Origin of the sequence: Pseudomonas sp. SWRI154, from assembly GCF_014268645.1 — a bacterium.
In the GTDB taxonomy this organism is placed as follows: domain Bacteria; phylum Pseudomonadota; class Gammaproteobacteria; order Pseudomonadales; family Pseudomonadaceae; genus Aquipseudomonas; species Aquipseudomonas marvdashtae.
Map to the genome: position 1 here is coordinate 113880 of NZ_JABWQW010000008.1, position 105392 is coordinate 219271.

The window sequence follows — 105392 nt, forward strand, 5'->3', positions numbered from 1 at the left end:
ACCCCTGGGCGCCGCTGGACGTGAAAGCGCCGCCGAATCTGCTGACCCGCTACAAGCTCATGGCCCTGCGCAACGATCCGCAATTGTGTGACCAGGCGCTCGCGACGTCGGGGCTTCGCACGGCTCGCCAGGCGGACAGCGGCGCGAATACTTCGTGTCCGTTGACCAACGTGTTGAGGGTGCAGGGCGGTGAGGTGGCGCTGAGCAGCAGTTTTCTCGCCAGTTGCCCGCTGGCGGTGGCCTTCGCGCTGTTCGAGCGACATGCGCTGCAGCCGGTGGCGGCGACGGTGTACGGGCAGAAAGTTACGCGGGTCGATCACTTGGGCAGCTTTGCCTGCCGCAACATGTACGGCCGTGAAACGGGCGCGCGTAGTCAACACGCCACTGCCAGCGCGCTGGATATTGCCGGGTTTCGCCTGGCCGACGGGCGGACGGTCAGCGTGCTACGGGATTGGCCGAAGGAGGGCACTGATGCGCAATTCCTGCGTCAGGTGCGCGACGGCGCCTGCGACATGTTCAGTGTGGTCTTGAGTCCTGACTACAACGCCGCACACCGCAACCATTTCCACTTGGATGTGGGGCCGTGGTGGATCTGTCGATAAGAATCAGGCAGCGATCCGCAGGTTCTGCAGCACGATCGGGCGCGCCCAGCGGGTATCGAAGTCGAGTTGTTTCTGTTGCGCCACCAATTCTTCGTCCGGGAACGGAGGGAACGGCTTGTCCAGCAGGTCGAGTTCGAACTCGGCGATTGGCAGGTGCAATGGACGCGGCTGCGGCGCCGGGCCGGGCTCCGGCAGCGGTTGGCCGGCGGTAAGGACGAGTGGGCGAACCCAGCTGCTTTCGAAGTTCTGCTGTTCTTGCTGGGCGACGATTTCTTCCGCTGGGAAGGGCGGGAAGGGCTTGTCGAGCAGGTCGAGTTCGAACTCGGCGATCGGCAGGAACAGCGGTTCAGGCGGCTTGACCTGGGTTTCGGTCACGTCGCAGGTGCGCTGGCTGATGATGTGCGCCAGCAGCTCGGCGCCGAGGGTCGGTTCAACCGCTTCATCGAGGGGCACTGGCTGGTAGCTGCCAGGTGCCGGTGCGTCATCACCCAGTTGATCGGCCAGGGCCCGGGCGAAAAAATCCTGCCACAGGTGACTGACGCCGCTCAGCGTTTGGGTGTTACGCAGGCTGTAATCGCCGTAAGGGGAGATAACGCCTATCGATGTGGATTGAATGTCTGACATTTTTCTCGGTCGACGCTCAGCTCTGGCAAAATGCCGTTCACCGTTGTTATCGGCCGTTTTTGCCGATCCTTAATTTTTTGAGCGTGTTTTCATGATCGAGCAATCCGCAGCCTGTCGCATCCACGTCGAGGCCCTGGCCACTGCCTTCCAACCGCGGGCCGAGCAGTGGGCCGAGCGGCTTGGCCTGCCTTTGCAAATGGACGCTGGCGAGTTTGCCTTGCAGGTCGGCGAGCAGGGGCTGCAATTGCAGCAACTGGGGCCGGATGCGCCAGGGCCGGTGCGTGTGGACTTCGTCGAGGGTGGCGCCGCCCATCGTCGTTTGTACGGCGGCGGCAGTGGCCAGATGATCGCCAAGGCGGTCGGTGTCGCCCAGGGTGTGCGCCCACGGGTGCTCGACGCCACGGCCGGATTGGGCAAGGACGCGTTCGTGCTGGCGAGCCTGGGTTGCGAAGTGAACCTGATCGAGCGCCAGCCGCTGATTGGGGCTTTGCTGGAGGATGGCTTGGCGCGGGGCGCGGAAGATTTCGATGTGGCGCCCATCGTGGCGCGGATGCGCTTGCTCAAGGGCAACTCCATCGAGGTGATGCGCAACTGGCAAGGCGAGCCGCCCCAGGTGATCTACCTGGACCCGATGTTTCCCCATCGAGAGAAAACCGCCCTGGTGAAGAAGGAGATGCGTCTGTTCCGGCCTCTGGTGGGCGATGACAACGACGCCCCTGCGCTGTTGGCCGCTGCATTGGCACTGGCGACCCACAGGGTGGTGGTCAAACGGCCACGCAAGGCGCCTTGTATCGAAGGACCGAAGCCGAGCCATGGGCTCGAAGGCAAGTCCAGTCGCTACGACATCTACCCGAAGAAGGCGCTCAAGGCTTGAGGCTCCCCGGTGGCTAAGGCCGATATGCCCGCATGAACAAACCCACCACTTCCTGCACATGGGCCTCGGCCGCTTTAGCGTCCTGCGGCCCATCGCAGCCGTACAGCAACCGGAAATTCGCGGCACCCTTGATCAGGCAGAAAAAGTGCTCGGCGGCATTTCTGGGTTTGTCGATGCTCAATGCGCCGTTCTGGTTGACCTTGATCAGCAGCCGTTCCATCCCTGACAGCATTCGTTGCGGCCCGGCCTCGTAGAAGATGCTTGAGAGTTTCGGATCCTGGCTGCCCAGCGCCAGCATCAACCGATGCAGGTTCACCGACTCGTCGCTGTTGATCAATTGATTGAAGCCACGTGCGATGTTCAGCAGCACGTGTTCAATCGGCACGCCGTCAGCCCATTCGAAGAACAGCGGCGGCACCTGCTCTTCGCATTTGGCGATCACTGCGGCGGAAAACAGGGTTTCCTTGTCGTTGAAGTGGCTGTACACCGTCAACTTCGACACGCCGGCCTCGGTCGCCACGGCGTCCATGCTGGTGCTGGCGTAACCCAGGCTCAGGAACAGGCGTTTCGCCGCGTCGAGAATGGCCTGGCGCTTGGCCAGATCCTTGGGGCGACCGGGGCCGTTGGGGGGAGACGGATTGTTCGACATTATTCGCTTTTAATACTGGACTGGTGAGTTTGCTATTAATAACATACCCGCCAGTATAATTATTCCAAGCACCATTAGCGAAAGGTCATCCACCATGTTCCGCTATGTCCTGCCCCTCGCCGCGCCAATCAGCCTGGCTTTTTTATTGTCCGCGTGTGGCCAGGATGAGCCGGTGTCCGTCGCCATCCGCCCGGCCATGGTGGTTAAGCCAGAGCCTTCGAGCCAGGCGACGGACAGTTATCCCGGCGAAGTGCGTGCGCGGTTCGAGCCGGACCTGGCCTTTCGTATTGGTGGCAAGGTGAGCCGACGGCTGGTCGAGGAGGGACAGCGGGTCAAGGCCAACCAAGCCCTGGCGGAACTCGATCCCGAGGACGTGCGCCTGCAACTGGAAGCGAGCCGCGCCCAGGTCGCCGCCGCCGAGGCCAACCTGAGCCTGGTGAAAGCCGAGCGTGACCGCTACAAGACCTTGATGGAACGGCAGATGGTCAGCCGTTCCCAATACGATAACGCCGAGAACCTCTATCGCTCCGGTGCCGCGCGGCTCAAGCAGATCAAGGCGGAGTTCGACGTCGCCAGCAATCAGGCCAGTTATTCGGTGCTGCGTGCGCCCCAGGACGGCGTAGTGGCCCGTCGTTCCGTGGAAGTTGGGCAAGTGGTGTCCGCCGGACAAACGGTGTTCACGCTCGCTACCGACGGCGAGCGTGAGGTGCTGATCAGCCTGCCGGAGCAAGGTTTCGGCCGCTTCAAGATCGGCCAGCCGGTTTCGGTGGAGCTGTGGAGCCAGCCCGATCAACGCTTCAGCGGACGCATCCGCGAACTCTCCCCGGCGGCCGATCCGAAATCCCGCACCTTCGCTGCACGGGTCGCCTTTACCGCGGGCAACGTCCCGGCGGAACTGGGACAGAGCGCGCGGGTGTTTATCCAGACTGCGGAAAAGGCCCCACTGTCAGTACCGCTTTCCGCTCTCACTGCCGAGAATGGCGCCACCTACGTCTGGGTGGTCAACCCTGACAACACGCTCAAGAAAGTCCCGGTCCGCATCGGTGCCTTCGGCGAAGAGACCGTGCCGGTGCTCGAAGGCCTGAGTGCGAGTGACTGGGTGGTGGCCGCAGGCGTGCACGTGCTCCTCGACGGCCAGCAGGTCCGGCCGGTGGATCGCTCCAACCGCGTGGTCAACCTGGCGGCCAAGGAGTAATCCCCGATGGGCTTCAATCTTTCCGAATGGGCGTTGCGTAACCGCCAGATCGTACTGTTCCTGATGCTGTTGCTGGCAATCGTCGGCGCGCTTTCCTACACCAAGCTTGGCCAGAGCGAAGACCCGCCATTTACCTTCAAGGCCATGGTCATTCGCACGGTATGGCCGGGGGCGACGGCCGAGGAAGTGTCACGCCAAGTCACCGAGCGCATCGAAAAGAAGCTGATGGAAACCGGCGATTACGAAAAGATCGTCTCGTTCTCCCGCCCGGGCGAATCCCAAGTGACTTTCGCGGCGCGCGACTCCCTGCATTCGGCGCAGATTCCCGAGCTGTGGTACCAGTTGCGCAAGAAGATCGGCGATATCCGCCACACCCTGCCGCCGGATGTCCAGGGGCCGTTCTTCAACGATGAATTCGGGACCACCTTCGGCAATATCTATGCGCTGACCGGAGACGGCTTCGACTATGCCGTGCTCAAGGACTACGCCGATCGCATCCAGCTGCAGCTGCAGCGGGTCAAGGATGTGGGCAAAGTCGAGCTGATCGGCTTGCAGGACGAGAAGATCTGGATCGAATTGTCAAACGTGAAGCTGGCAACCCTCGGTCTGCCCTTGGCGGCGGTCCAGCAGGCCCTTGAAGAGCAAAATACGGTCTCCACCGCAGGCTTCTTCGAAACGGGCAGCGAGCGATTGCAGCTTCGGGTTTCGGGGAATTTCCAGGCGGTGGAAGAAATCCGCAATTTCCCGATCCGGATCGGCGATCGTACGTTCCGTATCAGCGACCTCGCGGACGTGCGCCGCGGTTTCAACGACCCGCCGGCGCCACGCATGCGCTTCATGGGCGAAGACGCCATTGGCCTGGCCGTGGCGATGAAGCAAGGAGGGGATATCCTGATTCTGGGCAAGGCCCTTGAGGTCGACTTCGCCCGTCTCCAGAACACCCTGCCGGCGGGCATGCAGTTGCGCAAGGTGTCGGACCAGCCTGCGGCGGTGAAGACTGGGGTCGGTGAGTTCGTCCAGGTGCTGGTGGAAGCACTGACGATTGTGTTGTTAGTGAGCTTCTTCTCCCTGGGGCTGCGCACCGGGATGGTAGTGGCCCTGGCGATTCCGCTGGTGCTGGCGATGACGTTCGCGGCGATGTATTACCTGGGGATCGGCCTGCACAAGATTTCCCTCGGCGCGCTGGTATTGGCCCTGGGGCTGCTGGTGGATGACGCGATCATTGCGGTGGAGATGATGGCGATCAAGATGGAGCAAGGTTTCGACCGGATCAAGGCGGCCAGCTATGCCTGGACCAGCACGGCGTTTCCAATGCTCACCGGTACGTTGATCACAGCGGCCGGCTTCCTGCCGATCGCCACCGCGCAATCGGGCACCGGTGAATACACCCGTTCGATTTTCCAGGTCGTGACCCTGGCGTTGGTCGCCTCCTGGGTGGCTGCGGTGGTGTTCGTGCCGTACCTGGGGGAAAAATTCCTGCCGGACCTGGCGAAAATTCACGCGGCCAAACATGGCACGACTGACGGCCAGCCCGACCCTTACGGCACGCCGTTTTATCAGCGTGTCCGGCGGATGGTGGAGTGGTGCGTGCGTCGCCGCAAAACCGTCATCTTGCTGACCGTGCTGTTGTTCATCGGCTCGGTGGCGTTGTTCCGGTTCGTGCCGCAGCAGTTCTTTCCGGCATCGGGGCGGCTGGAGCTGATGGTCGACTTGAAGCTGCAGGAAGGCGCTTCCCTGAGCAACACCGCCGAGCAGGTCAAGCGCCTGGAGGCGCTGCTTAAGGACCATGCCGGCATCGACAATTACGTGGCTTATGTCGGCACCGGTTCACCGCGTTTCTACCTGCCGCTGGATCAACAACTGCCGGCCTCCAGCTTCGCCCAGTTCGTGGTGCTGGCCAAGACCATTGAAGACCGCGAACCGTTGCGCAGTTGGTTGATCTCGACCCTGAACGAGCAATTCCCGACCCTGCGCTCGCGGGTCACGCGCCTGGAAAATGGCCCACCGGTCGGTTATCCCGTGCAATTTCGCGTCACGGGCGAACACATCGAAGAGGTTCGGGTCCTGGCGCGGAAAGTGGCGACGAAAGTTCGCGAAAACCCCTACGTGGTCAACGTGCATCTGGACTGGGAAGAGCCGAGCAAGGTGGTGTACCTGAACGTCGACCAAGACCGCGCCCGGGCCCTGGGTGTCAGCACGGCGCACTTGGCGAGTTTCCTGCGCAGCTCCCTCACCGGTTCCAGCGTCAGCCAGTACCGGGAAGACAACGAACTGATCGAGATCCTGCTGCGCGGTACGGTACACGAGCGCACGGAGCTGTCGTTGCTGCCGAGCCTGGCGGTGCCGACCGACAACGGCAAAAGCGTTGCCCTGTCGCAGATCGCGACGTTGGAATACGGCTTTGAAGAGGGCGTGATCTGGCACCGCAACCGCTTGCCGAGTGTGACCGTCCGGGCTGATATCTACGGCAAGGAACAACCGGCGACCCTGGTGCAGCAGATTTTCCCAACCCTGGAGCCGATTCGCGCGCAACTGCCGGACGGTTATTTGCTTGAGGTGGGCGGCACTGTAGAGGACTCGACCCGTGGCCAGAAGTCGGTTAACGCCGGTGTGCCACTGTTCATTGTGGTGGTGTTGACCTTGCTGATGCTGCAACTGCGCAGCTTTTCACGCACGGCCATGGTGTTTCTCACCGCTCCGTTGGGGCTGATTGGCGTCACGCTGTTCCTGCTGGTGTTCCGCCAGCCGTTCGGTTTCGTCGCCATGCTGGGGACCATCGCGCTGTCCGGCATGATCATGCGCAACTCGGTGATCCTGGTGGACCAGATCGAACAGGACATCAAGGCGGGACTCGCGCCGTGGCAGGCGATCATCGAAGCCACGGTGCGGCGCTTCCGCCCGATCGTGCTCACCGCATTGGCGGCGGTGCTGGCGATGATCCCACTGTCGCGTAGCCTGTTCTTCGGGCCGATGGCGGTCGCAATCATGGGTGGCTTGATCGTGGCGACAGCGTTGACGCTGCTGTTTTTGCCGGCGTTGTATGCGGCGTGGTTCAGGGTCAAGAAGACCTGATCAACCGGGGCACACCGATTCTGTGGTGAGGTAGCAAGCTCCCTCGCCACAGGTGTTTTGTGCTGAATCCTAGAGGGTGCCGAAAACCTTCTTCGCCAAACTGGTCGCCGCAGCCGCCGGGTTCTGGCGGATGGTGGCTTCCTGCTTGCCGATCATTTCGAACAAACCGTCCAGCGCCTGCTCAGTCACGTAGTTTTCCACGTTGGCGCTTTTGACATCCAGCACCCCGAGCGTTGCAGCCTGACCGGCGAAGGCGTTGTATTTTTGAGCCAGGCCGACCTTGTCGGTGGCTTGCTTGACGATGGGCAGGAACTTGGCGCGGATCTGCTCGCGGCTGCTTTTGTTCAGGTATTGGGTGGCCGATTCGTTCCCACCGCTCAAGATACCCTTGGCATCGGTCACGCTCATGTTCTTTACCGCGTCGACCAGGATCGGCTGGGCCTGGACCACTGCGGCTTCGGCAGCCTGGTTCATGCTGGTTTCCAGTTGATCGACCTGCTCACCCATGCCGAAGGCCTTCATCTTGCTGGCAACTTTGCCCAGCTTGCCGGGCAATTCGATCTTCACGTCCGGGTTGTTGCTGAACCCGCCGGGTGTACCCAATTGCTTGACGGCGATCTGGGCGCCTTGGGTCAATGCGTCCTTGAGACCGCCCGTGGCGTCTTTCTGGGAAAGATCACTCAAGGACAGGGCCACGGCGTTGGCGCAGATCAAAAGGCCGGCACACAGGCCGGTAAAACGAAGGGTAGAGCGGAGCATGGCAGCTTCCTTGAAGAAGTTTGAAAGGAATCAGCGCGCGGCGTTGACGCGAATCTTCAACGGCTGCGGATCCGTGCCATCGAGCTGTACGGCGTGCTGTTCAGTAGTGATGAACATCAGTTGGCCGTCCACTTCGATGCGGGCGTTCACGGCATAACGATGGCCGGGCTTGACCTGCGCCGGATCATAACTGAGCTTGAACGGTAATGGGACCTGCCCTTTGACCAGGCCCTGCTGCTCATTGAGCATCACGGCTGGCGCGTCGGCCCGCGAAACGTCTTGCAAGCTCACGGTCAAAATGGCGGTGGGAGGCAAGGCGATGCGTTGCAGATAGTACACTTCGCCGTCGAGGCTCGTGGCGGATGGGGCAGAAGGCGAAAGCGATTCGCAAGCCGCCAGTAAGGCAATGGATACAAGCAGAGCGAACTTTTTCATTGGAAGGCACCTGCTCGTTGATGCTAGCAATAAACTGGCATCAACGAGCATCAAGCGGATTTATACCCAAGCATCCACACATCACTTCATGTCGCGACTTTAGAGTTCAGCGCGGGCGCCTGGACAGTCAACGGATGATGCTGGCGCCAGGTTTAGACGAATGTCAACCTGTCGATCATCGCCTTAGGCGCCGGCCACGTTGGAACCCTGGCCGCCGTTGCTGTTGGAACCCTGTCCACCGGTGACATTGGAACCCTGGCCGCCGTTGCTGTTGGAACCCTGGCCACCGCTGACATTGGAGCCCTGGCCGCCGTTGCTGTTGGAACCCTGGCCACCGCTGACATTGGAGCCTTGGCCGCCGTTGTTGGCGATGTGCAGCAGCACTTCGATTGGGCGCAGATAGTTGGCGCCAGGCTCGACGTGATGGCTTTCCGTGGTGGTGAACATCAGTTCGCCATTGGCTTCAATGCGTGCTTGTATGGCGTAACTATGTCCCTCAATGATTGCCGATGCTGGCACCAGAAGTTCGAAGCCCAGCCCTGCGCTTTCTGCATGCTCAATGACGCAACTGGCGATTGGCTTGGAGGGTAAATCGGCCACGCTGATATCCTCTAAGGAAGCGTACAGTGTCGAATTCGAGGGTAAGGCGATTTTTTCGAAATAGTAAGCGATGCAGGGAACAGTGTAAGTGGTCATGTTTATAAATCCATTATTAAATTAGCGCCGTCATTGGCGTGCCGTTGAAGGTACGGGTTTGCTGGGGGAATATCTGTAGGACGTTTCTGATTTAATGATATGGCGTATGGTTTTTAGATTTATCCAAAGGGTGTGCACTGTTCCGCAAGCGTAACTCTTTAGTTTGTCTGGCATCGTCGCTGTCATTCTGGCAACAGCTGGACAAGTCCGGGGGAAACGCTAAGAGTGTGGTTGTACTTGTTGTCGGTACTGGTCAATGAATAATATTTGCCTGGGAGGATTTTGTCCGGATCATATTTCAGGTAGAACGACGTGGCACGGTGTTCGTCCTGGGTGACACGCACCAACTCGGCCTCCGGTTGGCCGGCTTCATGCAAGCAAACCGTGACGGCTTCTTCCGCCGGTATATCACGAGGTTGCTGAACACTTACATATAGGTGCCCAAGAGGGCTCAAATGTAAGGTTTCACGATGAGGTGTATTGTTGACGATCACGGAGTAGTGTTGTCGCAGAAGCAATGGTCTGTTGTCGTGGAACAGCTGTATATGAACCCGATATTGAATACCGATATTCGCGTACGGGTGGGCGAACCAGAAAGTCCACTCACCTTCGACTATCGAGGCATAGCGCCAGCTTCCAATCTCAATCGGTTGTAATGGGTTATTGATCATTTGAATGTCGATAACCGTTTCCTGAGCGCCGCCGACAGGTGCGTGGAAGTCAGGGGGCAAACTGAAGGTGAGGCCGACCCGTGTATTCGATTCGTTCTTCAATAGGCTCATTTCGATATCCTTATCGTCGTGTTTGAGTAAGCTTATTAAGGCATGGGTCAACTAATTGGAAAAGTTTGCTGGTCAAAAATTAGTTGTCGATAAGTTACACGTTTCAGGGTCGACTTTTTTAACAGCTGCGTCGGGAGATCCGGGAAATACCGCCCACCGGAACCGTTCCCTGGTCCACGGTGAGTGGATGGCCCAAGGTCAAATGTCGGGACTGACGGCGATCTCCATAGCATCTTCACTTCGGTACAGCGCCACCTGGCGGATCGACAGGCGAATCTCTGCTGGCAGCACCCGCTTGGCCGCGCCTTCGGCCAGTTCGCCGAGCAGTTCGTGGTAGCCGAGTTTACCGGCCTCGTCGCGGCGCAACACGTCGAGGTCGAGCATCGTCTGGATGAAATGGCGGAACAGGCTCTTGTCGAAGAATTCCGGCGCATTCAGGCCATGCAGGATCGATAGGCGTTGGGCCATGACCGTGCAGAGATCTTCCAGCTCTTCGGCGCTGATGCTGTTCTGGCCACTGTTGAGCAGCAGCGAGACGGTCATGTAGAAGCGCTGCAGGGTCTGGGCGATGCTTTTTGACAGCAGGGTCAGCAGCACGAAATGCCGCGAGCTCGGCGCCGGCCGCAGGTACAGGTCTTTTTCGAAACGCAGCAGGCCTTGTTCGACGAAGGCTTCGAGCCATTGATCGACCACGGCGTCCAGCTCTTCCAGCGACCAGCGGATGAACAACTCCGATTGCAAGTAGGGGTACAAGGCTCGGGTGTAGCGCAGGAGCAGCTCGCGACTCATGCGCGAGCTGCTCTGGAAGAAACTCGCCAACAATGCCGGCAAGGCAAAGATGTGCAAGACATTGTTGCGGTAGTAGGTCATCAGGACCGCATTCTGCTCATCCAGATACAGAATCTTGCCCAAGGCATCGCTCTGTTCCGACAGCAGGTCCATGCCCTTGACATGGTCGATCAGTGCTCGGCCGTCACCTTCGGGCAGGGTGGTATGAGGCGAATATGGCACTTTGCGCAGCAACGCCAGATACAAGTCGAGCACGCGGGCCAAGGCCTGATCGTCCAGGGCCAGGCGGCTGGTGGACAGCAACGCCAGGGCGACCAGGTTGACCGGGTTGATAGCGGCAGCCTCGTTCAAGTGCCGGGCCACGCGTTCGCCGAGGCGGTGGGTGGTCGCGTTGAGCCAGGCCGGCTTGAACTGCGGGCCCAGCTCCTGCTCGCGCCAATCCGGCTGCTCGCTGTCGAGGAACTCCGCCAGTTTGATCGGCTCGCCGAAATTCACCGCGACTTGGCCAAAGCGTTGCTTGAGGGCGCCGATGACTTTGAAGATGTCAAAGATCGACTCCTTCTTCTTGCTGGCGCCGCGCAATTCACCCAGGTAGGTTCGGCCTTCCAGCACGCGCTCATAACCGATGTACACCGGCACGAACACGATCGGCATGCGTGACGATCGCAAGAAGCTGCGCAGGGTGATGGCGAGCATGCCGGTCTTGGGTTGCAGCATGCGTCCGGTTCGCGAGCGGCCGCCCTCGACGAAATACTCCACCGGGAAACCCTTGGTGAACAACGTGTGCAGGTATTCATTGAACACGGCGGTGTAGAGCGGGTTGCCCTTGAAGGTTCGGCGCATGAAGAACGCCCCGCCACGGCGCAACAGGCCGCCGATCACTGGCATGTTGAGGTTTATGCCGGCGGCGATGTGCGGTGGGGTCAGGCCGTTGCGAAACAGCAGGTACGACAGCAGCAAATAATCGATATGGCTGCGGTGGCACGGCACGTAGATGACTTCGTGGCCCTGGGCGACGTTCTGCACGCCTTCGATGTGGTTGACCTTGATGCCGTCATAGATCTTGTTCCAGAACCAGCTCAGCACCACTTCAAGGAACCGGATCGCGGTGTAGGTGTAGTCCGAGGCGATCTCGTTGCCGTAGCGCAGGGCCTGGGCCTTGGCTTTTTCTGCGGGAATCTTTTCTCGTTCGGCCTCGTCGAGAATAGCCTGCTTGACCAGCGGCTGGTTCAGCAGTCCCTTGACCAGATTGCGCCGGTGGGAGATATCCGGGCCGATGACCGCTGCTTTCAAATTACGAAAGTGCACCCGCAGGATTCGCTGGGCCATGCGCACGGTGCGCTCGTGGCCCTTGTCGTGTTCGATCAGCTCGCGCAAATGGATCGGGGCAGAAAACTGCACGCGGGTCTTGCGCCCAAGGATCATGATGCTCAACAGGCGGCGCAGGCGTCCAGTGACGGCCCAACTGTCGGCGAACAAGAGCTTCCACGGGCTGGATTCGCTGTCGGGCGACTGCCCCCAGAACACGCTGACCGGGATGATCTGCGCGTCTTCGGCGGCGTTGTGGGTCAGCACATCGACCAGCCGCGTCAGGGTGGGTGGCGCGCCGCGTTTGTCCTGGCGCCCGAGCCAGTCCGGCGCCGGTGTGAGGTAAAAGAACGCTGCTGGTTCCAACAGGTCGCCTACCGATACGGGCAGGACGGGGCGCGGCAGGCCGGCCTTGGTGCACTCGGTGTCGAGCACCGCCAGGTCGGTGAGCGACGGGTCTTGCAGAACGTAAAATACCGGACGACTGCGGTCGAGGTTGAGAGTGAAGGACGACTGGTTGATCGTCTCGGAGCGAACCCAGAGGTACAACAGTCGGCGCAAGGTGCCAAACACAAGACGGCGGAACGGGGAACGGGTCATACGGCTTCTGCATGAGTGGATAAGAACAAGCGGCGCTAGTGTGCCGGATTCACCGAAAATCGGCAAAAAAGCGCCGAAGTAAAGTCAGTTGAGAGTTTTTCCCTGTGTCATATACTCGGCCGTTACTGCCCTGGCCTCCTCCATGGACGGCCAGACAGTGATTGAAGTTCGTACGGCTTTGCCTTTTGCAACTGAGCAGGAAAAGCCGACCTAACAATAAGAAATGGGAGTGAGCATCATGGCAGCACGGGAAACCGGCAGTGTGAAGTGGTTCAACGACGCCAAAGGCTATGGCTTCATCCAGCGTGAAGGCGGGGCGGACGTGTTCGTGCATTACCGCGCGATCCGGGGCGACGGCCACCGTTCGCTGACTGAAGGCCAGCAGGTCGAATACGCAGTGGTGGAAGGGCAGAAGGGCTTGCAGGCTGAGGATGTGGTGGGGTTGTAACTCGCCTCGTTAGCCATGAAAAATCCCCTGCGCAGCGAAGATACTCGCTGCGCAGGGGATTTTTTGATGCGGCATCGACATGTGGGCATATGCCCACCGGGGCAATCAGGCCGTCTTCCAAGTGATCTCTTCTTCACCATCGGCACTGATCCGGATCCAGCGATCCGCCGATTCCTCGCCTTCCTCTTCCACCCACGATCCCGGCGCGCAGCGCACCTCCACGTTCAACGCGGCGAAGGCGGCGCGGGCGCAGGCGATGTCGTCTTCCCACGGGGTCTGGTCGCTTTCCAGGTACAGGCTGTTCCATTTGCCCACGGCCTTGGGCAGCCAGGTCACCGGGACGTTGCCGGCCTTGCATTTGTAGGTCTGGCCTTTCTGTACCCAATCGCTGCACGGGCCCAGGGCCTGGCCGAGCCAGCCGGCGATGGCCTTGTGGTCGACGTCGGCGTCTTTGAGGTAAATCTCGATATCGGGTTGGCGCATGGATGTCCTCGCTGCGGTCTTGAAAAATCCATTCGCGGATTTAACTGGCCCCGGACGGTTTGCCCGAGGTCCGGAATAAAAAGGTTATTGAAGAACGAAATAATCGTAGCGCATCGACACCGTGACCTCGAACGGGTCGGCCTGCTCGATCACGCTGGCGCGGCGTTCGGCACTGGCGCGCCAGCCGTGGGGCGTCATCGCCAGCAGGTTGGCGCGGTCCTGGCCACTGTCGAGCGTCAGCTTGAATTCGAGAGTTTCGCTGTGATTGAGCACCATGCCCGTCGGCACCAGGGCCAGGTGCTTGTCATCGGTGTATTCGCGCACTTCGTCATATAGCCGCTCACGCAGCTCCATCAGATGGCCGGCGGTGGGACCGACTTTCATCAGGCCGCCGCCGGGGCTGAGCAAGCGTTTGGCTTCTTGCCAGTCCAATGGACTGAAGACGCTGGCGAGGAATTGGCAGCAGCCATCCGCCAGCGGCACCCGGGCCATGCTGGCGATCAACCAAGTCAGTTGCGGGTTGCGCTTGCAGGCGCGCTTGACCGCCTCGCGGGAGATGTCCAGGGCGTAGCCGTCGGCGTTGGGCAATGCCTCGGCGATCTGCGCCGTGTAATAACCCTCGCCACAACCGATGTCCAGCCAGCGCCCGGGCGCGCGTTCGGCTGCCAGTTCGGCCAGGCGCCGGGCAACCGGGGCGTAGTGCCCAGCGTTGAGGAGGTCGCGGCGAGCTTCGACCATGGCCTGGTTGTCGCCGGGGTCGCGGCTGTTCTTGTGCTGCACCGGCAGCAGGTTCAGGTAACCCTGGCGCGCGCGGTCGAAACGATGCCCGGCCGGGCAGGCCACGCCATTGTCCACCGCGTTCAGCGGTTCGCTGCAGATCGGGCAGGCGAGCATCAGGCGAGCAACTTGATCAGCGTCTTGTAGTAGATCTCGGTCAACACGTCGAGATCGGCCGCCAACACGCGTTCGTTGACCTGGTGGATGGTCGCGTTGACCGGCCCCAGTTCTACCACTTGCGTGCCCATGGTGGCGATGAAACGACCGTCGGACGTGCCGCCGCTGGTAGACGCTTGAGTCTCGCGACCGGTGACGTCCTTGATGCTCGACGACACCGCGTCGAGCAGTGCACCCGGCTCGGTGAGGAACGGCAGGCCGGACAGCGCCCAGTCGATGTGCCAGTCCAGTTGATGCTTGTCGAGGATATCGGCGACGCGCTGTTGCAGGCCTTCGACGGTGGACTCGGTGGAGAAACGGAAGTTGAACACCGCCTCCAGGTCACCCGGGATCACGTTGGTCGCGCCGGTGCCGGAGTTGAGGTTGGAGATCTGGAAACTGGTCGGCGGGAAAAAGTCGTTGCCGTGGTCCCAATGCTCGGCGGCCAATTCGGCCAAGGCCGGCGCGGTGAGGTGGATCGGGTTCTTCGCCAGGTGTGGATAAGCCACGTGGCCTTGCTTGCCGCGCACGGTCAGCTTCGCGCCGAGGGAACCGCGACGGCCGTTCTTGACCACATCGCCCACCAAGGTGGTGCTCGACGGCTCGCCGACGATGCACCAGTCCAATCGTTCCTGGCGGGCCTTGAGGCGTTCGACCACGGCTTTGGTGCCATGGTGGGCCGGGCCTTCTTCATCGCTGGTGATCAGGAAAGTCACCGTACCCTTGTGGTCCGGGTAGTCGGCGACGAACCGTTCGGCCGCCACGACCATCGCCGCCAGGCTGCCTTTCATGTCCGCCGCGCCGCGGCCGCAGAGCATGCCTTGTTCGTCGATGATGGCATCGAATGGATCGAGCTGCCAAGCCTGTACCGGACCGGTCGGCACCACATCGGTGTGCCCGGCGAAGCACAACACCGGTCCGTCATGCTTGCCATGGCTGGCCCAGAAGTTATCCACATCCTCGATGCGCATCGGCTCGAGCTTGAAACCGGCGTCGCCCAGGCGCTGCATCATCAGTTTCTGGCAATCGGCATCCACCGGCGTCACGGACGGGCGGCGGATCAGGTCGCAGGCAAGTTGCAGGGTCGGCGAGAGGTCGGCGTGGGCCGTCATGAAAGCTCCGGAATATAGTGTGAACGCAAGGCTTGTATAAGCGCGGGATGGCTCGCGCGAAATGGCGGTTATCTTATAGCAAAACGATAACGGTGGGCTCAGGTGCCGGTCAGTTTGGCCACAAAAACCACCGAGGTTTTGCTTAAATTGCTCAGGCAAAGCCCTATAATGCGCGCCGGTTTTTGGGGTAATGGTCATGAGTACAGAAGATCCACGGTTTGCCGGTATCGCCCGTTTGTACGGCATTGAAGGCCTGGAGCGCCTGCGGGCGGCCCATGTGGCGATTGTCGGCGTCGGCGGTGTCGGTTCCTGGGCGGCGGAAGCCATTGCCCGCTGTGGCGTGGGCGAGATTTCGCTGTTCGACCTGGACGACGTCTGCGTCAGCAATGCCAACCGTCAGTTGCACGCTCTGGACAGCACCGTCGGCAAGCCCAAGGTCGAGGTGATGGCCGAGCGGCTTCGCGGGATCAACCCCGATTGCACGGTGCACGCGGTGGCAGACTTCGTTACGCGCGAGACCATGGCCGAGTACATCACGCCGAACATCGATTGCGTGATCGACTGCATCGACAGCGTCAACGCCAAGGCCGCGCTGATCGCCTGGTGCAAGCGTCGCAAGATCCAGATCATCACCACTGGCGGCGCGGGCGGGCAGATCGACCCGACGTTGATCCAGGTTTGCGACCTGAACCGCACGTTCAATGATCCGCTGGCCTCCAAGGTGCGCTCCACCTTGCGCCGCGATTACGGTTTTTCCCGAACCGTCACCCGCCACTACAGCGTACCGTGCGTGTTCTCCACGGAACAACTGCGCTACCCGAAGCCGGACGGCAGCATTTGCCTGCAGAAGAGTTTCGTCGGCGACGGCGTCAAGCTCGACTGCGCCGGCGGGTTTGGCGCGGTGATGATGGTGACGGCGACGTTCGGCATGGTCGCGGCGACCAAGGCTGTGGATAAGATCGTGGCGGGTGTGCGGCGGCCGGCTGACAGGCTTAAGCCCGGACAGTGACCCCTCACCACAGGTTATTGCGCCAGTTCGCGCATCCGCTTTAGCACCGCATTCAACCCATTGCTACGCGACGGCGACAGCTGTCGCGACAATCCCAGCTGATTGAACCAACCTGGCAAATCCACCTGCCGCAACTCTTCAACGGTCAGCCCGTTGACCCGCGCCAGCAGCAACGCCACCAACCCCCGGATCAGCCGCGCATCGCTGCTCGCGGAAAACTGCCAATGCCCGTCATTTAGCCGGCCCAGCAGCCATACCTGGCTTTCACAACCACTGACGAGGTTTGCATCGCATCTGTCCTCGTCGCTAAATGGCGCCAGGCGCTCGCCCCACTGCATCAACAGCCGCGCGCGTTGTTCCCAGCCTGACGCGTCCTGGAAAATCTGCAGCGCCGCGGCGGCGTCGGCAGGCAGTTTCATCGCAGCATCTCCAGGGCCTGATCCAGCGCGTCGAAGAACCGTTCAATGTCGGCGGAATCGTTGTACAGCGCCAGCGAAACCCGGATCGCCCCGGACAGCCCCAGGTGTTTGAACAAAGGCATGGCGCAGTGATGCCCGGCGCGCACGGCAATGCCTTGCTCGGTCAGCAGGTGCGCCAAATCAGCGTTGTGGATGCCGTCGACAACAAAGCTGACCAGGGCCAGCTGCGGCTCGCCCACAAGACGAACGCCGTTGCGAGCTCGCAGGCCGTGAAGCAAATAGTCATGCAGCGTTCGTTCATGATCGATGACCGCTTGCCCGTCGATATCGGACAGGTAATCGAGCGTCGCCCCCAAGCCGATCACGCTGGCTATGGGCGGTGTACCTGCTTCAAAACCCAGCGGTGCCGGGCGGAACGTGGCGTGGTGATAATCGGCTTGCTGGACCATCTCGCCTCCGAACTGCCAATGGCGCAATTGGCCCAGCGCTTCGGTGCGACCGAACAGCACGCCCAAGCCTTCGGGGCCATAAAGCTTGTGGCTGGAAAACACATAGAAGTCGCAGCCCAGCGCATCCACGTCATGACGGCCATGGACGATGCCCTGGGCACCGTCGACTACCGTCAGCGCTCCCTGGGCCTTGGCCATCGCCAGCAATGCCTGCAATGGTTGCCAGGTTCCCAGGACATTCGACAACTGACTCACCGCGAGCAGGCGGGTGCGCGGGCCGATCAGCTCGGCGGCAGCGCTCTTGTCAATTACCCCGTCGGCATCCAGCGGCAGCACCACCAGCGACAACGAGCGGCGCTCGGCCAGTTGTTGCCAGGGCAGCAGGTTGGCGTGATGTTCCAGGGCGCTGACGACAATTTCATCGCCTGGGTTGAACAGGTGTTCCAGCCCGTAGGCCAACAGGTTCAGCGCCGAAGTCGCGCCATGCGTAAAGATGACCTGGCCGCAGTCCACCGCATTGAGCCACTGGGAAACCTTGAGGCGACTGTCCTCGAACGCCTGGGTGGCGAGGGCGCCCGGCAAGTGTTGCGCGCGATGCACGTTGGCCGCGCCATTGGCATAGTAATGCGCCAGGGCGTCCAGCAAGGCTTGGGGTTTCTGTGTGGTGGCGGCGTTGTCCAGGTAGGTCTGGCCTTGCCGTTGCAGGGCGGCGATGGCCGGAAAGTCGGCACGCCAGGGTGAGGGCAGGAACATGGTGATCAGGACTCGTTTGGGCGGGCCGGGCGTCGATGATACGCGCCCGGCCGCTCCATTGGCACGCGGCTTAGTTGTGTGCGTGCAGTGCTTCGTTCAGCTCGATGGCGGATTTGTGGGTCTTGCATTCCACCGCGCCGGTCTCGGAGTTGCGGCGGAACAACAGGTCGGGCTGGCCGGCCAGGTCGCGTGCCTTGACCACTTTTACCAGTTGGTTGTTTTCATCCAGCAGGGCGACCTTGGTGCCGGCGGTCACGTACAGGCCCGACTCCACGGTGTTGCGGTCGCCCAGCGGGATGCCGATGCCGGCGTTGGCGCCGATCAGGCAACCTTCGCCGACCTTGATCACGATGTTGCCGCCACCCGACAGGGTGCCCATGGTCGAGCAACCGCCGCCCAGGTCAGAACCCTTGCCGACGAACACGCCCGCCGAGACGCGGCCTTCGATCATGCCCGGGCCTTCGGTGCCGGCGTTGAAGTTGACGAAACCTTCGTGCATCACCGTGGTGCCTTCACCCACATAGGCGCCCAGGCGCAGACGCGCGGCATCGGCGATACGCACGCCGGCCGGGACCACGTAGTCGGTCATTTTCGGGAACTTGTCCACCGAGAACACTTCCAGCAACTCGCCGCGCAGGCGGGCTTCGAGCTGGTGCTCAGCCAGTTCGGCCAGGTCGATAGCGCCCTGGCTGGTCCAGGCCACGTTCGGCAGCAGCGGGAAGATGCCGGCCAGGTTCAGGCCGTGGGGCTTGACCAGGCGATGGGACAGCAGGTGCAGCTTGAGGTAAGCCTCAGGGGTGGAACTCAGTTGGGCATCTTCGGCCAGCAAGGTGGCGACCAGCGGCTTGTGGCTTTCAGCCAGGCGGGTCAGCAGCTTGGCTTGCGCGGCATCGACGCTCCGGAGTGCATCAGCCAATTGCGAGGCCTGGGCCGTGGTAAACGTGATGGCCTGGTTGCCTGCACTGTAGCCAAGAATCGGCGCGATAGCCGCAACGATGTCTGCCGACGGGTTGAGCAGCGGCTGTGCGTAGAATACTTCCAGCCAGGCGCCTTCGCGGTTTTGGGTGCCGACACCAAAGGCCAGGCTAAACAGGGTAGTGGACATGAAATTACCTCTACAAAATGGACTGGGCAGGCTTACTTGATCTCTGCCGCATAAATATCTGGCTTGAAGCCAATCAGGGTTCGGTCACCGAGATCAAGCACCGGACGCTTGATCATCGAGGGTTGGGCGAGCATCAGTTCGATGGCTTTCGTCTGGTCGAGATCGGCTTTGCGTTCGTCGTCGAGTTTGCGAAAGGTCGTACCGGCACGGTTCAACACCACTTGCCAGCCATGCTCGTTGCACCATTGGGTCAGGTGCTCACGGTCGATGCCGGCAATCTTGTAATCATGAAAGTCATAACGCACCGCGTGTTCATCGAGCCAGGTGCGGGCCTTTTTCATCGTGTCGCAGGCTTTGATGCCGAAAAGCTGTAAGTGCTTGTTTTCATTGGGCATGAATGCTCCCCCAAAACGTTCCCGGTATCGTCCTGAAAATCAGCCGACGATTATGCCACGTCGTTCCAATCAGTGCCTCGACTGTCGCGGCGGATCGGACGAGGCGGAACCGATGGCGCGGTGACGGCCACACAGCTCAGGTAAATCCCGCACTTTTGCGCACGAGAGGCCCCGCCCATGGATTCCATCCCGCTGACACCGCGCCCTACATTGACGAATCAATCGCAAGAAACACTCCCGCCCCTTTCAACAAGATCTTCCACCGGGACCACTGCATCCGTCCCGATCGGCCCTGTCACGGCTGAACAGGACCTGGCAAATCGCACGGGTGAAATCAAGGCCCAGCTCACCAGGGTATTCGAACCGCATATGAATGGAGCCAATCGCGAGGCTTTCGAGGCATTGATAGACGATCGTTCGCGGACCTTGGCCAACGATGGCGAAACCGCGCAAAGCGTCGATGCCGTGCTGACCAAAGGCTCGCGGCTGGATCGCGCGGCCCATGACACTGTTGGATTCCTTCGTTCAGTTCCCTTCGGCGCGGCCTCCATCGCGCTGGACTTCGCCCCGGCGGTGACCGGCAATGGCTCGATTACAGCTCCGTTGGCGCTGTCGGCGATTGCCGGCTTGGTCAGCAGCGCCACCGACACGGTCGGTAATGGCGTGATGAAACGCGCCACCAGCGACACCCAGTGGCTGGTGGCCGAAAATGCCGACTTGGAGCCTGTCATGCAGGAAGCCGCCCAGGCGGTGAAGCCGAGCCTGACGACCCAGGCTGTCGAAGGCAGCCTGACTTTCCAGACCTTCACTGCGCGAAACGTGTTGCGCACGGTTATCCAACCCGTTGTGACGAAGACCGTCGATGCGCAAACGGGCAGCAAGGTGGATTCTGTAATAGCTGCCATCGGTTCTCCGCTGTCGGGCATGGCCGCCTATGACCTGCAACATTCCATCGATAAATCGAAACATCGGGTTGGCCCGGAATACCTGTTGGGGCGCCAAGACTGGCATCAGCGTTACAAGGACCTCAAGAATTATGGCGTGGGAAGTGCTGCGATGGGCATTGCGAAGCGGGTCGGCAGCCTGCCGCTGGACGCGATGCGCGATAGCAGCAAATCGCTGCAAGCCTTGGTGACGCCGACTGGCCTGGTCAGTGGGCTCGGCGCGTTGGCCGGCGGTATTACTGCGATCGGCATGGCCCAGACCGCTGCTGTCAACGCGGCCAGGAACGCCGGGTTCTCGCCTGCGGGTATTGCGGCGGCTGGCAAGGCGACTGTCACGGCGACGATGGCGCCGGTGCTCGCCGCTTGGGTTACAACAGGAGTGATGACCCAGCCGTTGGCGGACAAGGCTTCTGCCGCGTTGGACAGGCTATCCGCCGGTCCCGCTCATCCAGATGAGCTGCAGGGGATGTTGCCATTGGTCGAGGCATCGACGGCTGAACGGATCGAGGAAGATAGCGACAATGAGGGTGACAGCGTCGATTTTGTCTCGGCCCGCTCGACCCTCAGTGCCGCGGAGCGAGCTGTTTAGCTTCGGATGATCGCCGGTCGCTCCTGCCGCGTGGAGGTTAGGAGCGGCCAGCGGACGGCTGCGCATTGACGCCGCTGCGGTGCGACCAATGTGCAAGGGTAGCGGTCCACCTTGACAGTTAATATGGCACTTCGCCGGCCAGCTGTTGCCGGAGATGTGTATGGCTGTCATTGGAAGTCCGTTATGCAAAGCGCCTATACCGTCCTGATCCTGTTGATGCTGGTGGGCGTTTCACGCCTGATCGGACGGCTGGTCCCGCTCCCGTTGCCCCTGGTGCAGATCGGCGCCGGTGCCTTGTTGGCCTGGCCGTCCCTGGGGCTGCATGTGGCGCTCGATCCCGAGTTGTTCCTGTTTCTCTTTCTTCCGCCCCTGCTGTTCTCCGACGGATGGCGCATGCCCAAGCGCGAGCTCTGGCGCCTGCGCGGGCCGGTCCTGACGCTGGCGGTGGGGTTGGTGTTGTTCACGGTGGTGGGGGCGGGATATTTCATCCATTGGTTGCTGCCGAGTATCCCGTTACCGGTGGCCTTCGCCTTGGCGGCCGTGTTATCGCCGACCGACGCCGTGGCGGTCTCGGCGATCGCCCGGGACCGCCTGCCTGCACCGCTGATGCACATGCTCCAGGGCGAAGCCTTGATGAACGATGCGTCGGGCCTGGTGACATTCAAATTTGCGTTGGCGGCGGCTATCACCGGTGCTTTCTCCTTGGCGAATGCCAGCCTGGCGTTCGTCCTGGTCGCGCTCGGTGGCCTGCTGGTGGGTGTGGCCCTGAGTTGGCTGGTGGGGCGCTTGCGGGCGTGGATGGTAGCTCGCGGCTGGGACGATCCAGCCACCCATGTGGTGTTCATGTTGCTGCTGCCGTTTGCCGCGTATGTGCTGGCTGAACGCTTGGGCGCCTCGGGCATTCTCTCGGCGGTGGCGGCGGGCATGATGCAGAGCTGGCTCGACCTGCTGCCACGCCAGACCGGTACGCGGCTGCTCAATCGCAGCGTCTGGTCGCTGCTGGAATTCGCCTTCAATGGCTTGATCTTCTTGCTGCTGGGCTTGCAACTGCCGGACATCATCAAGGCGGTGACCAGCCACGAGACGACGCTGTGGCCAACGCTGTTCTACCGCTGCCTGGACGTGGTGGCGATTTTTTTGGTGTTGCTGGTATTGCGGTTTGTCTGGGTGCAAAGCATCTGGCGCTTGTCTGGACTGCTGCGCCGCTGGCGCGGCAAGGGCGAGTTGACCCTGGTGCCGACTGCGCGCTCTTGCTGGCTGCTGACGTTTGGCGGGGTCCGTGGGGCGGTAACACTGGCGGGCGTGTTGTCGGTGCCGTTGCTGCTGGGGGCGGGCGAGGCGTTTCCCGAGCGGGATTTGCTGATCTTCATCGCCGCCGGGGTGATTCTGTTATCGCTGGTTGCGGCCTGCATCGCCCTGCCATTGCTGCTGCGAGGTATCGAGAAAAGCCCCAACGACAAACGTCGCAACGAAGTGCGTGATGCATGGCGCAAAACCGCTGAAGCGGCGATCCATGCGTTGGAAGTGGAGGAGCCGAGCGAGTTGCCCAATACACCGGATGCGGCCCAGGCCGCGCTGGCGACCGAGGTCAAGGCACGGCTGATGTCCGAATATCGCCATCAACTTGAGGTGTTCAACGACTCCGCCGAAGCCCAGGCCCTGGCGTTCGAAATGGACCTGCTGGAACGCCGGCTGCGTTTGAAGGCTTATCGGGCGCAGCGACTGGAGTTGTATCGCCTCAGTCGTGAACACCAGATTGGCGATGACGTGTTGCGTGAGGTGTTGGGGGAGCTGGATTTGGCGGAGGCGAATTTGGGGTTGGGGAAATAGAAGTTGGGTCAGAGCGGTAGGTAGGCCTTTACACCGGCGATCACACCTTGCATATCTTCAGAGCCCAGGCGAGGAACGAAGTACTCTCGGCCCTTGGATCGGGTCTTTTTGTGCAGCTTGTCCAGGCGTTCAAAACTCACCGTATAGATCATGTCGCACTTCACCCACAGTTCTTTGTAGCCATCGGACTGGAGGGGATTGTTGCGGAGCAGGTGGTGCCAGTCCTGCTGAGTCTGTGGCGTTGTGGAGGAAATCGGCACCACGGTACAGAGCTTGCGACTGTGTGTGGCAGTAGGGGAGATCACCACCACCTTGCGGATCTTCAGCATTTCAGGCGCAACAAAGCCCCGCGTGAAGTCGCAAAGAAAAACATCGCCTTGCTTGGGATGGTAATAAAGAGGCATTCCTTATCCTCATGAAAAAGCAAAGCCGCCCGAAGGCGGCTTCAATCGACACGCAGTTGAGCTTGCTTCGCCCTTTCTGCGCCGCTGGGTCAACCCCGAGAGGGACCCAGACTCCTGCCAGCTCTCGCTGGTGACGGGTCGATTATGGCGACCGGCAATAGCGAATTCAAGTCAGCTTGAACCCTTGTCGCAGGGTTGAATGAGGTCTGTCGGTGTACAACGTTAGCGAAATCAAAGGCTTGGCGTTCGCGGTAGGTTTTATGTCTTTTCTTGTCTGAGCAGACAGATTGTCGTCTGTCAGACGCACCGAAGTTTCCGACAAGTTTTTAAGGTTGTCCGTCGGAAGCGGGGGCTCTAGCCTCTGGGTGTCGCTGCCAATTCAGCGACCGGACGTGAGAATCCGAACAACACCTCTAGGAGCACGGGCTTCTGCGCTATCCAAGCGCGGGGCTTTACATACTTCAGCTCTAGGGAGCAATTTTGATGGACAAGAAAGAGACTCAAAACGCACCAAAGCCAGCCTCCACTTTCCCCTACGGTGACTATGCCCCCGAAAAGCTGCAAGAGGCAGCCGATCGTGTGTTGGATCAATATCTCAAGCCTGATGACGACAGCAAGTCAGAACCCAAACCCTCGGTACAGTTATTCACTGTAGCTGACGGTATCGACACCGAAGTGTTGTTGGCCAACCTCAGCGAACCCCTGGCTTCTGCCAATGCGATGCTCAACGACCTTGCCTTCGATCAGGACGGCTCGCGACGGCATGTAGCGTTGGGGGGGGCCCAGATGATTGAGTTGGGGATGTTGTTGGCGAACAAGTGCCTGGACCGGGTAGAGCTTCGGACTTGATGCAATAAGTGCCGGCCTCATCGCGAGCAAGCTCGCGATAAATCGATTGGCTGATTCAATATTACCTGCGGCCACTGAACTCTGTGGCGAGGGAGCTTGCTCCCGCTGGGCCGGGCTGGCGCTCCAGCGCGAAGCGGCCCTGAAAACGGGCAACGCAGTATATCAGGCAGATTGAGTTGACTGCTTTGGGGCCGCTGCGCAGCCCAGCGGGAGCAAGCTCCCTCGGGTCCGCTTCAGCGCGATACGGTCATCAACCCCGACGCTGGATGAAGGCGCGGATCCGCTCCGCCGCTTCCACGCATTCAGCCAATGGTGCAACCAGGGCCATGCGCACGCGGCCAGCGCCTGGGTTGACGCCATCGACATCGCGGGACAGGTACGAACCCGGCACCACGGTCACGTGTTCCTGTTCGAACAGGTCCCGGCAGAAGGCTGCATCGTCGCCCGCCACGTTCGGCCACAGGTAGAAGCTGCCGTCGGGGCGTTGCACGTCCAGCACCGGGCTGAGGATTTCCAGCACGGCGTCGAACTTTTCCCGGTACAGCGCGCGGTTGGCCCGTACGTGCACTTCGTCGTTCCACGCGGCGATGCTCGCCAGTTGGGTTTGAACCGGCATGGCGCAGCCGTGGTAGGTGCGATACAGCAGGAAGCCCTTGAGGATGTCCGCGTCGCCGGCCACGAAGCCGGAGCGCAGGCCGGGCAGGTTGGAGCGTTTGGACAGGCTGTGGAACACCACGCAGCGCTTGAAGTCCTTGCGCCCGAGTTCAACGCAAGCCGTGAGCAGCCCCGGCGGCGGGGTCTGTTCGTCGAAGTAGAGTTCGCTGTAGCACTCGTCCGAGGCGATGACGAAGTTGTACTCGTCAGCCAGGGCGATGAGTTTCTTCAGTACATCCACCGGGATCAACGCGCCGGTCGGGTTGCCCGGGGAGCACAGGAACAGGATCTGGCAGCGTTTCCAGATGTCCGGCGAGACGGCATCGAAATCCGGATTGAAGCCGTTCTCGTCCAGGCACGGCAGGTAGTGTGGCTTGGCCCCGGCCAGGAACGCCGCGCCTTCGTAGATCTGGTAGAACGGGTTCGGGCTGACCACCAAGGCATCGTCGCCCCGGTTGACCACGGTCTGGGTAAAGGCGAACAGGGCTTCACGGGTACCGTTGACCGGCAGCACGTGGCGCGCCGGATCCAGCCAGCCGTTCGGCACGTTGAAGCGACGCTCGCACCAGCCGGTGATGGCTTCACGCAGCTCCGGGATACCGAGGGTGGTCGGGTACACGGCCATTTTTTCCAGATTGCTGGCCAGGGCCTCAGCCACGAAGCTCGGCGAACGATGCTTGGGCTCGCCGATGGACAACGCGATCGGGCGCTTGTCCGGGTTGGGCGTGACCCTGCCGAGCAGGGCGCGCAATTTTTCGAACGGGTAGGGCTGGAGCTGGTTCAGGGCGTTGTTCATCGTTGCGCAATCTCTCAAAACGGCTGAATCATGACGCGATCAGATGCTGATGCGCGTCAGGTTGATGTCGGGTTCCTGGTTGACGCTCAAGTGCCGGACGATCGCTTCCTGCAAGCGGCTGCACAACTGCGGGTCGGACAACGGCTGGTTGTGAGCGTCGGTGATAAAGAAAACGTCTTCCACTCGCTCGCCGAGGGTGGCGATCTTGGCGTTCTGCAGCGACAGGTCGAATTCCAGGAAAATATGCCCGACCCGCGCCAGCAGGCCCGGGCGGTCTGGCGCGCTGAGTTCCAGCACCGTGACCTGGCGCTGGGCGTCGTTGTGGATCGTCACTTGTGGCGCAAAGGCGAAATGCTTGAGCTGGCGCGGCACGCGGCGCTGGATGATGGTCGGGTAGTCCGCCGGGTTGCGCAGGGCTTCGGTAAGTCCGTCGCGAATCTGCTTGACCCGCGCCGGGTTGTCGCCAATCGAGTCGCCGTCGGTGTCGAGCACGATGTAGGTGTCGAGGGTGAACTGGCTGCTGGACGTAATGACCCGAGCGTCATGGATGTTGAGGTTGAGCTGGTCCATTGCGGCCACGGTCACGGCGAAGAAGTCGTGCTGGTCCGGGGCGTAGATGAAGATTTGTGTGCCACCCTCGAATTCGCGCTGGGTGGTTTCCTTGATCAATACCAGCGGCCCGCCATCGGCCGGCTGCTGGAGGATCGCGTCGGTGTGCCAGGCCACGTCGCCGGCGGTGTGGCGCAGGAAATAATCATCGCCCAGTTGCGACCAGAGCTGCTCGACATCGTCCGGATCGGTGCCGCCGCGCACCAGAATGTCCAGGGCCGCGCTTTGGGTGCGGCGGATCTGCTCTTCGCGGTCCACCGGGTTTTCCAGGCCGCGGCGCAAGGCACGCTTGGTCTCGGTGTAGAGCTGGCGCAGCAGGCTGGCGCGCCAGGAATTCCACAGGCTCGGGTTGGTGGCGTTGATGTCGGCCACGGTCAACACGTAGAGGTAATCCAGGCGGGTTTCATCGCCGACGATCTGGGCGAAGTCATGGATCACCTGCGGATCGGACAAGTCCTTGCGCTGGGCGGTGGTCGACATCACCAGGTGGTTCTGCACCAGCCAGACGATCAACCGGCTGTCCCATACCGGCAGCTGATGCCGCTGGCAGAAGGCTTCGGCATCCACCGCGCCGATTTCGGAATGGTCGCCTTGGCGGCCTTTACCGATGTCGTGATACAGCCCTGCCATGTAGATCAGCTCGGGCTTGGGCAGCTTGGCCATGAGCTTGCTGGCCAGCGGGAATTTCTCCGATACCTGGGTGTACTGCAGCTTACGCAGGTGCTTGATCAGGTTCAGGGTGTGGGCATCGACCGTATAGATGTGGAACAGGTCGTGCTGCATCTGCCCGACAATGAAGCCGAATTCTGGCAGATAACGCCCGAGGATCCCGTAGCGGTTCATCCGCCGCAGGTTGCGGTGCACGCCGATCTTGCACTTGAACAGCTCGATGAACAGGCTGGTGTTGCGAATATCGTGGCGGAAGTCGTCGTCGATCAGGTGACGGTTTTCCCGCAGCAGGCGGATGGTGTCGGCGCGCACACCCTTGATCTCCGGCTGCTGGGCCATGAGCACGAAGATTTCGAGCATGGCAAAGGGCGTGCGGCGGAACACATTGGCGTTGCGCGCTTCGATGTAGCCGTCGTGCAACTGGAAACGCGAGTTGATCGGCTGCGGTGGCTCTTCGTCTTCGGGCGCGAGGATGACTTCCTCGAAGTGTTGGATGATCAGCTCGCTGAGTTGGGCGATGCTCATCACCACGCGGTAGTACTGCTGCATGAAGTTTTCGATGGACTGCTTGGCATCCTGTCCTTCGAAGCCTAATAGGCCAGCGATGGAGCGCTGGTGATCGAACAGCAGGCGGTCCTCGGAGCGTCCTGCGAGCATGTGCAGGGCGTAGCGGACCTTCCACAGGAACTCCTGGGACGACGCGAGCAAGGCGTTTTCGCTCTCCACCAGGAAACCTTCGCCGGCCAGGGCCCGCAGGTTCAGCGTGCCGTACTGGCGACGGGCGACCCAAAGGATTGTCTGGATGTCCCGCAATCCACCCGGCGAGCCTTTGACGTTGGGTTCCAGGTTGTATTCGGTGTCGTTGTACTTGTGGTGGCGGGCCTTCTGCTCGGCGTGCTTGGCCAGGAAGAAGTCCTTGCTCGGCCACATGTGCGCCGTGCTGGTGACATCGAGCATGCGTTGGCGCAGCCGCTCAGGGCCGGCGACGGTGCGACTTTCCATCAGGTTGGTGATCACCGTGAGGTCGGCGCGAGCCTCGTCGGCGCATTCCTGCACCGAACGTACACTTTGGCCGACCTCCAGGCCGATGTCCCACAGCAGCGTCAGGAAACGCTCGATGGAGTCGCGGAAGATTTCATGGTCGGCGCTGTCCAGCAGGATCAGCAAGTCGATATCCGAGTAGGGGTGCAGTTCGCCACGCCCGTAGCCGCCCACCGCGACCAGGGCAATGTCGGCATCCTCGCTCCAGTTGAACTGTTCCCAGGCCTTTTGCAGGATGTTATCGACGAACCAGGCGCGATCCTCGATCAGCCGGCGAATATCCCTGCCGCTGCGAAAGCGCTGGTCGAGCACTTCGCGGGCCTGGCGGATCGCTTTCTTGAACGCCGATATGGGGCTTGCCTTCAGGGCCAGTTCAGCCTGGAACTGGCCGCGGTCGAAGAGTTCGGGATCCACCTGCGGCATCGAATGGCTTTCCTTTCTATCTATCTATCTATCTATCTATCTATCTATAGCTATAGGCTGGGCGCGGATCAGGCGGAAACGCGAGCAATGGTGTCATCGCTGCGCAGGGTAAAGATCTCGTAGCCGGTCTCGGTCACCAGCAACGTGTGCTCCCACTGGGCCGACAGCTTGCGGTCCTTGGTGATGGCAGTCCAGCCGTCGCCCAATACCTTGGTGTCGGCGCGACCCTGGTTGATCATCGGCTCGATGGTGAAGGTCATGCCCGCCTGCAGTTCCATGCCGGTGCCGGCGCGGCCGTAGTGCAGGATCTGCGGTTCTTCGTGGAACACCTTGCCAATGCCGTGGCCGCAGAATTCGCGCACCACCGAGAAACCGTTCTTTTGCGCGTGCTTCTGGATCACTTCGCCGATGTCACCCAGGCGGCAGCCCGGTTTCACCAGTTCAATGGCCATGTACATGCATTCCTGGGTGACCTTCGACAGACGCTGGGCCCACTCCGGAACGTTGCCGACATGGAACATGCGGCTGGTATCGCCGTGGTAGCCATCCTTGATGACGGTGACATCGATGTTCAGGGTGTCGCCATCCTTCAACGGCTTTTCGTTGGGGATGCCGTGGCAGACCACGTGGTTGATCGAGGTGCAGATCGACTTGGGGAAGCCTTTGTAGTTGAGCGGCGCCGGAATGGCTTTCTGCTCGTTGACGATATAGTCGTGGCAGATGCGGTCCAGCTCTTCGGTGGTGACGCCCGGCTTGACGTAATCGGCGATCATTTCCAGCACTTCGGCGGCGAGTTTGCCGGCGACACGCATTTTTGCGATGTCCTCGGGAGTCTTGAGGGTAACGGTCATACAGGCTCTCTCTGCGCCCGACGGCGCTGTTCAAAACGAAATGGGCGGCGGATGATGGTCGGTGCGGCCCTGAAAGAGGCGATTCTAACAGACGCTCGGCGCAAATCCGCGCCCGCGTGCATCGCTTCTCTCTATAAGGGGCTGTCACGACAGTCAATGAATGGGCTGCATGAGGGCGCTTCGCCGGGTTTTCAGAATCCGGGTTTCGTTTTCATCCTTGCTGTGGTATAAAATGCGCCGCTTTCCGGGGATGACCCCGTGAGCTTAAATCCACACACGTGTCGACACGATGGCCTGGGTGCCTTCGGCTTATTCAGCCGCTGGTTGGTCATTGGGATACGTGGAGGCCAAACCCGACTTATCAAGGAACTATCATGTCCCAAGTCAACATGCGCGATATGCTGAAGGCCGGTGTGCACTTCGGTCACCAGACCCGTTACTGGAACCCGAAAATGGGTAAGTACATTTTCGGCGCGCGCAACAAGATCCACATCATCAACCTTGAAAAAACCCTGCCGATGTTCAACGAAGCGCTGACCTTCGTAGAGCGCCTGGCCCAGGGCAAAAACAAGATTCTGTTCGTCGGCACCAAGCGTTCCGCTGGCAAGATCGTTGCTGAAGAAGCAGCACGTTGCGGTTCGCCGTACGTCGATCACCGCTGGTTGGGCGGCATGCTGACCAACTTCAAGACCATTCGCGCTTCCATCAAGCGTCTGCGTGACCTTGAAGTCCAGTCCGAAGACGGTACTTTCGCCAAGCTGACCAAGAAAGAAGCGCTGATGCGCACTCGCGATCTTGAGAAGCTGGACCGCTCCCTGGGCGGTATCAAGGACATGGGCGGTCTGCCTGACGCACTGTTCGTGATCGACGTTGACCACGAGCGCATCGCGATCACCGAAGCCAACAAGCTGGGTATCCCGGTCATCGGCGTTGTCGATACCAACAGCAGCCCGGAAGGCGTTGACTACATCATCCCAGGCAACGATGACGCCATTCGCGCCATCCAGCTGTACATGGGTGCGATGGCTGACGCTGTCATCCGTGGTCGCAACAACGTGAATGGCGGTACTGTTGAATTCGCAGCTGCAACTGAAGAAGCTCCGGCTGCAGCCGCTGAGTAATCGACGCCCCTGGCGTTGACTCAGTAAGCAAAAAGGGGGCTTGGCCCCCTTTTTGCCACCTCGAAAACCATTTGCCGCCCGCGCAGTGACTTGTTTGTAACCTGCCGTGGCCTATAAGCAGTGGTTTTCCAGGAAGAATTGATCGCCCGTTCGATCGGGTGGAATGGTTGAAAACCTATCCAAGAGGATTTTGAAATGGCAGAGATTACTGCAGCGTTGGTCAAAGAACTGCGCGAGCGTACCGGCGAAGGCATGATGGATTGCAAGAAAGCCTTGACCAAGGCTGGCGGCGACATCGAGAAAGCTATTGATGACATGCGTGCTTCGGGCGCCATCAAGGCTGCCAAGAAAGCCGGCAACATTGCCGCTGAAGGCGCTATCGGTATCAAGGATGACGGTAAAGCTGCCGTTATCATCGAAGTCAACTCGCAGACTGACTTCCTGGCCCTGCAAGACGACTTCAAGGCATTCGTTGCCGCCAGCGTCGAAAAAGCATTTGCCGACAAACTGACCGACGCAGCTCCGCTGATCGCCGCTCAGGAATCGGCTCGTGAAGCCCTGGTTGCCAAAGTAGGCGAGAACGTCAACATTCGTCGCTTGGTTCGCGTTGAAGGTGATGTTGTCGGTTCTTACCTGCACGGCAACAAGATCGGCGTAGTCGTGGCCCTCAAAGGCGGCAACGTCGAGCTGGCCAAGGACATTGCGATGCACGTCGCTGCCAGCAACCCTGAGTTCCTGCTGCCATCGGAAGTTTCCGCTGACGCCATCGAACGCGAGAAAGCCGTGTTCATGCAGCTCAACGAAGACAAGATCAAAGGCAAGCCAGCCGAAATCGTTGAGAAAATGGTTGCCGGTCGTATCACCAAGTTCCTGGCTGAAGCCAGCCTGGTTGAGCAGGCGTTCGTCAAGAACCCTGAAATCAAGGTCGGCGAACTGGCCAAGAAGGGTGGCGCTGAAATCGTTTCCTTCACCTACTTCAAAGTCGGCGAAGGCATCGAGAAGCCAGTAGACAACTTTGCTGAAGAAGTCGCTGCTCAGCTGGCTGCCAGCAAGCAATAAGACGGTTTCACGACTGTCGCCCAGAAGAGGCTGCCCGCTCACGCGCGCAGCCTCTTTTCGGATGGGGATACCGATTTATATTGGTTTCCCATCGGAACTGGCTTACAAAGCCGTGTTCCGATGGCGCGGTTTCAGCGCCAAGCTAGAGTGAAGGCAGGCTGCAAACAGCCTCAAAGAATTTTCGAAAATACGCCGCAGGAGAGATTCGCAATGGCTCAGCAGGGCAGTGGTTATCAGGCTCGCTATAAACGCATTCTACTCAAGCTTAGCGGCGAGGCCCTGATGGGCTCGGAAGAGTTCGGGATCGATCCGAAGGTGCTGGATCGCATGGCGCTGGAAGTTGGGCAGTTGGTCGGGATCGGCGTTCAGGTCGGCCTGGTCATCGGCGGCGGCAACCTGTTCCGTGGTGCGGCGTTGAGCGCGGCCGGCATGGACCGGGTCACGGGCGACCACATGGGCATGCTGGCCACTGTGATGAACGCCTTGGCTATGCGTGACGCGCTGGAGCGTGCCAATATCTCGGCCATCGTGATGTCGGCCATTTCCATGGTTGGCGTGACCGATCACTATGATCGCCGCAAAGCCATGCGCCACCTCAATTCCAAGGAAGTGGTAATTTTTGCCGCCGGTACCGGCAATCCGTTCTTCACCACGGATTCGGCCGCTTGCCTGCGAGCGATCGAGATCGACGCCGATGTCGTGCTCAAGGCAACCAAAGTGGACGGCGTGTACACCGCTGACCCATTCAAAGACCCGCATGCCGAGAAGTTCGATCATCTGACCTACGATGAAGTGCTGGATCGCAAGCTGGGTGTAATGGATCTGACCGCCATCTGCCTGTGCCGCGACCACAAGATGCCGCTGCGGGTTTTCAACATGAACAAGCCTGGCGCCCTGCTCAATATCGTACATGGCGGCGCCGAAGGAACACTGATCGAGGAAGGCAAGCAATGATCAATGAAATCAAGAAAGACGCTCAAGAGCGCATGCAGAAATCCCTGGAGTCGCTGACGCATAACTTCGGTCGCATCCGCACCGGCCAGGCGCACCCAAGCATTCTCGAAGGCGTGATGGTCCCGTACTACGGCTCCGACACTCCGATCAAGCAAGTGGCCAACATCACCGTCAAGGACGCTCGTACCCTGCAAGTCGTTGCGTTCGAGCGCAACATGCTGGGTGCGGTCGACAAGGCGATCGGCAGTGCCGGCCTGAACCTGAACCCGACCAACCTGGGTGAGTTGCTGCTGATCTCCATGCCGGCCCTGACCGAGGAAACCCGCCGTGGTTTCACCAAGCAGGCGCGTGATGTCGCGGAAGACGCTCGCGTTGCCGTGCGTAATATCCGCCGTGATGCCAACAGCCAGCTCAAGGATCTGGTCAAGGAAAAGGAAATCAGCGAAGACGAAGAGCGTCGCGCCACTGGCGAAATCGATGACCTGACCAAGAAGTTCGTGGCTAAGATCGACGAAGAACTGGCGCGCAAAGAAAAAGACCTGATGGCCGTATAAGGGTCTCGCTTTCATGGATAAGACCAAGCAGGCCGTGCCGTTCGCGGTACCGCGCCATGTGGCGATCATCATGGACGGCAATAACCGCTGGGCCAAGAAACGCTTTATGCCTGGCGTTGCCGGGCACAAGGCGGGGGTCGATGCGGTTCGTGCTGTTATCGAAGTGTGCGCCGAGGCTGGGGTCGAGGTGCTCACTCTGTTCGCCTTCTCCAGCGAGAACTGGCAGCGTCCCGCCGATGAAGTCAGTGCCTTGATGGACCTATTCCTCAAGGCCCTGCGGCGCGAAGCCAAGCGATTGGACGAGAACAGGATCTGCCTGCGGATCATTGGTGATCGCTCGCGTTTCCATCCTGAGCTGCAAGCCGCAATGCGTGAGGCTGAGGCCGCCACGGCTGGCGCTGATCGGTTTGTGCTGCAAATTGCTGCCAATTATGGTGGCCAGTGGGACATCGCCCAGGCGGCCCAGCGACTGGCGCGTGAAGTCCAGGCCGGTCATCTGCGGCCTGAAGACATCACTCCCGGGCTGTTGCAAGCCTGCCTGGCGACCGGTGACCTGCCGTTGCCGGATTTGTGTATCCGCACCGGTGGCGAACACCGCATCAGCAATTTCCTGCTCTGGCAGCTGGCTTACGCCGAGCTGTACTTCTCCGACCTGTTCTGGCCGGACTTCAAACACGAAGCCATGCGCATCGCACTGGCCGATTTCGCTTCCCGTCAGCGTCGTTTCGGTAAAACGAGCGAGCAGATCGAGGCTGGAGCCCGGGTTTAATGCTAAAACAACGAATCATCACTGCCTTGATCCTGTTGCCCATCGCCTTGGGTGGTTTTTTCCTGCTCGAAGGGGCGGGCTTTGCCCTGTTCATCGGGCTGGTCGTGACGCTGGGTGCGTGGGAATGGGCGCGGCTGGCAGGTTTTGCCGGGCAGTCGGCGCGCGTGACCTATGCGGTGGCGGTCGCCGCCATGTTGTTCGTCATGTACCTGGTGCCCGGCATCGCGCCGTGGGTGCTGGGGGCAGCGGTGCTGTGGTGGGCGACGGCGACCTTCCTGGTGTTGACGTATCCGCGTACCACTCATCACTGGTCCAATGCCGCTACCAAGATGATGATTGGTCTCTTGATCCTGCTGCCGGCCTGGCAGGGGCTGATCTGGATAAAGCAGGGGCCGCTGGGCAACTGGCAGATCATGGCGGTGATGGTGCTGGTCTGGGGGGCTGACGTCGGTGCTTATTTCTCCGGTCGTGCTTTTGGCAAGCGCAAGCTGGCGCCAAAGGTCAGTCCTGGCAAGAGCTGGGAAGGTGTCTATGGTGGGCTGGGCTTGAGCCTGGTGATCACGGCTGTGGTCGGCTTCGTGCGCGACTGGACGGTTGCGCAGCTGCTGATGGGCCTGGTCGGCGCCGCGCTCATTGTATTTGTGTCGGTGGTCGGCGACCTGACCGAAAGCATGTTCAAGCGCCAATCCGGGATCAAGGACAGCAGTAACCTGCTGCCGGGCCACGGTGGCGTGCTCGATCGTATCGACAGCCTGACCGCCGCGATCCCAATCTTTGCAGTGCTGTTGTGGGTGGCGGCATCGTGAGTCGGCCCCAGCAGATTACCGTCCTGGGTGCCACTGGTTCGATCGGTCTCAGTACGCTGGATGTCATTGGCCGGCATCCGGAGCGCTATCAGGTGTTTGCCCTCAGCGGTTTCACGCGCCTGAGTGAATTGCTGGCGCTGTGCATACGCCACGCGCCGCGGTTTGCCGTGGTGCCCGAGGCAGCTGTGGCGCAGGCGCTGCAGGACGATTTGCGCGCAGCCGGTTTGCAGACGCGTGTCCTGGTGGGGGAGGAGGGCTTGTGCCAGGTAGCCTCCGATCCCGAAGTCGATGCTGTGATGGCGGCAATTGTCGGTGCCGCGGGCTTGCGTCCTACGCTGGCTGCGGTCGAGGCGGGAAAGAAGATCCTGTTGGCCAACAAGGAAGCGCTGGTGATGTCCGGCGCCCTGTTCATGCAGGCGGTGCGCAAAAGTGGCTCGGTGCTGCTGCCCATCGACAGCGAACACAATGCGATTTTTCAATGCATGCCGCGGGATTTTTCTCGCGGCCTGGGCGTGGTGGGTGTACGGAGGATTCTTCTGACAGCCTCCGGCGGTCCATTCCGGCAGACGCCGCTGGAAGAATTGGTGCATGTTACGCCCGAGCAGGCCTGTGCCCACCCGAACTGGTCCATGGGGCGCAAGATTTCCGTGGATTCGGCCAGCATGATGAACAAGGGGCTGGAGCTGATCGAAGCCTGCTGGCTGTTCGATGCCCGGCCGTCCCAGGTCGAAGTAGTGATTCACCCGCAAAGCGTGATTCACTCGCTCGTGGATTACGTCGATGGGTCCGTGCTGGCCCAGTTGGGCAACCCGGACATGCGCACGCCAATCGCCAATGCCCTGGCCTGGCCGGAGCGGATTGATTCGGGCGTGGCGCCGTTGGACCTGTTCGCCATTGCGCGCCTGGATTTCCAGGCGCCCGATGAGCAGCGCTTCCCGTGTCTGCGCCTGGCGCGACAGGCAGCCGAGGCGGGCGACAGTGCACCGGCCATGCTTAACGCCGCCAACGAAGTAGCGGTCGCGGCGTTTCTCGACGGGCGTGTCCGTTACCTCGAGATCGCGAGTATCATCGAAGAGGTCCTGAATCTTCAGGCCGTGGTTTCACTCGATGACCTCGACGCGGTTTTCACCGTGGATGCAAGGGCTCGAGAGCTGGCGGGCCAGTGGTTGAGGCGCCACGGGCGTTGAGGCAGCGGTACGTTAGCCAGGGTTGTCCTGGACAGGATTGTGGAGAAAACAGATGAGCGCGCTCTATATGATTGTCGGCACCCTGGTTGCGCTGGGGGTGCTGGTCACTTTTCACGAATTCGGCCATTTCTGGGTTGCGCGTCGCTGTGGCGTCAAGGTCTTGCGTTTTTCCGTCGGCTTCGGCATGCCGTTGCTGCGCTGGCATGACAAGCAGGGGACCGAATTTGTCGTGGCGGCCATCCCGCTGGGCGGCTACGTCAAAATGCTCGATGAGCGTGAGGGCGAAGTGCCCGCCGATCAGCTCGACCAGTCCTTCAATCGCAAGACCGTTCGTCAGCGTATCGCCATCGTTGCGGCCGGGCCGATCGCCAACTTCCTGCTGGCCATGGTGTTTTTCTGGGCGCTGGCGATGTTGGGCAGCGAGCAGGTGCGGCCGGTTATCGGTGCGGTCGAGGCGGGCAGCGTGGCGGCTCGCGCCGGATTGAGCGCTGGCCAGGAAATCGTTGCCATAGACGGTGAGCCGACCTCGGGCTGGGCTGCCGTCAACCTGCAACTGGTACGTCGCCTGGGTGAAAGCGGTTCGTTGCAGCTGTTGGTGCGTGAGCAGGGATCTACGGCGGATTTGCCGCGGGAGCTGGTGCTGGATAATTGGCTCAAGGGTGCCGACGAACCAGACCCGATCCGTTCCCTGGGGATTCGCCCATGGCGTCCGGCGTTGCCGCCAGTGGTGGCTGAACTTGATCCGAAAGGCCCGGCTCAGGCCGCTGGCTTGAAGGCCGGTGACCGTTTGCTGGCTTTCGATGGCCAGCCGGTCAGTGACTGGCAGCAGGTAGTCGACTCGGTTCGTGTGCGTCCTGATACCAAGATTGTGCTGCGTGTCGAGCGCGACGGTGCTTCAATCGACGTCCCGGTGAACTTGGTTGCCCGCGGCGAAAGCAAGGCGCCGACCGGTTATCTGGGGGCTGGCGTCAAGGCTGTCGAGTGGCCAGCGGAAATGATCCGCGAGGTCAGCTTCGGTCCTGTCGCGGCCATTGGAGAGGGTGCGCGGCGTACTTGGACCATGAGTGTCCTGACCCTCGACTCGCTCAAGAAAATGTTGTTCGGCGAGCTCTCGGTAAAAAACTTGAGTGGACCGATAACCATTGCTAAAGTGGCGGGCGCTTCTGCCCAGTCGGGCGTCGCTGATTTCCTGAATTTCCTTGCTTATCTGAGCATTAGCCTGGGGGTTCTGAATTTGCTGCCCATTCCGGTACTGGATGGGGGGCATCTGCTGTTTTATCTGATCGAGTGGGCGCGTGGTCGTCCCTTGTCGGATCGGGTGCAAGGTTGGGGGATACAGATCGGTATCAGCTTGGTGGTCGGGGTGATGTTGCTTGCCTTGGTCAACGATCTGGGTCGTCTGTAACGCTTCGCTGAATTGCGAATCTGCCGCATTTTGCGGCAGTTTGTTTATTGCCAGTTGGAATAAGAAAGGACTTCATGAAACGTCTGCTGCTAACTGCGGTTCTCACCGTATTGATGATCGCCGAAGTTCACGCCGAGTCCTTCACTATCTCTGATATTCGCGTCAACGGCCTCCAGCGGGTTTCCGCGGGTAGCGTCTTTGGTGCCTTGCCGCTCAACGTCGGCGAGCAAGCGGATGATCGGCGCCTGGTGGAATCCACTCGCGCTCTGTTCAAGACCGGCTTCTTTCAAGATATCCAGCTGGGCCGTGACGGCAATGTCCTGGTCATCACGGTCGTCGAGCGCCCGTCGGTCGCCAGTATCGAGATCGAAGGCAACAAGGCGATATCCACTGAAGACCTGATGAAAGGCCTCAAGCAATCCGGCCTGGCCGAAGGCGAGATCTTCCAGCGCGCCACCCTCGAAGGTGTGCGCAACGAGCTGCAACGCCAGTACGTTGCCCAGGGCCGTTACTCGGCTACCGTCGACACCGAAGTCGTGCCGCAACCGCGCAACCGCGTCGGCCTGAAAGTGAACATCAACGAAGGCACCGTTGCGGCTATCCAGCACATCAACGTGGTGGGCAACACCGTCTTCCCCGATGAAGACCTGATCGACCTGTTCGAACTCAAGACCACCAACTGGTTGTCGTTCTTCAAGAATGATGACAAGTACGCCCGTGAAAAACTCTCCGGTGACCTGGAGCGCCTGCGTTCCTACTACCTGGACCGTGGCTACATCAACATGGACATCGCCTCGACCCAGGTGTCCATCACCCCGGACAAGAAGCACGTCTACATTACCGTCAACGTCAACGAAGGCGAGAAATACACTGTTCGTGACGTCAAGCTCAGTGGTGACCTGAAGGTTCCTGAAGACCAGGTCAAGTCGCTGTTGCTGGTACAGAAGGGCCAGGTGTTCTCGCGCAAGCTGATGACCACCACGTCTGAACTGATCACCCGTCGCCTGGGTAACGAGGGCTACACCTTCGCCAACGTCAACGGCGTGCCGCAGCCCCACGATGAAGACCATACCGTCGACATCACCTTCGCCGTGGACCCGGGCAAGCGCGCCTACGTCAACCGCATCAACTTCCGCGGCAACACCAAGTCCGAGGACGAAGTGCTGCGTCGTGAAATGCGCCAGATGGAAGGTGGCTGGGCGTCGACCTACCTGATCGACCAGTCCAAGACCCGCCTGGAGCGCCTGGGCTTCTTCAAGGAAGTCAACGTCGAGACCCCGGCTGTACCGGGCGTCGATGACCAGGTCGATGTGAATTACAGCGTTGAAGAGCAGGCTTCCGGCTCGATCACCGCCAGCGTCGGTTTCGCCCAGAGCGCGGGCCTGATCCTGGGTGGTTCGATTACCCAGAACAACTTCCTCGGTACCGGTAACAAGGTCAGCATCGGTCTGACCCGTAGCGAATACCAGACCCGCTACAACTTTGGCTACGTGGACCCCTACTGGACCGCCGACGGTGTGAGCCTGGGCTACAACGCCTTCTATCGCACCACCGACTACGACGAGCTCGACGCGGACATCTCCAGCTATGCGGTCGACAGCCTGGGTGCAGGTGTCAACGTGGGCTATCCGATCAGCGAGACTTCGCGCCTGACCTTCGGCCTCACCGCGCAGCAGGACAAGATCAACACCGGTCGCTACACCGTTGACGAAATCTTCGACTTCGTTGAGAAGGAAGGCGACAACTACCTGAACTTCAAGGCGTCTGTCGGCTGGTCCGAATCGACCCTGAACAAAGGTGTACTGGCGACCCGCGGCCGTTCCCAGAGCCTGGTCCTGGAAACGACTACACCTGGCAGCGACCTGTCCTTCTTCAAGATCGACTATCGCGGCCAGCTGTTCCAGCCGTTGACCGACAACTACACCATGCGCCTGCACACCGAGCTGGGTTATGGCGACGGTTACGGTTCGACTGACGGCCTGCCGTTCTACGAGAACTACTATGCCGGTGGTTTCAACTCGGTACGTGGCTTCAAGGACAGCACCCTGGGCCCGCGCAGTACGCCGAGCCGAGGCAACAACCCAGGCACCATTGCCGACCCGGACCAGGATCCACTGCCGTTCGGTGGCAACGTGCTCATCCAGGGCGGCGCCGAAATCCTGTTCCCGATGCCGTTCGTCAAGGATCAGCGCTCCCTGCGTACCTCAGTATTCTGGGACGTGGGTAACGTATTCGACTCCAGTTGCGATGACACCACCAACGCTAACGGTACGAGCTCCAATACCAAGTGCAACGACATCAGCCTGAGCAACCTGGCCAGCTCCGTCGGCGTGGGCGTGACCTGGGTCACCGCGCTGGGTCCATTGAGCTTCGCGTTGGCGATGCCGATCAAGAAACCCGATGACGCTGAAACTCAAGTGTTCCAATTCTCCCTCGGCCAGACGTTCTAAGCGTCTGACCCAAGATAACGACAATGGATTTTGTAGGAGTACATCGTGCGTAAGTTGACTCAATTGGTTCTCCTGGCGACCGTACTGGTCGCGGGTCCGGCTTTTGCCGACATGAAGATCGCCGTCCTGAATTATCAGATGGCCCTGCTGGAATCCGACGCGGCGAAGAAATACGCGGTGGATGCCGAGAAAAAATTTGGCCCGCAACTGACCAAGCTCAAGGGCCTGGAAAGCAGCGCCAAGGGTATCCAGGATCGTCTGGTCGCCGGTGGTGACAAGATGGCCCAAGGCGAGCGCGAGCGCCTGGAGCTTGAATTCAAGCAAAAGGCCCGGGACTTCCAGTTCCAGTCCAAGGAGCTGAACGAAGCCAAAGCTGTTGCCGACCGTGAAATGCTCAAGCAGCTCAAGCCGAAACTCGACAGCGCTGTGGAAGAAGTCATCAAGAAAGGTGGTTTTGACCTGGTGTTCGAGCGTGGTGCAGTGATCGATGTCAAACCTCAATACGACATCACGCGCCAGGTTATCGAGCGCATGAATCAGCTGAAGTAATCCATGACAGCGACTATCAAGCTCGGCCAATTGGCCGAGTTCCTCGGCGCCACCCTGCGTGGCGACCCGGAGAAGGCAATTACTGGGCTAGCCACTTTGCAAGAGGCTGGCCCAGCTCAGTTGAGCTTCCTGGCAAATCCTCAATACCGCAAATACCTGGCTGACAGCCGGGCTGCCGCGCTGTTGCTCAAGGCTGGCGATGCCGAAGGGTTTGCCGGCGATGCGCTGATCGTGCCCGATCCGTACCTGGCGTACGCGCGCATTTCCCATCTGTTCGATCCGAAGCCGAAGTCGACCGCTGGCATTCATCCCAGCGCGGTGATCGCGGCGGATGCCGTGGTTGACCCCTCGGCCAGCATCGGTCCTTTTGTCGTCATCGAAAGCGCGGCCCGAATCGGTGCTGGCGTCACGCTGGGCGCCCATTGCGTCATTGGCGCACGCAGCGAGATAGGCGAAGGCGGCTGGCTGGCGCCACGCGTGACCCTTTACCACGATGTGCGCATCGGCAAGCGGGTGGTTATCCAGTCCGGTGCCGTGCTGGGCGGTGAAGGGTTCGGTTTCGCCAACGAGAAGGGCATTTGGCAGAAGATCGCCCAAGTCGGCGGTGTCACCGTTGGCGATGACGTCGAAATCGGCGTCAACACCGCGATTGACCGTGGTGCCCTGGCCGATACCGTAATAGGCAATGGCGTCAAGCTCGACAACCAGATCCAGATCGCCCACAACGTCCAGGTCGGTGACCACACCGCCATGGCTGCCTGCGTGGGCATCTCCGGCAGCACCAAGATCGGCAAGCATTGCATGTTGGCCGGTGGCGTAGGGCTGGTGGGACACATCGATATCTGCGACAACGTTTTCCTGACCGGCATGACCATGGTTACCCACTCGATTACCGAGCCGGGTGCCTATTCTTCCGGTACGGCGATGCAGCCGGCGGCCGAGTGGCGAAAGAGCGCGGCGCGTATCCGCCAGCTCGACGACATCGCGCGACGCCTGAAACAGATGGAAAAGCGTGTAGGGGACGTGACCCCTGGCGGCAATGCTTCATCAGATGGCTGATACCATTTCCATATCAAGTGTGCACAGCCGTTAGGGCATCTTGATTTGCTAGCGGAGTGCGCGTCACTCGTGCGCTCCCAATCTTTACATAGGCTTCCCCCCGAAATGATGGACATCAACGAGATTCGCGAATACCTGCCTCACCGTTACCCGTTCCTGCTGGTGGATCGGGTCGTGGACCTGGATGTTGAAGGCAAGCGCATTCGCGCCTACAAGAATGTCAGCATCAACGAGCCGTTCTTCAATGGTCACTTCCCGGCGCATCCAATCATGCCGGGCGTGCTGATCATCGAGGCGATGGCTCAGGCTGCCGGGATCCTTGGTTTCAAAATGCTCGACGTCAAGCCTGCCGATGGCACGCTTTATTATTTTGTCGGCTCCGACAAGCTGCGCTTCCGCCAGCCTGTCACCCCGGGCGATCAGTTGATCCTCGAGGCCAAATTCATCAGCTGCAAGCGCCAGATCTGGAAATTCGAGTGCCAGGCTTCGGTCGACGGCAAGCCGGTCTGCTCCGCTGAAATCATCTGCGCGGAACGCAAGCTATGAGTTTGATTGACCCTCGCGCAATCATCGATCCGACGGCCGTGCTGGCCGCCGATGTCGAGGTTGGCCCTTGGTCGATCATCGGCGCAGGTGTGGAAATCGGCGAGGGCACGGTGATCGGCCCCCACGTAATTCTCAAGGGGCCGACCCGGATTGGCCGGCACAATCGCATCTACCAGTTTTCGTCGGTAGGCGAGGACACGCCCGATCTCAAGTACAAAGGTGAAGAAACGCGTCTGGTCATCGGCGATCACAACGTGATCCGCGAAGGCGTGACGATTCACCGTGGCACCGTTCAGGACCGTTCCGAAACGACCTTGGGCGACCACAACCTGATCATGGCGTATGCCCACATCGGTCATGACAGCGTTATCGGCAACCATTGCATCCTGGTCAACAACACCGCGCTGGCCGGCCACGTGCATGTGGATGATTGGGCGATCCTGTCCGGGTTTACCCTGGTCCATCAGTATTGCCATATCGGCGCCCACAGTTTTTCCGGCATGGGCACGGCCATCGGCAAGGATGTTCCAGCCTACGTCACCGTGTTCGGTAACCCGGCCGAAGCCCGCAGCATGAACTTCGAAGGCATGCGCCGTCGTGGTTTCAGCGAAGAAGCAATTACCGCGCTGCGTCGGGCCTACAAGGTCGTGTATCGCCAGGGCCTTACCGTCGAGCAGGCGCTCGCCGAGCTGGCCGAGGCTTCGGCGCTGTACCCGGAAGTCGCGATCTTCCGCGATTCCATCCAGTCTTCGACCCGCGGCATTACTCGCTGACCATGGCTAACGTGCGCGTTGCACTGGTGGCGGGAGAGGCTTCCGGTGACATTCTGGGCGCCGGTCTGATGCGCGCGCTCAAGGCGCAGCATCCCGCGGTGGAGTTCATCGGTGTCGGCGGCCCCTTGATGCAGGCCGAGGGCTTGACCTCCTATTTCCCGATGGAGCGCCTGTCGGTGATGGGCCTGGTGGAGGTACTAGGTCGCCTGCGCGAGTTGCTGGCCCGGCGCAAGAAGCTGATCCAGACCCTGATCGACGAAAAACCGGATGTGTTCATCGGCATCGACGCTCCGGATTTTACCCTCAATATCGAACTCAAGCTGCGCCAGGCCGGCATCAAGACTGTGCATTACGTCAGCCCGTCGGTCTGGGCCTGGCGGCAGAAGCGGGTGCTGAAGATTCGCGAAGGCTGCGACCTGATGCTGACGCTGCTGCCGTTCGAAGCCAGGTTCTACGAAGAAAAGGGCGTACCCGTGCGATTTGTCGGTCACACCCTGGCCGATACCATTCCCCTGGAAGCCGACCGCGCGGCGGCGCGCCAGGCGTTGGGCCTGCCCGACGGTCCGTTGGTGGCCTTGATGCCCGGCAGCCGGGGCGGCGAGGTGAGTCGCCTGGGGGGCTTGTTCTTCGATGCCGCCGAACGTCTGCGAGCGATGCGTCCTGGCGTCCGGTTCGTCTTGCCGTGCGCCAGCCCTCAGCGGCGGGTCCAGCTTGAAGCGCTGCTGGCCGGGCGCGATTTGTCGGTGACGCTGCTCGACGGTCAATCCCATCAGGCACTAGCGGCCTGCGATGCCGTGTTGATTGCTTCCGGCACTGCTACCCTTGAGGCATTGTTGTTCAAGCGCCCGATGGTGGTCGCCTATCGCCTCGCGCCGCTGACATTCTGGATTCTCAAGCGCATGGTCAAGAGCCCTTACGTCTCGTTACCGAACCTGCTGGCCCAGCGCCTGTTGGTGCCTGAATTGCTTCAGGACGACGCAACGGCCGACGCGCTGGCCAATACGCTTTTGCCGTTGATTGATGGCGGCGAAGAGCAGACACGGGGCTTTGATGAAATTCACCGTACCTTGCGCCGCGACGCCTCCAACCAGGCGGCGAACGCGGTATTGACCTTGATTGGCGCAAAACAATGAATCATGTGAAGCAGATGGGCCTGGACTTCAACCTGGTCGCCGAAGTCGAAGAGCTGGTGGCCGGTGTCGACGAGGTAGGTCGTGGCCCGTTGTGCGGAGCCGTGGTGACGGCGGCGGTGATTCTCGACCCGAACCGGCCGATCATTGGCCTCGATGATTCGAAGAAACTCACCGAGGCCCGTCGTGAAAAGCTCTACGATGAGATCTGCGAAAAAGCGCTGAGCTGGTGCATCGCCCGGGCCGAGGTCGAAGAGATCGACGAGCTGAACATCCTGCACGCCACCATGCTTGCAATGCAGCGTGCGGTACAAGGTCTGCACATCACCCCGAGGCTGGCGATGATCGACGGCAACCGCTGTCCGAAACTGTCGATGCGCGCCGAAGCGGTCATCCAGGGCGACGGCAAGGTGCCGGCCATCGCCGCGGCCTCGATCCTGGCTAAAGTCAGCCGTGACCGGGAAATGACCGCTTTCGAATTGATCTACCCGGGTTACGGGATTGGCAGCCACAAGGGCTATGCGACACCGGTTCATCTGGAAGCCCTGGCGCGCCTCGGACCAACGCCCATTCATCGACGCTCCTTCGCCCCGGTGCGCCTGGCTTATGAAGCCCGTGATGGCTTGATCGAAAGCGAGGGGTTCACCTGATTCATCGTGGCGAGGGAGCTTGCTCCCGCTGGGCCGGTCCGACGCCTCGGGCGTAGCTGCCCCTTCTTATGGGCGCTTCGCACCCAAGCGGGAGCAAGCCCCCTCGCCACGGGTTCGAGTGGACAGCGCGGTTGCTGGCTGATGTTTTACCCAAGGCCCGGTACAATCCGGGCCTTGTTGTTTTCATGACTTAACGCAGGATCACTATGCCGGCTTCATTCGTTCATCTACGCCTGCACACTGAATACTCCCTGGTCGACGGTCTGGTGCGGATCAAGCCACTGGTCAAGACCCTGGTGGGCATGAACATGCCTGCCGTGGCGGTCACCGACCAGAACAACATGTGTTCGCTGGTCAAGTTCTACAAGGCCGCCATGGGCGCCGGGATCAAGCCGATCTGCGGCGCCGACCTGTGGTTGTCGAACAAGGACCCGGACGCGCCGCTGAGCCGTATCAGCCTGTTGGTGATGAACGCCCAGGGTTATCGCAACCTCACCGAGCTGATCTCCCGTGGCTTTATCGATGGCCAGCGCAACGGCTCGATCATCATCGAGCGCGAGTGGGTGGCCGAGGCCAGTGAAGGGCTGATCATGCTGTCGGCGGCCAAGGAAGGTGAAATCGGCCTGGCCCTGCTCAGTGGCAATCCCGAGGAAGCCGAGACCCTGGCCCGTGACTGGATGGCGGTGTTCCCTGACCGCTTCTACATCGAGGTGCAGCGCACCAATCGCCCCAATGACGAAGAACACCTGCACGCCGCCGTGGCCCTGGCCGACAAGATCGGCGCGCCGCTGGTGGCGACCAACGACGTGCGGTTCATCAAGCAGGAAGATTTCGAAGCCCACGAAACCCGTGTGTGCATCGGTGAAGGCCGGGCCCTCGACGACCCACGTCGGTCAAAGAACTACAGCGACCAGCAATACCTCAAGAGCGCCGAGGAAATGGCCGAGTTGTTCAGCGACCTGCCCGAGGCGTTGGAAAACACCGTCGAGATCGCCAAGCGCTGCAACATCGAAGTGAAGCTGGGCAAGCACTTCCTGCCCAACTTCCCGATTCCCGATGGCATGACCATCGACGAATATTTCCGCAAAGTGTCCTTCGACGGCCTTGAGGAACGCCTGAGCGTCCTGCTGCCCAAGGACACCACCGAAGATTACGAAGCCAAGCGCCAGGTCTACGTCGACCGGTTGAATTTCGAGCTGGATATCATCATCCAGATGGGGTTCCCCGGTTACTTCCTGATCGTGATGGACTTTATCCAGTGGGCCAAGAACAACGGTGTGCCGGTCGGTCCAGGCCGGGGTTCGGGTGCCGGGTCGCTGGTGGCCTACGTACAGAAGATCACCGACCTCGACCCGCTGGAATATGACCTGCTGTTCGAACGTTTCCTCAACCCGGAACGGGTCTCCATGCCCGACTTCGACGTCGACTTCTGCATGGATGGTCGTGACCGGGTGATCGACTACGTGGCCGAAAAATACGGCCGCAACGCCGTAAGCCAGATCATCACCTTCGGTTCCATGGCCGCCAAGGCTGTGGTACGTGACGTGGCGCGGGTGCAGGGCAAATCCTACGGCCTGGCGGATCGCCTGTCGAAAATGATCCCGTTCGAAGTCGGCATGACCCTGGAGAAGGCCTACGAGCAGGAAGAAATCCTGCGGGACTTCATCAAGGTCGATGAAGAGGCCGCGGAAATCTGGGAGATGGCCCGCAAGCTTGAAGGCGTGGTGCGTAACGTCGGCAAGCACGCCGGTGGCGTGGTGATCGCGCCGACCAAGCTGACTGACTTTTCGCCAATTTATTGCGATGAAGAAGGCGATGGCCTGGTGACCCAGTTCGACAAGGACGACGTCGAAGCAGCGGGCCTGGTGAAGTTCGACTTCCTCGGCCTGCGGACCCTGACGATCATCGACTGGGCGCTGAAGACCATCAACCGCGACCGGGCCAAGGTCGGCGAAGAACCGCTGGACATCGCGTTCATCCCGCTGGATGACAAGCCGACCTACAGCCTGCTGCAAAAAGCCGAAACCACGGCGGTGTTCCAGCTTGAATCCCGCGGCATGAAGGAGCTGATCAAGAAGCTCAAGCCCGACTGCCTGGAAGATCTCATCGCCCTCGTGGCCCTGTTCCGTCCGGGCCCCCTGCAATCGGGCATGGTGGATGACTTCATCAACCGTAAGCACGGTCGCGCCGAGCTGGCGTACCCGCACTCGGATTATCAGTACGAAGGCTTGAAGCCAGTGCTGGCGCCGACTTATGGCATCATCCTGTACCAGGAACAGGTGATGCAGATCGCCCAGGTGATGGCCGGCTACACGCTCGGCGGCGCGGACATGCTGCGCCGCGCCATGGGTAAGAAAAAGCCCGAGGAGATGGCCAAGCAGCGCGGCGGCTTCATCGAAGGTTGCGCGACCAACGGCATTGACCCTGACCTGGCCGGTAACATCTTCGACCTGGTGGAAAAATTCGCCGGTTACGGCTTCAACAAATCCCACTCCGCCGCCTACGGCCTGGTGTCGTACCAGACCGCATGGCTGAAGGCACACTACCCAGCGCCATTCATGGCCGCCGTACTGTCGGCGGATATGCACAACACCGACAAGGTCGTGACCTTGATCGAAGAAGTGCGGACCATGAAACTGCGCCTCGATGCGCCGGACGTGAACGCTTCGGAGTTCAAGTTCACGGTGAACGACGAAGGTCGCATCATCTATGGCCTCGGCGCGATCAAGGGCGTCGGCGAGGGACCGGTGGAGGCAATCACCGAGGCGCGCCAGGACGGGCCGTTCAAGGACCTGTTCGATTTCTGCGCGCGGGTCGACCTCAAGCGCATCAACAAGCGCACCCTCGACGGCTTGATCCGCAGTGGCGCCCTGGATCGCCTGGGACCTTACTTCCAGGATGAGCCCAAGGCCTATCAGGCCAATATCGACCGCAATCGCGCAGTGTTGCTGGCGGCGATGGAAGAGGCGATCAAGGCTGCCGAGCAAACGGCACGGACCCACGACAGCGGTCACGCCGACCTGTTTGGCGGGCTGTTCGTCGAAGAAGACGCCGATGTCTACGCCAACCATCGCAAGGCCAAGGAACTGACCCTCAAGGAACGCCTCAAGGGTGAGAAAGACACCCTGGGCCTGTACCTGACCGGTCACCCGATCGACGAGTACGAAGGCGAGATCCGCCGCTTCGCCCGCCAACGCATCATCGACCTCAAGCCTGCTCGCGATACACAAACCGTCGCCGGTATGATCATTGCCCTGCGGGTGATGAAAAACAAAAAGGGCGACAAGATGGGCTTCATCACCCTTGACGACCGCTCCGGGCGCATCGAGGCTTCGTTGTTCGCCGATGCGTTCCATTCGGCGCAGTCGCTGTTGCAGACCGACGCGATGGTGGTGGTGGAAGGCGAAGTCAGCAACGACGATTTTTCCGGTGGCCTGCGGCTGCGGGTCAAGCGGGTGATGAGCATGGAAGATGCCCGTACCAACCTGGCCGAAAGCCTGCGCCTGAAGTTGCAGACCCAGGACTTGAAGGGCGATCAGCTACGCTGGTTGGGCGAGTTGTTCAAGCGCCATCGCGGTGCGTGCCCGATCACCATGGAGTACGTGCGCCCCGACGCCAAGGCTGTGTTGCAGTTCGGCGAGGGCTGGCGGATCGATCCGGCGGATGCGTTGATTCAAGCCTTGCGTGACCAGTTCGGCAAAGACAACGTCTTCCTCCAATACCGTTGACGGCCAGGTGCCACTCTTGAACCCAGTGCGCCCCTGACCTCGACTCGAATTTTTAATCTCGACCTGAACGCGCCTCTCCCTTAAGGTAGGGCGCGAATAGACAACCGGCCGGCCCAAGCTCTCTTGGACGTCGACCCAAGACGGACGCCTATGAACCCGAATTTTCTAGATTTCGAACAGCCGATCGCCGACCTTCAAGCCAAGATTGAAGAGTTGCGCTTGGTCGGTAACGACAATTCGCTGAATATCGGCGATGAAATCTCTCGGCTGCAGGACAAAAGCCGCACGCTCACCGAGGACATCTTCGGCAAGCTGACCAGCTGGCAGATCGCGCGTCTGGCGCGTCATCCGCGTCGCCCCTACACCCTGGACTACATTGAACACATCTTCACCGAGTTCGATGAGCTCCACGGCGACCGTCACTTCTCCGACGACGCCGCGATTGTCGGTGGTGTCGCTCGCCTGGACGACCAGCCGGTCATGATCATCGGTCACCAGAAGGGCCGCGAAGTGCGCGAGAAGGTGCGCCGCAACTTTGGCATGCCGCGTCCGGAAGGCTACCGCAAGGCCTGCCGCCTGATGGAAATGGCTGAACGCTTCAAGATGCCGATCCTGACCTTCATCGACACGCCAGGCGCCTATCCGGGCATCGACGCCGAAGAGCGCAACCAGAGCGAAGCGATCGCTTGGAACCTGCGCGTCATGGCACGCCTGAAAACCCCGATCATCGCCACCGTGATTGGTGAAGGCGGTTCCGGTGGTGCATTGGCCATCGGTGTCTGCGACCAATTGAACATGCTGCAATATTCCACCTACGCGGTGATCTCGCCGGAAGGCTGCGCCTCGATCCTGTGGAAAACCGCCGAGAAAGCGCCGGATGCCGCCGAGGCCATGGGCATCACCGCCGAACGCCTCAAAGGCCTGGGCATCGTTGACAAAGTGATCAACGAGCCAGTGGGCGGCGCCCATCGTGACCCAGCGGCGGCCGCGGCACTGGTCCGCGCCGAGCTGAGTTCGCAATTGTCGATGTTGAAGAAGTTCGACAACGATGAACTGTTGACCCGTCGCTATGAGCGGTTGATGAGCTACGGTCTCTGATCTGAGCGCTGTATCCATGTGGGGCGAGCTGTCTCGCTCCCACATGGGCTCGTCCCAAGGCTGAATCCTATGAACCCCAGCGTGGATCTGCCAACCCGTCTCCTCGCACAGCTAGCCTCTTGGCGCAACGCCGCCAACTGGCGCATCGCCTTCTCCGGTGGTCTCGATTCCACCGTCCTGCTGCATCTGCTCGTCTCCCTGGCAGAAAACCAAACCTTGCCTGCGCTAAGCGCTATCCATGTGCATCACGGCCTCCAGGCTGCGGCCGATGCCTGGCCGGACCATTGTCGGCGGGTTTGCGAGGCGCTTGGAGTGCCGCTGCAGGTGGTCAGTGTCCGGGTCCATCCCGGCGCCAGCGTCGAGCGGGCTGCCCGGGATGCGCGTTATGGAGCGTTCATCGCGGCGACGCATGACAATGACGTGCTGCTCACCGCCCAGCACCGGGACGACCAGGCTGAAACCCTGCTGTTTCGCTTGCTGCGCGGAGCGGGGGTGAGGGGCTTGTCGGCGATGCCGAGGCAACGTCCCTTGGGGCAGGGCCATTTGCTGAGGCCGTTGCTCGATGTGTCCCGCGCCGAGCTGCAGACCTATGCGGCGCAACAGGGCCTGAACTGGGTTGAAGACCCTTCCAACGATGATCATCGCTACGCGCGCAATTACCTGCGCCAGCGAGTTTTTCCGGCACTGACCGAACAATGGCCCCAGGCTTCGATGACCCTGGCCCGCAGTGCCGCGCATCTGAGCGAGGCCCAAGGTTTGCTGGACGAGCTGGCGCAGATCGATCTGGCGCGAGCCCTGACGCCTGGCGCGTTCGACTGGCTTGGATTGCGATCGCTTGAACTGGCGCCATTGCAAGCATTGTCACCAGCCCGCCAGCGCAATGTCTTGAGCCATTGGCTGGCCTCGGTGACGAGGCTTCCCGACAGCGATCATTGGGCCGGCTGGGATTCGTTGCGTGATGCAAAGGAAGATGCCCATCCGGTCTGGCGATTGGCGGATGGCGAGTTGCACCGTTCAGGTGGACGAATTTTTTGGTTATCCGACCGCTGGTTGCGAGCGGTCGCGGGTCCCATTCAATGGCCTCGGATCGACTCGCCATTGTCGCTGCCGGGCAATGGCCGGGTGATGCTGCGTGGCGAGACTCCTGCCGGTCCGCTCTGCATCCGTTATCGCCAGGGCGGCGAAGTCATGCAATTGCCGGGGCGCGGCCACCGTGACCTCAAGCGTTTGTTCAACGAAAGCGGCGTGCCGGCGTTCGCTCGTGGCCGATGGCCGCTGCTGTACCGTGGCGAGCAATTGCTGGCGGTGGCGAGCCTTTCGGGGCTCGACGGCAGTGCTGATCGCGGCTGGCAGTTGATCTGGCAGCCATGAAAGCCAAGATCTGGGTTTGAGCTGAAAGGGGCTTTCCGGTAGACTACGCTCCCTTCTTGATACAACTTCTGTGGATTCGCCTGAATTGCAGGAGTTGCCGATTACCAAGCAGTCTTTGCTGGGCGATTCCAAAAAATGTGTAGCGAGCAACGTACCGGTGATTTCACCTCCGGTCTGTCCCGACGCGGCGGTTTTTTTGAAAGGTGCACTGTGATTAATGCAGGTGATCGGGGGCTTCGGCCTTCCTTCGCTTTCCCCGGCGGCTCGGACCGCTTTAACGCAGACTTCTAGGGTTTTTCATGACGCGCTACATATTCGTCACGGGCGGTGTTGTTTCTTCATTGGGGAAAGGCATTGCCTCGGCTTCATTGGCGGCCATCCTGGAGGCGCGGGGACTTAAGGTCACCATGCTCAAGCTGGACCCGTACATCAACGTCGACCCGGGCACCATGAGTCCGTTCCAGCACGGTGAAGTGTTCGTCACCCACGACGGCGCCGAGACCGACCTGGACCTGGGCCACTACGAGCGGTTCATCCGCACGACCATGACCCAGAACAACAACTTCACCACCGGCCGTGTCTACGAGCACGTGCTGCGCAAAGAGCGCCGTGGTGATTACCTGGGCGCGACCATCCAGGTCATCCCGCACATCACCGACGAGATCAAGCGCCGCATCATCAAGGGTGCCGGCGACGCCGACGTGGCGATGGTCGAGATCGGCGGTACCGTGGGCGACATCGAATCCCAGCCGTTCCTCGAGGCTATCCGCCAACTGCGTTTCGAAATCGGCGCAAAGCGCGCGATGCTGATGCACCTGACGCTGGTGCCGTACATCGCCACCGCCGGCGAAACCAAGACCAAGCCGACCCAGCACTCGGTCAAGGAACTGCGCTCCATCGGCCTGCAGCCGGACGTGCTGATCTGCCGCTCCGATCACCCGATCGACATTTCCTCGCGTCGCAAGATCGCCCAGTTCACCAACGTTGAAGAGCGCGCGGTGATCGGTCTGGAAGACGCCGACACCATCTACAAGATCCCGGGCATCCTGCACGCCCAAGGCCTGGACGACTTTGTCGTCGAGCGCTTCGGTCTGCAATGCGCGAGCGCCGACCTGTCCGAATGGGAAGCCGTGGTCGATGCCAAGCTCAACCCGGAGCACGAAGTCACCATCGCCATGGTCGGCAAGTACATGGAACTGCTGGACGCCTACAAGTCGCTGATCGAAGCGATGAGCCACGCCGGCATCAGCAACCGCACCAAGGTCAACCTGCGCTACATCGATTCCGAAGACATCGAGAACCAGGGCACCGGCCTGCTCGAAGGCGCCGATGCGATCCTCGTGCCAGGCGGCTTTGGCCTGCGGGGCGTGGAAGGCAAGATCACCGCGGTGCAATACGCTCGTGAAAACAAGGTGCCGTACCTGGGCATCTGCCTGGGCATGCAAGTGGCGGTCATCGAGTTCGCCCGTAACGTGATGGGCTGGAAGGACGCCAACTCCACCGAGTTCGATCGTGCCAGCGGCCACCCGGTCGTGGGCCTGATCACCGAGTGGGAAGACGCCACCGGTGCCGTCGAAGTGCGTACCGAAACGTCGGACCTGGGCGGCACCATGCGCCTCGGCGCCCAGGAATGCCTGCTTGAAGCCGGCTCCAAGGTGCACGATTGCTACGCCAAGGATGTGATCGTCGAGCGCCATCGTCATCGCTACGAAGTGAACAACAACCTGCTGCCGCAACTGATCGAAGCCGGCCTGAAGATTTCCGGCCGCTCCGGTGACGGTGCGCTGGTTGAAGTGGTCGAGGCGGCGGATCACCCGTGGTTTGTTGCTTGCCAGTTCCACCCGGAGTTCACCTCGACGCCGCGCGACGGTCATCCGTTGTTCAGCGGTTTCGTGAAAGCCGCTTTGGCTCAACACCAGAAAAAGGCATAAGACCATGGCCCAGAAGATCATCCGTGTCGGCGACATCGAGATTGCCAACGACAAGCCCATGGTGCTGTTCGGCGGCATGAACGTGCTGGAAAGCCGCGACATGGCGATGCAGGTCTGCGAAGAATACGTGAAGGTCACCCAGAAGCTGGGTATCCCTTATGTCTTCAAGGCCAGCTTCGACAAGGCCAACCGCTCGTCGGTCACCTCTTACCGTGGCCCGGGCCTGGAAGAAGGCATGCGGATCTTCCAGGACATCAAGCAAGCCTTCGGCGTGCCGATCATTACCGACGTCCACGAGCCGGCCCAGGCTGCGGTGGTCGCCGAGGTCTGCGACATCATCCAGTTGCCGGCCTTCCTGTCGCGCCAGACCGACCTGGTGGTCGCGATGGCCAAGACCGGCGCGGTGATCAATATCAAGAAGGCCCAGTTCCTCGCCCCCCAGGAAATGAAGCACATCCTGAGCAAGTGCGAAGAAGCCGGGAACGACCAGTTGATCCTCTGCGAGCGTGGTTCGAGCTTCGGCTACAACAACCTGGTAGTCGACATGCTCGGCTTCGGCATCATGAAGCAGTTCGAGTATCCGGTGTTCTTCGACGTGACCCATGCGTTGCAAATGCCCGGCGGCCGTTCCGACTCCGCCGGCGGTCGTCGCGCCCAGGTGACCGACCTGGCCAAGGCCGGCATGAGCCAGTCCCTGGCGGGCCTGTTCCTCGAAGCTCATCCTGATCCGGACAACGCCAAGTGTGACGGCCCTTGTGCCTTGCGCTTGAACAAGCTGGAACCTTTCCTGTCTCAGCTCAAGTCGCTGGACGAGCTGGTCAAGGGTTTTCCGACGATAGAAACCGCGTAACGCGGCTTTCTCCGGTAAAGTACCGTTCGATAAACGCTCTGGCCTGCGGGCCGGGCGTTATCGTCGGCAAGCCTGCCCGCTGCTTTCTGCCCGCCGACAGTAAAAGATTTCCTCTCGCTGCGTCGTTTTCGTCAACTTTGGAGTGTTTACAACAATGGCAAAAATCGTCGACATCAAAGGTCGTGAAGTTCTCGACTCCCGTGGCAACCCCACTGTCGAAGCGGACGTGCTTCTCGACAACGGCATCATCGGCAGCGCCTGCGCGCCATCCGGTGCTTCCACTGGCTCGCGCGAAGCGCTGGAGCTGCGTGATGGCGACAAGAGCCGTTACCTGGGCAAGGGCGTGCTCAAAGCCGTCGCCAACATCAACGGTCCGATCCGCGACCTGTTGCTGGGCAAGGATCCTGCCGACCAGAAAGCCCTCGATCAGGCCATGATCAAGCTCGACGGTACTGAAAACAAAGCCACCCTGGGCGCCAACGCGATCCTCGCCGTGTCCCTGGCCGCTGCCAAGGCTGCCGCCCAAGACCAGGACCTGCCGTTGTATGCACACATCGCCAACCTGAACGGTACGCCGGGTGTCTACTCGATGCCGGTGCCGATGATGAACATCATCAACGGCGGCGAGCATGCCGATAACAACGTCGACATCCAGGAATTCATGGTCCAGCCGGTCGGCGCCAAGACCTTCTCCGAAGGCCTGCGCATGGGCACCGAGATTTTCCATCACCTCAAGGCCGTGCTCAAAGCCCGTGGCCTGAGCACTGCGGTGGGCGACGAAGGCGGTTTCGCACCGAACCTGGCGTCCAACGAAGACGCGCTGAAAGTGATCTCCGAAGCCGTGGCCAACGCTGGCTACAAGCTGGGCACCGACGTGACCCTGGCGCTGGACTGCGCCGCCAGTGAATTCTACGAAGACGGCAAGTACAACCTGTCCGGCGAAGGCCAGGTGTTCACCGCCGAAGGTTTCGCCGATTACCTCAAGGGCCTGACCGAACGTTACCCGATCATCTCCATCGAAGACGGTCTGGACGAGTCCGATTGGGCCGGCTGGAAAATCCTCACCGACAAGATCGGCGAAAAAACCCAGCTGGTGGGCGACGATTTGTTCGTGACCAACACCAAGATCCTGAAAGAAGGCATCGACAAGAAGATCGCCAACTCGATCCTGATCAAGTTCAACCAGATCGGCACCCTGACCGAAACCCTGGAAGCCATCCAGATGGCCAAGGCCGCCGGCTACACCGCCGTGATCTCCCACCGCTCCGGTGAAACCGAAGATTCGACCATCGCCGACCTGGCCGTCGGCACTGCGGCGGGCCAGATCAAGACCGGTTCGCTGTGCCGTTCCGACCGCGTGTCCAAGTACAACCAACTGCTGCGTATCGAAGAGCAGTTGAACGGCAAGGCCAAGTACAATGGTCGCGCCGAGTTTCGCGGCTAAGCGGTAAATGGTAAAAAGACAGCGGATTTTGTCGCAACGGTCGCCATGACGGCGGTTTTGCCTCTAATCTGATGCCTTATCAAGCACAAGCCTGGGTTCTCCAGGCTTCGTGCTATCAGACGCTTCAAAGTTTGGCATGGCGGTCTTTTTTCACTGGATACCTGATATTCGATGCGCAGTCCCAATTGGTTGTTTCTTGTCTTGCTCTTGTTGCTGGCCGGCCTGCAGTACCGCCTGTGGGTGGGTAACGGTAGCTTGGCGCAAGTGGCCGACCTGACCCAGCAAATAGCCGATCAGCACGCTGAAAACGAAGCACTGCTGGAGCGCAATCGGGTAATGGACGCCGAAGTGATGGAACTGAAAAAAGGCATGGAGACCGTGGAAGAGCGGGCCCGTCATGAGTTGGGCATGGTCAAGGAGGGCGAAACCCTCTACCAGCTCGCCCAATGAGTATTCGTCTACCGGCCTTCTGGGCTGTGATTCCTGCCGCGGGCGTTGGCGCCCGAATGGCCGCGGACCGTCCCAAGCAATATCTGCAACTGGCTGGGCGCACTATTCTCGAACACAGCCTTGGCTGTTTCCTCGACCACCCGACTGTCAAGGGCGTGGTGGTCAGCATTGCCCATGATGATCCTTACTGGCCGACCCTGGCTTGTGCCGGCGACCCGCGCATCCAGCGTGTAGACGGAGGCGCGCAACGTTCGTACTCGGTGCTCAATGCCTTGCTGCATCTGCACGAGCAGGGCGCCGATGATCATGATTGGGTGCTGGTACACGATGCCGCCCGGCCGAACCTGGCCCGGGAAGACCTGGACACTTTGCTGGGCGAGCTGTCGATCGATCCGGTCGGCGGTCTTCTGGCCGTCCCGGCGCGCGACACTCTCAAGCGCGTCGATAAGCACGGGCGCGTGCTGGAAACCGTTGATCGCAGCGTGATCTGGCAAGCCTATACACCGCAGATGTTCCGCCTCGGTGCCCTGCATCGGGCCTTGGCCGACAGCTTGGTGGCGGATGCGCTGATTACCGACGAAGCGTCCGCTATGGAGTGGGCGGGGCAGGCGCCTCGGTTGATCGAAGGGCGGGCCGACAACATCAAGGTCACCCGGCCGGAAGACCTGGAGTGGTTGCGTCAACGTTGGGCTAATCGCCGCTAGCCCACACGGGTTCAATAGCCATGAAACCGCCGGCTCCTAACCGCGGTATTCCGGCCGCTGCGCCAACCCTTCCTTCAAGTAATCCACCAACTTGCGCACCTTCGGCGATAAATGCCGCTGCTGGGGATACAACGCCCACACCGCCGTGTTGGGGGGCTGATGGGCTTCCAGCAGTGAAATCAACGCACCGCTTTTCAAGTGCTCCAGGACGTAATAATCCGGAAGCTGGCACAACCCCACGCCTTGCAGCGCAGCGTCCAACACCGCCTGCCCACTGTTGCAACGCCAGTTTCCCTGTATCCGCTGCGAAAACTCCCGGCCGTTCTGTTCCAGCTGCCAGAGGTCGGAGCTGCCGATCAGGCAGTTGTGGCGACTCAATTCAGACAAACTGTGGGGCCGGCCGTAGCGTTCCAGATAGGACGGTGAAGCGCACAGGTACATTTGCCGTGGCGCCAGGCGCGTGGCCACCAGGCGCGAGTCCTGTAAACGGCCGAGACGAATCGCCAGGTCCAGGCTTTCGTGCACCAGGTCCAGTGGCCGGTTGCTCAGTTCGATGTCCACCCGCAACTGCGGATAAATCCCCATGAACCTCGTCACCAACGGCACGATGAACCGTTCGCCATAAGCCACGGCGCAGGTCATTCGAAGCATGCCCTTGGGTTCGCTGGTCAGGTCGCCCACCGCCCGCAACGCTTCTTCGCGTCCGTCCTGGAGGCGCTGGCAATGCTGCAAAAAGGTTTGGCCGGCTTCGGTCAGCGTTACCCGGCGAGTGCTGCGATAGAGCAATCGTGTTTGAAGACGCTCTTCAAGCCGTACGATTTGTCGACTGATATGGGACGAAGAAACCCCAAGGCGTTCGGCGGCGGCGGTGAATTGGCTGCATTCGGCCACGGCGACAAACTCGTCGATTCCTTCCCAGCGGCTATCAGACATTTAAGATTGTCCCTGTATAGCAATAATGTTTTGCTTTCGACCGGATTATTCATCGTCCGGCGGAGGATTACACTCCTCGTCTCGTTTTTATTTGCTGGAGTATCCGCATGATCAAGTCGCGCGCCGCCGTTGCCTTCGAGGCCAAGAAACCGCTGGAAATCGTCGAAGTCGACGTCGCCATGCCCAAGGCAGGCGAAGTGTTGCTGCGCGTGGTGGCTTCGGGTGTTTGTCATACCGATGCCTACACTTTGTCCGGCGCCGACCCGGAGGGGATTTTCCCGTCGATCCTCGGCCACGAGGGCGGCGCGATTGTCGAAGCCATCGGTGAAGGGGTGACGTCGGTGGCGGTGGGTGACCACGTGATTCCGCTCTATACCCCGGAGTGCGGCCAGTGCAAATTCTGTAAGTCGGGCAAGACCAACCTGTGCCAGGCGATTCGCGCTACCCAAGGCAAGGGTTTGATGCCGGATGGCACCTCGCGTTTTTCCTACAAGGGCGAGACGATTTTCCACTACATGGGCACTTCGACGTTCTCCGAGTACACCGTGTTGCCGGAAATCTCCGTCGCGAAGATTCCAAAAGAAGCGCCGCTGGAAAAGGTCTGCCTGCTGGGTTGTGGCGTCACCACGGGTATCGGCGCGGTGCTCAACACCGCGAAGGTCAAGCCGGGTGACACCGTGGCCATTTTTGGCCTGGGCGGCATCGGCCTGTCAGCGGTGATTGGCGCCGTGAAAGCCAAGGCTTCGCGCATCATTGCCATCGACATCAACCCGGCCAAGTTCGAAATCGCCAAGCAGCTCGGTGCTACCGACTGCGTCAACCCGAAAGACTTCGACCGTCCGATCCAGGAAGTCATCGTCGATATGACCGACGGCGGCGTGGACTTTTCTTTCGAGTGCATCGGCAACGTTCACCTGATGCGTGCCGCGCTGGAATGCTGCCACAAAGGTTGGGGCGAGTCGGTGATCATCGGCGTGGCCGGGGCCGGGCAGGAAATAGCCACCCGTCCATTCCAGTTGGTGACCGGGCGCGTCTGGCGCGGTTCGGCGTTTGGCGGCGTGCGCGGTCGCAGCGAGTTGCCCAGCTACGTGGAAATGGCCGAGAAAGGCGAGATCCCGCTGGACACGTTCATTACCCACACCATGGGCCTGGAAGATATCAACAAAGCCTTTGACCTGATGCACGAAGGCAAGAGCATTCGTACCGTTATTCATTTCTAAGGAGCAGCCATAAGCTCCAAGCTGCAAGCTGCAAGTCGTTCACCGCCCACTTGCAGCTTGAAGCTTGAAGCTTGCCGCTGATGTATTGCCCATGAACCTCGAAAACATTTCCTGCCAGAAAAGCTTCGGCGGCTGGCACAAGCGTTACCGGCACCGTTCCGAAGTGCTTGGTTGTGACATGGTGTTTGCCGTCTACCTTCCGCCGCAGGCGGAGCAGGGCGGCAAGTTACCCGTGTTGTATTGGCTGTCCGGACTGACCTGCACCGACGAAAACTTCATGCAGAAGGCCGGCGCCCAGCGCTTGGCTGCCGAGTTGGGGCTGATCATTGTCGCGCCGGACACCAGTCCCCGTGGCGCCGAGGTGCCGGGCGATCCGGATGGCGCTTGGGACTTTGGGCTCGGCGCGGGTTTTTATGTCAACGCCACGCAGGATCCTTGGGCGCGGCATTATCGGATGCATGACTACGTCGTGCAGGAATTGCCGGCGCTGGTCGAAGCCCATTTCCCGGCGTCCGATAAACGCGGCATCAGTGGTCACTCCATGGGTGGGCATGGCGCGCTGGTCTGCGCGTTGCGCAACCCCGGGCGTTACCGCTCGGTATCGGCGTTTTCGCCAATCAACAACCCCATGGATTGCCCATGGGGGCAGAAAGCTTTCTCCCGCTATCTGGGGGAAGACCGCTCGAAATGGCGTGAGTGGGATGCCTGTGCGTTGATCGCCGAGGCCGGTGAAAAGCTCCCGCTGCTGGTGGATCAGGGTGATCGTGACGATTTCCTGGCCAACCAGCTCAAGCCCGAAGCCTTGCAACAAGCCGCCAAGGCGGCCGGCCATCCTTTGGAACTGCGCCTGCAACCAGGCTATGACCACAGCTACTTCTTCATCGCCAGCTTCATCGATGAACACTTGCAACATCATGCACGCGCCCTGAACGGCTAATGCAGGTAGAATCACGCCCTGACAAAAATCGGGGCGTTTTTTTATGCGTATTGGCCACGGCTACGATGTTCACCGTTTCGCTGAAGGCGACTTCATTACTCTGGGCGGCGTGCGTATCGCACACGGCTTCGGGCTGCTCGCGCATTCTGACGGTGACGTTTTGCTGCACGCCCTGAGCGATGCATTGCTTGGCGCGGCCGCCTTGGGCGATATCGGCAAACACTTCCCGGACACCGACCCGCAATTCAAGGGCGCCGACAGCCGCGTGTTGCTGCGTCACGTGGTTTCGTTGATCCACGCCAAAGGCTGGAAAATCGGCAACGTCGACAACACGATCGTTGCCCAGGCGCCCAAGATGGCGCCACACATCGAAGCGATGCGCCTGCGGATTGCCGAGGATCTGCAGGTTGAGCTGGACCAGGTGAACGTGAAAGCCACCACCACCGAGAAGCTTGGCTTCGTCGGTCGCGAAGAAGGCATTGCCGTCCATTCCGTTGCGTTGTTGCTGCGCCCATGACCGAACTCGAACTATTGGGCCCGCGGGCCTACGGTGAGTCGCTGGGCAGCGCGGTACTCAAGGCCACGGCGGAAGATTTCCAGGTCGATGAAGTGCTCGATATTCCGTTGAGCGGCGATGGCGAGCATTTGTGGATCTGGGTTGAAAAACGCGGCCTGAATACCGAAGAAGCGGCCCGACGCATTGCCAAGGCTGCCGGCGTACCGTTGCGCACGGTCAGCTATGCCGGGCTCAAGGATCGCCAGGCCCTGACTCGCCAATGGTTCAGCGTGCAACTGCCAGGCAAGGCCGACCCGGATTTGTCGGCGGCGGAAAATGAAACGCTGAAGGTTCTCAAGACCGGTCGCCATCGGCGCAAACTGCAGCGCGGCGCGCATTCGGCCAATGGTTTCACCCTGCGCCTGACCCAATTCAAGGGCGACAAAGAGGCTATCGAAGCGCGTCTGCAAAAGATTATTCGCCAAGGCATTCCGAACTATTTCGGCGCCCAGCGTTTTGGCCATGACGGTGGCAACGTCGTTGATGCCCGTGCCTGGGCTGCTCGTGGGGCATTGCCGGAGCAGCGCAACGTGCGTTCGCGCCTGCTGTCCACGGCCCGTAGCTTTCTATTTAACAAAGTGCTGGCGGCCCGGGTGGCCGACGGCACCTGGCAAACCGCCCAGGTAGGCGATTTGCTGGCGTTCACTGATAGTCGCAGTTTCTTCCCGGCGGGCGAAGCTGAATGCAGCGATCCGCGCCTGGCGATCCTCGACCTGCACCCGACCGGGCCTCAGTGGGGCGAAGGCCCTTCGCCTACCGCTGGCGCGGTCTTCGAGCTTGAGCAGGCCGTCGCCGAAAGCGAGGCGTCGTTGCGAGACTGGTTGATAAACGCGGGAATGAGTCACGAACGTCGCATCCTGCGACTGCCCATCGGCGGGCTGTCGTGGCATTATCCCTCGCCTGACATTCTGCAATTGGAATTCGTCCTGCCGGCCGGATGCTTCGCCACTGTCTTGGTGCGCGAACTCGTCGATCTGGTGCCGGTAGGGCAGACGGACAGCCCATGCGTATTCTGATTTCTAACGACGACGGGGTGACAGCACCCGGCCTTGCCGCGCTTTATGCTGCGCTGGCGGATTTTGCCGAGTGCGTGGTCATCGCCCCGGACCAGGACAAAAGCGGCGCCAGCAGCTCGCTGACGCTCGACCGTCCGCTGCACCCCTGCTATCTGGACAACGGCTTCATCAGTCTCAACGGCACGCCGACCGATTGTGTGCACCTGGGCCTTAATGGCCTGTTGGAGCGCGAGCCGGACATGGTGGTCTCAGGTATCAACCTGGGCGCTAATCTTGGCGACGACGTGCTGTATTCCGGTACTGTCGCGGCAGCCCTGGAAGGTCGTTTCCTGAACCATACTTCGTTTGCCTTTTCGTTTGTTTCACGGCAGGTCGATAACTTGCCCACCGCCGCCTACTTCGCCCGTAAACTGGTGCAGGCCCACGGCGAGCTGGACCTGCCGCCGCGCACGGTGCTGAATGTGAACATTCCGAATCTGCCGCTTGACCATATTCGCGGCATCCAACTGACCCGCCTGGGCCATCGCACCCGCGCCGCCAAACCGATGCACGTCGTCGACCCACGCGGCAAGGCCGGCTACTGGATCGCCGCCGCCGGCGATGCCGAGGATGGCGGGCCTGGCACGGACTTTCATGCGGTCATGCAAGGCTATGTCTCGATCACGCCCTTGCAGCTCGATCGGACCTTCAACGATGCCTTTCGACATCTTGATGGCTGGCTGGAGGGGCTGCGCTGATGGCTCGCGAACAAGACGATATGCTCCGCCGCGGAATCGGCATGACCTCCCAGCGCACCCGGGAGCGACTGATCCAGCGGCTCTACGAAGAAGGGCTGTCTAATGCCCAGGTGCTGGAAGTGATCCGTCGCACGCCACGGCATTTGTTCGTCGATGAAGCCTTGGCCCATCGTGCCTACGAAGACACCGCGTTGCCGATCGGCCACAACCAGACCATTTCCCAGCCTTATATGGTTGCTCGCATGAGCGAGTTGCTGCTTGAGGCGGGGCCGTTGGACAAGGTGCTGGAGATCGGCACGGGGTCGGGTTACCAGACCGCAGTATTGTCGCAACTGGTGGAGCGGGTGTTTTCCGTGGAGCGCATCAAGGTGCTGCAGGATCGCGCCAAGGAGCGCCTGGTGGAGCTGAACCTGCGCAACGTGGTGTTTCGCTGGGGCGACGGTTGGGAAGGCTGGCCGGCGCTGGCGCCTTATAACGGCATCATTGTCACGGCCGTTGCCACGGACGTGCCGCAGGCCTTGCTGGACCAACTCGCACCCGGCGGGCGCCTGGTCATTCCGGTAGGCGCGGGCGAAGTCCAGCAACTGATGTTGATCGTTCGCGAAGAGCACGGTTTTTCTCGACACGTCCTCGGGGCAGTGCGTTTTGTGCCATTGCTCAATGGACCGTTGGCCTGAGCATTTATAAACGAGCGCTGAATTCCGTGGCATGGGCTGTGTCTTACGGCTGCACCGGTCAGTCGAGCACTGGCCTGTCAAACAGCGTTCAACAGCGTCGAGCAAACGTGTGCGGCGGCCTTTCGCGCTTCCTTTATAAAGGAGCGGTACCGGTCAGCCACGGGGCAACAGGTCTGCCTGGACAGGCAGCTATCCATTTCTTCAGCCACCACAAAGGGAGCGGCGGGTGAGTCTCACAGTCATTGCGCAGCGTATGGGTATCACGAGCTTTAAGCGCCTGGTGACTGGCCTTCTCTTGAGTACCTTGCTGGTCGGTTGTTCCAGTACGCCATCGGGTAACGTCCGGGTGGTCGATCGCAACAATGCGACGCCACAACGTCCTACAGTGACGACCGGCCAATATGTAGTCCGTCGCGGCGATACGCTGTTTTCCATCGCTTTTCGCTACGGCTGGGACTACAAAGCCCTCGCGGCCCGCAACAACATTCCTGCGCCTTATACGATCCATCCGGGTCAGACAATTCGCTTTGATGGTCGCAGCGGTTCAACGCCGACCGCGGTCGTCACGCAGTCGGGTTCGACCCCATCATCGTCAAGCAAAACCACGGTCATTCGTCGTCCGGCCGGTGCTGCAACGGTGACTGTACCGTCCGTCGCGAACAAGCCGGCGCCCGCGCCGATGCCTCCGGCAGGCCCCGCCCCGACCGGCTGGGGGTGGCCTTCTAATGGCGTTCTCATTGGAAAATTCTCTTCAAACGGTAGTTTGAATAAAGGAATTGATATCGCCGGGGATTTGGGACAGCCTGTTTTAGCCGCGTCTGATGGCACGGTTGTGTACGCCGGGAGTGGTTTAAGGGGCTACGGCGAACTCGTGATCATCAAACACAGCGATACCTACGTCAGTGCCTACGGTCACAACCGCAGGCTGTTGGTTCGGGAGGGGCAGCAAGTCAAGGTCGGACAGACAATTGCCGAAATGGGCTCGACGGGTACGGACCGGGTGAAACTTCATTTTGAGATTCGCCGACAAGGTAAGCCCGTAGATCCGCTGCAATTCCTGCCACGTCGTTGATTCAGTTGTCAGCCTGTTCCGTCACGTAGAGGGAACAGGCTCCAGCGTTGCCAAGGATAAAGGCGTCGCTCGAGCTTGAGGTCGAACTCACCAAAGGACTATAACAATGGCTCTCAGTAAAGAAGTGCCGGAGTTTGACATCGACGATGAGGTGCTCCTTATGGACACCGGCATCGCTATGGATTCGATGTCGAATGATGAAGGGGCGACTCCACCTTCCGTTCGTGCCAAATCCAAACACTCCGCTTCACTTAAACAACATAAGTACATCGACTACACCCGGGCGCTGGACGCCACTCAGCTTTACCTCAACGAAATCGGTTTTTCGCCGCTGCTCTCCCCCGAGGAAGAAGTTCATTTTGCGCGCCTGTCGCAAAGCGGCGACCCTGCCGGTCGAAAACGCATGATTGAAAGTAACCTGCGCCTGGTGGTGAAAATCGCCCGACGTTACGTCAATCGTGGGCTTTCGCTGCTGGACCTGATTGAAGAGGGCAATCTGGGGCTGATTCGCGCCGTCGAGAAATTCGATCCTGAGCGCGGCTTCCGTTTCTCGACCTATGCCACTTGGTGGATTCGTCAGACCATTGAGCGGGCAATCATGAATCAGACCCGGACCATCCGGTTGCCGATTCATGTGGTCAAGGAACTGAACGTGTACCTGCGGGCCGCTCGTGAATTGACCCAGAAACTCGACCATGAACCTTCGCCCGAAGAAATCGCCAACCTGCTGGAGAAACCGGTGGGCGAGGTCAAGCGCATGCTGGGTCTCAATGAGCGGGTTTCCTCGGTGGACGTTTCGCTGGGGCCGGATTCGGACAAGACTCTGCTCGATACTCTCACCGATGATCGTCCGACCGACCCGTGCGAATTGCTCCAGGATGATGATCTGTCCCAGAGCATCGATCAGTGGCTTTCGGAACTCACGGACAAGCAACGGGAAGTGGTTATTCGCCGCTTCGGCTTACGCGGTCATGAGAGCAGCACGCTCGAAGACGTCGGCCTGGAGATTGGTTTGACTCGGGAGCGGGTCAGGCAGATCCAGGTCGAAGGCCTCAAGCGCCTCCGGGAGATCCTGGAGAAAAATGGGTTGTCGAGCGAATCGTTGTTCCAATAACACCTCACGCAAGCACGGTAGAAGAAGCCCCGACTGGTTCGGGGCTTTTGCGTTTGCCGGCGGCAATCTTTCAAGTCCTACCCAATTTGTAGTTTCAGCTTGTAAGCCTTTGCCTAGTGTTACGTAAGTGTTCGGTTTCCCGCCGATAGGATAGATGGCTAACAAAGGTGTAGATTTTTTCTAACTAATTGTTCTATAAGGATTTATTGTTTGTGACTGAGGCGTTACAGCGGGAAAGGGGACGGACCAGGCCGATTGCACTACCGCGGCAAAACACTAATATCAGTCCTGTGTCGACGGACAGACACACCCGCCAAGGACGATGGGCAGGAAGGACATCGCAGGAGCGATTCATCAGGACGATGAAAAGGATTAAAGGGATTAGGGAAAAAATGTGGGCGGGTCAAACCGCCCCTTTTTTTTGTCTGTAATTTGCCATGCTCGAAAAAGCAAAAAGGCCCGCAAGGGGCCTTTTCAGTAAACGCTGGGATCAGCGTTCCAGGTCTGCGATCTTGCCAGTCTTGCCATCCCACTCTTCGGCGTCCGGCAGGGCGTCTTTCTTCTCGGTGATGTTCGGCCAGATGTCCGCCAGTTCGGCGTTCAGCTCGATGAAGTTCTCCATGCCGGCCGGCACTTCGTCCTCCGAGAAAATGGCATTTGCCGGGCATTCCGGTTCACACAGGGCGCAGTCGATGCACTCGTCCGGGTGGATGACCAGGAAATTCGGCCCTTCGTAAAAGCAGTCCACCGGACACACTTCTACGCAGTCGGTGTACTTGCACTTGATGCAGTTGTCGGTGACGACGAAGGTCATTTCTAATTCTCTCCTCAGGCGGCTGCAGCGAAGCCCCTTCACGGCGGGGTCGCAAGGTTTGGGAGCGATAATCTGCAAACCCAGGCTAATAAGGTCGCAGCATCCCAAACCGCGCGAGATTCTAACAGCTTGAAAGCCTATGCGTTAGATCCGTGTCTTCAATGTATAGAGTAAATCCAATGCCCGACGCGGGGTCATGTCATCAAGGTCAAGCTTGGCCAGTTCATCGAGCACCGGGTGCGGCAGGCTGGCGAACAGGTCGCTTTGCTGCGGTACGGCTGGTTTGCCTTTGGTAGGTCGAGGTACTTCGTGCGGCAGGCTGGTGGTTTCCAGGCGACTCAGGTGCTCGCGGGCACGGGTAATGACGTCGCTTGGCACGCCGGCCAGCTGCGCCACGGCCAAACCGTAGCTCTGGCTGGCCGGGCCCGGCAGTACGTGGTGCAGGAACACGATACGTTCGTTGTGCTCGGTGGCGTTGAGGTGGACGTTGGCCACCAGCGGCTGGCTCTCCGGCAACACCGTCAGTTCGAAATAATGCGTGGCGAACAACGTGTAGGCCCGCAACTGGGCCAGGCGCTCGGCCGCCGCCCACGCCAGGGAAAGGCCATCGAAGGTGCTGGTGCCACGGCCGACTTCGTCCATCAGCACCAAACTGCGCTCGGTGGCGTTGTGCAAGATGTTCGCGGTTTCGCTCATTTCCACCATGAAGGTCGAACGCCCGCCGGCCAAGTCGTCGCTGGAGCCGATCCGGGTGAAGATGCGGTCCACCAGGGACAGTTCGCAGCTCGCCGCCGGCACGAAACTGCCGATATGTGCCAGCAGCACGATCAGCGCGGTCTGGCGCATGTAGGTCGATTTACCGCCCATGTTCGGACCGGTGATCACCAGCATGCGGGTGTTGTCGTCCAGGCTCAGGTCGTTGGCCACGAACGGCGTGGTTAACACCTGTTCGACGACCGGGTGGCGACCCTGGCTGATGCGCATGCACGGCTCGCTGACGAAGCGCGGGCAGTTGAGGTCCAGGTTCAGTGCGCGCTCCGCCAGGTTGCTCAAGACGTCCAGCTCCGCCAGTGCGCCGGCGGTGTCCTGCAACGGTGGCAGCTGGCTGATCAGGTCTTCGAGCAGCGCTTCGTAGAGCATCTTCTCGCGGGCCAGGGCGCGGCTTTTGGCCGACAGCGCCTTGTCCTCGAACGCCTTGAGTTCCGGGGTGATGAAACGCTCGGCGCCCTTGAGGGTCTGGCGGCGAATGTAGTCAGCCGGGGCTTGCTCGGCCTGCTTGCTCGGCAGTTCGATGAAATAACCGTGGATGCGGTTGTAGCCGACCTTGAGGTTGGCCAGGCCCGTTCGGGCCTTTTCACGGGCTTCGAGGTCGATCAGGAACTGGCCGGCGTTCTCACTCAACGATTGCAGCTCGTCGAGTTCGGCGTCGTAGCCGGTTTTCAACACGCCACCGTCGCGAATCACCGCCGGCGGGTTGTCGATAATGGCTTTGTCCAACAGCGCGGCCAGGTCCGGGTAGGTGCTGGTGGTGCGCGCCAGTTGTTGCAGGTGCGGCGCTTCGAGGTCGGTCATCGCCAGCTGAAGTTCGGGCAATGCGCCGAGGGCATCGCGCAAGCGCGCCAAATCGCGGGGTCGGGCGTTGCGCAAGCCGATACGGGCGAGGATCCGCTCGATGTCGCCGATTTCCTTGAGCTGGGGTTGCAACTGCTCGAAACGATAGCGGTCGAGCAGGCAGGTAATGGAGGTTTGGCGCGCCAGCAAAACGGTCAGGTCACGTAGCGGACGGTTCAGCCAGCGGGTCAGCAGGCGGCTGCCCATGGCGGTCTGGCAGCGATCGACTACCGATTGCAGGGTGTTGTCGCGCCCGCCGGCCAGGTTGGTGTCCAGCTCCAGGTTGCGTCGGCTCGCGCCGTCCAGCACCACGGTGTCATCCAGGCGCTCGTGACGCAGGCTGCGCAAATGGGGCAGGGCGGTGCGCTGGGTTTCCTTGGCGTAGGCCAGCAGGCAACCGGCCGCGCCGATGGCCAGGGTCAGGGTCTCGCAACCGAAGCCCTTGAGGTCTTGGGTGGAGAATTGCTGGCAGAGACTTTTCAGCGCCGAGTCGCGCTCAAAATCCCACGGCGCCCGACGACGTACGCCTCGGCGTTTTTCTGCCGGCAGGTCTTTGGGCCAATCATCGGGAATCAACAGTTCCACCGGGTTGACCCGCTCCAGCTCCGCCAGCAGGTTTTCCCAGCCCTTGATTTCCAGCACCGAGAAATTGCCGCTGGTGATGTCCAGCACCGCCAGGCCGAACAGGCGCTCATCGCCCAACACCGCCGCGATCAGGTTGTCCCGGCGTTCATCCAGCAAGGCTTCGTCACTGACCGTGCCCGGGGTGATGATCCGCACGACCTGGCGCTCAACAGGGCCTTTGCTGGTGGCCGGGTCGCCGACTTGCTCGCAGATCACCACGGATTCGCCGAGCTTGACCAGCTTCGCCAGATAACCTTCCGCCGCGTGGTAAGGAATCCCACACATCGGAATCGCCATGCCCGCCGATTGCCCACGCGCCGTCAGGGTGATGTCCAACAGCTTGGCGGCTTTCTTCGCGTCCTCGTAGAAGATCTCGTAGAAGTCGCCCATGCGGTAGAACATCAGCTGGTCGGGGTGCTGGTTCTTCAGGCGCCAGTACTGTTGCATCATCGGCGTGTGGGAGGACAGGTCGTTCACGGCGGTATTCATGGGTGTCAGGGAAGCTCGTTGAAAGGTGTAGGGCAAAAGGAGGGGCATTGGCCCGGCTTTTCCGCGATGGGCGCAAGGTTAACATGGGGGGTGGGGGGCGACCCAGGGATGATGCTTCGATAAGGTTAGTGAAACTGGGCTTCTGTCCTCCAAATTTGCCCTAGCATGTGGCGAAAAAATATCTGTGAAGCACGAACCAGGCAACAAAAAGCCCGACACATGGTCGGGCTTCGCTTCAGTCTTGAAATCAGGCTCGTTTCGCCTCGGCCTGCATCATGACCAAGTTTTGCTGCTTGGTAGCTTCCGTCAAAACCTCGCTATAAACACGCTTCTTTTGATCCGATTTCGCGTTACGAATAAAATCGGCGAAGGTGCTTTTGGTTCCTTTGGACAAGCCAAGCTTGATCGAAATCATAGGTGCCCTCCTGACGGTGCTTCGAGCAAGGCCTCTAGGTCCGCCCGCGTGTGTTGCTCAGGGATATGGTAGTCAATCTTATCGACACCAGCCTTGTAAAGTCGTCCCGAATTGTCGATATGTTTGAGCAACAGATCTACATGGACATCGCCTCGATACTCTAGCTTAAGCGCGTTCACAACGTCACGTGCTGCGAAGTATTGCTTGATGAAATGCTCCTTGTGAATCCTTCTTCCCTCGGCCGCCTCACGAGCGTTGACAAACCCCCAGGCAAGCACAGGCGATTGATAAACATACAAAATTTGTATGAAGCGACCTTTTTTTAAGGAGCGATCAACATTCCGTCTTGCAACGTCTATATTGGAAAATGTTCCATCAAGGATGAACGATTGCCTTTGATCCAACGCAAAATCCAGCATCTTATCGACCAAAATCGAAACCCCACCCTGAAAAAGCCACGAATTTGTTCCCGCGTAAGCTGGAAATTCGCTTCTCAGCTCATCAGCGTCTATCCGCAGGATGGCGGTATCTGCGAAGAGATTCACCAAAGCTATCGAGGCCTCGGTTTTACCAGCGCCAGGAGAACCTGCCATGAAAACGGAAACCGGCGCTTCTTCTGGTGGATAGAGCACCTTATCCGTAAGTCGCTTTGCGATTGCTTTTTTGTTGGATCGTGCGAAGCGCAATGCGTCTTCAAAAACGGTTTGATCTGCTAAAGCCATTTCCTGATTGGGTGTATCGGCATCCTCCGTCATTAATCCAATCCTTCTCGATGATCCTATGTTTGACCCGGATTCAAGCGGCTTACTTGTGCCAAGTGCGCTACTAAACGAGATGGGGGGCAGATGTACGCAGGTTAGTAGACCGGGAATCCAAGGAACCGGCGCGCCCGAGGGCGCCCTGCGCACAGCTACCATTTGAGCACAGGTAAGAAACACCAGGCTGAATGGAGCAGTGAGCACCTTGGAATACCGAGCTACTAAACCCGATCACTGATGGGCAGTGATGGGCAGTGATGGAGTCAAGGTACCGGTGGGGTCCAAGGCGCACTAGCCGGCGGATTCTGGCGTAGTTGTAGGCAGAGGCGCAAGAAAACGTAGCCTTGCGTCGCACATTTGAAGGACGGCTTTGGAGCCTTTTCCCAAGGGCGTGTAGGGCGATTCCGTGGCGAGGGAGCTTGCTCCCGCTGGGCTGCGCAGCAGACCCTTTTTTGTGAGCGCTTCGCACTGGAGCGCCAGCCCGGTGAAGCGGGAGCAAGCTCCCTCGCCACTGTGAATGCAAAAGGCTGGAACTGCATATTTATGCGAATCAGCAATTGTCTTCCGCAAAAAGAACAAGCATTATGCGCGTTATGCAAAAACGCAACGTTTCTACCGTATTAAGAGCATTGCTCGATCAGCACGGGATCTCCCCTACGGAGCTTCACCGGCGTACCGGCGTACCTCAGTCCACTCTCTCGCGGATTCTCAGCGGCAAGATCGTCGATCCCTCGGATAAACACATCTCGAAGATCGCCGAATATTTCGCCGTGAGCACTGACCAGTTGCGCGGGCGCGCCGACGTTGCGTCGTCCGGCGGCAGCCGTCGTGAAGAGCCGCATTCCGAACTCAAGGACATAAGCCTGTGGGACGATGACACGCCCGTCGAGGAAGACGAGGTGTCCGTTCCTTTTCTGCGTGAGGTTGAATTGGCTGCTGGATCAGGAAGATTCGTCATCGAGGAAAGCGAGCGCTCAAGCCTGCGCTTCGGCAAGCGCAGCCTGCGCCATAACGGCGTGCAGTTCGACCAGGCCAAGTGCGTGACCGTGCGCGGCAACAGCATGTTGCCGGTTCTGCGCGACGGTGCGACGGTCGGGGTGAATGCGGGCAAATGCGGGATCGGCGACATCGTCGACGGTGACCTCTACGCCATCAATCACAACGGCCAGTTGCGGGTAAAGCAACTTTACCGCCTGCCCACCGGCATTCGCCTGCGCAGCTTCAACCGTGATGAACATCCGGACGAGGATTACACGTTCCAGGAGATGCAAGACGAACAGATCGTCATCCTCGGTCACGTCTTCTGGTGGGGCATGTACGCCCGTTAAGCCCTCCGCTGTCAAATAAAACCCGCCACCGTGCGGGTTTTTTTTCGCCTGCTGATAACCCGCAACCCCGTATCTGCAAGGGTTCCATGCATTAGCGCATTCACCATGCATAAATAAATGCATTTATGCATTGACTGTATATGCATCCGTGCATATTCTGTGTCCAAGCCGCTCGACAAAGCGGCTGGCAACGAAGCTCTTTAGTTCCATCAACAGGCAGCGATGAACCGGCCTTTAACGGTTCAGAGGGTTGGCAACTGACCCGGGTGTGCAGCGTAAAGCACCAGAAGCAGTTATCCGGCGGGCAGGGGCCGCGGCCGGAGGAACAATTTGAATGGATCCGTACCGCGCCAGTCGCGCCGAAAGATCAAGCGCATTACTGAAAAGCCTGGGCAACCGGGCTTTTTGGAATGCCTGTGCCACAAGGCACTTCAAACCGCCGCCAATGGGAGGGCTTTCGATGCTGAAGGATTTCAGATGCGGTCACTGCAAAAGACTTCTGGCCCGCGTGGGCGAGAACACCGAACTCCAGATCAAGTGTTCCCGATGCGGGACGTTGAATCATGTGAAGGCCGTTGAGCCTCGAGTGAACGCCAGCGAGCGACATGAGCGCTAAAGCTGCGTAATCAAAATCATCCGGATCAAAAGGTTATCTCATGAAAAAAGTTACCGTTGCTTCATTGCTGGGCTTGTTTCTATTTTCTGGCGCATCCGTTAACGCTTGGGCTGAAACCGCCCAATCCTGGAACTTGGCAAAAGATGTGATCTTCGCAAAAGAGCGTGTTGCGACAGGCTCGCCTTGGGCGTTCATGGAAAACACCTCTGGCGTGAATAATCCCGACAACTACATTCTTCTACCGTCGTTTACGGCCGATGTATGTGGCGGAAAACCTGCGACCTGCTGGCAAGACATTCCGTCCGGGGCTCACGTTACCGTTCACAAGGAAACCTATAACTACAGTGGGAACGGCAGCTTTACTGTTCCGCCAGGTAACGTGATTTTTCATCCTGGCATGAATAGTCAAACCATCATCCGCTGGACCAGTCCTGTCACTGGTGCCATCAATATTCTGGGACGTATCAACAGTATCCACAGCGCCTGTGGCGATGGTGTCGCATGGTCGCTTAACCAGGGCGGTGCGGTTCTGCAGTCGGGTAGCTTGGCCAAAGGTGCGGGGGCTGTTTTTTCCCTCAACAATGTACCGGTTACCGCCGCTGCGCCTATTTACTTCGTCCTTGATAAAAAGACCAATTACTCCTGCGACTCAAGCACCATCGACATGCTGATTACCAAATAGCGGTTATCGGTTTATGAAAATACCCAACTCCAGATCAAATGTTCCCGGTGCGGAACGTTGAATCATGTGAAGGCCGTTGAGCCTCGAGTGAACGCCGGCGAGCGAACTGCGTGCGGGATAAACCCTGGACGCCTTACTCAATGACATCCATCGAGGCAAGAAGATGAAACTACTGCAAAAAATCCTGCTGGCGACGGTGTTTCTGTCGTCCTTCGTATCCCTGAACAGTTGGGCTGATACGGCCCTGTCGTGGAACCTGGCCCGGGACATGTACCTGATGACCGAGGCCGCTCCGGCCGGCTCGCCCTGGTCGTTCATGCAAAACAAATCGGGGGCGAATGCCTCGGCCAACTACACGCTCTTTCCGTCGTTCCAGGCCGGGGTCTGTAATGGCAAGCCCACTACCTGCTGGCGCGACGATGCGACGGGCGCTTGGATCTCCATTCCAAATGAAAGCTTCACCTTCACCGGCTCGGGCACCAGTTTCGTGTTCAAGCAGGGCGATGTAGCCACGCATCCCGGTACCAACAGCCAGAGCATTTTCCGCTGGGCCAGTCCTGTCACCGGCAATATCAACGTGCTGGGGCGGGTCAATGACCTGCATAACGCTTGCGGGGATGGTGTTGGCTGGTCGCTCAACCTGGGTGACACGGTGCTCCAGTCCGGGAGCCTGGCAAACGGCGGTAGCGCCACGTTCATGCTGAACAGCATCGCAGTCACGCCGACGTCTTCGCTTTATCTGGTCATCGATAGGAAAGCCAACAACTCCTGCGACGCGACCAGCCTCGACATGCTCATCACTCGATAGCGTGATCGATTCTCTCGTTCTTAACCCACCCCCCAGGAAGCCTGACATGACAAACGAGCAACAAGCGTTGCTGGACATGCCGATCTGGCTGGTCATCGTGCTCGCCCTGGTGGGCGGGGTGTCCGGCGAGATGTGGCGTGCCGACAAGGAGGGCGCCCGTGGCTGGCCGTTGCTGCGCCGCGTGGTTCTGCGCTCCGGCGCCTGCGTGGTCTGCGGCGTATCGGCAACCATGCTTTTGTACGCCCTCGGGATGTCGATCTGGAGCGCGTGCGCCCTGGGTTGCCTGACCGCCATGGCCGGTGCCGATGTGGCCATCGGTCTTTACGAGCGCTGGGTCGCCAAGCGAATCGGCATCGGCGAAGTACCCCCGCGCGACGTTCCTCCCGACCACTCGTGAACCCACATCGCTGATCCATAAAAAAGGAGGCGATCTATGGCCGCCCTTATCGAAAAACCGTCGCAGCTGTTCTTCGCCATTGCGCAGACGCTGCGCATCACTTATCCCACCTTGAAAGTCGGCAGCCCCCAGGAGTTCGATGGCACTGACGAGCAACCCTGGGTGCTGATTGCGATTGAGCGCGATGCACCCGGCCACCGTTGCAACAACGGGCGTATCGCCCATGTTCTGACGGTGTCACTGCAAGTGGTCATGGCCGTTCCAGGATGGGACGCCTGCGACTTGGCCGCTGAACTGAAGCACTTGGTCATGGATAACCGCTGGGGGCTGTCGGGCGATCAATGCGACCTGCCCGCGGAGATCGATGGCTTCCCGTCCACGTTCATTAACCCGGCACGAACTTACACCGCCTGGACCCTTTCCTTCAGCCAAACCCTGTACCTCGGCCCGATGCTGCTGGATGACCCGTTGGGCATCCCGAAATTTGCCCACACCTGGGAAGTGTCGAACATCGACGACCCGGACCAATACACCGCACTCGAGGGCTGAGTCATGTTCGATGCGTTTTTACGGATGCAATTGGGGCCGATCATCGAGCGTCTCGCGCAAATGGAAACCGAGCTCGAGGACTTGCATCGGCGCGCCGACGGCGTTTGTCGCATCGGTGTCTGCCAGGAAGTCGATGCGGCTGGCAACACCTGCAAGGTCAGCCACGGCGGGCTGCTGACCCCGGCGATCCGCTTTTTCAACCCGAGCGCCGGTGCCCAGAGCGAGTCGCGGATTCCTTCCGTGGGCGAGCAATGCCTGTTGTTGAACCATGGTGGTGGCGACGGCGGCGGGCAGTCGGTGGCGCTGTTCGGCCTTAACGGCGGCCAGTTCCCGCCCGTCTCGACCGAGGCTTCGCTGACGCGTCGCCTCTACCAGGACGGTACGGAAAACGGCTACGACCACGCCAGCCATGTCCTGCATTGGATGAACGGCCCGGCGACGTTCAGCGGTTCCCGTGAATCGCTCCAGTTGAGCATTGGCCCATCGAGTCTGGTGATGACGCCGCAAATCATCGAACTAAAACTGGGCGCTGTCGGCATTCGGCTCGACGCCGCTGGTGTGCACCTGAGCGGCCCGGTGGTGGATCACCAGGGGCGCGTCATCAGTACCGCATAAAGGATTTCCCATGATTGGAATCGATCGCAACACCGGCGCGACGGTCGACGACTGGCTGCAATTCGTGCAGCGCGCCACCCGCGCACTTACCACGCCGTTGGGCACTCGCCAGAAGCGGCATTTGTATGGCTGCGCATTGACCGAGTTGCTCGGGCAGAACCTCGGCGATGACTTGCTGATTCTTGCCCAGAGCCACGCCGCCCAAGCGTTCTACAACCCGCTCAACGGCATCGACGATTTTGAGCCGCAGGTCATCGTCGCCAGCCGGCACGGTGCCGGATTGTTGCTGCGTTTCGCCGGCACCTGGAAAAACCGCAAACAGACTTTCGAGGTGGTGACATGAGCATGTTGATACCCGGCCAGAACCAACTGGCCGAACCAGCCATCGTCACCGTCGAAGCGTTCGAGGACTTGCTTGCAGAGTTCAAGACCTTCGTGGTCGAGTACGTCGCCGCACGCTCTCCTGCAAGCGCCGCCAAGCTTGTCGACAGTCTCGAGAACGAAAGCGAGTTGCTGACCCTGGCCCTCGAGGCGTTCTGCGTCCGGCTGCAAACCCACGAACGCAAATACAACGCCCGCATCAAGCAGATGCTGGCGTGGTGGGCGACGGGAACCAACCTCGACGCGCGCCTCGCGGATATGGGGCTGGAACGCCAATTGCTCGACCCCGGCGACCCAGCGGCATTCCCGCCCATCCCTCCGGTCTACGAAAGCGATGACGATGCGCGGTTGCGCTACTACTTGGCGCCGCACGCCCCGGCGGCCGGTTCGCGCATGCAGTATCGGCGGGAAATTTTCACCTTGGGTGAACGGCCTGTAGTGAACGTCGAGAACGCTTCGGCGGGTGAGGTGACGGTCACCTACACCTTCGCACCGGATGGTCATGCGGCGCAGATCAAGGACGGCAACGGTCGCCGTACGGCGCCCGGCGAAGTCACGGTCACGGTGCTCTCCCGAGAGGGCAATGGCACGTCATCCGAGGCGCTGCTTGACGGCGTTCGCGAGCACTTCGCCCGACCGGATGTACGACCCGAGACGGACTTGGTCATCGTGCAGGCCGCGCAAATCAAACCTTACAAAATCCGCGTCGTGGCGAAGATCAATCCCGGCCCTGACTCGGGTTTGACCAAGGCGGCCGCACAACGGCAATTGCAGGAATACGCCGAGGCGTGCCATCGCTTGGAAGGCCGGGTGGACCCGAGCTGGATCGACTACACGCTGCACAGCGCCGGCGCGGTCCAGCTTCAAATCCTCGAACCGTTGGAGTCGATCGTCACCACGGCTTTCCAGGCTCCGTACTGCACGGGCGTCGAGGTCGAGGTGGATACGTTATGAATGACGATCAACCTCGCTTGAGCCTGTTGCCAGTGAACAGTTCGCCGCTGGAAAGGGCGCTGGACCTGGGCTTCGCCCGGTTGCTCGAGCGCATTGATCCGCCGTTTCCCGAGTTGATGAATCCGCTGGGAACGCCTTTGGAGTTCCTGCCGTATTTGGCGGCGGATCGTGGGGTCGGCGAGTGGGACGCGGAAGCCAGCGACTTGGAAAAGCGTTTGACTGTTTCATTGTCCTGGCAGATCCAGCGCCAGGCCGGTACTCGCCAAGCGCTGAATCATGCCGTCGAGTCTATGGGATTCGTGCCCCATGTCACCGCCTGGTATGAGCAACAACCTAGTGCTCATCCCTACACATTTGATGTGCAAGCGATCATCGGCCGGAGTTGGTCCAGCGGCGATCACAATCGGTTGATACGGCGAATCAATGCCGCCAAGAGCGAACGCGACCAGGCCACCATCACGCTTGTACATCAAACGAATGGCGGATTGGCGCTGGCGTCAGTAGTACACGGGGCTTTGAGCGAAGGAGAGCTTTCTCTGTGCGGGGCGCTGCCTTCCTCCGATCTCGATGTGCGACGTATGTGCACTGGTTTTTTCCAACCCTACACCATTAACGATTACGACCTCAGGGCGCAGCCATGACAGAAGATATTACGCGCTTGGTTCGCTTCACTTCCGCCGGCCTGGCCGAAGTGTTACAGGCGAAAAACCAAGGATTGAAAGGTGAGATCACTCACATCGGCGCCGGCACAGCCCGCTACGATCCCAATGGAACGGAAACGGCGCTTCGCAATGAGCGACAGCGTGTGCCAATCGTGGATTACGAGGACCTGGATCCAGGGCAGCTGAGAATGGCAGCTTTGTTTGAGGGGCCGGATGAATATGAGATTGGCGAGTTCGGTTTCTATCTTTCCACCGGCACGTTGTTAGCGGTGTATTCGGTAGCGGGAAAGTTGCTGACCTACAAAGCGGTGGCCACGCGAGTATTGCAAAAGTTCACACTGGATATTTCACCGTTGCCGGCGCAAAGCGTCACGGTGGTGGTCGGGTCCGACAACCTGAACATTCTATTGAGTGAGGAAATCGCCACGTTGGCTACCGCCAATATCGACAATATGGCGCGGCACGTTGGCCTGATGTTTCGAGTGATGGCGCTCGAAGCTAAATAATCAAATAGTACAAGGAACCTGAATGTGAGTCTGGAAACCACTATCGCGTCGCTGGTATCAGCGGCCAATAATTTGACCACTGTGGTCAATGGGAAAATCAGCAATATCAACACGACCATGGCCACGGCTTTGACACAGTTCAATGAATGGCGAAGCCTGAAGGATGTAGAAGGAGATCCAACTGCCCTGGGCACGATTCGACGCAACGTCTTGCAGGGGCATGTTTACGGGACAGGCGGCGTCTATGGTGCAACGGCACAAGGTGATTTTGTTTCCACCAACCTGGGTGCCAGCGCAAATGTATACATGCATTTCAAAGTGCCGCTTAACATCAATACCAATTCGGAGATGTTCTGGTTCAATATCAAGGGCTACAGTTACGGCACAGCCAAAATAATCGACGAAACGTTGGTGGGGTATTGCTACCAGCCCACTCGGGTTCTGCAAAACGCTTCGACTTTTGGAAACATGACCCCTTCTATCTATGTCGATACAAACGGCAATATTGTCATGCGAATTCTGATTCCAAATATTTATTACACCACCGTGCGCATTGACACCATGCGTGTGGGCAATGGTCGGTTGTTCAACCTTGGGGATTTGGTTACCAGGTTGTCGCTGGCCGAAACCGTCGTTTTCAGCTAAGGAACGAACATGTCTGATCTGTCCAACAATGACACACCCGAAATTCCACTGGCCGTACCGTCGCCTGAAATCGAATGGGCTGCCATTCGCACGCGTCGTAATCAACTTCTGCGAGACACGGACTTTACCCAACTACCGGACTTCCCGGTGACAGAAGTCCAACTCGCCGAGATCAAGGTTTACCGCCAGGCCTTGCGGGACATCCCAGAAGCGGATGAGGAACCTTCCAAGCTGCGCTGGCCCGTGCTGCCAGATTTCATCAAGTAACCACGACCGCGAGAGCGGTTTTTTTTCGCCCGCATTGAGCCCCGCTATGGGGCTTTGTGTTTTCGCATCTGGAGAGACCGTAGATGCCCATTCGTAAGCATTACACCGTGCTGCTGCCATTTCCTACCGGTGGCGGCCACTGGTCGAGCGCCGGCCAGAAAATGGAGCTGTTGGATGTCGAGGCCAGTGCTTTGCGCAGTGCCGGTCGCCTCGAACTGACCAGCGTCCTGGATACCCAGAAACCGGCGGCTGACACGCAAGCCATCCCAACCACGAAGGCCAAAAAGGCCACCACCAAGAAGGCTGAATAACCATGGCTGAGGTTTTGAACTTCGAGCACAACGGCATCACCGTCAACGCTACTGAATCCCCTGAGGCCATGGGTGGCCTGGGCGATAACGTCATCGGGTTGGTCGGCACCGCGCCAAATGCCAACGCGCTGATCCCGAAAAACACCCCGTTCCGCATCAACAGCTTCACCACCCAAGCCCAGTTGGACCCGACCGGTGCCGAGGCGGGGACATTGTTCCACGCGGTCTACCAGATCCTCAAAGTGGTCAAGGTGCCGGTGTACGTGGTCATCGTCGAAGAGGGCGCGACACTGGCCGACACACAGAACAACGTGATCGGCGGCATCGAGGCGCAGACCGGGCGCAAGCTTGGCTTGGCTGCCCTGAGTGGCGTGGCCGAAGACCTGACCATCATCGGCGCGCCGGGCTTCACCGGCACCAAGGCCGTGGCGAGTGAGTTCGCTTCGTTTGGCAAGCGCATCAAGGCCCGTGTGGTGCTCGACGGCAAGGACGTCTCGGTCGCCGATCAAGTGACCTACAGCCAGGAACTGGGCGGTGCCGACCTCGGCTTCGACCGTTGCCTGGTGGTACACAACATGCCGGCGGTGTACTCCAAGGCTGCGAAGAAAAACGTCTTCCTGGCGCCGTCGAGCCTGGCCATCGCCGCCCTCGCCAAGGTCAAGCAGTGGGAGAGCCCGGGCAACCAGGTGACCTATGCCGAAGACGTTTCCCGCACCGTCGAATACAACATCCTCGACACCTCCACCGAGGGCGATCTGCTCAACCGCTACGGCGTCAGCTATTACGCCCGGACCATCCTCGGCGGCTTCTCGCTGCTGGGTAACCGCTCCATTACCGGCAAGTTCATCAGCTACGTCGGCCTTGAAGATGCCATCAGCCGCAAGCTGGTAAAGGCCGGCCAGAAAGCCATGGCCAAGAACCTGACCAAGTCGTTCATGGACCAGGAGGTCAAGCGCATCAACGACTGGCTGCAAACCCTGGTCGCCGACGAAACCATTCCTGGCGGCAGCGTGTACTTGCACCCGGAATTGAACAGCGTCGAGAAGTACAAGAACGGCACCTGGTACGTGGTCATCGACTACGGCCGCTACGCGCCAAACGAACACATGATTTATCAACTCAATGCCCGCGATGAAATCATCGAGCAGTTCCTGGAGGACGTTCTCTAATGTTTACCAACCGCGTAAGACAGGCCATCGCGGCCACCCTGCAAGGCCTGCCGTTGTCGGCGACTGTGGAAGAGTTCACGCCGCCGAAAATCGAATTCGAAATGGAAGAGATGCGCGGCGGGCGCTTCATTGGCGAGGAAATGGCCAAGAGCGGCAAGGCGCTGACGGCCAAGCTGGCGCTGCAAGGCGTCGGCCCGGAAATCATGCTGGCGCTGGGCGTGAGCGTCGGTGACGACATCCTGCTGAATGTGCGCGAAGCCGGGCAGGATCAGGACGGCAACACGTGGTTTACCTACCACACGGTGGGCGGCAAGTTGAAGTCCCTGGACGAAGCGGCGTTGAAGATGAACGAGAGACCCGTCACCACGCTCGAGCTGGCCTGCCGCACCTACAACCGTCTGGAAAACGGTATCCCGGTGATCGACATCGATGTGCGCACACAAAAATTCGTGCTCAACGGCGTCGACATTCTTGGCGATGCCCGCCGTGCGGTATTGCTGCCTTAAGCCAGAAACCTAGCGGCTGACCCGATCTGTGGACGCGTGTTCGTCCACAGGTCGCTCGCCATTCAGCAAGGATCAGATCATGTCCTGGACACCTCCTGTTCACGCCCTGTTGTCGCCGATCACGGGTGACGATGGGACGCAAATCGAACAACTGCAACTCAAGCCGCTGTACTACGCCGCGCAAAAAGACGCCCTGGCCCGTGCCGGCGATGACGAAGACGATCAGTTCTTCGAACTGGCGAAACTGGCGACCGGCCTGTCCCTCAAGGAGCTGGATCAAGTCAAGCGCCCGGACTACGTGAGCATCGCGCAATACGTGCACGAAATGTCCACGCGCCCGACCTCCCACTTCTTGGAGCAGGTGGATGGCGCGCCCGCCGATCCCGACCAGGTGCAACTGCTGCAACCCCTCGACGTCGCGGGCCGCAGCCTGACCTCGTTGACCCTGGAAATGCCCGTGCTGCGGGCTACCAAGGCGATGAAAAAACTGAAGACGGCCAAGGAACGCGCCGAGTTCATCACGGCCCATTGCACTGGCCTGATGCTCCCCGACCTGGCCTCGCTGACCGTGCCCGACTGGACGCAACTTCAGGTACGCATCGACGATTTTTTAAACAAACCGGCGGACTACTTTCGGAGCGCGACATCGAATTGATCCTCGATGTGGTGCCGCTCATTTACTCGGTGAGTGAAGCGGAAATCCTGGAGTGGGACGCCGGCAAGGCCTTGCGCCGATACGACATCGCGATTACTCGCCTTGGCGTGAAACAGGAGTAGAGCCCAATGGCGGACGATAGATATTCCCTCAGATACGCAGCCTTCGATAAGAGTGGGTTAGCGGCCCCAAATGCCAGCCCCACGAGCAGTGTGATTATTTCCGCCGGCGATCGGCTGCCGGGATTCAACCTGGCGCTGGAAAACCTCGGGCTCAAGCTCGGCCTGCTGACCACGGCGGTCGAGTCGCTGACCTTGAAACTCTCGGCGCAACGCGCCTTCTTCCAGACGATGGGCGCGGGCGCCAAGAGTGAATCGGCCGATGATCCTAAGGGTAAGGCGGGGCGCGGCATCGAACCGCCGGCGCTGTTGAAACCCGCGATTGACATGGATTCGGTCATGGCCGATCTCAAACAGGCCGGCCAATTCACGCCTCGCCAGATTGCCGAAATGGCTGAGCCAACCCGGCGTATTGCCAGCGCGCCATTGGTAGCGGCCGGCGGAACCACGGCGGTTGAGCTGGTGAGGATGCAAAGCCTGGCCGCCAAGAATGGAATTGGCAGTGAACTGCCCAATGCCTCGGACCGGCAACTGGCACTGTTGCGATTTGCCAGTGATGCAGGCGTGGCCGCCTCGACGTTCAGAATGCCGGCCATGGAAGCCGCCGAGATGCTGCTTGGCTGGCGTACTTCCATGAAGCTCAGCGCTGAGAAAGCGTTTGACCTGGCAGATGCGACCAACCACCTAGGCAAGATTAGCGGTGGTGCAAAAGCGAGTGATATCGGCACCGTGTTGCAACGTGACGGTGCGGCGGCGACTTTGGTAGGCCTGCAGCCAGAGCAAGCCGCAGCGTTGACAGCGGCGATTCTCAATACCGGTACGCAACAAGCTGAAGCTGGCGCGGCACTAGATAGTTTTACGACTGAGCTGGGCAAGGGCAATCAGGTCTCCGCGACCGAACAAGCGGCCTGGAAGCGACTGGGGCTGGACCCTAAAGAGGTAGCGAGCGGCCTGCGCGACAAGGACGCCGCGCCGGGGACGGTGATGTCGGTGCTTGCAGCGTTGAACGCGCAGCCGGCGGACACACGCGCGAACCTTGCTTCTTCGCTGTTTGGCACCGGGAATGAGGCGGTGCTGCGCATGACGCAGAAACTGGACGATGTGAATGCAGCCTTCTGGCAGGTAAAAGCTCCGGGCCAATACGCCACTTCACAACTGGGCAATGACGGCTCGGTGAGGCAGGACGCGCTGGCGCTATCGAATACCCTGCAAGGCCGGTTGAACGTCTTTAACGCCAGCAACGAACGTCTGTCGTTGGCCGCAGGCAATGCCGTGGCGCCTGTCATGGACAGCTCGTTGCAATGGCTCGGTTCGCTTAACGACGGCATGAGCGAGTTGGCCGAAACTTCACCCAAAGCCACCGCTGCCATTGTACTGGTCGGTGCGGCGCTCAAACCGCTGGTGGGCGCGCTGCTTAAAGCCATCACCGATGAGCTGAGCAGTCGAGCGGCCAAGCGGATACTGGAGCCTGCGAGCGCTGCGAAAGCTGAGGTCGGCGGGAGCGTCGGTCGTTCCCTGCAAGGCATGAGTACTTCGGCGCGATCGTTGCGCTTTATGCCCGGAGCGCCTGTTCTCGGTGTTGGCCCTCAGCTGGTCGAAGGCGCAATGAACGGCGACGTCCAGATGATTGGCGCAGGCCTGGGAGCTGCGGGCGGCGGCTGGGCCGGGGCTTCGGCAGGTGCGACTGCGGGCGCCACGATCGGCTCCTTTTTCGGTCCGGGTATCGGCACCGCCATTGGTGGGGCCCTCGGCGCGATTGTCGGCGGTGTGGCGGGAAGCTGGATCGGCGGTGAGTCGGGTTCCTGGCTGGGCGAGAAGCTCGCCTCGCCCGTCGACAAACTCCCCCCGGCTGATCAAACCACGAGAGGGCTGCCCCCAACCCAAGCCGCCACCCAACAAAACGCCCTGACGGCGAACATCTACATCAATGGCCAGGACCAGGCCAGCGCCGCTCAATTGGCGAACCTGGTGGTGCAACAAATCACCAGCCAATTCCAACTCATGCCTAATTCACTTGCCATGCGCAGTGATGCGGCCCTGACCGACGGAGTGACCTGATGCGTCAGCAAATGGCGTTGGGCAGTTTCATTTTCGGGCTGTCTCGCAATTTCGCCTACCACTCCCTGGTTCGCACCTCGGACGGTGGCTGGAAAAGCATCGACATCCTCACCAGCAAACCCAAGTCCAGCCAGGTCGGCCAAGGCCTGCAAGGGCTGACCATTACCGGCAAGTCCATGTACGCGACCGCCATGGATCGACTCGATGAGCTGCGCGCATTGCAAGCGCTGCGCATCCCTTTGCCGCTGGTGGACGGCATCGGCCGCAACTGGGGCTTGTGGCAAATCAACAAGCTCTCGGAAACCCAGACCGAGATCATCGACGACGGCACCGCGATGGTGGTTGGCTGGGTGATTGAATTGACGGAGTTCGCCAATGCGTAGGGTTCGAAGCATCGCCGGCGATTCGGTGAATCTGTTGCTGTACCGCGAGCTTGAACGTTGTGATGACGCCGCCGAAGAAGCGCTTTGGCGGCTGAATCCGGGGCTGGCGGAATGGGGCCCGGTATTGCCTGCGGGCGTGTGGGTCGTCCTGCCGGAAGTGGAGCTCAAACCTGTTGCAACCCCACCGGTTTCGGCCTGGGATTAAGGAGGCGACATGTCATTGGGTTTTACGCCTGCGGTAGAAATTTATGGCGCGAACGCCGCGCTGCTCAACCAGCGACTGCTCAGTTGGACGCACATTGATGCGGCGGGTATCGAGTCCGATCAACTGACGCTCACGCTCAGCCTGGAAGGGCTCGAGGGACTGCCCAGCCTTGAGGGGAAAATCGGCCTGCGGGTCGGTTACCAAGAGTCCGGGCTCGTGGATAAAGGTGAGTTCGTCGTGACCCGGCGCACACCGACATTGTTTCCCCTGCGCCTGACATTGGTGGCGACGGCGGCGCCGTTCAGCGCGTCGGATCAGACCGGTTTCAAGCAGCGCCGATCTGTCAGTCACGGCCCGACGACTCTGGGAGCGTTGTTTCGTCAATTGACGTCGAGGCACGGGTTTTCCCCTCGCGTCGCCCCCGAGCTGTCGCTGATCAAGATCGAGCACATCGACCAGTCCAACGAAACCGACATGGGATTCCTGACTCGGCTGGCCCATCGTTATGACGCGGTAGCGAAGCCGATCAACGAGTTGTATGTGCTGGCACGTCGCGGCCAGGCGAAATCGCTATCGGGCAAAATCCTCCCGGACACAAAACTGTCGGTGACGACGAACAATCGTCCAGGTGACCAAGCCTTTGTCTCTGCGGTTCTTGATGAAGCGGCCCGGGCGAAATACCAGGGCTGCAAGACCACTTGGTGGGATGCGGTGGCGGGCAAAGCGCGTGTCGAAGAAAGCGGTATCGCGCCATTCAAGACGCTGCGTCAGCGCTTCCAAAGCGCAGACGATGCCCGCGCCGCCGCTGAAGGGGAGGTGCGCCGGATGATGCGCGAAGCCCTCAAGGTCACCATTGAATGCCCTGGCAATCCGGCGTTATCCGCAGAAGGCATCGTGCTGCTTGACCCAACCTGGCCGGATTTCATGCGCGGCCGCTGGTCGATCGACAAGGTCACTGCCAGCGGCGACCGGGAAAAAAGCTACCGCTGCAAGATCGAGGCGACTTGTCTGGATGCGAGGGGCTGACATTGGTTACCAGTGCAGGTCGATACAGCGGAAATGAACCTGCTCGCTTTGTATGGAGTAATCCAGGGCCGGCTTGGCGCCGTTCACCTATTAAGCATCCGTCGCGCGTCATCAAGGCTGATCTTCTCAATAATATGTGCCGGAACCCTGGAATCCGCTGACAAGTTATAGACCTGAAAGTTATCGCTGACGATGTGCTCGCACATCAGTTTCAAGGAAGGCAGAATCCGGGTGTCGTAATGCTGGTCCAGTCCGCAAGGCGAGCGGTTGCTTTCGGACGTTTCATAGAATCGGCCAGCCGCCTGATTCAAGTCGAAGCCGACTAGGAAAACCTTGTTGAAACCCAGATGGTAGGCAATTTGTAGGGCTAGGTACATGACGGTTCGAGCATCGAAGTAGCCAAGGGTCATGTCTTTGCTGAAGCCAATATCTTTGCTTCGCTTGCTAAAGAAAGATCTGTCCCTGACTAGCGACTTCTGCGGGTTGAATAACGATGTGAATATCGAGGCCCTGGGGGCCTTTTTCAAGCTGAAGACCTTCCCGCTGGGCTTGATTTGGACGATGTCAAACTGTTCCTCCCACAACGCAACGTTTTCACTGATTTGCATTGCGGTTGCGAAGAGTTCCGGCTGTTGCAGCGGGAAGTTGGTATCCGAGCATATGTAGAAAAAGGGCTTGGTGCCGGCTTGGCTGAACATGGATATAGCGCCGTTCATGGTAATCATCGGCAAGGTTGAAAACTCTTCTATCGGGAAGCCTCTCGCCGAGTTGCCTGAGGCGATGATAAAAACCGGGCCACTTTTTATGTTCTTGCATTCACTGAAACTGGTCTGTTTAAAAGATGCAGCTGTTTCTGCGATGAGCGCTTTGCCCAGATTTTTCGCCCTGCTCATGTACGTCCCATTTTGTTATTCAAATGATCGACGATGCCCTTCAACCTCGTTAAGGAAATCGCCATGCCCATCACGCAAGCCCAACTGCTGCTTATTCTTCCAAACGCCGGCGCCAGTGCCGGCGTTTTTGCACCTGTCCTGAACATCGCCATGGGCCGTTATCAGATTGTCGGCCTAAAGCGTGTCGCCGCGTTTATCGCCCAGGTCGGCCATGAATCCGGCCAGCTATGTTATCTACGCGAACTGGGCAACGATGTTTATTTGTCAAAGTATGACACCGGTCGGCTGGCTTCGCTCCTGGGCAATACCCCCGAAGCGGACGGTGACGGTCAAAGGTACCGGGGGCGTGGGCTGATCCAGATCACCGGTCGGGCGAACTACCAGGCCTGCGGTGAGGCGCTCGGCCTGGATCTGGTCGCGGAACCGGCGCTGTTGGAGCAACCCCAGTGGGCCGCGCTTTCGGCTGCGTGGTTCTGGGCCTCACGGGGGCTTAATGCCCTCGCAGATGCCGGCGATCTCGAGACGATCACCCGGCGAATCAACGGCGGCCAGAACGGCGCCGCGGACCGGCAGGTTTTATATGGGCGAGCGCTGCGGGTGCTGGAATGAATCCGGCCCTGTTGAGGTATCTGCCTCTCACCGCCGTGGTTTTTTTGCTGCTGACGATCAGCGTGACCTGGAAAGTCCAGGACTGGCGTTACGGCAAGACGTTGGCCGAGCTGGCCCATTCGCACGCCGAAACCCTGAGAAAGATGAGCGTTGCAGCGGCCGCTTCGCAGCAAAGAGAAACAGAAAGACGCCTCGCCCTCGAACAGCAACTTTCCGCTAGCGAGCAAATCCATTATCGAGCCTTGAGCGATGCCCAACGTGATCAGGATCGCTTGCGCGATCGTCTTGCTACTGCCGATGTCCGGCTGTCAGTCCTCCTCGACGCCGACGATGTTGCCGCCGGCTGTGCAGTGCCTGCCGCCCCCGGCGCCGGCGGCATGGATCATGGTGCCCCACGCGCCCGACTTGACCCGGCGCATGCTCAACGAATTATCGCCATCACCGACGCGGGCGACCGTGGACTGATTGCGTTGCAGGCTTGCCAGGCTTACGTCAGGGCGCTGGGCCGGTGATCTGTCGAGCCTTGCATGCTTCGGATGGTCGTGTACGGTAGGCCCCAATCGCGTCGAATCAGGAGAGCTTCATGGACGACATTACCGAACTGGCCGCTGAATTGGGCAGGTGCCTGCAACTGCTCAACGCCCATGTCACCACCGCCGAGTCCTGCACCGGTGGTGGGATTGCTGAGGCGATCACTCGGATCCCGGGGAGTTCGGCCTGGTTCGAGGCAGGTTTTGTCACCTATTCCAATCGACAGAAAACCCAGCAATTGGGCGTGCCCGACGGGCTGTTCGAGAAGGTTGGCGCGGTCAGCCGCGAGGTGGTGGAAGCCATGGTGCGGGGTGCCCAGCAGAAAAGCCAGGCGCGTTTTGCCGTGGCGGTCAGCGGGGTGGCCGGGCCGGACGGGGGCTCGCCGAGCAAGCCGGTGGGCACCGTATGGCTCGCCTGGGGCGTTGGCGAGGCGCTGTTCAGCGAGCAGCAATTCTTTCCAGGCAACCGCGACGAGGTCCGCCGACAAACGGTGAAGGCCGCACTAGACGGGCTGTTACAACATGCCGCCGCAGAAATCTCAAATCAGGGGTAGGCGATCCTCAATCGCTGTGGAATAATACTGGCTACTTATACAGGTGTTGGCCGTCAGGCCTTATTGATTACGTGAGGACTTTAATGGACGACAACAAGAAGAAAGCCTTGGCTGCGGCCTTGGGTCAGATCGAACGTCAATTCGGCAAGGGTGCCGTAATGCGTATGGGCGATCAGGACCGCCAGGCTATTCCTTCCATCTCCACCGGCTCCCTGGGCCTGGACATCGCGCTTGGCATCGGCGGCTTGCCAAAAGGTCGTATCGTTGAAATCTACGGTCCTGAATCCTCCGGTAAAACCACGCTGACCCTGTCCGTGATCGCCCAGGCTCAAAAAGCCGGCGCGACCTGCGCCTTCGTCGACGCCGAACACGCCCTGGACCCGGAATACGCCGGCAAGCTGGGCGTCAACGTCGACGACCTGCTGGTTTCCCAGCCGGACACCGGTGAGCAAGCTCTGGAAATCACCGACATGCTGGTGCGCTCCAACGCAGTTGACGTGATCATTGTCGACTCCGTGGCGGCACTGGTACCGAAAGCTGAAATCGAAGGTGAAATGGGCGACATGCACGTGGGCCTCCAGGCTCGCCTGATGTCCCAGGCCCTGCGCAAGATCACCGGTAACATCAAGAACGCCAACTGCCTGGTGATCTTCATCAACCAGATCCGCATGAAAATCGGCGTGATGTTCGGCAGCCCTGAAACCACCACCGGTGGTAACGCGTTGAAGTTCTACGCCTCGGTTCGCCTGGACATCCGTCGTACTGGCGCGGTGAAAGAGGGTGATGAGGTGGTCGGCAGCGAAACCCGCGTCAAGGTCGTGAAGAACAAGGTGGCATCGCCGTTCCGTCAGGCTGAATTCCAGATCCTCTACGGCAAGGGCATCTACCTCAACGGCGAGATGATCGACTTGGGTGTGCTGCACGGCTTCGTCGAGAAATCCGGCGCCTGGTATGCCTACAACGGCACTAAGATCGGCCAGGGCAAGGCCAACTCGGCCAAGTTCCTGGCGGATAATCCGGAAGTTGCCGCTGCCCTTGAGAAGCAACTGCGTGACAAGCTGTTGAGCCCGGTTGCCGACGTCAAGTCCGTGGCCAATCGGGAAACTACAGAGAACCTGGCTGACGCTGACATCTGATCGATCCGATGACCGCCGTACTCGATACCCTCGTCGCGGTGCGGCGAACTGCAATGGACCTGCTCGCCAGGCGTGAGCACGGTCGAGTCGAGCTGACGCGTAAACTGCGTCAGCGCGGCGCCCCCGACGAATTGATTGACACGGCCCTCGACCGTTTGACGGAAGAGGGTCTGCTGTCGGAATCGCGTTACCTCGAAAGCTTTGTCTCTTACCGCGCCCGGTCCGGTTACGGTCCGATGCGGATTCGCGAGGAACTTGGCCAACGCGGCTTGCAACGTCCGGATATCGAACTCGCCTTGCGCGAAAGCGGTATCGACTGGCAAGAACAGCTAACGGATACCTGGCGTCGTAAATTCTCAGGGCACCTGCCCATCGATGCACGGGAGCGAGCCAAGCAAGGGCGTTTCCTGGCTTATCGAGGATACTCCATGGAAATGATCAATCGCTTGTTCAGCGGTCGCAGCCTGGATGACTAAACAAAACGGCCCGCTATTTCGATAACGGGCCGTTTTTTATGGGGGGTTAGGAAACCTTGATCGGATCCCCCGTAAGGGGATGGACCTCGGTGGCGGGCTGGGCCCAGTTTTCCGACAGGTTGATATAATCCACCAGCTCTCTTAAACGGCCGTGATCACGGGCGTTGAAGGTAAATGCCAGTCGGGTCAGATGGCTGAATGGGGCTTCCTCCGGCTCCTCGCCGCTGTAGGGATGCTGGTGGAAGCAGTCGTTCAGGCACAGATCGGCAAAATCAGCCTGCATCCGCTGCAACGCCTGTTCGTTGAGCGGGTGGTGCATGCGGATCACGAACTGATGCTTGAGCCAACGGCTGGAGTGGAAGTTGCGGTAGAACTGGTTGATTTCTTCCACGGCGTCCTCGGCTTTGTGCACCAGGCGCATCAGCTTCATGTCGGTCGGCAGGATGTAGCGGTTTTCCTCGAGTTGTTCGCGGATGAAATCCAAGGCGCCTTGCCAGAACTTTCCCCCGGGAGCGTCCAGCAGCACTACCGGTACCAACGGGCTTTTACCAGTCTGCACCAGCGTCAACACTTCCAACGCCTCGTCAAGGGTTCCAAACCCGCCTGGGCAGAGAACCAGGGCATCGGCCTCCTTGACGAAGAACAGCTTGCGAGTAAAGAAGAAGTGGAACGGTAGCAGGTTCTGCGTGCCCTCCACGGTGGGGTTCGCATGTTGTTCGAAAGGCAGGGTAATGTTGAATCCCAGGCTGTGTTCCCGCCCCGCACCTTCATGGGCCGCAGCCATGATGCCGCCGCCCGCGCCGGTGATGACCATCATGTCTGACCGAGCCAGCGCCGCGCCCAGCTCCCGTGCCAAGCCATACAGCGGATGTTCGATGGGGGTCCGGGCCGAGCCGAAGACCGTGACTTTGCGCCGACCCTTGAATTGTTCGAGCGTGCGAAACGCATGTTCCAACTCGCGTAGCGCCTGGAGCGTGATCTTGGCGTTCCAGCGGTTGTGATCTTCCTGGGCCATGCGCAGCACGGTCAGGATCATGTCTCGATAAATGGGCAGGTTAGGGCTGTTGGGTGATACCAGGTTGAGTAGCTCTTCGACCTTGCGCGTGAGGTCGTGGCCATGGTTCTCAAAATGACGACTGAGCAGGTCATTCGGTTTGTACGGCATTCAGTGTCTCCTTCTGAACAGAACCCCCGGCCCGAACGAGAGATTCGCCAGGGCCACGACACGTCCTGTGTCGTTGTCAGTCCGGGCCTGTGCCCGGGCATCAAACTGGCTAGGCGCGATGTGTAGCAAGGCGAACAAGCCATCCAGCAGATTCTGTTTTCTTCCCTTGGATGAAAAACAAAACACACGTCACGGCGTTGGTGGCAGCCTCGTTCTGCCCGTCATAAGGCGATACTTTGAATCTAGTCCCTTGTGTTGATCTTCGCTTTCTCGATCATGACGTTCGAAAGTGCGCGCCGACGATGAACAACGGCGCGCTCGCTCGGGTTGATTATTTCTTGGTCTTGGCCGGTTTCGGGCAGTCCGATTCCTGGAAGCGTTCTGTTGCGACCGGGCGGTTGGTTTTCACCTCGGTGAACTCGTAACGCATGGTTGCGCCCTTGGCCATCAGCTTGCGGAAACCTGGATTGGTACACACCGTGGAGCCCAGCTGGAAATACACGGCCTTTGGGTCTGCGCGCATTTTCTGGGCATGGCTGCTTTGCACGCTGAGGTGATTGACCAGCTCGGTGCCTTCGACGGTATATCCTTGGTCGAGAATGTCTTCGTTGATGGCTCGCGGCGTGCCGACGCTGCTTTGCGTGGCTACGTTTTGCAGCATCTTGTTCAGTTCGAGTTCTTTCAGCGACGCGGCCTGAGCGCTGATGGACGTCGCCAGCAAAACGGCAACGGTAGGGACGATAAGGCGCAGCATGAAACTCTCCTGGTTCAGTGACTGGTGGTTCGACCGGTCACGTGACTGTGCGTTCAGTGGCGGCGATTATAGGGGAGCCTGGGTAGACGGTACAGGTTTGCGCGCTCTGGTAGACTGCCGGTCTTCATTGCCCTGCCGAGTGTTGTTCGTGTCGAGTTTTCCTGTCTGTGGGCGTTGCCCGCGATGAACCATGCCCCTAACGCCGTAGCCCGCTTGCGCGACCAGCGCATCGACGAAGGCATCAAGCCGATTCAGGCCCGGGGCTGGCGCGCGCCTCGTTGCAACGCATGCCGAGTAATCGTAAGCCATTGTTTGTGCGCCTGGCGCCCAAGCGTCGAGACCCGCTCCGGGGTCTGCCTGATCATGACCAATAAGGAAGTCTTCAAACCGAGCAACACCGGTTGGCTGATTGCCGATGTTGTGCAGGACAATCATGCGTTCATCTGGTCGCGCACCGACGTCGATGAGCAACTGTTGGCGCTGCTGGACGATCCGCAATGGCAACCGTACCTGGTGTTTCCTGGCGAATACGTCGAACCGTCGCGAGTCACCCATACGGTTGATCTCGATCACTCCAAGCGTCCTCTATTCATTCTGCTGGACGCCACCTGGACGGAAGCGCGGAAGATGTTCCGCAAGAGTCCTTATTTTGACCGTTTGCCTATCTTGAGCCTGTTGCCCGACAAGCTGTCGCGCTATCGCTTGCGGCGCTCCACCCGTAGCGAGCACCTGTGCACTGCCGAAGTTGCGGCGCTGTGCCTGGAATTGGCGGGAGACAGTGACGCGGCGTCGGCCCTGGACGCCTATTTCGATGTATTCAGCCAGCATTACCTCGGTGCCAAGCGCCAGCAAGAGGTGAACGTATCGACCCCGGCCCATGCCGAGTTGCAGCCCTTTGTCCGTGCGGCTCACGAGGTGTTGGCCTAATAGTGGCTCATACTCGATACAGCAGAGGCCGTGCTGCTTGACCACCCCGGCTTCGCTGGGCATGCTTGGCGCCGACCAGGGTGCGGCCAAAAGTTTGAAACGCTGTGATTGGCGTTGAACGTGCCCCTGTGGATGCCGCTGCGTGGTGGTGTCTTGAGTTGTTTGGCGAGGCGCGAATGCATCGGGCCAGCCACTAAAAACAGGATCATTTGAAAAATGGCCACATACGAAATCCTGATTGCCGATGATCACCCGCTTTTTCGCAGCGCGTTGCATCAGGCAGTGACCCTGGGCCTTGGCTCGGATGTCCGGTTGACGGAGGTGGCCAGCATCGCGGAACTGGAGGTTCAGCTGACGGCGAAGTCCGATTGGGACCTGGTGTTGTTGGATCTGAACATGCCCGGTGCCTATGGTTTTTCAGGACTGGTGCTGTTGCGCGGCCAATACCCGCAAATCCCCGTGGTAATGGTGTCGGCCCAGGAAGAGGCTTCGGTGATGGTCAAGGCTCGCGAGTTCGGTGCCAGCGGGTTCATTCCCAAATCCAGTTCCCTGGAAATGATTCAGAGGGCCGTAAAGGCCGTCCTCGATGGCGATGTGTCCTGGCCGCCGCAGGCGTTCGAAGCGGTGAGCGTGTCGGCGGAAGCCAAGGCTGCCAGCGAAGGGTTGGCCAGCCTGACGCCGCAGCAGTTCCGAGTGCTGACCATGGTCTGCGAAGGCCTGTTGAACAAGCAGATCGCTTATGAATTGAACGTGTCGGAGGCGACCATCAAGGCTCACGTCACCGCCATCTTTCGCAAACTCAACGTGCGTACCCGAACCCAGGCGGCATTGTTGCTGCAACAACTTGAGTCAATTTCGCCGCAGTCGTAGCGCGGAATTCACGCTTTTTTGACTGGGTTTACACTAGCTTCTCCACTCCTTTCGATCAGTTGCCTACTCTATGTCACCTTTTAAAGGCCAAACCGGCCTGAAACGCATCCTCAATGCCTCCGGCTACTCCCTGGACGGGCTGCGTGCCGCTTTTGTCGGCGAAGCCGCGTTCCGCCAACTGGTCCTGCTCAACGTCATCCTGATTCCGCTGTCGTTCTTCCTGAATGTCAGCCGTGTCGAACAAGCGTTGTTGATCGCGGTCTGCCTGCTGGCCCTGATCGTCGAGCTGCTCAACTCGGCAGTGGAGGCGGCGATCGATCGCATTTCCCTCGAGCTGCACCCGCTGTCGAAGAACGCCAAGGACATGGGCAGCGCCGCCCAGTTTGTCGCCCTGACGATGATTGCGTTGGTGTGGGGCCTGGTACTGCTTTGAATCTCAGGCGATGGCCGGCAGGACGATCTCGTCGCTGCGCTGGACCCCTGCGGTAAATGCCCGGCACAACTCTAGAAATTCACGCATGGCCGAGGTCTGGTATTTCTGCTTGTGCCAGATGAAGTAGAACTGCCGCGCCAGATCCATGTCCGGCGTTTCCACGGCCACCAGGCTGCCGCGGCGAAAGGCATCACGCAAAGCCAAGCGTGAGATACAGCCGATCCCCAGGCCGGATTCCACCGCACGCTTTATCGCTTCGGTGTGCTCCAGCTCCAGGCGAATGTTCAACGCGCTGCGGTGGTGGCGCATGGCCTGGTCGAAAGTCAGCCGAGTGCCGGAACCCTGTTCACGCAGAATCCAGGCCTCATGGGTCAACTCCTCCATGGTCGCCTGCCCGCGCTTGGCCAGTGGATGCTGGGGCGCGCAGAACACCACCAACTCATCCTCGACCCAGCTCTGCACCTCGATGTCCGGGTGGCTGCAGTCGCCTTCGATTAGACCCAGATCAATTTCATAATGGGCGACCTGATGCACGATGTTGGCAGTGTTTTGTACGTGCAGCTTCACCTGGCTTTCCGGATGGCGCTGCATGAAACCGCCGATCAGCAGGGTCGCCAGGTAATTGCCAATCGTCAGCGTGGCGCCGACCGCCAGTGAGCCGAAGCCGGACTTGCCGTTGAGCAGGTCTTCGATCTCCTTGGCCTGGTCCAGCAACGCCACGGCCTGTGGCAACAGCTGTTTACCCAAGGCGTTGAGGCTCAGGCGCTTGCCGGCGCGGTCGAAGAGTTGGCAGCTGGATTGGCGCTCCAATTCAGTGATGGAGGTGCTGGCAGCCGACTGCGAAAGATTGAGCAGACCCGCGGCACGGGACACGCTCTCTTGCTGGGCGACGGCGACGAAGACTTGAAGTTGACGTAGAGTAAATCGCATATCTATATAACCGATAACCCTTATCTTAATAATCCATTTAACAGATATTGTCGCCGCCATTAGAATGCGATGCAATTGCGCAGATTATCGGCGCAGGCATCATTTCCAGGAGTCCCCCGTACATGAGCAACATGAACCACGAGCGTGTCCTCAGTGTTCATCACTGGAACGACACTCTGTTCAGCTTCAAGTGCACCCGCGATCCGGGCCTGCGCTTCGAGAACGGTCAGTTCGTGATGATCGGCCTGCAGCAGCCCAACGGCCGCCCGCTTATGCGCGCTTATTCGATTGCCAGCCCGAACTGGGAAGAGCATCTCGAATTCTTCAGCATCAAGGTCCCCGACGGCCCGCTGACTTCTCAGTTGCAGCACCTGAAGGAAGGCGACGAGATCATCATCAGCAAGAAGCCTACCGGCACGTTGGTGCTGGACGACCTCAAGCCTGGCAAGCATTTGTATCTGCTCAGCACCGGTACCGGTCTGGCGCCATTCATGAGCGTCATCCAGGATCCGGAAACCTACGAGCGTTTCGAAAAAGTGATCCTGTGCCACGGCGTGCGTTACGTCAATGAAGTCGCCTACCGCGAGTTCATCACCGAGCACCTGCCGCAGAACGAATTCTTCGGCGAAGCGCTGCGTGACAAGCTGATCTACTACCCGACCGTGACGCGCGAGCCGTTCGAAAACGAAGGCCGCCTGACCGACCTGATGCGCAGCGGCAAGCTGTTCCGCGACATCGGCCTGCCACCGATCAACCCGCAAGACGACCGTGCGATGCTGTGCGGCAGCCCGAGCATGCTCGACGAGACCAGCGAAGTGCTCAACAGCTTCGGCCTGACCGTTTCGCCGCGTATGCGTGAGCCGGGTGATTACCTGATCGAACGAGCGTTTGTGGAAAAGTAAGTCGCAGCCCAAAAAGCCCGCGCCGCCTGAATAAGGCGGCGCGGGCTTTTTCGTTTCTGGGCTTATTTACCCGCCGGAACCACTTCCAGCACGCGAATCACGCCGGGCTCCGGGTAATGCCAGCGTACGTCCAGGTCCCAGAACTGCGCGCCATATTCCCGTTCGGCTGTAGGAATCTGGTACGCCGGGCGTGGATCCTGCGCCAGGCATTGCTCAACCAACTCCACCAACGGCTCGTCGAGGCGCAAGGCGTGATCGCGGGCTTGAAGCAAGGCTGAGTCCGCCCATTGCACCGGGATCAGGCCAGGCGCTGCGCTGGCGATGTCATTGGAGGCTGAGCCGATGATGTCGGCGTAGGGCACGTAGGGCTTGATGTCCAGCACGGGCGTACCGTCCAGCAAGTCAATGCCCGAGATCCACAGCCGGTCGGCTTCTACCCGATCCAACTTCACCACCGACTGGCCGATTCCATTGGGACGATGGGTGGCGCGGGTGGCGAACACGCCCATGGATTTGTTGCCGCCCAGGCGCGGCGGGCGCACTTTCAAGCGTGGCCTGTCCTCCAGGGCCTGGTGGAATAGAAACAACAGCCATACATGACTGACCTGCTCCAGGCCCTGCACCGCGTCGCCCTGATCGAACGGCGCCACCAGCTCCAGCACGCCGCGCGCGGCAGGGGCCAGTTGTGGTTGGCGCGGGATGGCGAACTTCTCCTTGAAACAGGAGCGGACGAAGCCGATGGGGGAGACGTTGTAGGTCATTTCAAGCGCTTCAAGTTGAAAGCTACAAGCCGCAAGCTTTGAACTTGTCGCTTGAAGCTTGTCGCTGCTGTTTAAGCTCTGACGCGTAGCGTCAGGCCCTTGAGGAAGTTGCGCAGCAACTGGTCGCCACACGGGCGGTAATTGGTGTGGCCGAACTTGCGGAACAGCGCGCTCAGTTCCGGCTTGGACACTGGGAATTCGGCAGCCTTGAGGATGGCGTGCATGTCGTCCTCCTTCAGCTCGAAGGCGACGCGCAGTTTCTTCAGGATGATGTTGTTGGTCACCGGCACTTCAATCGGCTGCGGCGGACGGCTTTCGTCCTTGCCGCGCTTGAAGATCACCAGGCCATCGAGAAAATGCGCCATGACCTCGTCCGGGCAGAACACGAAGCCTTCTTCCTCGTCTTTCTTGAGGTAGCCGGCGAGGTCCTCCAAGGAAACCTCCAGGCCGCCCAGCTTGATGATCTCGATGACTTTCTTGTCGCTGATGTCGAGCATGTAGCGCACGCTGCGCAGTACGTCGTTGTGAATCATGTGTGCAGTCCTGATCAATCGACAGTGGGCGCCGCGCTTCGCAGCGGCGCCGGGAAATTAGAATTTCTCTTTGGCAGACAGGTAGCGCCACTGGCCCAGCGGCACCTTGCCGATGGAGACGCCGCCGATGCGGATCCGGCGGATGGCGACGACCTTGAGGCCGACCGCCTGGCAAAACAGCGCGATCACGCCCGGTTGCGGGTTCTTCATGGCGAAGCGCAGGCGGTTCTCGTTCTGCCAGCTGGCCTTGACGGCCGGCAGCTCCTTGCCCTTGTAGGTCAGGCCATGGTTCAGGCGATTGAGGCCATGGGCGACCATTTCGCCTTCGACTTCAACCACGTATTCCTGCTCGATCTTGGCCGCGTCGGCGGTGAGCTTGCGCAGGATCTTCCAGTCCTGGGTGAACACCAGCAGGCCGCTGGCCCCGGCCTGCAAATCGGCGCTGGCGGTCAGGCGCAGGAAATGCCCCTTGAGCGGGCGCTTGCCGAAGCGATGTTCATCGCTCAGGGTCTGCGGTCCAAGGGAGGCCATCGCGGTGTCTACATCCATGCCCACCGGGGCGTTCAGCAAGAGCGTCACTGGCTCGGGCGCGGTAGCCTTGGCCTCGGGGTCGAGTTCGACCTTCTGGGTCGTCACCTTGAACTGCGGCTCATCGATCACTTCGCCATCCACGGTGACCCAGCCGCCCTCGATGAACAGCTCAGCCTCCCGACGGGAACAGCCGACGAGTTCGATGAGGCGTTTGGAGAGACGAATCGGGTCAGTCATGACGGGGGCCGTAACAAAAAGAGGGTGGGCATTGTACCTGCCTGGCGCCGGTTAATCGCGGGTCCATTTGCCTCATGCAACTATTAGCCGCGTCCAGCCCTCAGGTCAGGCTGTTTGTAGCGCATGTGCAGCAGTGGGTAGGGCTGGTTCATGCCGTCTCTTGGCGAGCGCCCGACCACTTCGAAGCCTTGCTTGAGATAAAAGCCCAGCGCCTGCGGATTCTGTTCGTTGACGTCCAGTTGATTGGCGTTCAGATGTTCCATGGCGTAGCGCAGCAACTGTTTGCCCAAGCCTTGGCCACGGTGTTCAGGATCGATGAAAAGCATCTCGACCTTGCCGGCCACCACCCCAGCGAAACCGGTTATGCGCTGGCGTTTGTCTCGCGTGCAGATGAGCATCACCGCATCCAGGTAACGGGTGAGCACCAGGTTCTTCAGCAGCTCGATGTAACTGTCCGGCAGGAAGTCATGGGTGGCGCGTACCGACGCCTCCCAGACGCGGGTCAATTCCTGATAGTCGCTCGGTTTCGGTGTGTGGATGACCGAATGCTGACGCATGTCCGCCTGTTCCTTGTGGTGGATGTCTCCATACGATAGCCGTAAAAAAGCCCCGCATCTTGTTGCAAGAGCGGGGCTTCAGGATTTTTTGGGTGGGCTGAAGATATGCACATACCTGTGGCGAGGGGATAAATCCCCTCGCCACAAAAGCTAGCCCTTTAAGTCCGAGTCGGGATCAACCGATCTGTTCAGCCCACAAATCGTACTCGTCGGCGTCGGTCACCTTGCACCAGACCTTGTCGCCTGGCTTGAGGTTGCTGCCGTTGTCGATGAACACGTTGCCGTCGATTTCCGGCGCGTCGAAGAAGCAGCGGCCCACGGCGCCTTGTTCGTCGACCTCGTCCACCAGCACTTCGATCTCGCGGCCGATGCGCATTTGCAGGCGTGCCGAGCTGATGGCCTGTTGGTGCGCCATGAAACGATCCCAGCGGTCCTGCTTGACGTCGTCCGGCACCACGTCCAGGTCCAAGTCGTTGGCCGGTGCGCCGTCAACCGGCGAATACTGGAAGCAGCCGACGCGATCGAGTTGGGCTTCGGTCAGCCAATCCAGCAGGTACTGGAAGTCTTCTTCGGTTTCGCCAGGGAAGCCGACAATGAAGGTCGAACGGATGATCAAGTCCGGGCAGATTTCGCGCCAGTTCTTGATGCGTGCCAGGGTCTTGTCTTCGAAAGCCGGGCGCTTCATGGCCTTGAGGACTTTCGGGCTGGCATGCTGGAACGGAATGTCCAGGTACGGCAGGATCTTGCCGGCGGCCATCAGCGGGATCAGCTCGTCGACATGCGGGTACGGATAGACGTAATGCAGGCGGACCCAGACACCGAGCGTGCTGAGGGCCTCGCACAGTTCGGTCATGCGGGTTTTCACCGGCGCGCCGTTCCAGAAACCGGTGCGGTACTTGATGTCGACGCCGTAGGCGCTGGTGTCCTGGGAAATCACCAGCAGTTCCTTGACGCCGGACTTGACCAGGCGCTGGGCCTCGTCGAGCACATCGCCCACCGGTCGGCTCACCAGCTTGCCGCGCATCGACGGAATGATGCAGAAGCTGCAGCTGTGGTTGCAGCCTTCGGAAATCTTCAGATAGGCGTAGTGACGCGGGGTCAACTTGATACCTTGCGGCGGCACCAGGTCGATCAGCGGGTTGTGGTCCTGGCGCGGCGGTACCACGTCGTGCACGGCGTTGACCACTTGCTCGTACTGCTGCGGACCGCTCACCGACAACACGCTCGGGTGGACGTTGCGGATGTTGCCTTCTTCCACGCCCATGCAGCCGGTAACGATGACCTTGCCGTTTTCCTTGATGGCTTCGCCGATCACTTCCAGGGACTCGGCCTTGGCCGAGTCGATGAAGCCGCACGTGTTGACCACAACCACGTCGGCGTCCTGGTAGGTGGACACAACGTCATAGCCTTCCATGCGCAACTGGGTGAGGATGCGCTCGGAGTCGACCAAAGCCTTCGGGCAACCCAGGGATACGAAGCCAACCTTTGGATTGGCTGACGCGGGAGTGGTGGACATGTCTAACCTCGGTGTAGGGGGATCGTCTCTTGCCGAGACAGGGCGCCTGACGCGCCTCTGATCAAAAAGTGCGCAATTCTATCCATGGCCGACGCACTTGACCAGCTTTATGCGGGTTTATGCAGGGAAATGCGACGAGTGCTGCGCTATGCTTCGCGCCTTTGCGCTCTGGCGATTGCTACAGTCAACAAAACGTCTGTAACACTACGTAAAACAGCGCATGCTGCCTCAACAAAACATCGTGCTTCGTTCAAGAAGACAGGTCAGGGAATCGGGAGTGTTGGATGGGTCATGCAAGTAGTCAGGCGGCGGATGCCGGGCATTCGACGGCGAAGCCGCTGAGCATGCTGGTCGCGGCGGTCGGAGTGGTTTATGGCGACATCGGCACGAGCCCGTTGTACACCCTCAAGGAAGTGTTTTCCGGAGCCTATGGCGTGCCTGTCAATCACGATGGGGTGCTGGGGATTCTGTCGCTGATTTTCTGGTCGTTGATCTGGGTTGTTTCGATCAAGTACATGATGTTCGTCCTGCGGGCCGACAACCAGGGCGAGGGCGGGATCATGGCCCTGACCGCCCTGGCGCGGCGGGCTGCGGCGGGAAGGGCGCGGCTGCGCACGTTGCTGGTGATCTGCGGCCTGATCGGCGCAGCGCTGTTTTACGGCGACAGCATGATCACACCAGCGATCTCGGTGCTTTCGGCGGTCGAAGGCCTCGGCCTCGCATTCGAAGGCATCGATCATTGGGTGGTGCCGCTGTCGGTGGTGGTGCTCGTCGCACTGTTCCTGATCCAGCGCCACGGCACCGCGCGGATCGGCATTCTGTTCGGCCCGATCATGGTGACCTGGTTCCTGGTGCTCGGTGCCCTCGGCGTCTATGGCATCAGCCAGCACCCGGAGGTGTTGCAGGCGGTAAACCCGGCCTGGGCCGTGCGCTTTTTTGTGGTTCATCCGGGCATGGGCGTGGCGATCCTCGGCGCCGTGGTGCTGGCGCTGACCGGCGCCGAAGCGCTATACGCCGACATGGGCCACTTCGGCCGCAAGCCGATTGCTCGTGCCTGGTTCATCTTGGTTTTGCCCGGCCTGATGCTTAACTATTTCGGCCAGGGCGCCTTGTTGCTCGGTGATCCAGAGGCTGCGCGCAACCCGTTTTATCTGCTGGCGCCGAGCTGGGCGTTGCTGCCGTTGGTGGGCCTGTCGACGTTGGCCACGGTCATTGCGTCGCAGGCGGTGATTTCCGGCGCGTTCTCCCTGACGCGCCAGGCGATCCAGCTTGGTTACATCCCCCGCATGTACATCCAGCACACCTCTAGCGCCGAGCAGGGCCAGATCTATATCGGTGCGGTGAACTGGTCGTTGATGGTTGGCGTGGTCTTGCTGGTGCTGGGTTTCGAATCGTCCGGCGCGCTGGCTTCGGCCTACGGCGTGGCGGTGACCGGGACGATGCTGATGACAACGATCCTGGTGTCCGCCGTGATACTGCTGCTGTGGAAATGGCCGCCGCTGCTGGCGGTCCCGCTGTTGTTCGGTTTCCTGCTGGTGGACGGGCTGTATTTCGCCGCCAACGTGCCGAAGATCATCCAGGGCGGTGCGTTCCCGGTCATCGCCGGCATTGCCTTGTTCGTGTTGATGACGACATGGAAGCGCGGCAAGCAATTGCTGGTCGATCGCCTCGACGAAGGGGCGTTGCCGCTGCCGGTCTTCATCAGCAGCATCCGCGTACAGCCCCCTCACCGGGTACAGGGCACGGCGGTGTTCCTGACCGCGCGCTCGGATGCCGTGCCTCACGCGTTGTTGCACAACTTGCTCCACAACCAAGTGCTGCATGAGCAAGTGGTCTTGCTGACAGTGGTCTACGAAGACATTCCCCGCGTACCGCTGCAACGGCGCTTCGAAGTCGACGCCTACGGCGAGGGGTTCTTCCGGGTTATCCTGCATTTCGGCTTTACCGACGAGCCGGACGTGCCCGAGGCCCTGAAGTTGTGCCATCTTGACGAGCTGGATTTCAGTCCGATGCGCACCACTTACTTCCTCAGCCGCGAGACGGTCATCGCCTCCAAGCTCGAAGGCATGGCACGCTGGCGCGAATCGCTGTTCGCTTTCATGCTGAAGAACGCCAACGGTAACCTGCGCTTCTTCAACCTGCCGTTGAACCGGGTGATCGAGCTGGGGACGCAGGTCGAGATGTAGCATCGGAAAACAACGAGCCCTCGTTGCCTTGCGGCGGCGGGGGCTTTTTTATGGGTGCTGTTTTTCAATGTGGCAATTGGTCGAGTAGTGTTTTTCCAGCTTGATTTATACGCACTGTCGCGCAACACTTTGCGCATCAAGGTACGTATAAAGATATGCAAAATTTATGCTGTAGGAGGTAAGACATGGCAGCGTTACTCGAGCGGGCTGATCAAGCAGTTTCCGTTACGGCAATGGTCAGAGGGTTCAGCGCGAAGCTCAAGGAAGTATCGAGCCGTGCAACCGAAAAGCTGGTGATCTTCAAGGACAATGAACCGGCAGCGGTGATTATCAACGTCGATGCCTATCAGGAAATGCTCGATGAGCTGGAAAACCTTCGCGTCGAAGCGACGGCGCGCGAGCGCCTGATCAGTTTCGACCAGGCCAAGGCTATCAGCCATGAGGATATGCGGGCGCGGTACGCCAAAAACGACTGAAGGAGCGGTGAATGGCTTGGGGCATTATTTATCATCCGGAAGTTCAAGACGATTTGGATCAGTTGGGTGCGGCCGCCGCGAACCGTATTCTTGATGTCATCGAGGAGCGGATCATGAATGGCGAGCCGGACAAAACCGGTAAGCCGCTCAGGGCCAGCCTGGCGGGATGTCGAAGAGTCCGAACGGGGGATACCCGTATCGTGTACAGGGTCGACGGAAAAGCGATTCAGGTGTTAATCGTGGCCGTTGGCGCACGGCGAGATAAGGAAGTTTATGACGCGGCAGAGCGTCGTCTCTAACCCTTTGAAAAAGCCCTCGTTGCCTTGCGGCGGCGGGGGCTTTTTTATGGGCGATACACAGGCAAGGTGACCAGTGATCCGTCAGGCTGGTATCTGTTTACTGTTCGGCTGTCTTGTTCTGGCGCTTGTCAATCGCATCGATCAACCGCTTGGCCAGGGCCGGGTAGTTTTCGTCGAAGTGGTGTCCGCCAGGTAGTTTGATGGCTTCGCCGACGGCTGTCTTGTCGGTGCAACCGCTTTCGGCGGCTTCTTCAGCACCATAGATGCAGACCACTTTTTCGGCGGGCAGCTTGGCCATTTCCGGGCCGGTGGCGGCTTCGGTGCCAGCGTTGCCGAGCCAGCCCTCCACTTCGATCTCGAAACTGCCAGTGCGGGCGAAGGCGAGCAGGATGATTGCATCGACCCTCTGCTGCTCCGTCGCAGGCAAGCGGTTGTAGATCGCTGGCAGTACATCGGCGCCGAAGGAATAACCGGTCAGGATGAAGCGCTTGGTGCCCCAGATCTGGCGGTAGTGCTGCATCAACTCGGTCAGGTCGGCCGCGCTTTGCTCCGGGCTCTTGTGCTGCCAGTAATAGCGCAGGGTGTCGATGCCCACCACCGGGTAGCCGATCTTGGCCATTTCATCGGCCACGTCGCGGTCGAGGTCACGCCAGCCGCCGTCTCCGGAAAGGAACAACGTCACGGTATCGCGGGCCTGGCTGGCGGGGATTTCCACGACTGGAATGCTCAGGCCACCCTTGCCTTTGTCGGCGCCCACCAGGATCTTGCGCAGCTCGTTGTTCAGCACCTGCGGCAGATTGATGTCGTAGTCGCTGATGCTGGTTTCGGCATTGCGTTGATCGCGTACGAAGCCGGCACTGGTGTCGTCGGGGTTATCGTTCCAGGCCACCAGCCAGCGACCGTGGGCGGCGCTTTTCGGCAACAGGTGCGTGCAGCCAGGTTTTTCCAGGGCCAGGTCCACCGATATGGCCTGGACCTTGTCGTCTTTCTGTTCGGCCAGCCAGCGCCAGGCCAGCACCGCGCCAGGGCCGATGCCGCTAACCAGCGTGGCCGGGCCTTGGAGCTGCCTCAGGCCGGCCTGCAGGGCGCGACCTTGGAGCATGCAGTCCTTGGGCAGGATCACTTGGACGATCTCGGCCGAGCCACTGCGGCTGAGGGTGGTCAACTGCGTATCGCTGAGCTTCTGGTCCTCATTGACCGCTACCAGCACGTGGGCGCGGGACTTGGTGCCGGGCGTGATCCGCGTCATCGGCACGCCGTCGGCGGGTTCCAGTTGTTCCAGGGTCGGTTGCGGGGCCGGACGGTTCCAGTACCAGTAGCCGCTACCGAGAATCACCGCCAGCACCAGCAGGGCGGCCATTACGTATCGCCAGGAGCGTTGCATCATCAGCGTTTCACCAATCCAGTCAGGCCGCCCGCAATCAGGGCGGCGGTATCGGCCAGCGCCACCAGCGGATCGAGTCCGGCGGGCACGGCCATGTAACGAGGTTCCCAGTCAGGCTGGAATTTGTCTTTGAAGCGGCGCAGCCCCTGGAAATTGTAGAGCTGCTCGCCACGGCGAAACACCATCGAACCCAGGCGCTGGGTCAGTGGTGCGCCGCGACGTGGTTGCAGGCCCGAGAGTGGGACCATGCCGAGGCTGAAGCGGGCGTAATCGTGGTTCTTATAATGCTGGATCAAGCCGACCATCATGAATTCCATGGTCAGTTTCGGAGCGTCGGGGTGCGCCCGCATCAGGTCAAGGCTGGACAGCTCATGGTTGTGGGTTTCCAACAGATTGGCAAACGCCACCGGGCGACCTTCGAAACGAATCACGGCGATGCGGAAATGCTTGAGATAGTCGTTGCTGAAACGGCCCAGGGAAAAGCCTTTCTCGCGCACATTCTTGCCGGTCAGCCAGGCATCGGAAATGACCTTGAGCTCATCCATCGGCGCCTGGCCTGGATCATGGATCTCCAGCGACAAGCCATCGCGGGTGCCACGGTTCCAGGTGTAGCGCAGATCCTTCATTTCCTTGCCCTTGGCTTCGAGATCGAAACGCTTGAGATCCACGCGCGCTTCTTCGCCGAGCTTGATCGCGGTCAGGCCGATGTCCATGTAATACGGCAGATTCTCGGCGCGCACCTGATAAAACACCGGCCTGGCGTGGTAGATGTCGCACAGGTCACGGAACTGCCAGATCATTTCCGCGCGCTGCAGGCTTGGCCCGATCGGGTCGTACAACGCCACCAGGCTACGGCCACGGCGGGCATACATCAGGAAGGCTTCATCGTTGGGATGAAACAGCAACGCCTTGTCGCCGGTCAGCGCGAGGCCGCCGTCGGGCTGCGAAGACGCCATGAGAATCGTCTTGGCCCGCTCCAATTCTTCTGCAGTGGGCAGGTGGATCACCGGTCGCGCGGTACGCAGCAGCCAGGTCAGCGACACCACCACCAGTAGCACCGCGGCGCCCAGCAATGAGCGCAGGCCGCGAGGAGCGTCGGCGTCCAAGGTGAACTGCCACCACAGTTGATGGCTGTAGGGCACGTCCTGATAGGCAAACAACAGCAACCAGATCGACGCGCCCAGCACGCACAGGCTGGCGATCAGGAACAGTGGCGAAAACGGCAGCTCGGTCAGGCGACTCGGCCGATAGAAAGACCGCCGGAACACCGCCAGCAGGGCCGCCGTCAGGGTCAGCAGCGTGGCTTCTTCCCAGTCGAAACCCTTGAGCAGCGAGAGCAGGGCACCGACCAGCAGCAGAACAGTGGTCAGCATCCAGGCGGCGGACAGGCGACGGCGCAAGCCTTGGGCCAGCAACAGGCACAGCACGCCCACCAGGCTGGCGCCAAAGTGTGAAGCGTCTACCAGTCGATGGGGGATCAGGAAGCCGATGTGCTCCAGGCGCGTGTCGATCTCGGGCGTCACGCCGGAAAACAGCAGCACCACGCCGGACAGAAACACCAGCACCGCCAGGATCGGCGCGGCGAAACCCGACGCCGCCCGCAGCGTCTGGCGGGTCTGGAACAATCGTTGCGCCTCATTGATCAGCAGCAACACGCACGCCACCAGCATCGGCAGCAGCACGTAGATCAAGCGATACAGCAACAACGCGGCGGCAAGTGGCGCGGCCCCCAGTTTGTCGGCAAACGCGGCCAGCAGGATCGCCTCGAACACCCCGACGCCGCCCGGCACATGGCTGAGTACGCCGGCGGCCAACGCCAACAAGTACACCAGCAAGAAGGGGCCGAACGGTGGCGCCTCGGGCAGCAACAGGTAAAGGACCGTGGCGGCGGCGGCGACATCCAGAGCGGTAATGACCAGTTGCAGGAACGTCAGGCGTCGGCCTGGCAGGCGCAAGGTCCGGCGACCGGCCTTGACCAGGAGGCTGTCCCGCAAAGGTTGCTCCGGCAGGCGACGGCGGTAGATACCAATGGCCAACACAGCGGTCAGCAGCAATACGGCGACGGCGATCGAGCCCAGCAAAGCGGCTGGAAGGTGCAAAGCCGCAGATGCGGCGGGCAGGTTGCTCAGCGTTGCCAGCGCCGCCAACGGCGGCAGCGCGCAGCCCAGGGACAGGCTGGCGAACAAGGTCATGTGGGCAACGTCCGCCGCCCCCAGGCCATGTCGGGCATACAACCGGTAGCGAACCGAACCGCCTGAAAGCAGCGAAAGACCAATGGCATTGCCGATGGCGAACGCACTGAAGCCACCCAGGATCAGGGTCTGTGGCGGCAGCTTCACGCCGGCGTAGCGAGTGGCGGACCACTCATAGCCCAGCAGAATGATGAAACCGGCCACGGTGGCGGCGATCGCGCCGAGCAGGGCCGGCCTCGGCACCTCCACTATAGAATCGTGAAGGGCGTAGAGGTCGAGTTCGCTCAATAAGTGGCGACAAGCAATCAAGGCAATCGCGAACAGCAGTAACGTGACAGCGAGGCCGATCGGTTGGCGGTACTGGCTGATCCGATCCAGCCAGCGCAATCGCTCGGCCTTGATCGGTTGTGTCGCAGTAACAGTGTCTTGTGAGTCAGACGAGTGGGCGCGCATCAATCACCTCTTGAGCTATGCGCGACAGGATGGGGGTATCCAGCCAAGTTACCAATCCCTGCGGCGGAAAATAATTACAAAATATTTGTAATGGAGTCTTTTTCGGCACACACAAAAAAGGCCACTCTTTCGAGCAGCCTTTCTTGATATTTGGTTGCGGGAGCCGGATTTGAACCGACGACCTTCGGGTTATGAGCCCGACGAGCTACCAGACTGCTCCATCCCGCGTCTGTGTGGCGGCATTCTACAGGCGAACGCCGGAGTGTCAACCGTTAATAAGGCGCTGGGCAAAATAAACGTCCGGTTGGCTAAATACGCGAAAACAAACGGGAAATCGTCCTACAACTTCGACGGCGCAGAGCGGTGATGGAGTTGGGACTTCACCGACGCTGCAAAACAAGCGCACACAAAAAAGGCCACTCTTTCGAGTAGCCTTTCTTGATGTTTGGTTGCGGGAGCCGGATTTGAACCGACGACCTTCGGGTTATGAGCCCGACGAGCTACCAGACTGCTCCATCCCGCGTCTGTGTGGCGG

The 105392-nt window shown here is 60.0% G+C and carries 106 protein-coding genes, 2 tRNA genes and 2 pseudogenes (1 of these 110 only partly in view); 74 read left to right on the plus strand and 36 right to left on the minus strand.

The genetic code is table 11. The features are described from left to right. On the plus strand, positions 1–602 hold the 3' portion of the coding sequence (locus HU806_RS09685) for an extensin family protein (protein ID WP_186611168.1). It extends 97 nt beyond the left edge of the window; 602 of the gene's 699 nt are visible here — the last part of the coding sequence; its start codon lies beyond the left edge, outside the window; it ends in the stop codon at positions 600–602. A 3-nt stretch (positions 603–605) separates the two neighbouring features. Here HU806_RS09685 and HU806_RS09690 read toward each other — a convergent pair whose 3' ends face one another. Next, on the minus strand, positions 606–1226 hold the full coding sequence (locus tag HU806_RS09690) for an energy transducer TonB (RefSeq protein ID WP_186611169.1): 621 nt from the start codon (positions 1224–1226) through the stop codon (positions 606–608). A gap of 94 nt (positions 1227–1320) precedes the next feature. Here HU806_RS09690 and HU806_RS09695 point away from each other — a divergent pair, with 94 nt between their 5' ends. Further along, positions 1321–2100 carry a class I SAM-dependent methyltransferase gene (locus HU806_RS09695; RefSeq protein ID WP_186611261.1) on the plus strand — a complete coding sequence of 260 codons (780 nt, stop codon included), beginning with the start codon at positions 1321–1323 and terminating at the stop codon, positions 2098–2100. A gap of 13 nt (positions 2101–2113) precedes the next feature. Here HU806_RS09695 and HU806_RS09700 read toward each other — a convergent pair whose 3' ends face one another. Beyond that, complete coding sequence (locus tag HU806_RS09700; RefSeq protein ID WP_186611170.1) at positions 2114–2749, minus strand: TetR/AcrR family transcriptional regulator; 636 nt, start codon at positions 2747–2749, stop codon at positions 2114–2116. A 94-nt stretch (positions 2750–2843) separates the two neighbouring features. On the opposite strand from HU806_RS09700, the gene HU806_RS09705 reads away from it, so the two are divergent. Both HU806_RS09705 and HU806_RS09710 read left to right on the plus strand, forming a co-directional pair. After that, positions 2844–3944: an efflux RND transporter periplasmic adaptor subunit gene (locus HU806_RS09705; protein ID WP_186611171.1), complete on the plus strand. Its 1101-nt coding sequence runs from the start codon at positions 2844–2846 to the stop codon at positions 3942–3944. Positions 3945–3950: 6 nt separating this feature from the next. Next, on the plus strand, positions 3951–7016 hold the full coding sequence (locus HU806_RS09710) for an efflux RND transporter permease subunit (RefSeq protein ID WP_186611172.1): 3066 nt from the start codon (positions 3951–3953) through the stop codon (positions 7014–7016). A gap of 69 nt (positions 7017–7085) precedes the next feature. On the opposite strand, the gene HU806_RS09715 is transcribed toward HU806_RS09710, so the two are convergent. The 5 genes from HU806_RS09715 to plsB all read right to left on the minus strand — a co-directional run bounded on the left by HU806_RS09715 (position 7086) and on the right by plsB (position 12385). After that, positions 7086–7775 (minus strand): DUF4197 domain-containing protein, encoded by a 690-nt coding sequence (locus HU806_RS09715; protein ID WP_186611173.1) that lies wholly within the window; start codon positions 7773–7775, stop codon positions 7086–7088. A 30-nt stretch (positions 7776–7805) separates the two neighbouring features. Beyond that, positions 7806–8210 (minus strand): YbaY family lipoprotein, encoded by a 405-nt coding sequence (locus HU806_RS09720; RefSeq protein ID WP_186611174.1) that lies wholly within the window; start codon positions 8208–8210, stop codon positions 7806–7808. Positions 8211–8393: 183 nt separating this feature from the next. After that, positions 8394–8906 (minus strand): YbaY family lipoprotein, encoded by a 513-nt coding sequence (locus tag HU806_RS09725; protein WP_186611175.1) that lies wholly within the window; start codon positions 8904–8906, stop codon positions 8394–8396. A gap of 182 nt (positions 8907–9088) precedes the next feature. After that, positions 9089–9688, minus strand: coding sequence for a hypothetical protein (locus HU806_RS09730; RefSeq protein ID WP_186611176.1), 600 nt, complete (start codon positions 9686–9688; stop codon positions 9089–9091). A gap of 198 nt (positions 9689–9886) precedes the next feature. Beyond that, entirely contained in the window at positions 9887–12385 is a 2499-nt protein-coding gene (plsB, locus tag HU806_RS09735) for a glycerol-3-phosphate 1-O-acyltransferase PlsB (protein ID WP_186611177.1), read from the minus strand. 238 nt (positions 12386–12623) lie between these two features. Between plsB and HU806_RS09740 the strand changes: the two genes are divergently transcribed. Further along, positions 12624–12833 carry a cold shock domain-containing protein gene (locus HU806_RS09740; protein ID WP_186611178.1) on the plus strand — a complete coding sequence of 70 codons (210 nt, stop codon included), beginning with the start codon at positions 12624–12626 and terminating at the stop codon, positions 12831–12833. 105 nt (positions 12834–12938) lie between these two features. On the opposite strand, the gene HU806_RS09745 is transcribed toward HU806_RS09740, so the two are convergent. From HU806_RS09745 to dapE, 3 genes are all read right to left on the minus strand, one after another. After that, positions 12939–13316 carry a hypothetical protein gene (locus tag HU806_RS09745; RefSeq protein ID WP_186611179.1) on the minus strand — a complete coding sequence of 126 codons (378 nt, stop codon included), beginning with the start codon at positions 13314–13316 and terminating at the stop codon, positions 12939–12941. A gap of 84 nt (positions 13317–13400) precedes the next feature. Next, on the minus strand, positions 13401–14210 hold the full coding sequence (locus HU806_RS09750; RefSeq protein WP_186611180.1) for a putative RNA methyltransferase: 810 nt from the start codon (positions 14208–14210) through the stop codon (positions 13401–13403). Then, on the minus strand, positions 14210–15361 hold the full coding sequence (gene dapE, locus HU806_RS09755; RefSeq protein ID WP_186611181.1) for a succinyl-diaminopimelate desuccinylase: 1152 nt from the start codon (positions 15359–15361) through the stop codon (positions 14210–14212). The genes HU806_RS09750 and dapE overlap by 1 nt, the downstream gene beginning before the upstream one ends. A gap of 190 nt (positions 15362–15551) precedes the next feature. Here dapE and tcdA point away from each other — a divergent pair, with 190 nt between their 5' ends. Further along, positions 15552–16370, plus strand: a complete 819-nt coding sequence (gene tcdA, locus HU806_RS09760; RefSeq protein ID WP_186611182.1) for a tRNA cyclic N6-threonylcarbamoyladenosine(37) synthase TcdA — start codon at positions 15552–15554, stop codon at positions 16368–16370. A 14-nt stretch (positions 16371–16384) separates the two neighbouring features. Here tcdA and HU806_RS09765 read toward each other — a convergent pair whose 3' ends face one another. The 4 genes from HU806_RS09765 to HU806_RS09780 form a co-directional block, all read right to left on the minus strand. Beyond that, on the minus strand, positions 16385–16789 hold the full coding sequence (locus tag HU806_RS09765; RefSeq protein ID WP_186611183.1) for a SufE family protein: 405 nt from the start codon (positions 16787–16789) through the stop codon (positions 16385–16387). Further along, positions 16786–17991 (minus strand): aminotransferase class V-fold PLP-dependent enzyme, encoded by a 1206-nt coding sequence (locus HU806_RS09770; RefSeq protein WP_186611184.1) that lies wholly within the window; start codon positions 17989–17991, stop codon positions 16786–16788. Before HU806_RS09770 ends, HU806_RS09765 begins: the two co-directional genes overlap by 4 nt. 70 nt (positions 17992–18061) lie before the next feature. Further along, on the minus strand, positions 18062–19096 hold the full coding sequence (gene dapD, locus HU806_RS09775) for a 2,3,4,5-tetrahydropyridine-2,6-dicarboxylate N-succinyltransferase (protein ID WP_186611185.1): 1035 nt from the start codon (positions 19094–19096) through the stop codon (positions 18062–18064). A gap of 32 nt (positions 19097–19128) precedes the next feature. After that, complete coding sequence (locus HU806_RS09780; RefSeq protein WP_186611186.1) at positions 19129–19491, minus strand: ArsC family reductase; 363 nt, start codon at positions 19489–19491, stop codon at positions 19129–19131. A 369-nt stretch (positions 19492–19860) separates the two neighbouring features. Between HU806_RS09780 and HU806_RS09785 the strand changes: the two genes are divergently transcribed. Both HU806_RS09785 and HU806_RS09790 read left to right on the plus strand, forming a co-directional pair. Then, positions 19861–21024, plus strand: a complete 1164-nt coding sequence (locus tag HU806_RS09785) for a type III effector protein RopAA (RefSeq protein ID WP_238350147.1) — start codon at positions 19861–19863, stop codon at positions 21022–21024. A 183-nt stretch (positions 21025–21207) separates the two neighbouring features. Next, on the plus strand, positions 21208–22854 hold the full coding sequence (locus HU806_RS09790) for a Na+/H+ antiporter (protein ID WP_186611188.1): 1647 nt from the start codon (positions 21208–21210) through the stop codon (positions 22852–22854). Between the two features lie 8 nt (positions 22855–22862). On the opposite strand, the gene HU806_RS09795 is transcribed toward HU806_RS09790, so the two are convergent. Next, positions 22863–23258 carry a type II toxin-antitoxin system PemK/MazF family toxin gene (locus HU806_RS09795; protein ID WP_186611189.1) on the minus strand — a complete coding sequence of 132 codons (396 nt, stop codon included), beginning with the start codon at positions 23256–23258 and terminating at the stop codon, positions 22863–22865. A 483-nt stretch (positions 23259–23741) separates the two neighbouring features. Here HU806_RS09795 and HU806_RS09800 point away from each other — a divergent pair, with 483 nt between their 5' ends. After that, complete coding sequence (locus tag HU806_RS09800; RefSeq protein WP_186611190.1) at positions 23742–24107, plus strand: DUF6124 family protein; 366 nt, start codon at positions 23742–23744, stop codon at positions 24105–24107. A gap of 250 nt (positions 24108–24357) precedes the next feature. Here HU806_RS09800 and dapC read toward each other — a convergent pair whose 3' ends face one another. From dapC to map, 3 genes are all read right to left on the minus strand, one after another. Beyond that, positions 24358–25557: a succinyldiaminopimelate transaminase gene (gene dapC, locus HU806_RS09805; RefSeq protein ID WP_186611191.1), complete on the minus strand. Its 1200-nt coding sequence runs from the start codon at positions 25555–25557 to the stop codon at positions 24358–24360. A 39-nt stretch (positions 25558–25596) separates the two neighbouring features. Next, complete coding sequence (locus HU806_RS09810; protein ID WP_186611192.1) at positions 25597–28299, minus strand: [protein-PII] uridylyltransferase; 2703 nt, start codon at positions 28297–28299, stop codon at positions 25597–25599. A 68-nt stretch (positions 28300–28367) separates the two neighbouring features. Next, positions 28368–29150, minus strand: a complete 783-nt coding sequence (map, locus tag HU806_RS09815) for a type I methionyl aminopeptidase (protein WP_053118843.1) — start codon at positions 29148–29150, stop codon at positions 28368–28370. Between the two features lie 374 nt (positions 29151–29524). On the opposite strand from map, the gene rpsB reads away from it, so the two are divergent. The 23 genes and pseudogenes from rpsB to ispD all read left to right on the plus strand — a co-directional run bounded on the left by rpsB (position 29525) and on the right by ispD (position 55738). Continuing rightward, positions 29525–30271, plus strand: coding sequence for a 30S ribosomal protein S2 (rpsB, locus tag HU806_RS09820; RefSeq protein WP_186611193.1), 747 nt, complete (start codon positions 29525–29527; stop codon positions 30269–30271). Positions 30272–30466: 195 nt separating this feature from the next. Next, a complete protein-coding gene (tsf, locus tag HU806_RS09825) occupies positions 30467–31330 on the plus strand; it encodes a translation elongation factor Ts (RefSeq protein WP_024619613.1) in 864 nt (287 codons plus the stop codon). A 210-nt stretch (positions 31331–31540) separates the two neighbouring features. Continuing rightward, the gene (pyrH, locus tag HU806_RS09830; RefSeq protein ID WP_039591983.1) at positions 31541–32284 is read left to right on the plus strand and encodes a UMP kinase; all 744 of its coding nucleotides are present in this window, start codon (positions 31541–31543) and stop codon (positions 32282–32284) included. Beyond that, positions 32281–32838, plus strand: a complete 558-nt coding sequence (frr, locus tag HU806_RS09835) for a ribosome recycling factor (RefSeq protein WP_186611194.1) — start codon at positions 32281–32283, stop codon at positions 32836–32838. Before pyrH ends, frr begins: the two co-directional genes overlap by 4 nt. Before the next feature lie 13 nt (positions 32839–32851). Further along, positions 32852–33607 (plus strand): polyprenyl diphosphate synthase, encoded by a 756-nt coding sequence (uppS, locus tag HU806_RS09840; protein WP_186611195.1) that lies wholly within the window; start codon positions 32852–32854, stop codon positions 33605–33607. Continuing rightward, positions 33607–34413: a phosphatidate cytidylyltransferase gene (locus tag HU806_RS09845; protein ID WP_186611196.1), complete on the plus strand. Its 807-nt coding sequence runs from the start codon at positions 33607–33609 to the stop codon at positions 34411–34413. The genes uppS and HU806_RS09845 overlap by 1 nt, the downstream gene beginning before the upstream one ends. Next, positions 34410–35600 (plus strand): 1-deoxy-D-xylulose-5-phosphate reductoisomerase, encoded by a 1191-nt coding sequence (gene ispC, locus HU806_RS09850; protein ID WP_186611197.1) that lies wholly within the window; start codon positions 34410–34412, stop codon positions 35598–35600. Before HU806_RS09845 ends, ispC begins: the two co-directional genes overlap by 4 nt. Positions 35601–35652: 52 nt before the next feature. Further along, positions 35653–37005, plus strand: coding sequence for an RIP metalloprotease RseP (gene rseP / locus HU806_RS09855; RefSeq protein WP_186611198.1), 1353 nt, complete (start codon positions 35653–35655; stop codon positions 37003–37005). A 74-nt stretch (positions 37006–37079) separates the two neighbouring features. Beyond that, entirely contained in the window at positions 37080–39455 is a 2376-nt protein-coding gene (gene bamA / locus HU806_RS09860; RefSeq protein ID WP_186611199.1) for an outer membrane protein assembly factor BamA, read from the plus strand. A 45-nt stretch (positions 39456–39500) separates the two neighbouring features. After that, a complete protein-coding gene (locus HU806_RS09865) occupies positions 39501–40004 on the plus strand; it encodes an OmpH/Skp family outer membrane protein (protein ID WP_003184901.1) in 504 nt (167 codons plus the stop codon). Positions 40005–40007: 3 nt separating this feature from the next. Next, entirely contained in the window at positions 40008–41063 is a 1056-nt protein-coding gene (gene lpxD / locus HU806_RS09870) for a UDP-3-O-(3-hydroxymyristoyl)glucosamine N-acyltransferase (protein WP_186611200.1), read from the plus strand. 105 nt (positions 41064–41168) lie between these two features. Beyond that, positions 41169–41609, plus strand: coding sequence for a 3-hydroxyacyl-ACP dehydratase FabZ (gene fabZ, locus HU806_RS09875; protein WP_003184897.1), 441 nt, complete (start codon positions 41169–41171; stop codon positions 41607–41609). Next, positions 41606–42382, plus strand: a complete 777-nt coding sequence (lpxA, locus tag HU806_RS09880; RefSeq protein WP_186611201.1) for an acyl-ACP--UDP-N-acetylglucosamine O-acyltransferase — start codon at positions 41606–41608, stop codon at positions 42380–42382. The genes fabZ and lpxA overlap by 4 nt, the downstream gene beginning before the upstream one ends. A 2-nt stretch (positions 42383–42384) precedes the next feature. After that, positions 42385–43515 (plus strand): lipid-A-disaccharide synthase, encoded by a 1131-nt coding sequence (gene lpxB, locus HU806_RS09885; protein WP_186611202.1) that lies wholly within the window; start codon positions 42385–42387, stop codon positions 43513–43515. Beyond that, the gene (gene rnhB / locus HU806_RS09890) at positions 43512–44162 is read left to right on the plus strand and encodes a ribonuclease HII (protein ID WP_186611203.1); all 651 of its coding nucleotides are present in this window, start codon (positions 43512–43514) and stop codon (positions 44160–44162) included. Before lpxB ends, rnhB begins: the two co-directional genes overlap by 4 nt. Before the next feature lie 206 nt (positions 44163–44368). After that, positions 44369–47890: a DNA polymerase III subunit alpha gene (dnaE, locus tag HU806_RS09895; protein ID WP_186611204.1), complete on the plus strand. Its 3522-nt coding sequence runs from the start codon at positions 44369–44371 to the stop codon at positions 47888–47890. Between the two features lie 150 nt (positions 47891–48040). Further along, on the plus strand, positions 48041–48988 hold the full coding sequence (locus HU806_RS09900) for an acetyl-CoA carboxylase carboxyltransferase subunit alpha (protein ID WP_186611205.1): 948 nt from the start codon (positions 48041–48043) through the stop codon (positions 48986–48988). 69 nt (positions 48989–49057) lie between these two features. Continuing rightward, positions 49058–50384, plus strand: a pseudogene (gene tilS, locus HU806_RS09905) (tRNA lysidine(34) synthetase TilS). A 274-nt stretch (positions 50385–50658) separates the two neighbouring features. Next, entirely contained in the window at positions 50659–52290 is a 1632-nt protein-coding gene (gene pyrG, locus HU806_RS09910; RefSeq protein ID WP_186611207.1) for a CTP synthase, read from the plus strand. 4 nt (positions 52291–52294) lie between these two features. After that, positions 52295–53140 carry a 3-deoxy-8-phosphooctulonate synthase gene (kdsA, locus tag HU806_RS09915; RefSeq protein ID WP_122565457.1) on the plus strand — a complete coding sequence of 282 codons (846 nt, stop codon included), beginning with the start codon at positions 52295–52297 and terminating at the stop codon, positions 53138–53140. Between the two features lie 154 nt (positions 53141–53294). Beyond that, positions 53295–54584 (plus strand): phosphopyruvate hydratase, encoded by a 1290-nt coding sequence (eno, locus tag HU806_RS09920; protein ID WP_186611208.1) that lies wholly within the window; start codon positions 53295–53297, stop codon positions 54582–54584. Between the two features lie 171 nt (positions 54585–54755). Then, positions 54756–55034, plus strand: coding sequence for a cell division protein FtsB (gene ftsB, locus HU806_RS09925; RefSeq protein WP_024779031.1), 279 nt, complete (start codon positions 54756–54758; stop codon positions 55032–55034). Beyond that, positions 55031–55738, plus strand: coding sequence for a 2-C-methyl-D-erythritol 4-phosphate cytidylyltransferase (gene ispD, locus HU806_RS09930; RefSeq protein ID WP_186611209.1), 708 nt, complete (start codon positions 55031–55033; stop codon positions 55736–55738). Before ftsB ends, ispD begins: the two co-directional genes overlap by 4 nt. A 36-nt stretch (positions 55739–55774) precedes the next feature. Here ispD and HU806_RS09935 read toward each other — a convergent pair whose 3' ends face one another. Further along, positions 55775–56671 carry a LysR substrate-binding domain-containing protein gene (locus HU806_RS09935; protein ID WP_186611210.1) on the minus strand — a complete coding sequence of 299 codons (897 nt, stop codon included), beginning with the start codon at positions 56669–56671 and terminating at the stop codon, positions 55775–55777. A gap of 107 nt (positions 56672–56778) precedes the next feature. On the opposite strand from HU806_RS09935, the gene HU806_RS09940 reads away from it, so the two are divergent. From HU806_RS09940 to rpoS, 8 genes are all read left to right on the plus strand, one after another. Continuing rightward, positions 56779–57891, plus strand: a complete 1113-nt coding sequence (locus HU806_RS09940; RefSeq protein ID WP_186611211.1) for an S-(hydroxymethyl)glutathione dehydrogenase/class III alcohol dehydrogenase — start codon at positions 56779–56781, stop codon at positions 57889–57891. Between the two features lie 91 nt (positions 57892–57982). After that, on the plus strand, positions 57983–58828 hold the full coding sequence (fghA, locus tag HU806_RS09945; protein ID WP_527251141.1) for an S-formylglutathione hydrolase: 846 nt from the start codon (positions 57983–57985) through the stop codon (positions 58826–58828). 43 nt (positions 58829–58871) lie between these two features. Continuing rightward, positions 58872–59345: a 2-C-methyl-D-erythritol 2,4-cyclodiphosphate synthase gene (gene ispF / locus HU806_RS09950; protein ID WP_186611212.1), complete on the plus strand. Its 474-nt coding sequence runs from the start codon at positions 58872–58874 to the stop codon at positions 59343–59345. After that, a complete protein-coding gene (gene truD / locus HU806_RS09955) occupies positions 59342–60400 on the plus strand; it encodes a tRNA pseudouridine(13) synthase TruD (RefSeq protein ID WP_186611213.1) in 1059 nt (352 codons plus the stop codon). The genes ispF and truD overlap by 4 nt, the downstream gene beginning before the upstream one ends. Next, entirely contained in the window at positions 60388–61137 is a 750-nt protein-coding gene (surE, locus tag HU806_RS09960) for a 5'/3'-nucleotidase SurE (protein ID WP_186611214.1), read from the plus strand. The genes truD and surE overlap by 13 nt, the downstream gene beginning before the upstream one ends. A gap of 41 nt (positions 61138–61178) precedes the next feature. Further along, on the plus strand, positions 61179–61814 hold the full coding sequence (locus HU806_RS09965) for a protein-L-isoaspartate(D-aspartate) O-methyltransferase (RefSeq protein ID WP_161796107.1): 636 nt from the start codon (positions 61179–61181) through the stop codon (positions 61812–61814). A 226-nt stretch (positions 61815–62040) separates the two neighbouring features. Further along, positions 62041–62886, plus strand: coding sequence for a peptidoglycan DD-metalloendopeptidase family protein (locus HU806_RS09970; protein ID WP_186611215.1), 846 nt, complete (start codon positions 62041–62043; stop codon positions 62884–62886). Between the two features lie 106 nt (positions 62887–62992). After that, a complete protein-coding gene (gene rpoS / locus HU806_RS09975; protein WP_186611216.1) occupies positions 62993–64000 on the plus strand; it encodes an RNA polymerase sigma factor RpoS in 1008 nt (335 codons plus the stop codon). 490 nt (positions 64001–64490) lie between these two features. Here rpoS and fdxA read toward each other — a convergent pair whose 3' ends face one another. The 4 genes from fdxA to HU806_RS09995 all read right to left on the minus strand — a co-directional run bounded on the left by fdxA (position 64491) and on the right by HU806_RS09995 (position 68675). Further along, a complete protein-coding gene (gene fdxA / locus HU806_RS09980; RefSeq protein ID WP_030139464.1) occupies positions 64491–64814 on the minus strand; it encodes a ferredoxin FdxA in 324 nt (107 codons plus the stop codon). A gap of 144 nt (positions 64815–64958) precedes the next feature. Further along, on the minus strand, positions 64959–67526 hold the full coding sequence (mutS, locus tag HU806_RS09985) for a DNA mismatch repair protein MutS (protein WP_186611263.1): 2568 nt from the start codon (positions 67524–67526) through the stop codon (positions 64959–64961). Between the two features lie 259 nt (positions 67527–67785). Beyond that, a complete protein-coding gene (locus HU806_RS09990; protein WP_186611217.1) occupies positions 67786–67953 on the minus strand; it encodes a hypothetical protein in 168 nt (55 codons plus the stop codon). Next, positions 67950–68675, minus strand: coding sequence for a zeta toxin family protein (locus tag HU806_RS09995; RefSeq protein WP_186611264.1), 726 nt, complete (start codon positions 68673–68675; stop codon positions 67950–67952). The genes HU806_RS09990 and HU806_RS09995 overlap by 4 nt, the downstream gene beginning before the upstream one ends. Before the next feature lie 629 nt (positions 68676–69304). On the opposite strand from HU806_RS09995, the gene HU806_RS10000 reads away from it, so the two are divergent. From HU806_RS10000 to HU806_RS10105, 22 genes and pseudogenes are all read left to right on the plus strand, one after another. After that, complete coding sequence (locus HU806_RS10000) at positions 69305–70039, plus strand: LexA family transcriptional regulator (RefSeq protein WP_186611265.1); 735 nt, start codon at positions 69305–69307, stop codon at positions 70037–70039. 460 nt (positions 70040–70499) lie between these two features. Beyond that, entirely contained in the window at positions 70500–70655 is a 156-nt protein-coding gene (locus tag HU806_RS10005; RefSeq protein WP_186611266.1) for a Com family DNA-binding transcriptional regulator, read from the plus strand. Between the two features lie 40 nt (positions 70656–70695). Continuing rightward, positions 70696–71337, plus strand: a complete 642-nt coding sequence (locus HU806_RS10010; protein ID WP_186611218.1) for a hypothetical protein — start codon at positions 70696–70698, stop codon at positions 71335–71337. Positions 71338–71367: 30 nt separating this feature from the next. Beyond that, positions 71368–71481 (plus strand): annotated as a pseudogene (locus HU806_RS26820) (Com family DNA-binding transcriptional regulator); the annotation flags it as partial. 19 nt (positions 71482–71500) lie between these two features. Next, positions 71501–72145 (plus strand): hypothetical protein, encoded by a 645-nt coding sequence (locus tag HU806_RS10020; protein WP_186611219.1) that lies wholly within the window; start codon positions 71501–71503, stop codon positions 72143–72145. A gap of 46 nt (positions 72146–72191) precedes the next feature. Beyond that, positions 72192–72542, plus strand: a complete 351-nt coding sequence (locus HU806_RS10025; RefSeq protein ID WP_186611220.1) for a phage holin family protein — start codon at positions 72192–72194, stop codon at positions 72540–72542. A 36-nt stretch (positions 72543–72578) separates the two neighbouring features. Next, positions 72579–73091, plus strand: a complete 513-nt coding sequence (locus tag HU806_RS10030; protein WP_186611221.1) for a hypothetical protein — start codon at positions 72579–72581, stop codon at positions 73089–73091. A gap of 3 nt (positions 73092–73094) precedes the next feature. Further along, entirely contained in the window at positions 73095–73706 is a 612-nt protein-coding gene (locus tag HU806_RS10035) for a phage baseplate assembly protein V (RefSeq protein ID WP_186611222.1), read from the plus strand. Between the two features lie 10 nt (positions 73707–73716). Beyond that, a complete protein-coding gene (locus HU806_RS10040; protein ID WP_186611223.1) occupies positions 73717–74049 on the plus strand; it encodes a phage baseplate protein in 333 nt (110 codons plus the stop codon). Continuing rightward, positions 74046–75041 carry a baseplate J/gp47 family protein gene (locus HU806_RS10045; RefSeq protein ID WP_186611224.1) on the plus strand — a complete coding sequence of 332 codons (996 nt, stop codon included), beginning with the start codon at positions 74046–74048 and terminating at the stop codon, positions 75039–75041. Before HU806_RS10040 ends, HU806_RS10045 begins: the two co-directional genes overlap by 4 nt. Further along, entirely contained in the window at positions 75038–75682 is a 645-nt protein-coding gene (locus HU806_RS10050; RefSeq protein ID WP_186611225.1) for a phage tail protein I, read from the plus strand. The genes HU806_RS10045 and HU806_RS10050 overlap by 4 nt, the downstream gene beginning before the upstream one ends. Then, positions 75679–76209: a phage tail protein gene (locus HU806_RS10055; protein ID WP_186611226.1), complete on the plus strand. Its 531-nt coding sequence runs from the start codon at positions 75679–75681 to the stop codon at positions 76207–76209. The genes HU806_RS10050 and HU806_RS10055 overlap by 4 nt, the downstream gene beginning before the upstream one ends. Positions 76210–76233: 24 nt before the next feature. Next, entirely contained in the window at positions 76234–76854 is a 621-nt protein-coding gene (locus HU806_RS10060; RefSeq protein WP_186611227.1) for a hypothetical protein, read from the plus strand. A gap of 9 nt (positions 76855–76863) precedes the next feature. Then, positions 76864–77121 carry a tail fiber assembly protein gene (locus HU806_RS10065; protein WP_186611228.1) on the plus strand — a complete coding sequence of 86 codons (258 nt, stop codon included), beginning with the start codon at positions 76864–76866 and terminating at the stop codon, positions 77119–77121. Positions 77122–77204: 83 nt separating this feature from the next. After that, the gene (locus HU806_RS10070; protein ID WP_186611229.1) at positions 77205–77432 is read left to right on the plus strand and encodes a hypothetical protein; all 228 of its coding nucleotides are present in this window, start codon (positions 77205–77207) and stop codon (positions 77430–77432) included. A 2-nt stretch (positions 77433–77434) separates the two neighbouring features. Further along, a complete protein-coding gene (locus tag HU806_RS10075) occupies positions 77435–78601 on the plus strand; it encodes a phage tail sheath protein (RefSeq protein ID WP_186611230.1) in 1167 nt (388 codons plus the stop codon). After that, positions 78601–79107 carry a phage major tail tube protein gene (locus HU806_RS10080; RefSeq protein ID WP_186611231.1) on the plus strand — a complete coding sequence of 169 codons (507 nt, stop codon included), beginning with the start codon at positions 78601–78603 and terminating at the stop codon, positions 79105–79107. The genes HU806_RS10075 and HU806_RS10080 overlap by 1 nt, the downstream gene beginning before the upstream one ends. Positions 79108–79186: 79 nt before the next feature. Further along, the gene (locus HU806_RS10085) at positions 79187–79762 is read left to right on the plus strand and encodes a phage tail assembly protein (RefSeq protein WP_186611232.1); all 576 of its coding nucleotides are present in this window, start codon (positions 79187–79189) and stop codon (positions 79760–79762) included. 212 nt (positions 79763–79974) lie between these two features. Beyond that, positions 79975–81939, plus strand: a complete 1965-nt coding sequence (locus HU806_RS10090) for a phage tail tape measure protein (RefSeq protein ID WP_346657165.1) — start codon at positions 79975–79977, stop codon at positions 81937–81939. After that, positions 81939–82322, plus strand: a complete 384-nt coding sequence (locus HU806_RS10095; protein WP_186611234.1) for a phage tail protein — start codon at positions 81939–81941, stop codon at positions 82320–82322. Before HU806_RS10090 ends, HU806_RS10095 begins: the two co-directional genes overlap by 1 nt. Continuing rightward, the gene (locus HU806_RS10100; RefSeq protein ID WP_186611235.1) at positions 82315–82527 is read left to right on the plus strand and encodes a tail protein X; all 213 of its coding nucleotides are present in this window, start codon (positions 82315–82317) and stop codon (positions 82525–82527) included. Before HU806_RS10095 ends, HU806_RS10100 begins: the two co-directional genes overlap by 8 nt. Positions 82528–82536: 9 nt before the next feature. Further along, the gene (locus HU806_RS10105; protein WP_186611236.1) at positions 82537–83553 is read left to right on the plus strand and encodes a phage late control D family tail protein; all 1017 of its coding nucleotides are present in this window, start codon (positions 82537–82539) and stop codon (positions 83551–83553) included. A gap of 83 nt (positions 83554–83636) precedes the next feature. On the opposite strand, the gene HU806_RS10110 is transcribed toward HU806_RS10105, so the two are convergent. Further along, positions 83637–84446 (minus strand): WaaZ-like lipopolysaccharide core biosynthesis protein, encoded by an 810-nt coding sequence (locus tag HU806_RS10110; RefSeq protein WP_238350149.1) that lies wholly within the window; start codon positions 84444–84446, stop codon positions 83637–83639. A gap of 63 nt (positions 84447–84509) precedes the next feature. Between HU806_RS10110 and HU806_RS10115 the strand changes: the two genes are divergently transcribed. The 5 genes from HU806_RS10115 (at position 84510) to recX (ending at position 87751) form a co-directional block, all read left to right on the plus strand. Continuing rightward, entirely contained in the window at positions 84510–85055 is a 546-nt protein-coding gene (locus HU806_RS10115; protein ID WP_186611237.1) for a glycoside hydrolase family 19 protein, read from the plus strand. Next, positions 85052–85567, plus strand: a complete 516-nt coding sequence (locus HU806_RS10120; RefSeq protein ID WP_186611238.1) for a lysis system i-spanin subunit Rz — start codon at positions 85052–85054, stop codon at positions 85565–85567. The genes HU806_RS10115 and HU806_RS10120 overlap by 4 nt, the downstream gene beginning before the upstream one ends. A 71-nt stretch (positions 85568–85638) precedes the next feature. Then, positions 85639–86139: a CinA family protein gene (locus tag HU806_RS10125; protein ID WP_186611239.1), complete on the plus strand. Its 501-nt coding sequence runs from the start codon at positions 85639–85641 to the stop codon at positions 86137–86139. An 83-nt stretch (positions 86140–86222) separates the two neighbouring features. Next, on the plus strand, positions 86223–87275 hold the full coding sequence (recA, locus tag HU806_RS10130; RefSeq protein WP_186611240.1) for a recombinase RecA: 1053 nt from the start codon (positions 86223–86225) through the stop codon (positions 87273–87275). Between the two features lie 8 nt (positions 87276–87283). Further along, positions 87284–87751: a recombination regulator RecX gene (recX, locus tag HU806_RS10135; RefSeq protein WP_186611241.1), complete on the plus strand. Its 468-nt coding sequence runs from the start codon at positions 87284–87286 to the stop codon at positions 87749–87751. A 46-nt stretch (positions 87752–87797) separates the two neighbouring features. Here the strand turns inward: recX and HU806_RS10140 are convergent, their stop codons facing one another. Both HU806_RS10140 and HU806_RS10145 read right to left on the minus strand, forming a co-directional pair. Further along, positions 87798–88916 (minus strand): LOG family protein, encoded by a 1119-nt coding sequence (locus tag HU806_RS10140; RefSeq protein WP_186611242.1) that lies wholly within the window; start codon positions 88914–88916, stop codon positions 87798–87800. A gap of 331 nt (positions 88917–89247) precedes the next feature. Then, complete coding sequence (locus HU806_RS10145) at positions 89248–89670, minus strand: quorum-sensing-regulated virulence factor family protein (RefSeq protein ID WP_186611243.1); 423 nt, start codon at positions 89668–89670, stop codon at positions 89248–89250. Positions 89671–89853: 183 nt separating this feature from the next. On the opposite strand from HU806_RS10145, the gene HU806_RS10150 reads away from it, so the two are divergent. From HU806_RS10150 to HU806_RS10160, 3 genes are all read left to right on the plus strand, one after another. Then, a complete protein-coding gene (locus tag HU806_RS10150) occupies positions 89854–90597 on the plus strand; it encodes a tRNA-uridine aminocarboxypropyltransferase (protein WP_186611244.1) in 744 nt (247 codons plus the stop codon). 216 nt (positions 90598–90813) lie between these two features. Continuing rightward, complete coding sequence (erdR, locus tag HU806_RS10155) at positions 90814–91467, plus strand: response regulator transcription factor ErdR (protein ID WP_186611245.1); 654 nt, start codon at positions 90814–90816, stop codon at positions 91465–91467. Between the two features lie 70 nt (positions 91468–91537). After that, complete coding sequence (locus tag HU806_RS10160; protein ID WP_186611246.1) at positions 91538–91900, plus strand: diacylglycerol kinase; 363 nt, start codon at positions 91538–91540, stop codon at positions 91898–91900. A 3-nt stretch (positions 91901–91903) separates the two neighbouring features. On the opposite strand, the gene HU806_RS10165 is transcribed toward HU806_RS10160, so the two are convergent. Beyond that, a complete protein-coding gene (locus tag HU806_RS10165; protein ID WP_053214485.1) occupies positions 91904–92830 on the minus strand; it encodes a LysR family transcriptional regulator in 927 nt (308 codons plus the stop codon). Between the two features lie 122 nt (positions 92831–92952). Here HU806_RS10165 and fpr point away from each other — a divergent pair, with 122 nt between their 5' ends. Next, positions 92953–93732, plus strand: coding sequence for a ferredoxin-NADP reductase (gene fpr / locus HU806_RS10170; RefSeq protein ID WP_003184787.1), 780 nt, complete (start codon positions 92953–92955; stop codon positions 93730–93732). A gap of 62 nt (positions 93733–93794) precedes the next feature. On the opposite strand, the gene tsaA is transcribed toward fpr, so the two are convergent. The 5 genes from tsaA to rimO all read right to left on the minus strand — a co-directional run bounded on the left by tsaA (position 93795) and on the right by rimO (position 97867). Continuing rightward, on the minus strand, positions 93795–94493 hold the full coding sequence (gene tsaA / locus HU806_RS10175; RefSeq protein WP_186611247.1) for a tRNA (N6-threonylcarbamoyladenosine(37)-N6)-methyltransferase TrmO: 699 nt from the start codon (positions 94491–94493) through the stop codon (positions 93795–93797). Positions 94494–94564: 71 nt separating this feature from the next. Next, positions 94565–95026 carry a YehS family protein gene (locus HU806_RS10180; RefSeq protein WP_186611248.1) on the minus strand — a complete coding sequence of 154 codons (462 nt, stop codon included), beginning with the start codon at positions 95024–95026 and terminating at the stop codon, positions 94565–94567. A 57-nt stretch (positions 95027–95083) separates the two neighbouring features. After that, positions 95084–95794 carry an rRNA pseudouridine synthase gene (locus HU806_RS10185; protein WP_186611249.1) on the minus strand — a complete coding sequence of 237 codons (711 nt, stop codon included), beginning with the start codon at positions 95792–95794 and terminating at the stop codon, positions 95084–95086. An 83-nt stretch (positions 95795–95877) separates the two neighbouring features. Next, complete coding sequence (locus HU806_RS10190; protein ID WP_186611250.1) at positions 95878–96351, minus strand: GNAT family N-acetyltransferase; 474 nt, start codon at positions 96349–96351, stop codon at positions 95878–95880. A 175-nt stretch (positions 96352–96526) separates the two neighbouring features. Continuing rightward, positions 96527–97867 carry a 30S ribosomal protein S12 methylthiotransferase RimO gene (rimO, locus tag HU806_RS10195; protein WP_186611251.1) on the minus strand — a complete coding sequence of 447 codons (1341 nt, stop codon included), beginning with the start codon at positions 97865–97867 and terminating at the stop codon, positions 96527–96529. A gap of 344 nt (positions 97868–98211) precedes the next feature. On the opposite strand from rimO, the gene HU806_RS10200 reads away from it, so the two are divergent. The 3 genes from HU806_RS10200 (at position 98212) to HU806_RS10210 (ending at position 100828) form a co-directional block, all read left to right on the plus strand. After that, complete coding sequence (locus HU806_RS10200) at positions 98212–100053, plus strand: potassium transporter Kup (protein WP_527251142.1); 1842 nt, start codon at positions 98212–98214, stop codon at positions 100051–100053. Positions 100054–100238: 185 nt separating this feature from the next. After that, on the plus strand, positions 100239–100529 hold the full coding sequence (locus HU806_RS10205; RefSeq protein WP_186611253.1) for a type II toxin-antitoxin system Phd/YefM family antitoxin: 291 nt from the start codon (positions 100239–100241) through the stop codon (positions 100527–100529). Positions 100530–100540: 11 nt separating this feature from the next. Then, positions 100541–100828, plus strand: coding sequence for a type II toxin-antitoxin system RelE family toxin (locus HU806_RS10210; RefSeq protein ID WP_186611254.1), 288 nt, complete (start codon positions 100541–100543; stop codon positions 100826–100828). Positions 100829–100925: 97 nt separating this feature from the next. Here HU806_RS10210 and HU806_RS10215 read toward each other — a convergent pair whose 3' ends face one another. The 4 genes from HU806_RS10215 to HU806_RS10230 all read right to left on the minus strand — a co-directional run bounded on the left by HU806_RS10215 (position 100926) and on the right by HU806_RS10230 (position 105380). Continuing rightward, positions 100926–102215: a virulence factor family protein gene (locus tag HU806_RS10215; RefSeq protein WP_186611255.1), complete on the minus strand. Its 1290-nt coding sequence runs from the start codon at positions 102213–102215 to the stop codon at positions 100926–100928. After that, complete coding sequence (mprF, locus tag HU806_RS10220) at positions 102215–104857, minus strand: bifunctional lysylphosphatidylglycerol flippase/synthetase MprF (RefSeq protein WP_186611256.1); 2643 nt, start codon at positions 104855–104857, stop codon at positions 102215–102217. The genes HU806_RS10215 and mprF overlap by 1 nt, the downstream gene beginning before the upstream one ends. Before the next feature lie 151 nt (positions 104858–105008). Next, positions 105009–105085, minus strand: a tRNA-Met gene (locus HU806_RS10225). A gap of 218 nt (positions 105086–105303) precedes the next feature. Then, positions 105304–105380: transfer RNA gene (locus tag HU806_RS10230), tRNA-Met, on the minus strand. Positions 105381–105392 lie beyond the last annotated feature (12 nt).

What these genes read in the sequence shown, in the direction of transcription:
- HU806_RS09690 (WP_186611169.1), bottom strand. Translation starts at nt 1,226, where the DNA reads ATGTCAGACATTCAATCCACATCGATAGGCGTTATCTCCCCTTACGGC.
- HU806_RS09700 (WP_186611170.1), bottom strand. Translation starts at nt 2,749, where the DNA reads ATGTCGAACAATCCGTCTCCCCCCAACGGCCCCGGTCGCCCCAAGGAT.
- HU806_RS09705 (WP_186611171.1), top strand. Translation starts at nt 2,844, where the DNA reads ATGTTCCGCTATGTCCTGCCCCTCGCCGCGCCAATCAGCCTGGCTTTT.
- HU806_RS09710 (WP_186611172.1), top strand. Translation starts at nt 3,951, where the DNA reads ATGGGCTTCAATCTTTCCGAATGGGCGTTGCGTAACCGCCAGATCGTA.
- HU806_RS09715 (WP_186611173.1), bottom strand. Translation starts at nt 7,775, where the DNA reads ATGCTCCGCTCTACCCTTCGTTTTACCGGCCTGTGTGCCGGCCTTTTG.
- HU806_RS09720 (WP_186611174.1), bottom strand. Translation starts at nt 8,210, where the DNA reads ATGAAAAAGTTCGCTCTGCTTGTATCCATTGCCTTACTGGCGGCTTGC.
- HU806_RS09725 (WP_186611175.1), bottom strand. Translation starts at nt 8,906, where the DNA reads ATGACCACTTACACTGTTCCCTGCATCGCTTACTATTTCGAAAAAATC.
- HU806_RS09730 (WP_186611176.1), bottom strand. Translation starts at nt 9,688, where the DNA reads ATGAGCCTATTGAAGAACGAATCGAATACACGGGTCGGCCTCACCTTC.
- plsB (WP_186611177.1), bottom strand. Translation starts at nt 12,385, where the DNA reads ATGACCCGTTCCCCGTTCCGCCGTCTTGTGTTTGGCACCTTGCGCCGA.
- HU806_RS09740 (WP_186611178.1), top strand. Translation starts at nt 12,624, where the DNA reads ATGGCAGCACGGGAAACCGGCAGTGTGAAGTGGTTCAACGACGCCAAA.
- HU806_RS09745 (WP_186611179.1), bottom strand. Translation starts at nt 13,316, where the DNA reads ATGCGCCAACCCGATATCGAGATTTACCTCAAAGACGCCGACGTCGAC.
- HU806_RS09750 (WP_186611180.1), bottom strand. Translation starts at nt 14,210, where the DNA reads ATGCTCGCCTGCCCGATCTGCAGCGAACCGCTGAACGCGGTGGACAAT.
- dapE (WP_186611181.1), bottom strand. Translation starts at nt 15,361, where the DNA reads ATGACGGCCCACGCCGACCTCTCGCCGACCCTGCAACTTGCCTGCGAC.
- tcdA (WP_186611182.1), top strand. Translation starts at nt 15,552, where the DNA reads ATGGTCATGAGTACAGAAGATCCACGGTTTGCCGGTATCGCCCGTTTG.
- HU806_RS09765 (WP_186611183.1), bottom strand. Translation starts at nt 16,789, where the DNA reads ATGAAACTGCCTGCCGACGCCGCCGCGGCGCTGCAGATTTTCCAGGAC.
- HU806_RS09770 (WP_186611184.1), bottom strand. Translation starts at nt 17,991, where the DNA reads ATGTTCCTGCCCTCACCCTGGCGTGCCGACTTTCCGGCCATCGCCGCC.
- dapD (WP_186611185.1), bottom strand. Translation starts at nt 19,096, where the DNA reads ATGTCCACTACCCTGTTTAGCCTGGCCTTTGGTGTCGGCACCCAAAAC.
- HU806_RS09780 (WP_186611186.1), bottom strand. Translation starts at nt 19,491, where the DNA reads ATGCCCAATGAAAACAAGCACTTACAGCTTTTCGGCATCAAAGCCTGC.
- HU806_RS09785 (WP_238350147.1), top strand. Translation starts at nt 19,861, where the DNA reads ATGAATGGAGCCAATCGCGAGGCTTTCGAGGCATTGATAGACGATCGT.
- HU806_RS09790 (WP_186611188.1), top strand. Translation starts at nt 21,208, where the DNA reads ATGCAAAGCGCCTATACCGTCCTGATCCTGTTGATGCTGGTGGGCGTT.
- HU806_RS09795 (WP_186611189.1), bottom strand. Translation starts at nt 23,258, where the DNA reads ATGCCTCTTTATTACCATCCCAAGCAAGGCGATGTTTTTCTTTGCGAC.
- HU806_RS09800 (WP_186611190.1), top strand. Translation starts at nt 23,742, where the DNA reads ATGGACAAGAAAGAGACTCAAAACGCACCAAAGCCAGCCTCCACTTTC.
- dapC (WP_186611191.1), bottom strand. Translation starts at nt 25,557, where the DNA reads ATGAACAACGCCCTGAACCAGCTCCAGCCCTACCCGTTCGAAAAATTG.
- HU806_RS09810 (WP_186611192.1), bottom strand. Translation starts at nt 28,299, where the DNA reads ATGCCGCAGGTGGATCCCGAACTCTTCGACCGCGGCCAGTTCCAGGCT.
- map (WP_053118843.1), bottom strand. Translation starts at nt 29,150, where the DNA reads ATGACCGTTACCCTCAAGACTCCCGAGGACATCGCAAAAATGCGTGTC.
- rpsB (WP_186611193.1), top strand. Translation starts at nt 29,525, where the DNA reads ATGTCCCAAGTCAACATGCGCGATATGCTGAAGGCCGGTGTGCACTTC.
- tsf (WP_024619613.1), top strand. Translation starts at nt 30,467, where the DNA reads ATGGCAGAGATTACTGCAGCGTTGGTCAAAGAACTGCGCGAGCGTACC.
- pyrH (WP_039591983.1), top strand. Translation starts at nt 31,541, where the DNA reads ATGGCTCAGCAGGGCAGTGGTTATCAGGCTCGCTATAAACGCATTCTA.
- frr (WP_186611194.1), top strand. Translation starts at nt 32,281, where the DNA reads ATGATCAATGAAATCAAGAAAGACGCTCAAGAGCGCATGCAGAAATCC.
- uppS (WP_186611195.1), top strand. Translation starts at nt 32,852, where the DNA reads ATGGATAAGACCAAGCAGGCCGTGCCGTTCGCGGTACCGCGCCATGTG.
- HU806_RS09845 (WP_186611196.1), top strand. Translation starts at nt 33,607, where the DNA reads ATGCTAAAACAACGAATCATCACTGCCTTGATCCTGTTGCCCATCGCC.
- rseP (WP_186611198.1), top strand. Translation starts at nt 35,653, where the DNA reads ATGAGCGCGCTCTATATGATTGTCGGCACCCTGGTTGCGCTGGGGGTG.
- bamA (WP_186611199.1), top strand. Translation starts at nt 37,080, where the DNA reads ATGAAACGTCTGCTGCTAACTGCGGTTCTCACCGTATTGATGATCGCC.
- lpxD (WP_186611200.1), top strand. Translation starts at nt 40,008, where the DNA reads ATGACAGCGACTATCAAGCTCGGCCAATTGGCCGAGTTCCTCGGCGCC.
- fabZ (WP_003184897.1), top strand. Translation starts at nt 41,169, where the DNA reads ATGATGGACATCAACGAGATTCGCGAATACCTGCCTCACCGTTACCCG.
- lpxA (WP_186611201.1), top strand. Translation starts at nt 41,606, where the DNA reads ATGAGTTTGATTGACCCTCGCGCAATCATCGATCCGACGGCCGTGCTG.
- lpxB (WP_186611202.1), top strand. Translation starts at nt 42,385, where the DNA reads ATGGCTAACGTGCGCGTTGCACTGGTGGCGGGAGAGGCTTCCGGTGAC.
- rnhB (WP_186611203.1), top strand. Translation starts at nt 43,512, where the DNA reads ATGAATCATGTGAAGCAGATGGGCCTGGACTTCAACCTGGTCGCCGAA.
- dnaE (WP_186611204.1), top strand. Translation starts at nt 44,369, where the DNA reads ATGCCGGCTTCATTCGTTCATCTACGCCTGCACACTGAATACTCCCTG.
- HU806_RS09900 (WP_186611205.1), top strand. Translation starts at nt 48,041, where the DNA reads ATGAACCCGAATTTTCTAGATTTCGAACAGCCGATCGCCGACCTTCAA.
- pyrG (WP_186611207.1), top strand. Translation starts at nt 50,659, where the DNA reads ATGACGCGCTACATATTCGTCACGGGCGGTGTTGTTTCTTCATTGGGG.
- kdsA (WP_122565457.1), top strand. Translation starts at nt 52,295, where the DNA reads ATGGCCCAGAAGATCATCCGTGTCGGCGACATCGAGATTGCCAACGAC.
- eno (WP_186611208.1), top strand. Translation starts at nt 53,295, where the DNA reads ATGGCAAAAATCGTCGACATCAAAGGTCGTGAAGTTCTCGACTCCCGT.
- ftsB (WP_024779031.1), top strand. Translation starts at nt 54,756, where the DNA reads ATGCGCAGTCCCAATTGGTTGTTTCTTGTCTTGCTCTTGTTGCTGGCC.
- ispD (WP_186611209.1), top strand. Translation starts at nt 55,031, where the DNA reads ATGAGTATTCGTCTACCGGCCTTCTGGGCTGTGATTCCTGCCGCGGGC.
- HU806_RS09935 (WP_186611210.1), bottom strand. Translation starts at nt 56,671, where the DNA reads ATGTCTGATAGCCGCTGGGAAGGAATCGACGAGTTTGTCGCCGTGGCC.
- HU806_RS09940 (WP_186611211.1), top strand. Translation starts at nt 56,779, where the DNA reads ATGATCAAGTCGCGCGCCGCCGTTGCCTTCGAGGCCAAGAAACCGCTG.
- fghA (WP_527251141.1), top strand. Translation starts at nt 57,983, where the DNA reads ATGAACCTCGAAAACATTTCCTGCCAGAAAAGCTTCGGCGGCTGGCAC.
- ispF (WP_186611212.1), top strand. Translation starts at nt 58,872, where the DNA reads ATGCGTATTGGCCACGGCTACGATGTTCACCGTTTCGCTGAAGGCGAC.
- truD (WP_186611213.1), top strand. Translation starts at nt 59,342, where the DNA reads ATGACCGAACTCGAACTATTGGGCCCGCGGGCCTACGGTGAGTCGCTG.
- surE (WP_186611214.1), top strand. Translation starts at nt 60,388, where the DNA reads ATGCGTATTCTGATTTCTAACGACGACGGGGTGACAGCACCCGGCCTT.
- HU806_RS09965 (WP_161796107.1), top strand. Translation starts at nt 61,179, where the DNA reads ATGACCTCCCAGCGCACCCGGGAGCGACTGATCCAGCGGCTCTACGAA.
- rpoS (WP_186611216.1), top strand. Translation starts at nt 62,993, where the DNA reads ATGGCTCTCAGTAAAGAAGTGCCGGAGTTTGACATCGACGATGAGGTG.
- fdxA (WP_030139464.1), bottom strand. Translation starts at nt 64,814, where the DNA reads ATGACCTTCGTCGTCACCGACAACTGCATCAAGTGCAAGTACACCGAC.
- HU806_RS09990 (WP_186611217.1), bottom strand. Translation starts at nt 67,953, where the DNA reads ATGATTTCGATCAAGCTTGGCTTGTCCAAAGGAACCAAAAGCACCTTC.
- HU806_RS09995 (WP_186611264.1), bottom strand. Translation starts at nt 68,675, where the DNA reads ATGGCTTTAGCAGATCAAACCGTTTTTGAAGACGCATTGCGCTTCGCA.
- HU806_RS10000 (WP_186611265.1), top strand. Translation starts at nt 69,305, where the DNA reads ATGCAAAAACGCAACGTTTCTACCGTATTAAGAGCATTGCTCGATCAG.
- HU806_RS10005 (WP_186611266.1), top strand. Translation starts at nt 70,500, where the DNA reads ATGCTGAAGGATTTCAGATGCGGTCACTGCAAAAGACTTCTGGCCCGC.
- HU806_RS10010 (WP_186611218.1), top strand. Translation starts at nt 70,696, where the DNA reads ATGAAAAAAGTTACCGTTGCTTCATTGCTGGGCTTGTTTCTATTTTCT.
- HU806_RS10020 (WP_186611219.1), top strand. Translation starts at nt 71,501, where the DNA reads ATGAAACTACTGCAAAAAATCCTGCTGGCGACGGTGTTTCTGTCGTCC.
- HU806_RS10025 (WP_186611220.1), top strand. Translation starts at nt 72,192, where the DNA reads ATGACAAACGAGCAACAAGCGTTGCTGGACATGCCGATCTGGCTGGTC.
- HU806_RS10030 (WP_186611221.1), top strand. Translation starts at nt 72,579, where the DNA reads ATGGCCGCCCTTATCGAAAAACCGTCGCAGCTGTTCTTCGCCATTGCG.
- HU806_RS10035 (WP_186611222.1), top strand. Translation starts at nt 73,095, where the DNA reads ATGTTCGATGCGTTTTTACGGATGCAATTGGGGCCGATCATCGAGCGT.
- HU806_RS10040 (WP_186611223.1), top strand. Translation starts at nt 73,717, where the DNA reads ATGATTGGAATCGATCGCAACACCGGCGCGACGGTCGACGACTGGCTG.
- HU806_RS10045 (WP_186611224.1), top strand. Translation starts at nt 74,046, where the DNA reads ATGAGCATGTTGATACCCGGCCAGAACCAACTGGCCGAACCAGCCATC.
- HU806_RS10050 (WP_186611225.1), top strand. Translation starts at nt 75,038, where the DNA reads ATGAATGACGATCAACCTCGCTTGAGCCTGTTGCCAGTGAACAGTTCG.
- HU806_RS10055 (WP_186611226.1), top strand. Translation starts at nt 75,679, where the DNA reads ATGACAGAAGATATTACGCGCTTGGTTCGCTTCACTTCCGCCGGCCTG.
- HU806_RS10065 (WP_186611228.1), top strand. Translation starts at nt 76,864, where the DNA reads ATGTCTGATCTGTCCAACAATGACACACCCGAAATTCCACTGGCCGTA.
- HU806_RS10070 (WP_186611229.1), top strand. Translation starts at nt 77,205, where the DNA reads ATGCCCATTCGTAAGCATTACACCGTGCTGCTGCCATTTCCTACCGGT.
- HU806_RS10075 (WP_186611230.1), top strand. Translation starts at nt 77,435, where the DNA reads ATGGCTGAGGTTTTGAACTTCGAGCACAACGGCATCACCGTCAACGCT.
- HU806_RS10080 (WP_186611231.1), top strand. Translation starts at nt 78,601, where the DNA reads ATGTTTACCAACCGCGTAAGACAGGCCATCGCGGCCACCCTGCAAGGC.
- HU806_RS10085 (WP_186611232.1), top strand. Translation starts at nt 79,187, where the DNA reads ATGTCCTGGACACCTCCTGTTCACGCCCTGTTGTCGCCGATCACGGGT.
- HU806_RS10095 (WP_186611234.1), top strand. Translation starts at nt 81,939, where the DNA reads ATGCGTCAGCAAATGGCGTTGGGCAGTTTCATTTTCGGGCTGTCTCGC.
- HU806_RS10100 (WP_186611235.1), top strand. Translation starts at nt 82,315, where the DNA reads ATGCGTAGGGTTCGAAGCATCGCCGGCGATTCGGTGAATCTGTTGCTG.
- HU806_RS10105 (WP_186611236.1), top strand. Translation starts at nt 82,537, where the DNA reads ATGTCATTGGGTTTTACGCCTGCGGTAGAAATTTATGGCGCGAACGCC.
- HU806_RS10110 (WP_238350149.1), bottom strand. Translation starts at nt 84,446, where the DNA reads ATGAGCAGGGCGAAAAATCTGGGCAAAGCGCTCATCGCAGAAACAGCT.
- HU806_RS10115 (WP_186611237.1), top strand. Translation starts at nt 84,510, where the DNA reads ATGCCCATCACGCAAGCCCAACTGCTGCTTATTCTTCCAAACGCCGGC.
- HU806_RS10120 (WP_186611238.1), top strand. Translation starts at nt 85,052, where the DNA reads ATGAATCCGGCCCTGTTGAGGTATCTGCCTCTCACCGCCGTGGTTTTT.
- HU806_RS10125 (WP_186611239.1), top strand. Translation starts at nt 85,639, where the DNA reads ATGGACGACATTACCGAACTGGCCGCTGAATTGGGCAGGTGCCTGCAA.
- recA (WP_186611240.1), top strand. Translation starts at nt 86,223, where the DNA reads ATGGACGACAACAAGAAGAAAGCCTTGGCTGCGGCCTTGGGTCAGATC.
- recX (WP_186611241.1), top strand. Translation starts at nt 87,284, where the DNA reads ATGACCGCCGTACTCGATACCCTCGTCGCGGTGCGGCGAACTGCAATG.
- HU806_RS10140 (WP_186611242.1), bottom strand. Translation starts at nt 88,916, where the DNA reads ATGCCGTACAAACCGAATGACCTGCTCAGTCGTCATTTTGAGAACCAT.
- HU806_RS10145 (WP_186611243.1), bottom strand. Translation starts at nt 89,670, where the DNA reads ATGCTGCGCCTTATCGTCCCTACCGTTGCCGTTTTGCTGGCGACGTCC.
- HU806_RS10150 (WP_186611244.1), top strand. Translation starts at nt 89,854, where the DNA reads ATGAACCATGCCCCTAACGCCGTAGCCCGCTTGCGCGACCAGCGCATC.
- erdR (WP_186611245.1), top strand. Translation starts at nt 90,814, where the DNA reads ATGGCCACATACGAAATCCTGATTGCCGATGATCACCCGCTTTTTCGC.
- HU806_RS10160 (WP_186611246.1), top strand. Translation starts at nt 91,538, where the DNA reads ATGTCACCTTTTAAAGGCCAAACCGGCCTGAAACGCATCCTCAATGCC.
- HU806_RS10165 (WP_053214485.1), bottom strand. Translation starts at nt 92,830, where the DNA reads ATGCGATTTACTCTACGTCAACTTCAAGTCTTCGTCGCCGTCGCCCAG.
- fpr (WP_003184787.1), top strand. Translation starts at nt 92,953, where the DNA reads ATGAGCAACATGAACCACGAGCGTGTCCTCAGTGTTCATCACTGGAAC.
- tsaA (WP_186611247.1), bottom strand. Translation starts at nt 94,493, where the DNA reads ATGACCTACAACGTCTCCCCCATCGGCTTCGTCCGCTCCTGTTTCAAG.
- HU806_RS10180 (WP_186611248.1), bottom strand. Translation starts at nt 95,026, where the DNA reads ATGATTCACAACGACGTACTGCGCAGCGTGCGCTACATGCTCGACATC.
- HU806_RS10185 (WP_186611249.1), bottom strand. Translation starts at nt 95,794, where the DNA reads ATGACTGACCCGATTCGTCTCTCCAAACGCCTCATCGAACTCGTCGGC.
- HU806_RS10190 (WP_186611250.1), bottom strand. Translation starts at nt 96,351, where the DNA reads ATGCGTCAGCATTCGGTCATCCACACACCGAAACCGAGCGACTATCAG.
- rimO (WP_186611251.1), bottom strand. Translation starts at nt 97,867, where the DNA reads ATGTCCACCACTCCCGCGTCAGCCAATCCAAAGGTTGGCTTCGTATCC.
- HU806_RS10200 (WP_527251142.1), top strand. Translation starts at nt 98,212, where the DNA reads ATGCTGGTCGCGGCGGTCGGAGTGGTTTATGGCGACATCGGCACGAGC.
- HU806_RS10205 (WP_186611253.1), top strand. Translation starts at nt 100,239, where the DNA reads ATGGCAGCGTTACTCGAGCGGGCTGATCAAGCAGTTTCCGTTACGGCA.
- HU806_RS10210 (WP_186611254.1), top strand. Translation starts at nt 100,541, where the DNA reads ATGGCTTGGGGCATTATTTATCATCCGGAAGTTCAAGACGATTTGGAT.
- HU806_RS10215 (WP_186611255.1), bottom strand. Translation starts at nt 102,215, where the DNA reads ATGATGCAACGCTCCTGGCGATACGTAATGGCCGCCCTGCTGGTGCTG.
- mprF (WP_186611256.1), bottom strand. Translation starts at nt 104,857, where the DNA reads ATGCGCGCCCACTCGTCTGACTCACAAGACACTGTTACTGCGACACAA.